Source organism: Streptomyces sp. NPDC055013, from assembly GCF_053608645.1.
Genome location: NZ_JBSGVW010000025.1, coordinates 36,087 through 144,594 on the forward strand (window position 1 = coordinate 36,087; position 108,508 = coordinate 144,594).

Sequence of the window (108,508 nt, forward strand, 5' to 3'; positions counted from 1 at the left end):
GCTTCGCGCCGGGTCCGGGCTGGGGGGCCCGGGGGGGACACCCGCCCCCCCCATATCCGGCCCGGGGCTTGCCCGTGTGGGGGCCGCCCGCCCAACGGGGGGCGGCCCAGAACTGCTCAAGAAGTGGATGCGTCAGCGCGCTTTGATAGTTGGCTGGCGTCGGCGAATCGGACTTCGAGGTCCGCGATGCGTTTGTCGGCGAAGCGGATGTTCTCGCGTGCGGCGGCGAGCTTGCTGGTCAGAGACTTGCTCGGGGCAGACAGCTCACGGACCTGCTTGTTCAGGGCGCCGTTGTCGGTGATGATCCGGGTGATGTCCTCCTGACTCCACTCGGTCTGGAGGTCCCGCATCTGACGGAGAAGTTCGGCGATCTGCTCGCGTTGGGCCAGGGTCTCGGCGTGGGCGGTCTTGAGGGCGGCCTCTGTGTTCAGGGCCCGCTCGCGCCAGGACGCCTCGATTTCCGCCTGCGCGGCGACACGGTCCTGGACGCGTCGCCCCGCGGCCTGGCTCATCGCCTCGGAGACCAGGAGGACTATTGAGGCAAGACCTCGTTTAGATACCGCTGGACCGGCTCATAGAGCCCGTAGGGGACGTACTCCGAGATCTCGGAGTGCGAGCACCACTCCAGCTCCGCCAGCTCATCGGGATCGGCGACGTGTGCCGTCCCTGAGAGGACCTCACAAGCCGTGTAGGACATACGCCTCTGCGTCTTCGGGTGCACCCGGCTCCCAAGTGACCGGAGTGCTTTCACCTCCAGCCCCGTCTCCTCGCGTGTCTCGCGGACGGCGGCATCCTCCTCTGCTTCCCCAGACTCGACTTCACCCGCAGGGAACTGCCAGGAGAGTTGCCCTTCCTTCACTCGTCGCCGCACCAGAAGGACGCGTCCTTCACTCACGATGACCGCTGCTGCGATTGCCGGCCGGTCATCGGTGGTCTGCTGCGTCATGTGGCTCCTCCAGAGCTGCCAGGATGGGCGGGAAGATGTTAGTGGCGGGGATGAAGCGCGTGACCGATGTTTTCGGCGCCCACATCACGTCTACGTTCTCGACGACGTCGCTGTTCGTAGCCTCGCCGGCGAGGAACTCACACAGGAAGTACTCGCACTCGACGGCCGTCACGGGGTGCAGTCGGGCGCCGAGGTTGCGGATGACAGCACAGCGCACGCCGGTCTCGTTCAGCGTCTCTCGGACCGCAGCACTGTCAGGGTGCACACCCGGTTTGATCACTCCGGCAGGAAACTGCCACGTGATCCCGGAGACTCCGTCGTCGCGGCGGCAGACCAGCAGGACCTGGTCTTCCCGCACGACCACAGCGATAGCAACCCTCAGTGGCTGAACCGAAGAGGGACCCCGGCCAGCGGCAGGCTGGTCAGGGGTGAGCATCATCGCGAACCGCTTTCGCACGGCTGGGGATGCGGTTTCGTAGACCTCATCGAGCAGCTGCTGCGTTTCACTGCGCAGTACCACGTCGGGGTTCGTGTGCCACGCCGCAACCGTCCGTGGAGCGAGGCCAAGACGTTCCGCGAAGGCCTCGTTGGTCTTCCTCAGGGCCGCCTGAAGAGCGCACGCCTGATGGCCGTTCCAGACCTCCACCACGTCCATGCCGGCCTCCTGGCACACCGCAGTCGGCGGCGTGCGTGATCACTGCACTGCGACTGCACTCTCATTGCGTCGCTGATACCTGGTGAGCTTGCCCGGGAGTCGATTCACTCAGTGCATGGACTCCCGCGCAGCATCCACAAGCCTCGACACGACGGCAAAGCCTCATGCGATAACCCGTGTTGGGCGAAGAGGCGCTCTCATCGAAGGCTAGTTGACGAGGCCCGGCGGTTCACCCGGTCACCCATCTCCTTGGCCCAGTGGCGGCCTCTGGGCCAGGAGACAGGAGTCTCCTGGCCACAGCCCGTTCCTGGCGGAGCAAGCAGGCATGTAACAGAAACTGGATCCTGGCTTCGTTGCCGCCAACCCTTCGCAGCAGACCCGGAGTTCGCGAACCACTACCACAACTACTCTGCCCGGCACTGCAATTTGAAGCACGAAGTTACGGACAGGCTGTCTGCTCAAGGGCGGCGCAGGCTGAGAGGCTCTTCGAGCGGCGGGCCTCTGGCCGTCCTGCCGGCCGCCCAGACGTCACTGATGGCGCGGACACAAAGACGCTCCTGTGTCAGGGACAAACGGAGGCGATGCCTGAACGGCGAAGGCGAGACTCACGAAAGGAGGAAGCGAGGGATGTCGTTGACGAACAAGCAACTGCTGACCTTCGAGGCAAAGCGATCAAGGTACTCGTAGGGATTGTCGATCTCAGGTGATCCCGAGGGGAGCCCTCGAAGCGCAGGTAACCTCAGGCTCATGGCGCACTGAGTGTGCGTCATATATCGCCTGCCTGAACGCTGAAAGGGAACCGATGGCCCAGGATCAGGAGCAGCCGGTGGAGCGCACTCTCGTACTGCTGAAGCCCGACGCCGTTGTGCGTGGCTTCGCAGGGAAGATCATTTCCCGATTCGAGGATGCGGCGCTCAAGATCGTCGGCATCAAGATGAAGCAGATGGACGCAGAGTTCACGCGACGCCACTACTTCGACCTCGAAGAACGCTTCGGCCCCGAGGTCTACAACATCACCGCCACGTTCATGCAGCAGGGCCCCGTCATCGCACTCGTTCTGGAAGGAGCTGACGCCGTCGCCACCGTCCGGAAGATCGTCGGCAGTACCTTCCCGAACGAGGCGCCCGCCGGCACGATCCGCGGGGACTTCTCGCACTACAGCAAGGCCGCCAGCGTCGCCTCCGGCAAGGCCGCCGCGAACCTCGTGCACGCCTCCGGCAACAAGGAGGAAGCGGATCAGGAAGTGGATCTCTGGTTCGAGAAGGACGAACTCCACGACTACCGCACCCTCGCTGAAATCTTCACTTACTAGGCGACCGCCACGTCACCAGCAGGTCGTCGCCGCGTTGAACACCATCGGGGACTCACCGGATGAGAGAGGACAACATGACCAGCGAAACCCGCGTCGCCTCCGTCGAGGAACTGGAGACCGGCTTCCAGCGGGAACTGGGCACCAACCGATGGGCAGCGGCGGAGACCGCCTTCGCGCTGGCCGTGCGGCACCGCGACGACGCCAACTGGGACCAGTCCCGAGAATGGGTACAGCAGTGCCTGCGCCTGCTGGAAGGGTTCCCGAGCGACACCGAGGAGCAGGTGGTCACCAAGCGCCTCTCAGTGGGAGGCGTCCAGCTCCCGACCTACCTCCATGACGGCGTCGTAAGAGACCGCTTCGGCGACATCGCCTGACGATCTCCGCCTGACAGGCGGCGCGGACGCCCACCAGTGCCCGCGCCGCCCGGCCCAGTGCAACAGCCGAATATCGCGACCGATCCGGACCAGCCGGGCTGTACCCCACTTGGTTCGGCTGGATTACCCGTGCCCGAACAAGGAGGACACCGTGCCTGTCGAGATCGAAATGCGCGCCCGCTTCAGCCAACAAGCCCACGATCAGCTCATCTCGCGCCTCGAACAGGACGGCGAAGATCTCGGCCGCGACGACAAGCACATCTACTTCTATGTGCTGCCCGACCAGCTGCTGAAGGTAACCGACAACATCGCCACCAACACAGCGAAGATCACTCTCAAGACCAGCAAGATCGGGCAGGGCACGGCATTCCCGGAGACCGAGATCCCCATCGCTCGCGAAGATGTGGAAGGCGCGGTCCGGGTCTTCAACGCACTCGGCTTCGAGGAAACGATGCACGAGGCGTACAACCAGCGCCGCAACTTCCGCTTCGGCGGTGTCGAGGTCGCGGTCAAGTGGAGCGAAGCGTGGGGCCACCACGCCGAGTTCGAAGTGCTCCTGGGCGACGACCCGAGCTCGGCGGCAGTCCAAGTGGCCCAGGACCGCATCAACTCCGTAGCCCGCGAGCTTGGTGTCCGGCTCATGAGTGAGGAGGAGCTTGCCGAGTTCACCGCAGCCTTCGAAGCAGCGCAGCAGACCCCCAAGCCCTGCTCCCAGGCGGCGCCCGCCACCTGAGCCAACTCGTCGCGATAGACCACCGAGAGGGGGTGGACTAGATGAGCACGACCCCGCCGGCCACCAGCCTGGTGGACCTCGCCGCACGCAAGCAGCTCCCGCACCACCAGTTCGTCGACCACGCGACGGTGCGCTGGATCGAGGAAAACCGGCCGCACCTGGTCGACGGCGCGCCGACGAAGCTCCGGGAGGCCTCGTGCGACCTCCTCAGGCGCACGGCGATACCGACGGCCTGGCTCGCAGAACCCCGCCTGCGCGATTCCCTGCACGGAGTTCGGCACGCAATGCGCACGGCCGCACTCGCGGCCCTCCTCGCCGAGGCCACCGGTCTTGATGAACGGGATACCTCCACACTGATCGTTGCTGCCGCCGTCCACGACTGCCGGCGACTCCACGACAAGGACGATCGCGGCCATGGGGCCCGCGCCGCGCAATGGCTCACCAGCCACCCGGACCTCATCTGGGAGCACTTCCACGTGCCGGTGACAGCACCAGCCGTCTCTCAAGCCGCCACTTCCGTTCGTCTCCACGACGTGCCATACGCGGATTTCACCGCGGAAGACGAAGCCGACTACTCGCGTACCCGGGAAGTCAGCGATCTCGTGAAGGCTGCCGACGCACTAGACCGCTACCGGCTGCCGAAGCTCAGCTGGTGGCCAGATCCACAACACGTACGCGTCGAAGCATTCGACCGGCTCCGCGCAGCCGCCTTCGATCTCGTCCTCTGGTCCGAAGCTGGCCACCTGGCGGGACTCGACAGCGCGGACGCTGTCTTCAAAGCCCTTGAACGTCGGGAGCTGATCGGCTGATGGACTTCCTCGACGCGTACCACCTGTGGGCCGACGCCCACGAGTTCTACGAGGCGTCGATCGTCCCCAACCCCGCCGAAGCTACCGACCCGCTGGCTGAGCAGACCGCTGCCTGGGAAGCCCGCCTGGCCGAGGAGACCCCGCACGGCGCTCTCCTGCGCAGCAACGCCCTCTTCGACGCCCTCAACAGCAGCACCAAGCTGCACCTGCTGCACGTGACCCATGCTCTGGAGGAGATCAACGAGCACGGCGTGCTGTACCCCTCGGGGGGCTGCCTCGTCGGCAGCATCTACTGCGCCCCGCTCACCGCGGCCGACCAGGGCTTCCGAATGCACAACCTCGCCTCGTACGTCCTCAACCGGGAGGCCCCGGCCTTCCTGAAGAGGGTCGGCAAGCCCGAGGCGACGCCCACTCCGCTGCTCTTCGAGATTGACGTGCCACGCCAGGCATACCGCGGCCTCGCCGGCGTCGACTACCTGCGTCTCGGCGCCATCCATCTGAGCATCTACAGCCACCTCGAATACCTGCTGTCCAAGGCCGAACGGCACCAGTTGCGCGAGACGATCACCAGCCGGACGAAGAACTCCGCCAGTTTCCTCGCCCTTGCCTCGACGATCGCCCACACAGGCGCCACCGTCGCAGCCGAGTCGTTCCTCCAGTTACTCGACGAGACCATCCCTCGCCTGCCAATTCTCGGCTACGTCTATTTCGAAGCGCTCGCCGAGTACCTGATGCTCCACTCCACCAGCGACGAGACCCGGCGCCTGGCTGAACTCGGCGAGTTCAACAACTGGCTCTACAAAGAGATGATCTTCTCCTCCGAACTGGCCATGGCCGGCAAGTTCGACCTCGCCAAGTTCCGCCCTTCCCCCCACAAGCTCGGCAGCCTCCTCGCGCAGGTAGACCGGACGATCGATCCGCAGCACGCCCGGCACTACCTGATGGAACGCATCAGCTACCTCGTCGCCGCCCGCCTCTTCACCCCCGGCCAGGTCCCGGAGGAGTGGCGACACACCCGGTGGGAGTTCGACAGCCTGGCCACTCACCTCGGCCCGCTGCTAGGCCACCTCATCCACCGCGAGCTGCGGACCTTCGGCCGATACCCCGACTTCTACTTCTACTTCGACCAGCACAAGGCGCTCCAGGCCTGGAACTACTGGAACCACATGGACATCATCACGCCCTTCAACGGCACGATCCCGAAGGGCGAGATCGGCATCAACCCCGCCTACCCCGATCTCGAGTACCGGGTCTGGCACGCCGAACAAGACGACGCCGGGCGACTACACCCGAGGGAGCAGCTGAACGTGACCATCGCTCCGCGGCTCGTCGACATCAAGTACACCCTGATGCGCAACAACCGGTCAGCGAGTCCGTCACCGACGGCCGCCTGAAGGAAACGCGCCCGAACGCGACGACCCCGAGGAGATCACCGTGACGCCCCAGCAGAACATCGAGACAGCCAGCCCGGACCAGGTCATGGAGCAGATAACGCAGCTGCTGCGACAGCCGACCACGACACACGGCCTTGCCCGGGCTCTGCGCGCCACCGTCAAGGAGCTCGAACTCCACCGCACGCACCGCGCCAGTCAGAAGGCATGGCCTGACGGCCGTATCGACGACACGCCCCGCAAGGTGCAGATCGGCGGAGGAGCCCACCGAATCGCCGGCTTCTTCAACATCGACGCCGTACCACCCGCAGACCTGCTGTGGGACGTACGAGAAGGCATACCGCTCCGCGACGCGTCCGTCGACGAACTGTTCTCCGAACACTTCCTGGAGCACATCGACTACCCCCGCTCAGCCAAGCACTACGCCCGTGAAGCCCACCGTGTACTCGCCGTCGGCGGCCGACTCATCACCGGCGTACCCGACGCCGCGTTCGTGCTGGCCCAGTACCCGGAGGGCACCGCTGACAGCGCCGAAATGATCAAGAAGTGGTACGGGAAACGGGACTGCCTCGACGACATCAACACACACCTCGACCTGATCAACTACGTCTTCCGCGACCAGGACGACGACCCCACCTACAACCCGCACTACTGGGCCTATGACCACGACAAGCTCGTCCAGCTCTTCACCGAGGCGGGGTTCACCACGGTTGAGCCCTGGAACTTCGACCCGCAGATCGCCAACCCGAAGCGCCAGTGGGGCAGCGTCTACGTTATCGCGACCAAGTAGCTGCTGGGCTGTCGGGCAGCAGGAGCTGACAGCGCCGCACCGTCGGCGGCAGGGCGTACGTCGGACAAATCACGGAGCGTCGGGCACCGTCAGAGCGGTCACCGGTTCCCAGACAGCCAGGCGCCCAGCGCGGCGACCACCGAGTCCGCCCGCCACTCGGCGAATACCTGCTCCTGTTCAGAGGGCGGCAGGGCCGCGAGCGTCGACGTGGCGCCCTCGGGGACGAAGATCGACCACAGATCCGACCAGGACCGCGGCCCGTCACCGCGATCGGGGGCAGAGGCGATGGAGCCGGGCTTCCGGGAGTCGTCCGCGAAGGTGTGGAGTTCGCCTCGCTCGTCGGCGTACACAGCGGCACTCGCGAAACGGCACGTTCGCTTCTCCGTGAGGTCTGCCAGGTGCGTGAACCCGCCGGGCCCGAACGCTTCGAGTGCCTGCTTGACCATGGGCCCGGGCCAGCCGCCGAACTCCTCGATGTAGAACCCTGAGTCCTCGACAAACAGCGGTCGTCCGAGGACCGCGAAGGCCTGTCGGGCCTTGTGCTGCGCGATTTCCGCGACGGACGTCGTCTGGATCTCGTCCAGCTCCAATGCCACCTGCTCCACCTCAATACCCCAAGGCGCGAGATGTTCCTGAGCCGTACGGAACTTCCCTGAGTTCCCCGTGCACATCGCCACCTTGATATCCGACATGAGCCGTAGACCCTTTCTCAGAGAGGAGCATCCACGCCCCCTGCCGGGATGGTCGACGCTGCGAACGCCATCGCTGTGCTGGGGGACATGACGTGGAAGTGATCATTGTGGACCTGGCTGATGATCAGCCGCAGCGACTTCTTGGAGCGGAGCACGCCCCCACCATCGTGTGATCAACATTGGACAGTGATGATGGAGGCGGCCCATCCGCTACGGCGTGAGCCTGTTCGGCCCCCTGAACAAGAATGTGGCCTCCCGGATCGAGTCGAGGCCGAGCATCACCATCAGTACCCGGCCCAGGCCCATGCCCAGGCCGCCGTGGGGCGGGCACCCGTAACGGAAGACGTTCAGGTAGTCCTGCATCGGCTCGGTCCCCATACCCTTCTGCGCGGCTTGCTCGAGCAGCACGTCGTAGCGGTGCTCCCGCTGCGCGCCTGTCGTAACCTCCAGCCCCTTCCACAGCAGGTCGAAGCTGAGTGTCACGTCCGGGTCGTCCGCCGCCCGCATGTGGTAGAAGGGCCGGACACTCTTCGGGTAGCGGGTGACGAACACCCACTCGTGCCCGGTCTGCTCCTGGACGTACGAGGCGATCCCGCGCTCGCCCTCCGGGTCGAGATCCTCCTTCACGCCCGCCGGGTCCCAGCCCTTCGCTCGCAGGATCTCCTGCGCCTCAGCCATCGTGATCCGCGGGAACGGCGCTGTCGGCACCGTGACCTCGACTCCGAACGTCTCCAGGACCGCCTCCCCATGCGCGTCGGCGACCCTCGCGACCGCGTGCATGAGCATCCGCTCCTCGAACGCCATCACGTCCTCGACCCCGTTGATCCACGCCAGTTCCACGTCTACGCCGGTGAACTCCGTCGCGTGCCGGGAGGTGAACGACGGCTCGGCACGGAAGACTGGCCCGACCTCGAAGACCTTGTCGATTCCCGCCGCGATCGCCATCTGCTTGAAGAACTGCGGCGACTGGGCCAGGTAGGCGGAGCGATCGAAGTAGCCGAGCTGGAACACCTCAGCTCCGGACTCCGATGCGGTGCCCATCAGCTTCGGGGTGTGCATCTCGGTGCAGCCCTGCCCGTAGGCGTACTCGCGCATCCCCTGCTCGAGCGTGGTCTGCACGGCAAACAGCAGTTGCGCCTGGCGACGGCGGCGTACGTCCAGGAACCGCCAGTCCAAGCGGTGTTCCAGGCCGGTGTGCTCATCGATCGGCAGCGGCGTCTCGGCTCGGTTCAGGACCTCGACCGTCTCCGGGGTGATCTCCAGGCCTCCGAGTTTCACAATCGGGTTATCAGCGACCCGACCGGTGATCCGGACGGCGGACTCTGGGGTGAGCCCCTGCAGGGTGGCCTCAATCTCGTCGCCTTCGCCGCCACGCTGGTGGGTGATCTGCACCATGCCGGTGTGGTCACGAACGACGACGAACTGCATCTTGCTCAGCAGACGGAGCGTGTTTACCCAACCAGACACGGACACGACCTGCCCTACGTATCGTGGCAGGTCGGATACCAGTACACGGTTAGTCGTATGGATCATCGCAGCCCTCCCAGGGGCGTCGTCATGATCCCTTGGGGGCGCGGACGAGAAGGGTACTCGCGGTGCCACCGCGCCTTCACCGCCACTCCACAGCGGCGGCCTCATTCGTGCCCGGTGACGGGGGCCAACCGGCGGGGCATTGGGCAATCAAGCCGTTCCTCCCCGCGCTCAGGAGGGTCTTCGCCTCGGGGCACGAGGCTGCTTTTCCAGCTACCAGCAGCTCTCTCGACTCGCGCCATCCCGCGGCTACTCGTCTCCGTCAACGCGTTACAACGGAGGATAACGGGACTGCGCCAGAGGCGACAGCGAGATCATTGCGAGCCGCCGACCAATGTCACCATGGCGCCCCATCGCAGCGACCGTGGATACCGCACGCCCCGCGGCACATGCAGCCGCCGACAAGCCGTATCCGACCGCAACATCCAGGTCCTCTGACGGGACTGGGTTGATCTCGGACCAATGAGGGGTTCCTCTACGATCAGGCCACACCTCATCCGGTCCGCAGTTCGGCCACAAGCCGTTCCGTCTCCATCTGGGCGAGTCCCAGCCGGGAGTCATCCGGGTCAGCATGCGGACCCACAATCGAGGTACAGAAGAACAGCGCCATCAGCCTTCCGTCCCGGCTTTCCAAGTCGTGGCGCCTCTCACGGCGCAAACGCGCGGCCAACTCCGGGATGGCAAGCGAGTTCCCCCACAGCCAGGCAGCGTCCAGTCCGCGCGGAGCCATCCCCCAGTCTTCCCAATCGAACAGACAGAACTGCGGTGCTGTCACGTTCGCCCAAGTGAGATCCGCGTGCGCCGGCGCCCACTTCCTGATCGTCGTGTCGAGGACGCTCGGGAACACAGCCTGGATGGACTCCGTGACCCGGGCTTGGGTGACGGTCACGGTGTCCGGCGTAGCAACGCGCGTCGTGTGGTGCGCCGCAAGCGCATCGAGCGAGGCGTTCAGCGCCGCCCACCACTCATCCGGAAGTGCCAAAGCCACACCCGGATTCACCGGGGCTCCGGGGAGAAGCGCGGTCTCATCGGCGCGCCACATGACCGCATCAGCAGCGTCACCCCAGACGACGCCTCCGAGCCAGGCAGGCTTCTCGATCCCATCCAGCAATGCGGCGCACTCGGCACCGTTCCACCCCTGGCCTTCGATCTTGTCGAACGGCCGGCGCTCGATCCGGACCCAGGTGTCACGGTCCGTACGCGCCCCGACCGTCCGGCGTTTACGCACCATCGTGTCCCGGTCGAGACGCACCTGAAAGGAACGCTCCACTCGCTCGAGTACCGGGTCGACGGGCTGGTGCCGTAAGTCGACGGGAGTGGCGGTGGGCAACGGGGCTGTCATATGACTCCTCGGCTGTTGTAGCGAGACGTTAGCAACGAAGGCCCGACGTACTGGATGAGCGACGTGACCAGCAAACTGGGCACATGGACGCAGGACTCGCTGCCTTGCTCGGTGCCGCCGTCGGTTCCCTTGCGACCCTTGGAGCCGCGATCGTGAACGGCCGGGCACAGGCACGATCTCAACACGATCAGTGGCGCCGCCAGCACCGCCGCGATGCATACGCCAGCTACCTCAGCTCCCTCCATGACCGCGACATCGCTATGGACGCCATCTTCGACGCGCTGCGTTCAGACGAACCCGATCTACCCGACGTCGACGAGAAGATACGCCGCTTCGTCATGCTGGCGCGGGAGGTCCATCGCGCCGTCGAGGTCGTCATCCTCGAAGGGCCGACTTCCGTCGTGGAAGCCGCCGAACGAGTGACCCACGCCTCCAGCGATCTATCACAGGTCATGCGCCGGATGGCCGAGGACGCCCGTGCGCGAGACACCATCCGCAAAGCTGAAGACTCAGCCCTGGCTGCCGAAAGAGAACGAATCCTCTACCAAGCAGTCAAGGACTTCCGTCTCGCAGCCAGCAGGACCCTTGGCAACACGGGCTGACACGCGCGCTCATAACTGGCCCACCCGGGACCGCCGGCAGAACGCTGAGGCGACGTTCAACCTGAGTCGTTAAGCGTCAACCTCAGGCAGCTTGATGTTGCTCCCCAGCCGTTGCTGGGTTGAACGACGGCCCCGAGTTGACCGGCGATGCCACGCGTGTCTGGTGATCGGTTCGTCCCACGGCAGCTGCACGCGTACGAGGTGAGGACAGCGCATCCACGGACCTGTTGCCCAGGCCCTCGGTAGAGGGTTCGGGCGTGATCTCAAACCATGTCGTCTTGCCGCAGGGTTCCGGTTGCGTCCCCCAGGCATCTGCCAAGGCGTCCACAAGCAGAAGGCCCCGGCCGCTCTCGTCGTTCGGTCCAGCCTCAACGGCGCTCGGCAACGACGGGTCGGTATCCGTGACTTCAATACGCAGCCGTTCGTCGATTCGCGTCACAGCGACATCGCACGGTGCGCCTGAGTGCAGGACGGCGTTGGCGATCACCTCGCTCGCCAGCAACTCGACGGTTTCCAACGTATCCCCTGAAACGAGGAGACCCAAGTCCTGGGCCAACACTGCGACTTGGCGGCGCGCGGACGGGACAGCGTCGACAGCAGCCGCAACCGTGAATCCGTACGTCGGACGTTCGGCATTGCTACGTGCCATGACGACAACCTCACCTTGGTAGTGACCTCAGTGAGCGGAAGCCTTCCATCCGACAAGAGACATGAGAGGACAGTCTGTGCGTAGGCACCCCAGGCAAGACGCCTTGACGCTCCGGCTAGTTGTGGTAGCGCCGGGCTATCTCACATGGTCGACGCCGGGAGTCACGTCGCGGACACCGTACCCGGCCAAGCCTCTCTTCAGACCTCCTCCCTGGCCTCTCTCAACTTCGGTATTCAAGACCGCTCATGAGCTGGATCACGCCACAGGGGCCTCTCCCCGCGTTGCGCCTGCAACACGTGATGCGAGAGCATGTTCGACGTTCTGTAAGTCACGCGTGACACACGATTGCGCCGTGGCGATCGAGCAAACCGCAGTGCACGGCACACGTACGGGGGTGGATAGATGAAGTTCGACATGGGGTCAACGACCCTGTCGGAACTCGGGAAGAGCACCGTCGGCTCGGGCGAGGATCTGGGCTCGATGATCCAGTTGCTGATCCAGGCGGCGGAGCCACTGGAGGGGAAGTTCAACGGGGCGGGCAAGGCCTCGTTCGACACCTTCAAGATCCATGCGGACGAGATCACGGACGCGCTGAACAGTTCACTCAGCGCGATCCTGGGCGGTCAGTCCGGCATGGACACCGCGTTTGGCACCGGTGACGTGGAGTTGGAAGACAACGCCAACCAGAACATGGGCGCCGCCAACTTCGACGCGGCCCGATTCGGCGCACGCTAGCTGCACAAGCGCACACGCGCTCTTCCGTCGAAATCACCTTCACCGTCCTCAAGGGGGAACTTGACGATGCCTCAGAACCAGGACCGCCGTTCGTACGACACCGGCGCCTCCAGCGAAGTCCAGATCAGCCTGCAGGGCATCATCGGCCAGTTGGAGCGCGTGCTGACCGACCGTGAGCGCGCGGTGAAGGCCGCGATGGCCGACTTCGCCGCGGATGGCGTGGCCGACGAGTACCACGGTAAGGAGATGCGCTGGCACCGTGCCGCCGGCGAGGTCCGCGAGATCATCCGCCTGGTGCGCACGACGATGGAGCAGAACGACGGGACCGCGCAGTCGACCCTGACCAGGGCGAAGGCGGCCGTCGACAACATCGGCTGACATCGGACGCGCAGCGGTAGCAGGAGCGGGGAGAGGAAAGCGGGGGCTGGCGCATGCCGAGGTGGAACGTATCTCCGTCCGGGGTCGGAAGTGTGGTCTCGAATGTCGGAGAGGTCATGAAGGTCCTGGACGACATCGTCCAGGCGTACGCGAAGGACCTGGAGGGCGCGGCCACCGCAGCCGGGACTCTCGCTCCGGGCGGAGCGAGCGGGGAGCACAAGGGGCAGACCGGGCTGGTGGCCGCCGCAATTGCAGAGTTCATCGAGGGCACAGCCGACGAGCTGAAGTTCATCGGCACACGCGTCGGCAAGACAGTCAACGGCGCAGTGGAGGCCACCGTCGCGTACCAGGAGGGCGACCTGGATATGGCGGCCGAGGTGCAGCGGCGGGCGTCCGGGGTGGTCATGCCTGACATGCCGGTCGGCTGGAAGGCGGGCCGTCTGTGATCCAGCCGGAATCCATTCCGCTGTTCACCGGCGATCTCGGCCAGTTGGAGCAGCACACCGACGCTCTGCGGGTCGAGGCGGACGGCATCCGCCAGGCCGGCGCGGAGGCCCACCGCCAGTTCCAGGGGCTGTCGGCCTTCTACGAGGCACCGGAGGCGGAGAGGCTGTTCGCGTCCACCGCGCCGGCACGTGATGGCGCGGACTCCTTCGCGGACAAGGTCGCCACCGTCGCCGATGCCTTGTCGACGTACGCCGCCGAAGTCGCGCCGATCATCAAGCGGTTGGAGCGCCTGCAGACCAAGGCGACCGCGTTCGTGGCAGGACTCAAGACGCCCACCGGGGAGTTCGACGAGAACTGGACTGATGACGCGGACAAGGTCGAGCAGCACCAGGCGCTGATGCACGACGTGAACGTCGCGCAGGCCGCGTTCACGGCCGCCGAGATCGACTGTAATAACAAGATCACGGCACTGGTGGGCGGCACCCAGTACGTCATGAACACCGGCGCCAAGCAGTTCATGCCACTTGGCGCGGAACTCTATGGCTACAGCGCCGAGGTGCTGGACCAGGCCAAGGAACTTCCCTGGGGCACCCCGGTTACCCAGTCCCACGACTGGTGGGACCCGGACGACCTCGGCTACTACGCCAAGAGCTTCTTCTGGGACGGGTTCATCGTCGACAACGTCTGGGGCACCATCGACGGCCTCGCGACCCTCGTCGGCGTCCATGGCTCGGACGAGGCGGGACAGGCCTGGGAAGGCGTGGTGCGGGCGATAGTCGGGGCCGAGACCTATCTCATGGAGTCCGGTGGCAAAGAGCCGACGGGTGTCTTCGCGACCGACTTCGCCCAGGACAGCAAGGCCTACGCCAAGGAGTTCGGCAAGTCCTTCGTCGCCTGGGACATGTGGAAGGAAAACCCGGCCCGAGCTGCGGCCACCGTCGTCTTCAACGGGCTCACCCTGGGCGCCGGCCCTCTCAAGGTCGCCTCCGCGGGCAAGGCGGGCACCGCCGCCAAGGTGGCCACCACGGTCGCGAAGGTCGGCGACGTGATCGACCCGGTCGGCGCCGCGGTCAAGGTGACGGGGCACGCCGTACCTACCATCGCCAAGGTCGCAGAGAACTTGAGCGGAGTGAACAGCGTCCCCGACCTGCGTGCTCCGCACAGCGTCTTGGAACTCGACGACGGCTCCAAGGTCGTCATCGAGAACGGCGAGTTCATCCCCTACAACAAACAAGGCAACGTCGTCAGCGACGCACCGAAGGCGGAACATTCCACCGCTACCGGGGATACGCCGGAGGAGTTGGCAGGGCGCGAGCGAGAACTTGCAGGAGTAGGTGGCAGGTCACAGTCACCGCAGGCATCCACGCACACAGGCGGCGGATCCGCCGGAACAACAACCGATACTGGTGGCAGCGTTCAAGGACACACCTCGCATGCATCGTCGCCCCGCCAAGGAACAGGCGATGCCAACGGGTCCGGTAGCGGCCACGAGCCGTCAAGATCTGCCGCGAGGTCAAGCGGTTCAGATCCCAATTCCGGAGGAACGAATTCCGCCGGAGACCGGGACCTCACCGCCGAGGAACGAAAGCGCATCCGGGACGAGCACGTTTGGAAGGCCAACAACGACCCGGCCTGGCGCGAAGAACACTATGACGCCCTCGACCGACGCAAGGAAGCCGCAAGGATCGTTGACGGAGTCGAGTTGCCCATCCTCGCCCGGGACGGGAACGGCAAGCTGGTAGCCAAGAACGACCTGCCGAGCGGGCCGTCTGACGTCAAGTACGGCCGGACGCCGCTGGGGCCGGACTCGGCCGACCCCGTGCATCGTCCCGAGCTCGACAGGCTCGCGAAAGACCGCAAGGTGGCCGGGAAGCTCACCGACGCGACAAAGGCAGTCGAGGAAGCCCCCACACACGAAGCGCACGAGGCCCTCAAAAGAGCACAGGAGGCATACGCCGAGCAGCTCGGCGACGTGCCCAACAACAGCAAGATATCCGAGAAGCTGGGCGAGAAGGCCGCTGAGCTGCACGTGGTTCCGCATGAGTTCCCAGGCGCCGAGTGGGTGCCACTTCCCAAGACGCCCAATGGCGCCGACATGTTCGACCAGGTGTACAAGCTTGGCGATGACGGCGGTTTTGTGATCGTCGAAGCGAAGGCACCCTCGGCGGACCTCGGCTGGCGCAGAGGTGCAGGCCCCTACGAGGGCATGATGGTCAAACAGGGCACCAAGGAATATTTCTACACAATTCTTGAAAAGATGTGGGCGCGAGGCGGGAAAGACACCGAGATCGCCAACGCCCTCGAAGACGCCCTGGAAGACGGAAAGCTGCAGTACGTCCTGGTGAAGGCGAATGAGAACCCGGGGTCCTACGCTGGTGCTGTGATGGAATACTTCAAGATCCGTTAGAGGAGGGGTTCAGTGGTCACGAGCGTTCCGCGCCATGGCTTCCGCACGGACAACGCGGCCGAGGCCATGGCGCCGCTCATCGATGGGACGCGTCGGGTTCTCGACCGGATGGAACGGTCGGAGATGTCCCGCCACCGGGCGCTGAGCAGCACCCTGACCATGGCGAAGTGGCACTGCCTGACGGATCCCGAAGCAGCGAAGCTTGAGACGTGGGAGGCCTGGGTCACAGCGATGCAGGTCGGCTGTGCTCTGTTCGACTCGGCCACGGCCGCCGAGGGACCCGTACCGTGCCGGATCGGGAGCGCGGGCGAGGTGAAGAACCTGCCTGCGACAGGGCCGACGCCTTATACGCATGCGGGGGCGTGGCTCACGTCGGTCTATCTGGCGACGATCTGCCGTGAGAACGACCGTCTCGATCGACTGATGCGGGTACCTGTGTCGTTTCTGCGTGAGTCCGTTCCCGAGGGGGCGGTTTTCGATGACTACGTCTACGACTGGGTAGAGGCTCTCCAGAGCTACTGGGCCGGTCGAGCCACGGAGATGTGGGACAAGCTGGTAGCGGCGGTCAAAGGCACCGATCCCGAGCGGGATGGCGTCGTTGACAAGGAAATGATGCTGAAGATCCTTTATCCGCCGCTCGAACTCTTCCATCGCTTCCAGCTGCGGGAAACCGAGCAGTTCAACAACGCACTGGTTGATGCCGTCACCGGGCACAAGCAGTACTGGGCCGGCGACGAGGCGCGTGTCCTGAGCGGTGACGGCCTAGTGGCCCTCGCTCCCCTCGCTTTGGCCTGTATGGCTTACGACAACGAATTCCCGATCGAGGTCGAGTCCGAGTACTTGCCCAAGCATCTGCTGAGGCGTTCATGGGTCGGCGAGTTCGAGACGTGATCCACGTTCTCCGCGAGACAGGCGGCCGAAGACCGTGACGGCTCAGGACTACGACAACCAGTTGCTGGAGTCGGTGTCCGTCCGCCGACGGCGCATTCGGGACGCCCTGCTCTTCGGCGCCCAGCGCCAGCGGCGTTCCACCGACGAGAGGTTGGGGAAGCTGTTCGTCGGCGTAGTGATCGCGGCGGTGGTGTGCGCGGGGTGTGTGGGGTGGTCGTTCGTGTCGCATCGGGTCATCGGGAAGAGCCCGTACGGGGCTTCAGTGCCGTCATCCCAACCGTCCGGATCGCTGTCGCCCTCGCCCTCCGGGGCCTCTACCGCCCGGTGATAGGTTCGAACGCGTGATACCCACGGGGACTTTGAGCCGTTCAGCGACCGGCCGGCGTACGGCGCTCAGCCGGGTCACCCTGGTCGGCGAGCGACGCCGGGTCGACCTCGTACTGCCATCGCTGGAGCCGGTCGGGGTTCTCCTGCCGGAGATCATGCGGTTGCTGGACGACCGTGTGGGCGCGAGCCCCGAGTTGCGGCATCTGGTCACTGCGGACGGCTCCGCGCTGGCGCCCGACGCTTCACTGGAGTCGGCGGCCGTGCCCGACGGGGCTGTGTTGCGGCTGGTGCGCGTGGAGGACGCGCCGTCGGCTCCTGTCGTGCACGACGTGAGCAACGAAGTCGCCGACGATCTGGACGTGCGGGCGTGGCGGTGGCGTCCTGCGGTGCGCAGGGTTGTCGCCGGGCTCGCCACCCTGTGCTGGGCGGTCACCACCGGGATCGTGGCACGCAGGGAGTTTGATCTGTCGGCGATCGGTGCCGGGCTCCTTGTTGTAGCGAGCGTGGGTGCGCTCGCCGGTGTGCTGTACGGGCGCGCCCGGCGGCACGGGCTTGCCACCACGTTGATCGTCACTGCCGGTGCTCTGGGTGTTCTCGGTGCCTGGACCTGCGCTGACGCCTACGACTGGTCCGGCGCGCTGCGGCTCGCGTCTCTCGCCGTGCCCCTGGCGGTCGCGCTGTTGCTCGCCGGATGGGTGACGCCGCTGGGTCGCGGGGCGCTGATCGGGGCCGGGGCAGTTGCTGGGTGCCTGGTGCTGTGGGAAGCGGCCATCGCTCTCCAGGGCGGCGCCGGGAGCATGGCCGGGCAGGCCCGGGCCGGCGCTCTGCTCGCCGTCACCTGCGTCGTCGCCCTGGGCGTGCTGCCGCGCCTGGCGTTGATGGCGTCGGGGCTGACCGGACTGGATGACCGTCGTACGGGTGGGGCGTCGGTGAGCCGGTACCAGGTGACCACCGCGCTCGCGGCCACCCATCGCGGGCTGGCGATCGCGACCGTCGTGCTGGCCGCCTCGGCGGCCGCGGCCGGAATCATGGTGCTGCGTTCGGTTTCGGTGTGGACGGTGCTGCTCGGTGTCGTGGTCATGGTGGCGCTCGGGCTGCGGGCGCGTGCATTTCCGCTCACCGCCGAGGTCGTAGTGCTGCTGGTGGCCGCGAGCGTCGTCGCGGTGCGGCTCGTCGTGCTGTGGCTGGAGCACACCGGGGCGGTCGGCCCCGTCGCCGTACTGGCCCTGCTCGCGGTCGTCCCTCTCGTGGTGCTGAGCGTGGAGCCCGCCGAGCATGTGCAGGTGCGGCTGCGGCGCGTCGGCGACGCCCTGGAGTCGGTCGCCGTGATCGCCATGCTTCCTCTGGTCATCGGCGTGTTCGGGGTGTACGGGCGGCTGCTCGGCACCTTCGCGTGAGGACACGGAGATGGGCATGACCGGGGGAGGAGACTGGCAGCACGACCTGCTGCGGGAACTGGCCGGCGATGGCTCTGGCAACGCCCCGATCCCGTCCTCTCCCGCCGAGCCCGACGGGGTCCCCCGTTCCCCCGCGCAGCCGGAAACGGGACCGGCAGCGAATCCCGACCCGTCCCCCGCCGCTCCTCCCGTCCCGCGCCAGGTGCACGCCCCGCAGGCCCCTGTCGCGACCCCCGAGTCCCTCCCCACCGTCGATCCCCGTCTCGCCATTGCCCTCGGCCGCCCTCAGCACGGTGACTCGGTGGCCCGTCGCACCGGACGCACGCTGCGGCAACTCACCGCTTCCGCCGGGCAGGAGGTCGCCGAACAGACCCGCTTTGCCCAGGAGTTGCAGCAGCCGGTGACGACCGGCCGGGTGATCGCGGTGACCTCGATCCGTGGCGGCGTCGGCAAGTCGACAGTGTCCGCACTGCTGGCCCGTACCTTCAACCACTACCGGCACGACCCGGTGCTCGCCTTGGAGGCCGACGCGGCGCTCGGCACGCTCCCGGTGCGGCTGGGCGCGGACACGGTGCGCTGGTGCTGCGCGGACCTGGCCCGGATCCTGACTCCTTCCATGCGGCTGACCGATGTCACCGGCTACCTGGTGCCGGTGGCCGACGGCGGCTGGCTGCTGCCCGCGGGCCAGGGCCGGGTCGGCGCCCCGCTGGACCTGCGCACCTACATGACGGTGACGATGGCCCTGCGCCGCTATTTCGCGGTGACGGTGGTGGACTGCGAGACCCTGCCCGGTGAGGTGGCGCGCGCTGCGATGGACACCGCCCACGCCCGGGTGGTCGTCGCGCCGATGACCGCCGAGGGCGTGCACGGCACCCGGCAGGTCCTGGACTGGCTCGGGCAGTTGCCGCACTCCGCCCTGGACACCACCGTCGTCGCTCTCAGCGCGGCCTCACCCGACACCACGCTCGACGTGAAGTCGGCGGTCGCGCACCTGCGCGAGCCTGGCGTCCCCGTGATCCCGCTGCCCTACGACCGTCATCTCGCCCAAGGAGGCCCCATCCACACCGCCATGCTGGGCCAAGCCACCCGCGACGCGGCCGTCCGCCTGGCGGCCGAGGCGATGCAGCGGGCGGTGCGCGTCCGGTGACCCAGCAGATCGTCCACCGGCCCGCGCGCTCCACCCGCCCGCTCCCCTCCGCCGAGCCGCGCACCATCGAGGCGCCTCCGAACCTGCCCGAGGGCAAGATTGGCAACGCGGCCACTGCGCTGCTGCCCATGGCCGGCGTCCTCAGCTCCGTGGTGCTGATGACCGTCGTGCGCAACAGCCAGTTCGCTGCGATCGGCGCGATCGTGCTCGTCGTGGCCCTGCTTGGCGCGGTGGCGCTGTTCCTGTCCCAGCGGGGAAAGGCACAGCGCACCCGACGCGTCCAGCGGGAGCGATACCTGGAGTACCTGGAGGAGCAGCGCGAGGAACTGGGCACGGCCGAACGGGAGCGCAGGCAGCGTTCAAGGCTGCTCAACCCCCCACCAGAGGCTCTGTACGACCTCGTACGCGATCCCGCCCGACTGTGGGAGCGGCGACGGCAGGATGTCGACTTCCTGCAGGTGCGAGCGGGCACCGGCGACGTGCCGGCGCGGGAGCTGACCGTCGGCCTGAACAGTACGGGCGGGGTGCTGACCCCGCCGGACCCGTTCATGCTCAACGAGGCCCGCGCCCTGCAACACCGCTTCAGTACTGCCACCGACCTCCCGCTCACCGTGCCGCTGGACCGAGCCGGGAACGTCAGTGTCATCGGCGACCGCGACGGCGTCCTCCGCGTCGCCCGCGCGCTTCTGCTGCAGACGGCCGTGACACACGCGCCGGACGACGTCGCAGTCGCTCTCGCCACGGCCGACGAGTCCGAGTGGACGTGGGTGAAGTGGCTGCCCCACGTCCTTGACACCCAGGTGTACGACGGCCCTGTCGCCACCCGCCGGATCGCGCCCGACATAGCCGAGCTTTCCCGGCTGTGCGCGCCCGACCTGCGACAGCGCGCCGGGTACGCGGCAGAGGTGCGCCGCGGCCTGTCCGGCCGGGGCGCGGATGCCCTGCGCCTGACGTCTCGCATGCTCGTGATCAGCGACGCCTACGGCGACACCGCTGCCGAACTGCCCCGTCCGGACTCGGCGATCGGCTTGCCCGACATGGGCGTCACCGTGCTGCACCTGCTTCAGCAGCAAGTGCACGAGCCCGACCAGGTCAGCGTGCGCATCACCGTCCACGGCGACCGGATAGTCGTCGACGACCTGCGCGCCCCGAACGCGCCCACGGCGCACGGGACCCCCGACCCGGTAACCGTCCCCGGTGCCGAGGGCATCGCACGCATGCTGGCCCCGCTGCGTCTCTCCGCCGAGTCCGTGGCTGAGGGCACGCCGGTATCCGGCCCGGTCGACTTCCCCGCCCTGCTCGGCGTCGACGACCCGGCCGCCCTCGACCTGACACAGCTGTGGGCCCCGCGCAATGAGCGCGACTTCCTGCGCGTCCCCATCGGCCTCACCGACCGTCACGAGCCGGTGCTGCTGGACCTCAAGGAGTCCTCGCAGCTCGGCATGGGCCCGCACGGACTGTGCGTGGGCGCCACCGGCTCCGGCAAGAGCGAGCTACTGCGCACCCTCGTCCTGGCCCTGGCCGCCACCCACTCCCCCGAGGACCTGGCCCTGGTCCTGGTCGACTACAAAGGTGGCGCCACCTTCGCCCCGTTCGCTGAACTCCCGCATGTCGCAGGGGTGATCACGAACCTGGAGAACCAAGCCGGCCTCGTCGAACGCGTCCACACCAGCCTCGTCGGCGAGGTCAAACGCCGTCAGCAGGTACTGAAGGACGCCGGGAACGTCGCCGACATCGGACACTACGCCGCACTGCGCGCCTCGACCCGACCGGACCTGGAGCCGCTGCCCCACCTGTTCGTCGTCATCGACGAGTTCGGCGAACTCATCACCGCCAAGCCGGACTTCATCGACCTGTTCCTGTCCATCGGCCGTATCGGCCGCTCCATCGGCGTGCACCTGCTGCTGTCCAGCCAGCGCATCGAGGGCGGGAAGCTCAAGGGCCTGGACACCTACCTCTCCTACCGCCTCGGCCTGCGCACCTTCTCCGCCGACGAGTCCCGCACCGTCCTGGATACCACGGACGCCTTCCACTTGCCGCCGCTGCCCGGCTTCGGCTACCTCAAGGTCGACACCTCCACCTACGAGCGCTTCAAGGCTGGCTACGTCTCCGGCACATATCGCGGCCCGGCCCTGCGCGAAGAGCGAAACGACGAGCCGCTCGTGCGGCCCTACCCTGCCTACAACACCCCGCAAAAGCCCGGGACCGACACCATCGAGGAGCCGGCCGCCACCAAGCGCGAGACCGGCCCGACCGTACTGTCCGTCATGGTCGGCCAACTCGCCACCGCCGCACCCCCAGTACGCCGGATCTGGCTGCCCCCGCTGCCCGACGCCACCACCCTGGAAACGGCCGCCGGCCCCCTCCAGGCCGGTACGGACGGTCTCCGCCTCGCCCACGGCGACAGGCCGATGCGCGTCCCGCTCGGCACCCTCGACGACCCGGCCCGACAATGGCAGCAGCCATGGCTGCTGGACCTGACCATCGCCGGCGGACACGCGGCCCTCATCGGCGGCCCGCAATCCGGCAAGACCACCTTGCTGCGCACCCTCGCTCTCTCCCTAGCCCTCACTCACACCCCCTACGACGTCGCCGTGTACGGCCTCGACCTAGTCGGCGGCGGACTGTCCGCATTGGCTGGCCTGCCGCACGTCGGCGGCATCGCCGGACGCGCCGACCACGAACGAGCCGCCCGCACCGTCGCCGAGTTGCGCGCCATGCTCGCCCAGCGCGAGGAGACGTACCGCGAACTGGGCATCGACTCCGTCGACCAACTTCGCCACCTGCGCGCCCAGGGCAAGCTCCCGCATCTCGGCGCCACCGACATCGTGCTACTCATTGACGGATTCGGTGCCCTGCGCGAGGAGTTCGCCGACCTCGACGACGCGGTGGCCGACCTGCTCAAGCGCGGCGGCGGCTACGGCATCCACGTCGTGGCGGGCATGCTCCGTTGGAACGACGTCCGCATCGCCACCCAGTCGATGTTCGGTACCCGCATCGAGCTGCGCCTGAACGACCCGGCCGACTCCTCCATCGACCGCAAGCTCTCCGAGACCCTCACCCCCGACACCCCCGGCCGAGCGCTGACCGACGGCAAGCTGTTCGCGCAGGTGGCCCTGCCTCGCATCGACAACCGTCCCGCCTCGGACGACCTGGGCCCGGCCCTGGAACGCACCGCCCGCACCATCCGCGCCTCTTGGCACGGCGAACTCGCCCCACCCGTACGGGTCCTGCCCACCCGGCTTTCCGCCGCCAAGCTGCCCACCCAGGCAGCGGAGCCGACGCGGATACCCGTCGGCGTCGACCAGGACACCCTCTCGCCCGTCCTACTCGACCTCTTCGGCACCGACCAACACCTGCTGATCCTCGGCGACAACGAATGCGGCAAGACCAACCTGCTCAAGCTGATCGCCGCCCAGCTCGTCGAGCGCCACACGGACACGGAACTCGTCTTCGGCATCTACGATCCCCGCCGCGTCCTGCGCGGCGTGCTCCCCGAGCCCTACCGCGGCGGCTACGCCCACAACGCCCAGCTCGCCGCCGCCCTGTCCACCGGCATCGCCACCGAACTGGAAAAGCGCCTCCCGGAGACCGCCGACCCCGACGCACTGTCAACCACCGAGCCCACCTTCACCGGGCCGCGGATCGTGATCCTGATCGACGACTACGACATCCTCACTACCGCAGGGCAGCAGCCGCTGACGGCCTTCCTGCCGTACCTCTCCTCCGCCCAGGACATCGGCCTGCACTTCGTCCTCGCCCGCCGCACCGCCGGCGCCTCCCGCGCCCTGTACGAGCCGCTGCTGACCGCCCTGCGCGAGACCGGCGCCACCGCCCTCCTCATGACCGGAGAGCGCACCGAGGGCCAGCTCTTCCCCGGCCTCTACGCCTCCCAGCAGCCGCCCGGCCGCGGCACCCTCGTCCGCCGAGGCCGCCCCCACCAGCTCATCCAGACCGCCCTCACCGACGAACCCACCGAAGAGGCCCCTCAAGCGTGACCAAGGACGTCATCGCCCTCACCCCCAAGATGCCGGACCTGCCCACCCTCCTCGCGGGCCTCTACGCCGGCGGCCCCGACCTCGGCGTGAACACCACCGCCGACGGTGCCGTCGTCCAGCTCTGCGCCCCCAACGGCCGCCCCCTGGTCTCGGTGGAGGCGCCCATCCTCATCCAGGTCCCGGGCGAGACCGCCCGTCTGCTGGGTCACGCGGTCGAGGAAGGGCCGGTGTGGTGGACTGAGGCCCGCGCCTCCACCGCCGTCGCCGAGGCCGGACGGCTGGCCGGCTCCTTCGCCGGGCGGCTGGCGACTGTGCTGGGCGGCACGGTCTGGCCGCCCGAGGCCGCCACCACCGACGCAGTCCCCCTAACCACCGACGTCTCGGCAATCCCTGTCCCGGCCACCGGCGCCCCCGCAGTGGACGTCCTCACCGCCACGACGGCCGTGGTCATCCAGGACCGCCCCCTGGTCGCCATGACCAGCTGGCTCTCCGACGCCCTGCGCACCGCAACCGCCGCCGACCAAGCCCTGCAGATCGTCACTCCGCCCACAGCCCGCCTCACCCTGCCGACCCGCACAGCCCTGCGCGGCCTGCCCAACCGCTGGGTCGTCCAAGACCCCGAACACGGCTACTACGACGGCCTGTCCGGCGCCGTACTCCACTGGAAGAACGGCACCTTCACCCCCGTACTTGACGAGGACGGCGCCGCCTCCGTGGCCGAGGCGTTCAAGACGGCCACCGAGACCGGTGAACGCCAGTTTCTCCTCACCCTGCGCACCCGGCACCCCGCAGATGCAGACCTCGTCCTCGGCCGCGCCCTGGAGGCCACCTTCCGGCACCTCACCGGCGCCGCACCAGCAGGCTGGAGCACCGCCGAACCGATCAATCTCCCCTGGTCCACCCGCCAGTTGACCGACCTGGCCCGCGCCCGTGCGCCCCGCCCCAGCTGGCTGATCGCCGTCGGACACCCCGACCAGCCCGCTCTCGCCACCATGCGCGTGCTCCGGACGACGGGGGGCATCGAAGAAGACATCACCCTCGCGCTCGGCTATGGCGGAAACGAGACACCGCCCCTGCGAGCCGTCGAGTCTCTCGCAGCCGAGCTCGACGCGGAGCACGGTCTCGTCACCTTGCTCACGGCCCTCCGAGCCGCCCGCCGCGACCTCACCGTCCCCGCACAGCTCGAACCCCCTCCGATCCCCGTCACCTTCACACTCGGCCACAACGAGGCTCGGCGCATCGGTCCGCCCCGCGCCGAGCAACCGCCCCTCGGCCTCACCCCCACGCGACTCGGTCCCCCGGCCGAACCGGCCCTCCATTACTCCCTGGGGGATGGAACCGAACCGCACGCCTGGTCTACCTTTCAGCGCCTCACCCAGCACCTCAAGCAGCAGGCATAACCGCCAGAGCACGCCGCGCCCCAGTACTGCAGTACGGTTTCGTGATCTATCCGGTGGGTTCGTTGGCGGACCGTCGCTGGTTGTTGCAACGTCGAGCTATTGCCTGGTGACGTCTACGCCAGGCGCACCAGCGCAGCAGTCTGGCCGGGGTCACGGCTAGTGGGGTGAGACTGGCGGCGGGTCTCCGGGACTGTCAACGCGATCGGATCGCGGCTGCGGGCGATCCGGTGAGGTTCGGCGGGCCGGTCCGGTGTCGTGCTGGCGGCGATGGCGGCCAGGAAGGCCTGGGCGAGCATGGCCAGCGTGATGTGCTGGTTCCATGAGGTCCAATTGCGGACCCGGTGTTCCACAGCGTGGGGGCGTAGGTCATCGCGGACGGTGTCGGCGTCCCAGCGGGTGCAGCGCAGCAGGCGCTGCATCGGCCCGGGTCGGGTGCGACTGGCCTGTTCGGCCAGCTGCCAGCAGTTCTTCGCTCGACACCCGACAGCAGACCGAGCAGATAGGCACGGACGGTCGCCCGTGGTTCAACTCACCTGAGTCGTCCCGCGATCCGGGTCGTGACGTGGTCGAACATCGCCCGCCAGGTAGACGGAGGGCGCGTGGACTTTAGGCGACTCCCGGCGCACGTGAGCTCTCAGCGACTTCAGAACCGGCGTGAGAGCTTGTGGGCACCGAGCCGGCGCCATGGACGGGAGAGGGCTCGGAAGCCGTTGGTCAGCGGGCCGACTTACCGCCGTCCAGGAGCTGAGGGAGAGGGGGTTGGAGATTTCAGGTGTGGTTCAGCGACTTGCCGTTGCACACATCGCCAGATGCCGTACGGGTGGACACACTTAACTCATGAAGGCGTCGGAATGGGCTCTTGTCCTATCGAGCGTAAGCATGGGGGCCACCGCTACCACTGCAACGTTTGCGGTGAAGACTTACCTGCGAGTCAAGCCGAAGGTCGAAATCCTTATTGAACAACATGGCATGAGCCCCTTAGCCCCTAAGCCACGACAACAACGGGATTACCGCTTCCGTATCCGATTCGCCAACCGAGGCACTATGGCTATCGGTGTCGAGCGCGTTGAACTGACATCCGTCCACGGTCAGTGGTGGCGCAGAGAGTTGAGGTTCGGCGGTGGGGAGAGATTCGAGGATCCTCAGAAGCTAGAGCCATTCGGTGGCCTCAAGTACTTCAGGAACGTCACCCCCAGTGTGCTTATGCACGAGGGGCACCCACCTACCTTCGTGTACTTCACTGCGTGGCTGACGGACGGCCGAACCATCCACAGTGAGTGGCTCAAGGGGTTGCCTGACCTCGTGGTGGAGATTGGGCCGGACGCTGAGGAACCTGAGCCCCCAATACGGCAGCGTCGGAGGTGGCTCGGATGGCTCGGGGGCCGCTAGCCGGCCTGCTGTCCAGCCGCGCGGCTCAACTGCTGGTGTTCCTCAAGTCGGCATACTGAGAGGTCGTGAACGGGCATCCTGCGGGCATGTCTCTTCCAGTGATCGCGATCACTGTCTCAGGGCTCAGTGCTCTCTTCGCGGGTCTGGTGTGCCAGTCTGGGCGCCCTTGAGGCGCATCAGAAGAAAGCTGCGATGACTGTCACCCCCGACGAACCCTGGGCGCAGTGCGGGCTGGGGGCGGACCCCGCGACGGCCCCAGAAGGTTGCCCCGGGGTTCGAATCCCCAGTCACGATGCCTGCCTTGCCCATGTCACGGACGCCGAGCGATCCGCCTACTTCACGACTCTCGGGCCCGGCTCGGACATCGATCACCGGGGAACTCCCTTCAGCGACGCCCTTCTCGGAGAACTCCTCGACGCCCTGCGCGATCCCGACACCGACAGGGTCAGCATCGGCGACGCGCACTTCGAGACGGCGCAGTTCGACGGGACAGCAGACTTCGACGGCACGGAGTTCAGCGGTGACGCCCGCTTCGAGGGCACCCAGTTCCGTGGTGCGGCCCGCTTCAACGGGGTGCGATTCGGCGGCTACACCGCGTTCATCGCGGCGAGTTTCAACGACGGTGGCTGGTTCTTCCAAACACAGTTCGAGGATGCCGCGCACTTTGAGTTGGCGCAGTTCAGGGACTCCTCGTTCCTCGCGACCCGATTCGCCGAGGATGCGGGATTCAACGGCACGCGCTTCGGCGGAGACGCCATCTTTCGTGCTGTGCGCTGCGGCCGTGAGGCTCAGTTCGTCGGCACGCAGTTCGGCGGAGAGGCTCAGTTCGACGAAGTCGAAGTCGTCGGCGAGGCCGCCTTCGTGGAAGCGAAGTTCGCAGGCCGTGCCCGGTTCATGGCGGCTCGGTTCGACGGTGGCGCGAGGTTCGACAGAACACGATTCGCCGAGGACGCGCTGTTCCAGGGAGCGCAGTTCAACGGCCGCGCGTGGTTTCATGGGGCCCACATCGGCACGGGAGTCTCGTTCGCGAACGCCCAATTCCCCGGCATCCCAGATCTGGGGCCTCTGGTCTGCGGGGGCTGGGTGGACCTGTCCACGGCCCTGTTCACCGTCCCGTTCACACTCCGCGTCGTCGCACGCAGCCTGACCTGTGCCCGAACGCAGTGGGAGCAGACGGCAACCCTGCGAGTGCGCTATGCGACCGTCGATCTCACCAGCGCGGTACTGAACGCCCCGCTGGCGGTCATCGCCGACCCCAGCTCCGTCGAGCCGGACGACAGCCCACTCGCCGACCTTCCGCCCACGGTTGCGGTGACGTCGGTGCAGGGACTGGACGCCGCCCACCTGGTCCTCACCGACGTAGACCTGAGCGACTGCGTGTTCTCCGGGGCCTTCCACTTGGACCAACTACGGTTGGAGGGCCGCTGCACTTTCGCCCCCACTCCGACGGGTCTCCACCGTCGCTTCCTATGGCCTCACTGGTGGACACGACGTCGCACCCTGGCGGAGGAACACCACTGGCGTGCGCAATCCTCCGGCCAGTCGGCCCCGCCGACCTCGCCCCGGCACTGGCGTACCGGCCCTCACCACCACGACCCGGGCCTCACCCCCACCCCGGAGACCGTCGCCGCCCTCTACCGCCAACTTCGCAAGGCCTTCGAGGACGGCAAGAACGAACCCGGCGCCGCCGACTTCTACTACGGTGAGATGGAGATGCGCCGCCACGACCGCACCGACACCCCGCACGGCGAGCGCGGGCTGCTGTGGGCGTACTGGCTGCTATCCGGATACGGCATGCGCGCTTCACGAGCCCTCGGCTGGCTGGCCCTCGCCATGATGACGACCATCGTCCTGATGATGGGCTTCGGCCTGCCCCAAAACTCGCCCAAACAGCGGGCGACCGGTGTGGTCCCGGCCGGCGGAGGAACCGTCACCTTCGAGATCGACAAAGAGGATCCGAAGAACCCCACCGGCGACCGGTACACGAGCGAACGGTTCGAGAAGGCCCTCAAACTGACCCTCAACTCCGTCGTATTTCGCTCCAGCGGCCAGGACCTCACCACGGCCGGCGACTACATCGAGATGACGTCCCGGTTCACCGAACCCGTCCTGCTCGGTCTCGCCGCCCTCGCAATCCGAGGACGCGTCAAACGCGGCAACTAGTGTGCGTCCGCTGCACTGTGCAGACTCTTCCCAGTCAGAGCCAGCTCCGTTCCGTTGCGCGAAGTTCCTCATGAAGCGGTACGCCGTGTCCCCTGCTAGTGATCAGCCGTACTTCGTAACGAGACATTGTCGTCCTAACGGGCAGCAAAAGGCTCGCAGTTTACCGCCGAACGGCAGCCCTGAGGACAGATGTTGCTAGGACGGAGAACGTGTGCGCGGGCTGAGCGAGGCTGAGCAACGAGGAGCCAGGCAACAGAAGGCAGGAAGCCAGCGGTCACACCCGCGCCCTGCCCCAGGCATCCGAATCCGGCCCGTCTACGACAAGGGACGAGAACGTGAGCATCGCCGTATCAACGACGGACAGCAGCAGCACCAAGGACTTCATCGCCCTCAAGAATGACCGGCAGCTCTGCGCCGTCCACCCGGACTGGTGCACTGAGACCGGTGTCCACGACGACCACTTCGGGGCCAGGCATGTCGTCATGGGCAATGACAACCGCGAGCTTCTGGACGCGCGTTTGCTGGACTTCTCGGGTTCCGACCCGGTCATAGGTCTGGGTGAGACGGACACGGACGCGATCGAGGCCCGCTCAAAGGCGAAGGAGCTCCACAGGTTCGCCGATGCCCTTGAGGCCCTCGCGGACACGATGGATGCCTCCACCAATGGCGAGCCGCCAAATGGTTCGGACACGATCTCCTGCCCCGACGGCGTCTCTTTCTGTACGGGAGACCCGGCGGACCACGAGGACCCGAACGAGTACTTTCACCACGGCCCGTTCACCGCCATGGGCGCCCACCGCCCGTACGCTGGACGGCGGGGGGACGGCATCATGGCGTTCCACCTGTCCCAGGTCAACGGCGAAGCGCCCGGACTGGACTTCGTGGCCGGCGGCGACTGGCCGACGCTCAGCCTCGGGGAGGTAGACGAACTGATCAGCGACATGAGCGTGCACCTGGCGAAGCTCCGGGCAGCACGTACGCAGATCGCTGGCCTGACGTCCGGGCAGACCATCGAGACCGCGGCAACGGCCGGCCTCACTTGGACGTACGACGACAGGTACGGCACCCGGCACACCGTCACGTGTCCGTCCTGGTGCACGGTGGACCACACCGATGACATGGAGGGAACGCGCCACCCGGCCGACGTCCACCACCAGATGTACGGCACTGTGGCCCACGCCGAATACACCGAGGGCTACGAGGACTACAAGCCCTGGCAACTGCTCTGCGCGCACCTCGCCGTGAGTCCGGACTCAACAGCCAGCCCGGCCTACCGAGTCCCGCACGTTCTGGTCGAAGTGGCCGCCGACATGTACACCCGCCCGATGGATCCCGACCAGCTGGCCGAGTTCATCGAGACGGTGGCCGGGCAGTTGGAAGAGCTTCGCGCGATGCACCCCCGGCTCGCCGCAGCCCGCGCCGAATGGGCCGCACGGCCCCATACGACCACCAACGCCAAGGCCGCGTAATCCCGCCGGTCCAAGGCCACCCTGAGGACTGCGATCCGATCCCTACGTCATGGTCCGACGGCTGACGCGAATGCCCAGCCCAGAGGCCTCGCCCGCCCCTCCGCTCCAGGGACTTTTCAGGGACTTTCAGCTCTGTCCGAGGGACTTCCGAGGGACTTTCCGCCGCGTAACGCGGCAAGCCCCTGAAAGACCCGAAAGGGCCTCCGTCCCAGATCAGAGGCCCTTTCCAAGGCAAAGCCGCAGGTAGCGGCAGACGAGTCGGGCTGTACGCCGGGTTCTGTTCCCAGGGTTCCTCGCGGAGCCCTGGGCGACGGCCATCCATCTACGACCGGCGTTGCCGCCGGCCTCCTGCGGTCTACCCGCGGACTCGGGCGGGCAGCCCTCGAACGTCCGCGCAGGGTCACCGGTTAAGGCGGCCCCTTCTTGACCTTGCTCCGGGTGGGGTTTACCTAGCTGCTCAGGTCACCCTGAGCACTGGTGGTCTCTTACACCACCGTTTCACCCTTACCCGGCGCCGAAGCGCCGGGCGGTTTGCTTTCTGTGGCACTGTCCCGCGGGTCACCCCGGGTGGCCGTTAGCCACCACCCTGCCCTGTGGAGCCCGGACGTTCCTCGGGAAGCCCCCTGAGGGACTTCACGCGGCCGCCCGCCCGGCTCGTCTGCCGTGTGGACCATGTTACCGGCCTGCGGGGGGCCGTCGTCGCCAGTACCGAGCCCGTCAGGATCAGGGCGAAGGCCGCAGCGATCCCTGCCGTGAGGCGCTCGTCCAGAAAAACCGCCCCCGCCGCCACCGCGACCGCCGGATTGACGTACGTGAAGACCGTCGCCCGCGTCGGGCCGACCTCCTTGATCAGCTCCAGGAAGGCCACGAAGGCGACCGCCGTGCAGATCGCGCCCAGGGCGGCCAGGGCGGCCAGACTCTCGGCCGACGGCATCGCGGCAGGCCACGTCAGCCCCGCCGCGGGGGCGTAGACGAGGGCCGCGAAGGTCAGGCAGGCCGCGGTGAGGTGGAGGGAGGGGACGTCCCTCAGCCAGCGTGCCGCGATCAGGGGCGCCGTCGCGTAGCCCAGTACCGTCAGCAGGACCTCCGCCAGGGAGCGGGCGTCGCCGCCGGTCAGATGGGGGACGGTGAGCGTCGCCACGCCTGCCAGGCCCAGGGTCAGGCCGGTCAGGCGGCGGACGCCCAGGTGCTCCGTCCGGCCGAAGAAGCGGGCCAGGGCGACGCCGACTATCGGTACGCCCGCTATCAGCAGGCCCGCCGTCGAGCTGGACAGGTGGCGTTCCGCGTCCGTCAGGGTCCACCACGGGCCGATGATCTCTATGCACGCGAAGGCCAGCATCGGGCGCCAGTGCCGTCGTACCGTCCCGGGCAGGCCGCCCTGGCGGATCGCGAAGGGCAACAGCAACGCCGCGCCCAGGGCGCATCGTGTGAACACCACCATCGACGGGGAGACCTCGTCCACCGCCACCTTGATCATCAGGTACGGGATGCCCCAGACCACGCTCATCAGGGCGAAGAGAAACCAACCGCGTGCAGTCATGCGGCGAGTCTCGGTCGGCTCATGCTCCCTTGTCTTGAACGCTGTTGCGGTACGCCGCCGGGGTGACGCCCAGTACCCGGCGGAACCAGCGCGTCAGGTGCGCCTGGTCCGCGAAGCCCACCAGGCCGGCGACCTCGGCGGGGCGCAGGCCCGTCTCCAGCAGGGATCGGGCCCTGCTCACCCGGTACTGGGCCAGCCAGGCGTACGGCGGCACTCCCATGGTCGTACGGAAGGCCCGCAGGAGCTGGTAGCGGGAGAGGCCCAGGTCGGTGGCCAGGGACGCCAGGGAGGGTGGGGCCGTGAGCTCGTCGGCGAGGCGGTCGCGGACGGTCCTCGCCAGGTGATCGGCGCCCGCGACCGTGTCGGTCGTCGCCCGGGCCGTGGAGTGGCGGCGGGTCAGGGCGGTCATGAGCCACGGGATGCGGGACTCGGCTTCCAGGGGGTCCGGGCAGACGGCCAGTTCGGCGTGCGTGCGGCTCAGGGCCGTGGCCAGGTCGGGGTCGTCGAGGAGGGGGTCGCGGAAGTGTGGGGCTGCGGTGCCGAGGGTGCCGTCGGTGAGCAGGGACGTATCGGCGTACAGGGCTCGGTAGGCGTATCCGCCGGTCTCGGCCGGGCCGCCCGTGTGCATCTCGCCCGGTGCCAGGACGACGATGGAGCCGGGGGTGGGGCGGAGGCGGCCGCCCCGGTAGTCGATGATCTCGCTGCCGCCGACGCAGACGCCGATCGTGAACTCGTCATGGGCGTGCGGGGCGTACACGTGCCGGTCGAAGCGGGCGGTGAGCAGATCGAGCGGCGGACCGCCCCGGCCGAGCCTCGCCCGGGTCCAGCTGGCCTGCTCACGTGTGGTCATCACATACCCCCTGGGTTTCCAGGGGGTACAACGCCGAGGGCCTCAGAGAAAGTCCGTCGTCTCCAGCTCGAAGCCGAAGGGCTCCGGAAGGGCGAGCGCTTTGCCGAAGGGACGAGTGCAGTGCTCGCGATAGTCGTCCTCCTCAGGGGCGCTGAAGAGTGTGACTTGCGAGGTGTCACGGTCGATCAAGAGGTACAGGGGGACACCCCCGCGCGCGCAGCAGCGGCGCTTGGCCTCACGGTCGGCGCGGGGCCTGGTGGAAGTGACCTCCAGCACCATGGCAACGCCATCACAGGCCATCCAGGACCCGGCGCCTCCAAAGAGGTCGGACTCGATGGGCGCGAATGTGACGTCCGGGACCACGTGGTTCTTGGGACAGGACTCCCCGCTCCTCAGTCTCAGCCCTTTGTTTCCGGAGAAGTCCATGTCGGTCCCGGACCGCTTGATCACTTGCCTCACGATGCGGCTGATGTACTTCTCGTGATCCCCGTCCGGCGGCGGCGTCACAACGATCTCCCCCTCGATCAGCTCGGCCCGGAAACCCTCCGGCGTGTCCAGGGCGAGAAAGCCCTCCAGCAGGACCTCCTCCTGCGTGAGCGGCTCGTGGGCCATGGCAGTCATGTCACGCCCCTCCTTCGGTCGCTCGCCAGCCTGGGACATCGGAAGATCACCTGTCCGAGAGATCGGGAACCGTTCCCTCGATCGTGGCACACGACCAGCGCCACCGTCAGGCGCCGAGCCGGTCACTTGACCCTGCCGCAACGTCAACGTCTCTACTGATCCCATGCGGATCGGAGAACTCGCCGCCGCCGTCGGCGTCACCACGCGCACGGTGCGGCATTACCACCATCAGGGGCTCCTGCCCGAGCCTGACCGGCGGCCCAACGGCTACCGGGAGTACACGTTGCGGCATGCCGTCGTGCTGGCGCGGATCCGGCGGCTGACGGAGTTGGGGCTGGGGCTCGCGGAGGTGCGGGACGTGCTCGCGGAGGATGCCGGAAAGGATCTCGTCGAGGTGCTCACCGAGCTCGATGAGGATCTGGCCCGGCAGGAGGCGGCGATCCGGGAGCGGCGGGTGCGGCTGCGGGCGTTGCTGGAGGCGGAGGGCGGGCTGCCCGTCGAGGGGCCCGTGTCGCCGCAGTTGGCCGCGCTGTTCCGGGACATGGCGCATGTCACCGACTCCCCCATGGCGGCCAAGGACCGCGAGATGCTCGCGCTGATCGAGACCACGGCCGGTCCCGAGGCACGGGAGCAGCTCATGGGCGCGCTGGGGAGTGCGCTCGACCGGCCGGGCGGCAAGGAGCGGGCCCTCGCCGCCTACGCCCTGCTCGACGAACTCGCCGACGCCGACCTCACCGACCCGCGCGTGGAGGAGGCGGCCCGGGCCCTCGCGGACTGCCTGCCCCGCGATCTGCTGCCGGAGCCGTTGGACGTCGACCCCGACAACAGCTTCCTGCGCGCCTTCTACGCCGACTTCGCCCCGGCACAGGCCGAGGCGATCCGCCGTACGTTGCGGATCCTCATGGAAGGGGACGGACCATGACGCGGACCGCGCTCACGCTCCTGCGGCACGAGCTGCGGCTCGTCACCAGTCTCTGGCTGTGGGCGGCCCGGCGGCGGCACGGGCTCGGTGACGGCACCGGGTTCGGGTACGCGCGCGGGCAGGGCACGATGATGCTGGGATTCGGGTTCGTGATCGTCATCGAGTCGATCATGATGTCCGTGCTGCTGCGGAACTACCCGGCGGTGCAGCGGGGGTGGTTCATGCTCGACATGTACACCCTCGTGATCATCATCGGGATGCACGCCGCCTCAGTCGTACGGCCGCACGTCCTGGACGCCGGCTTCCTGCGTGTCCGCCGTGCCGCGCACGTCGATCTGCGCATACCGCTGGAGAAGATCGCGCATGTGCGCCGTGAGCTGCGCACCACCCATGAGCGGGCCGACGGTGAGCTCAACCTCCCCATCGGGGCGCAGACGACCGTGACGCTCGAACTCACCGAGCCCGTCGCCCACTTCACCTTCCTCGGCCGGCGGCGGGACGTCCGTCTCGTGCGCTTCCACGCCGACGAGTCCGACAGCCTCGTACAGGCGCTCGTACGGGCGGTCAATCAGGAGCGAAGCGGACCTTCGGCGCTTCCGGATCTGCCTGTGTGAGGCGGACCCTGAGCCGCTCCCCCAGCGGCAGCGGGTCCGTGCCCTCGATCCGGCCGATGATCGCCGGTGCCTCCAACTGCACGGTTCCCACGGTGGGTTGACGCTCCTCCACCTCCACCACCCAGCCGTCGAACACCTCCCCCACCCGGTCCTCGAGCAGAGCCGCCTCCACCAGGTCGACGCACGCACGCTCGACCGTGCCCGCCCGCCGGGTGCCCTCGGCCATCCGGGCGGGCAGCGTGTCGAGAACCATGAGAACCCACTCGGGGATCGGCCGATCGGCGGCGGCCGCGAGGCAGATCTCGGAGGTGTGGCGGTCGGCCAGGCGGCGCAGGGGGGCCGTGCAGTGGGCGTAGGGGGCGGCCACGGCGGAGTGCGTGGTGATGTCCGGCAGGGTTCCGTCCCGGAAGACCGTGTAGCCGGCGCCGCGCAGCAGCGTCGTGCACTCCTGGAGGAAGGCCGCGTGGTCCGGGCGGTGGGGGTCGAGGGAGCGGACGAGTTCGGCGTACGAGACGTGGTGCGGCCAGTCGACATGCAGGGCGTGCGCGGTACGGCGCAGTCGGCCGACGGCGCCGTCGGGGGCGGCGGGGAGGGTGCGCAGGATGCCGGTGCCGGCCGCGAGCATCAGGTCGGCGGCGGCCATGCCGGTCAGCAGGGAGATCTGGGAGTTCCAGCCGTCGGCGGGGAGCGGAGCGCGATAGGCGAGCTCATAGGCGTGATCGCGCTCGACGATCTCCTGTTCGGGCACGCTCAGCGAGATCCCGCCCCGCTCCACCTCCAGCGCCTCCCTCAGCTGCCCGATCTCCTTCAACAGGGCCAGCGGTTCCTCGGCGGTTCCCTCGTCGATCTGCTTCTGCACGCCCGCATAGTCCAGCTTGGCCCGGCTGCGGACGAGGGCGCGGCGGACGTCGACGGCGCGCGTACGGCCGTCCCCGTCGAGGTCGATGGTCCACAGGACGGCGGGGCGGTCCTGGTCCGGGAGCAGGCTGGCCGCGCCCTCGCTCAGCAGCTCGGGGTGCAGCGGGACCTTCTCGTCGGGGAAGTAGAGGGTGGTCACCCGCCGGCGTGCCTCCCGGTCGAGTGCGCCCGACGGTACGACGGAGGCGGCGACGTCGGCGATGGCGTACCGGACGCGGTAGCCGGTGCCGTGGCGGGACAGGTGCATCGCCTGGTCGAGGTCGGTGGAGGTGGGCGGGTCGATGGTGAGGAAGGGGATGTCGGTGGCGTCGTACAGGTCCGGCGACGGGAGGGCCGGGGCCTTCGCGGCCCGCTCGGCCTCCGCCAGCACCTCGGGCGGGAAGCGCCCAGGGACGCCGAGTCCGGTACGCAGCGCGGTGAGGGCGGCCCGGAGAGGGGCTTCGGGGGCGCCGGTCACTCTGATGTGGCGGCGGGGCATGAGTCGAGCGTAGGGCGAGGGTGGCCGGGTGGCACGCCGTACCCTGTGGCGGGGTTCGATCGAAGGAGTATGTGTGCTTGTCCTGCTGCCGCCTTCCGAGGGGAAGGCCCCGTCCGGTCGGGGTGCCTCGCTGAAGCTGGAGTCGCTGTCCTTGCCGGGGCTCACCGGGGCCCGGGAGGCCGTACTGAGTGAGCTGGTCGAGCTGTGCCGCGGCGACGAGGACAAAGCGCGGGACGTTCTCGGGCTGAGCGAGGGGCTCCGGGGGGAAGTCGCGAAGAACGTCGACCTGCCTACGGCGGGGGCGCGGCCGGCCGGGGAGATCTACACCGGCGTGCTGTACGACGCCCTCGACCTGGCGTCGCTGGACACGGCGGCGAAGAAGCGGGCGGCTCGGTCGCTGCTCGTCTTCTCGGGGCTGTGGGGCGCGGTGCGGGTCACCGACCGCATCCCCTCCTACCGCTGCTCGATGGGCGTGAAGCTGCCCGGTCTCGGCGCGCTCGGGGCGCACTGGCGGGCGCCGATGGCGGACGTGCTGCCCGAGGCGGCCGGGGACGGGCTGGTGCTGGATCTGCGATCGTCGGCGTACACGGCGGCGTGGAAGCCGAAGGGCGAGGTGGCCGGGCGGACGGCGTCGGTACGGGTGCTGCATGCGCCGACCCGGAAGGTCGTCAGCCACTTCAACAAGGCGACGAAGGGGCGGATCGTCCGGAGCCTGCTGACGGCGGGTGCCGTGCCCGCGGGTCCGGCCGAGCTGGTGGAGGCGCTGCGGGACCTCGGGTACGAGGTGGAGGTCGAGGCGCCGGCCAAGGGCGGCAAGGCGTGGACGCTGGATGTGCTGGTGGCGGAGATCCACTGACGCTCCGCGAGCGAGCGGGGCACATTGCAGCATGCGCAACGACCTTTGCGCATGCTGTTCACTGCACGGCAGGATGACGTCATGACCTCTCCCCTGCCCGCCTCCGTGCTGGATCTCGCGCCCGTCGTGCCCGTCGTCGTCATCGAGGACGCCTCCGACGCCGTACCGATGGCGCGGGCGCTCGTCTCCGGCGGGCTCCCCGCGATCGAGGTGACGCTGCGGACGCCGGCGGCGCTGGACGCGATCCGGGCGATCGCCGCCGAGGTGCCGGGGGCCGTGGTGGGCGCGGGCACGGTCATCACGCCCGAGCAGGTGACGGCTTCGGTGACGGCCGGGGCGCGGTTCCTGGTCAGCCCGGGCTGGACGGACGTACTGCTGGCGGCGATGCGGGTGTCCGGGGTGCCGTTCCTGCCGGGGGTGTCGACCACGTCGGAGGTCGTGGGGCTGCTGGAGCGGGGCGTGACGGAGATGAAGTTCTTCCCCGCGCAGGCCGCGGGCGGCACGGCGTATCTGAAGTCACTCGCCGGGCCGTTGCCGCGGGCGCGGTTCTGCCCCACGGGGGGAATCGGGCCGGGCAACGCGCCGGAGTATCTGTCCCTGCCCAACGTCGGCTGCGTCGGCGGCACTTGGATGCTTCCGGCGGATGCGATCGCCGCGCGGGACTGGGCCCGGGTCGAGAAGCTGGCCCGGGAGGCCGCGGGGCTGCGGAAGGGGTCAGGCGCGCAGGTGTGACGTGTCGTTGAAGAGCCGCACGCTCGCGTTGCCGTCGGCGTAGTAGGCCACCGCCGAGAGGGAGGCCGCCGAGAGTTCCATGCGGAACAGGGACTCGGGCGGGGCGCCCAGGGCGAGGCGTACGAACGTCTTGATCGGGGTGACGTGCGTGACCAGGAGGACCGTGCGGCCGGCGTACGCCGCGATCAGCTTGTCGCGGGTGGCGGCGATGCGGGTGGCGGTCGCCGCGAAGCTCTCGCCGTCGCCGGTGGGCCGGGCCTCGGGGTCGGCCAGCCAGGCGTTGAGGTCGTCGGGGTGACGCTCGCGGACCTCGCCGAAGGTGAGCCCCTCCCAGGCGCCGAAGTCGGTCTCGCGCAGGCCGTCGTCGACGCTCACGTCGAGGCCGAGGCGGGCGGCGACGATGCCGGCGGTCTCGCGGGTACGGGCCAGCGGCGACGCCACGACGGCCTGGATCGTCCCGCGCCGGGCGAGCGCGGCCCCGGCCCGCTCGGCCTGCTCCCGGCCGACGTCGGAGAGGGCCGGATCGGTACCGCCGCTCCCCGAGAACCGCTTCTGCGGCGTCAGGGGCGTCTCCCCGTGCCGCAGCAGAACGAAGGTCGCGGGCGCCCCCATGTCGGCAGGAGCCCAGCCGGACGACGGTGCGGCCACGGTACGCGCGGCCCTGACATCGGCCTCGGCCTTCCCGGGCGCGGTGGAGGCCGGCCCCTCGGCCGGCTCGGCCTCCGCCGCGGCCCGCGCAGCCTTCGCGTCAGCCGCCGCCAGTTCCGCCGTGGAGGCCTCGGGCGACCACTGCTCGCCCCGCTTCCCGGCGTCCATCGCCTCGTTGGCGAGCCGGTCGGCGTGCTTGTTCTGCTCCCGGGGCATCCACTCGTACGTCACCTGGGACGCCGGCAGGACGGCCGCCGCCTCGAAGGCCAGCGGCTTCATGTCGGGGTGCTTGATCTTCCAGCGGCCCGACATCTGCTCGATGACCAGCTTGGAGTCCATGCGGACGTGGACCGTGGCCGTCGGGTCCAGTTCATGTGCGGCACGCAGGCCCGCCAACAGGCCGCGGTACTCGGCGACGTTGTTCGTGGCGACGCCGATGTACTCGGCCGCCTCGGCCAGCGTCTGCCCCGTCGCCGCGTCGATGACCACGGCACCGTAGCCCGCGGGTCCGGGGTTGCCCCGTGACCCGCCGTCGGCCTCGACGATGAACTCCCGCACGGCACAGGCTCCTAGAGGCCGGACTCGGCCGTACGCACCAGAATCCGGCGGCAGTTCTCGCACCGCACCACGGTGTCCGGCGCCGCCTGGCGGATCTCGTTCAGCTCGGTGATGGCGAGCTCCTGGCGGCAGCCCTGGCAGCTGCGCTGGTAGAGCTTGGCCGCGCCGATGCCGCCCTGCTGCAGGCGCAGCTTGTCGTAGAGCTTGAGGAGGTCCGCGGGGACCGAGCCAGCCAGGACCTCGCGCTCCTTCGTGACCGTGGCCACCTCGCCGTCGATCTCCTCGAACGCGGCTTCCCGGCGGGCGGTCGCGTCGTCGACCTTCCCCTGCACGGCGCCGACCCGCTCGGTCAGCTCGGCGACCCGCTCCTGCGCGGACTCGCGGCGCTCCATGACCTCCAGGACGACGTCCTCCAGGTCGCCCTGCCGCTTGGCGAGGGAGGTGATCTCGTGCTGGAGGTTCTCCAGGTCCTTCGGGGAGGTGACGGCACCGGAGTCCAGGCGCTGCTGGTCGCGGGCGGCGCGCTGGCGCACCTGGTCCACGTCCTGCTCGGCCTTGGTCTGCTCGCGGGCGCAGTCGCTCTCCTCGGTCTGCGCGGCGACGAGCAGGTCGCGCAGCTGCGTGTGGTCCTTGGTGAGCGACTCGATCTCGGCGTGCTCGGGCAGCGACCTGCGCCTGTGGGCGAGCTGCTGGAGGCGGACGTCGAGGGCCTGGACGTCGAGGAGGCGGATCTGGTCGGCGGGCGCGGCGTTCAGTTGGGGGCTCCAGATGTGTCCGTGATGGCGGCCGCGTGGGCGGTCCAGGGGTCGGTGACCGTCTTCGAGACGTGGACGCGCAGGTCCCATCCGTTGCGGTCGGAGATCTCGTCGAGCTGGGTGGCGGCCAGCTCGCACCAGGGCCACTCGGTGGCCCAGTGCGCCGCGTCGAGCAGCGCGAGAGGACTGTGGGTACGGCTGTGGGCGCGGTCCGCGATGAACTCGGACGCCGGGTGGTGGCGCAGGTCCGCGGTGAGGAAGGCGTCGACGCCGGCGGCACGCACGTCGTCGAAGAGGCTGTCGCCGGAGCCGCCGCTCACGGCCACCGTGCGGACCGTCGCGTCCGGGTCGCCGGCCACGCGGATGCCCTGCGCGGTGGCGGGCAACCGCTCGGCGGCGCGGGCGGCGAGTTCGCGGACGGTGAGCGGGTGGTCCAGTTCGCAGACACGGCCCAGGCCCCTGCGGCCCTCCGGGTCGCTCGGGTCCGGCACCAGCGGGCGTACGACGCGCAGGTCCAGCGCGCCGGCCAGCGCGTCGCTGACGCCCGGGTCCGCCGTGTCGGCGTTGGTGTGCGCCACGTGCAGCGCGATGTCGTTCTTGATGAGGGTGTGGACGACCCGGCCCTTGAAGTGCGTCGCCGCGACCGTCGTCGTACCGCGCAGGTAGAGCGGGTGGTGCGTGACCAGCAGGTCGGCGCCCAGTTTCACCGCCTCGTCCACGATCTCCTGGACCGGGTCGACGGCGAACAGGACCCGGGAGACCTCCTGGTCGGGGTCGCCCACGACGGTGCCGACCGCGTCCCAGGACTCGGCCCGCTCGGCGGGCCACAGGTTCTCCAGCGCGGCGATGACTTCAGACAGACGGGGCACGCAGGCAAGGCTACCTGCCTGGTCCGTACGGCTGTACCGGCACGGGAGGAGGCGGAAGCCTCCCGCGGCCCACGCCCCGGCCGACTCGAGGCCGTCCGGGGGTCACCCTCCGGTCACCCCTGACCCCGCTCAGCACAAGCACCCCCGTTTCCTCAGGCGAATCGTTCCTGGGCCATCCCTTTGTGTGAAGCGGAACCCGGCTGTCCCACGCCTGTGCGTGCGAAAACTAGCTTCGTCACCGGAGGTGACCGGACCATGACGGCCTGTGCGATCGAGCCCGCGGCGGAGCACGAGGACGGCGACGCGCCTCGTGCGGAATGCACCATCACGGCGGACGGTTCCTACGCGGCCCGCCTCGCGCCGGCCGGCGACTGCTGGTTCCCGGAGCGCTGGACCCTGGACGGCCCCGAGCCCTACGCCGTGCCGCTGCCCGCCCACCAGCCGGAGGAGCCCGGCACCGAGGTGCAGCCGATGGGCGACGGGCGGGTCCTGATCTGCCGACCGACCGACGGACGGCACATCTTCTCGCTGCTGTACCCGACCGGTCCCGGCACCGGCGAGCTGCTGCTCGGCGCGGTCCAGTGCCCGCCGGAGCAGACCCGGCTGCGGCTGCTGCCCCCGGCACCGGGCGGCGGCAGGGCGTACGCCCTCGCGGTGGGCCGGCACTCCAGCGCGGTGTGGCTGGTGGCGGGCGGCACGTTCGGGCCGGAGCAGCTCGCGGAGGTCCCGGGGCGCTGCTCGGGCGGGGTGTGGCTGGACCGGGGCGGGCGGATGCTGGCCCTCGACCGTCTCGACCCGGAGCCGGGGGGCCGTACGAAGGCCGTCGTGGTCGACCTGGAGCGGGGCGGCGAGGTGTCACCGCTGTTGCAGATCGCGGACGACAGCGACGACCGGTTGCTGCTCGCCGACCCGGACAGCGGGCTGCTGATGATCGGCTCGGACGCGGCCTCGCCGGGGCAGGAACGATTGGGCTGGGGCGTATTGGGCAGCACGCTGCCGGTGCGCTTCCCGGAGTGCCTGCGGATGCCCGCCTGCGGGGTGACGCCGTTCGCGATCCAGCCGGGGCAGGTGCTGACGCCGGAGAGCTGCGGGGTGGCGTTGCGGGTCGACGGGCCGGTCGGAAGTTGGGTCGGGGTGTGGCGGCCCACCGAACGGCGGGTACGTCATCTTCCGGCACCCGAGGGGTGGTTGGCGGGTGCCGGGTTGTGGACGCGGGACGGGGTGCTGCAACTGCCGTATGCCACCGAGGAGGTGCGGTGCGGGGTGGCTCGGGTGGAGGTGCCTTCGTCGGGGGCGCCGTCCTCGAACTCGGCCTCCGGGACGCCGGATTCGGCAGCGCGCGAGCCTTCGGAAACGGACCCTCCGGCTCCCGTCGCGGCCCGTCCCGTGCCGTTGCAGCAAGCCCCGTTGGGCGGTCTTGTAACGAAGTAGTGGCGGTTGGCGTGGCCGCCTGGATTCGGCCCCTGGGGGGTTGGTTAAACTCGCCCGGCTGTGAGCAAAAGATCATGTTGACGGGGTGAGTTTTCCGATGAGCAACGCCAGCACGACCCAGCCGGGGCCGGCCGACGTTCACGACGTTCAGAAGGACACCGGTCACGGCAGGCACCGGGGTCCGGTGTCCGCCCAGGACGGCGAGACGGCCCCCCGCGGCCGTCACCGCAAGCCGGCTGAGGAAACCGAGACGGCAGCCTGACGCCGACTCCGCACGGCCCCGCCCTTCACCGCGAAGGTCGGGGCCGTTCCCGTTCCTGCGCCCCGCCCGGCTATGCCCGTTTCAGCCCCAGCACCTCCACCGCCCCGAACGTCTCACCCTCCGGCAGCTCCGCGTAGTGCGGGGTGAGCAGCGCGGCCAGCTCGTCGTAGGTGAACGTCTCCTGCTTGCTGTCGAACTTCGCGGCCACCCGTGGCCGTTCGACGACCGCCACCATGCCGCCGTGCACGACGAGCAACTGGCCGTTGATCCGGGCGGCGGCCGGGGAGGCCAGGTAGCCGACGAGCGGGGCGACATGCTCGGGGGCGAGCGGGTCCAGGCCGTCCTCGGGCCGGTCGAGGCCCGCGAAGACGTCCTCGGTCATGCGGGTCCGGGCGCGCGGGCAGATGGCGTTGGCGGTCACGCCGTACTTGGCGAGCGCGAGGGCCGTGGAGGTGGTCAGTCCGACGATTCCGCCCTTCGCGGCCGCATAGTTGGGCTGTCCGGCGGATCCGGCGAGGAAGGCCTCCGAGGACGTGTTCACGACCCGGCCGTACACCGGCCCTCCGTCCGCCTTGGACCGCTCGCGCCAGTGTGCGGCGGCGAAGCGGATGGTGTTGAAGTGGCCCTTGAGGTGGACCCGGATCACCGAGTCCCACTCCGCCTCCGCCATGGAGAAGACCATGCGGTCGCGCAGGATGCCGGCGTTGTTGACCAGGATGTCCAGCTTGCCGAACTCCCTGACGGCCAACTCGACCAGCGCGCCCGCCTGCTGGAAGTCGGCGACGTCCCCGGTGTGGGCGAATGCCGTGCCGCCCGCGGCACGGATCTCGGCGGCGACCTCCTCGGCGGGCGTGGCGGACGCCTCGCCGGAGCCGTCCCGGCCGGGCTGCCCGTAGTCGTTGACGACGACGGCCGCGCCGAGCCGGGCGAGTTCGAGCGCCTCGGCCCGGCCCAGGCCGCGTCCGGCGCCGGTGACGATCGCGGACAGTCCTTCGAGTGGCAGTGACATCGGGCTCCTAGAGAGGCGTGGCCGTCAGGAAGCGGGGTCGGTCAGGAAGCGCGGTCGTCAGATCTCTATGCACGTACGCAGTGCCGTGCCCGTCCGCATCTGATCCAGGGCCTCGTTGATGTCGGCCAGCGGCACCCGGTGGGTGATCAGGCCCGCGAGGTCGATCCGGCCCGCCCGCCACAGGGCGATCGTCCGCTCGTAGGAGCGCAGGACGTCCCCACCGCCGTACATGGACGGCAGGATCCGCTTCTCATCGAAGAACAGCTCGAACATGTTGAGCTGGAGGAAGTCGTCCATGGCGCCCGCGCCGACGACGACGAGCGTGCCGCCGCGCCGGGTGTACTCGTACGCCGTGCGGGCGGTGGCGGACTTGCCGACGACCTCGAAGACGTAGTCGAAACCCTCGCCGGCGGTGACCTGCTGCTTGGCGTCGGCCAGCTCGTCCGGCGAGACGGCCCTGGTGGCGCCGAACCTGAGCGCGGACTCGCGGCGCGAGGCGACCGGGTCGACGGCCACGATCTCGGCGGCGCCCTTGAGCCGCGCCCCCTGGATCGCGGAGATGCCGACGCCCCCGCAGCCGATGACGGCGACCGACGAACCGGCCTCCACGTCGGCCGTGTTGAGGGCGGCGCCGAGTCCCGTGGTCACCCCGCAGCCGATGAGGGCGGCGATGTCGAAGGGCACGTCGTCGGGGATCGGCACCGCGCAGCCGGCGTCGACGACGACCTCCTCGGCGAAGGTGCCGGTGCCGGCGAAGCCGAAGACGTCACCGCCGGGGCGCTTGAAGTTGGGGGTGCCGGCGTTCATGAACCCGGCCAGGCACAGCTCGGTCTGACCGCGCTTGCAGGCGGGGCAGGCGCCGCAGGCGGGCAGCCAGCAGACGACGACCCGGTCGCCGGGCTTGAGGTGGGTGACGGCCTCCCCGACCTCGAGGATCTCGCCCGCTCCCTCGTGACCGGGCACGAAGGGCGCCGGCTGGGGCAGCACCCCCGCCATCGCGGACAGGTCGGAGTGACACAGCCCGGTGGCCCGCACCCGGACCCTCACCCTCCCGGGTCCGAAGCCCACCGCCTCGACGTCGTCGAGGACCTCCAGCTTGTCCTGGCCGATCTCGTGCAGTACGGCTGCGCGCATGGTGCGGCTCCCCTCGTACGGCGTTCTTGACTCAGGTGTGTTCGACGACTGTGTCGGCGAGGACGGGCGCGTCGTCCCGCTCGACGGCGCTCACGGCCACGCGGACGGTGCCCGCACCGGGCCACATGCGGATGCGCAGGGTCTCCCCCGGATACACGACCCCGGCGAACCGGGTGTCGTAGGACCGCACCCGGGTCACGTCCCCGCCGAGCAGCGTGTCGACGACCGCCTTGAGGGTCATGCCGTAGGTGCACAGGCCGTGCAGGATGGGCCGCTCGAAGCCGGCGACCTTGGCGAACTCCGGGTCGGCGTGCAGCGGGTTCCAGTCGCCGGAGAGGCGGTACAGCAGGGCCTGGTCCTCGCGGATCGGCCGCTCGACGGTGCGCTCGGGATCGCCGATGGGGGGTCCGAGACGGGCGGAGGGACCGCGGTCGCCGCCCCAGCCGCCCTCGCCGCGGATGAAGATCTGGGCGTCGTTGGTCCACAACGGGCCCTCGGCGTCCGCGACTTCGGTACGCAGCACCAGCACGGCCGCCTTGACCTTGTCGTACAGGGCGGCGATCCGGTTGGTCGCGGTGGCGGTGCCCGCCGCCGGGATGGGCCGGTGGATCACGAGACTCTGGCCGCCGTGCAGGACGCGGGCGAGGTCGACCTCGATGCCCGGCATGGACAGTCCGCTGATCACTCCGGGCGAGCCGGAGCCCGCGACGGTGGCGAAGCTGGGCAGCACGTGCAGCCGGGACTCCAGGGTGTAGCGCAGTTCGTCGGGGTCGGTGGCGGGGCTGCGCCGGTCGGGATTGGCAGCGGCGCCGATGCCGAGGTGGTAGAGCTGGACGTCCTTGGAGTTCCAGGAGATCTCGCCGGTCCGTGGCTCGGCGGCGAGGGCCTTGGCTGCGTCGATGGGCATACGGCTCCTGAAGGTGGCGGAGTCAAGACCCCGGTACGGCCGTCCGCACCGTCGGCCGCACCGAGGTCGTCACGGGCCGTTCTAGAACGCGTTCCAGTCCGGCGCCCTCTGTATAGCCGAGCGTTCCGCAGTTGTGAAGGCTCCTGACGCGGCATCAGATCCGGTGTCGTGTCCTTCCGCTCAGTGGGGCCGTGACTTTTGTCCTGGCGGAGTGCTGACAACCGGCCCTGCCGTGCGCGGGCCTCGATCCGTAGCGTCTGAGCCATGACACTGGGGACGGAACCGACGAACGGGGGACGGGACATGTCCTGGACGCGCAAGGTGTCGTGCACACCTACTCCGCTGAGGGCCGGACGGCTCCCCGACACCCCGGGCCCGCACCCGACCGGCTTCGCCCTGCTGCCCTGGCTGCTGCTGGGGATGGGCTCCTTCTCGAACCTCTTCCAGGGGGAGACACCCAACCCGTGGATCGGCGGCCTGGGGCTGCTCACCTTCAACTCGCTCTACATCTACGTGTCGTTCCGCGCCTTCGTGAAGGAGAAGCGCGAGGCCCGCTCCACGCAGCTGGCGCTGGGCCTGCTGGCGGCGGTGACCTGCGGACTCGGCCTCGGCTACGGCGGCAGCTGGCTGCTGTTCTTCCCACTGCTCGGCCTCGCGACGGGCGCGGTCGTACGGATGCCGCGGCTGCGCCTGACCGGGGCGGCGGTGACCGTGCTCTCCGGCGTGGTCGCCTTCGTACAGGACGGCTGGGGCGGCCTCGACATCGCGTACGCCACCTGGATCTCGACGATCGTGACGGCGGCGATCCTGTCCCTGTCCGAGGCGGTACGGGAGCTGCGCGCCGCCCGCGAGGAGCTGGCCCGGCGCGCGGTCGAGGAGGAACGCGTGCGCTTCTCCCGCGATCTGCACGACCTGCTCGGTCACACCCTCTCCGTGATCGTGGTGAAGTCGGAGGCGGCGCGGCGGCTGGCCGTACGGGACGTGGACGCGGCCGTGGCCCAGGTCGCCGACATCGAGTCCGTGGGCCGGCAGGCGCTCACGGAGATCCGCGAGGCGGTGACCGGCTACCGCAGGGGCAGCCTGGCCACGGAACTGGACCGCGCCCACTCGGCCCTGGCGGCGGCGGGGATCACCCCGGCGTTCCACCAGTCCGGCCCTCCCCTCCCCCAGCAGACGGAGGTCCTCCTGGGGTGGGTGGTGCGAGAAGCGGTCACCAACGTCCTGCGGCACAGTGGCGCGGCCCGCTGCGAGATCACGGTCTCGGGCGATGTGGAGCGCGTCCACGTGACGGTGACCGACGACGGCTCCGGCACGCCCTTGCCGACGCCCCGGGAGGGCATCGGCGGTACGGGACTGCGGGGGCTGACCGAACGCCTCTCCGCAGCCGGGGGCACGCTGACTGCGGGGCCGGGGCCGCGTCAAGGGTTCCTGGTGCGGGCGGAACTGCCGGTGGCGGAACGGGAGTTGGTTGCTGCGGGTTGAGCGGGCGGAGCGGCGCCCTCGCCCGGGGGCGGGGCGGTGCGGGTTGCGGCTGTGCCGCCGGGGGGCGGGGGGTACCGGGCTGCGGCTGTGCCGCCGGGGGGAGGCGCGGCGGTACCGGGCTGCGGCTATGCCGCCGGGGGGAGCGGGTGGTGCCGGGCAGGGGCTGCGCCGTCGGGGAAGGGCAGGAACCGCGCCGGGCGCGGCTGCGCCGCTGGGAAGAGCAGGGTTGTGCCGGGCGGGGCCGCGCCGCCGAGGCGCGACCGGTTGCCGCGTCTGTCGGTGGCGGAACGGGAGTTGGTTCCAGCGGGCTGAACAGGCGGCCCGGTGACCGCCCCACGGAGGCGCGGGACCGTGCCGGGCAGCGGCTGCGCCGCCAGGGAGGGGCAGGAACCGCGCCAGGTGCGGCTGCGCCGACGGGGCGCGACCGGTTGCCGACCCTGTCGATGGCGGAACGGAGTTGGTTCCTGGCGGCTGAACACGCGGCACGGTGCCCCCCGGGAAGCGCGGCAGCACCGCGCTGCGAACTGTGCCCCCTGGGGGAAGCGGGGCAGTGCCGGGCAGCGGCTGCGTGGCCGGTTGCCGGCGTTGGCGGCGGCGAGCGCACCCGTGGCCCAGGTCGGCGGGCCGGAACGGGACAGGCGTGGCGGAGGACCGGCACCACGCACAGGATCCATACCGGGGCAGCCGGGCACTTTTCGTGCTGACCGGGGACGGTCCGCCGAGCCCCGTGCGCCCTACTCTTGCCCCGTGAACGAGATGCCGCGGGATCACCGGCCCGCCAAGTCCATCCGGGTGCTGCTCGCGGAGGACCAGGGCATGATGCGCGGGGCGCTCGCTTTACTGCTCGGGATGGAGCCGGACATCGAGGTCGTCGCGCAGGTGGGGACCGGGGACGTGATCGTGGACGCCGCCCTCACCCACCGCCCGGACGTGGCCCTCCTCGACATCGAACTCCCGGGCCTCAGCGGGCTGGACGCCGCGGCCGAGCTGCGCGACCAGGTCCCCGACTGCCGGGTGCTGATCCTGACGACCTTCGGCCGCCCCGGCTACCTGCGCCGGGCCATGGAGGCGGGCGCCGCAGGCTTCCTGGTCAAGGACGGCCCCGTGGAGGAACTGGCGGCCGCCGTCCGCCGCGTACTGACCGGCGAGACGGTGATCGACCCGGCCCTCGCCGCGGCCGCCCTGAGCGCCGGCCCCAACCCCCTCACCGCCCGCGAACGCGACGTCCTCAACGCCTCGACGGACGGCGCCACGGTCGCCGACATCGCGACCCGGCTCCACCTCTCCGAGTCGACGGTCCGCAACTACCTGTCCTCCGCGATCGGCAAGACGGGTGCGCGCAACCGGATGGAGGCGTTGCGGGAGGCTCGGCAGCAGGGGTGGTTGTAGGGCTGTTCAGTGCCGCCCGCCGCCCCGACGAGGCAGCCAGACCACCATCAGCACCACGCCCCCGGCCAGCACCGCCGCCCCCGTCCGGAACGCCAGCGCATACCCCTCCGTCAGCGCCGCCGGCGTATCGCTGCCGCCCGAGCGGGCCGCCGCCAGCGTCGACAGGATCGCGAGGCCCAGTGAGCCGCCCATCGTGCGGGAGGTGTTGACGAGACCCGAGACCAGGCCGGCCTCCCCCGGCTCCGCCCCGGACGTGGCCAGGGTCGCGAGGGGTGTCGCCGCCAGACCCGCGCCGAGCATCATCAGGATGCCCGGCACCATGATCGAGGTCAGGTACGCGCCGTCCACGCTCAGCGTCGACTGCCAGCCGAAGCCGACGACCGCCACGAGCGTCCCGCCGACCGCGACGGTGCGCGGGGCGAACCACCGCATGAGCACCGGCGCCAGCTTGGAGCCGAGGATCACGGCCAGCGAGCTCGGCACCAGCGCCAGGCCGGCTTCCAGCGGCATGTAGCCGAGCACGTTCTGCGCGTACAGCGTCATGAAGTACCACATGCAGAACATCGCCGACCCGCACAGGAACATCGCCGCGTTCGCCGACGACACCGCCCGCACCCGCAGCAGCCCGAGCGGCATCAGCGGCGCCGCCGTACGCGACTCCACGACGAGGAAGACGCCGATCAGGGCGAGCCCGGCGAGCAGGGGCACGACCGTGGCCGCCGCCGTCCAGCCGGAGGCCTCCGTCTGCGAGATGCCGTACGCCAGCGTCGCCAGCCCCGCCGTCACCAGCACCGCCCCCGGCAGATCCAGCCGCCGCCGGTCCCCGGCCCGGCTCTCCGCGAGCCACAGCACGGAACCGGCCAGCACGACCGCGCCCACCGGCACGTTGATCAGCAGGACCCAGCGCCACGACAGTGCTTCCACCAGCAGCCCGCCGACGAGTCCGCCCGCCGCACCACCGCCCGCTCCGACGGCGGTCCACGTGCCTATGGCCCGCGCCCGGGCCGCCCCCTCCGGCACCGCCGCCGTGAGGATCGTCAGCGTCGAGGGCGCCAGCACCGCAGCGCCCAGCCCCTGCACGGCCCGCGCGGCCAGCAGCTGCCACTCCTGCTGGGCCAGCCCGCCGGCCAGCGAGGCCAGGGTGAACACGCCGAGGCCGACGAGGAACATCCGCTTACGGCCGTACAGGTCCCCGGCCCGTCCGCCGAGCAGCATGAACCCCGCGAAGGCGATGGCGTACGCGTTCACCACCCACTGCAGTCCCTGGGCGCTCATCCCCAGGTCGGCCCGCATCGAGGGCAGTGCCACGTTCACGACGGACACGTCGAGCACGACCAGGAACTGCCCCGCACAGGCGAGCGCCACCACCAGCCAGGTGGGCGGCGCGGTACGGCGGGGGGCACGGGTGACGTCGGCGGCTTCGAGCATGCCTGTCATGCTCTCAACGACCAACGCTCCTGGCATCGGGAATTCGCCCTAGGCCGACGACCTGGGCGGCCTACGCCCTCCGCCGCGCCCACCGGCCACCGCCCCCGTTCCCCAAGAGAAGGTCAAGATTTCGTTAGTGACCCAAAGCATCGGAATAGTTGCCCAGGCACACGGAGTTCGGGATACACATGACACAAACGACGACCGAAAAGCCCACCGGCGGAGCGACCGGCCCCCTCGTCCCGGTCCTCGCCTTCGCGGGCATCGTTGTCGCGGTAATGCAGACCCTGCTCGTCCCCGTCATCAAGGACCTGCCGCAGCTGCTGAGCACCGCGCCCAGCAACGCCACCTGGGTCCTGACCTCGACGCTCCTCTCGGGCGCCGTCGCCACGCCGATCATGGGCCGCCTCGGTGACCTCTACGGCAAGCGGCGCATGCTCATAGCCAGCCTGTCCGTGATGGTGGTCGGCGCACTGATCAGCGCGTTCACCAGCACCCTCCTCCCCATGATCGTCGGACGCACCCTGCAGGGCTTCGCGATGGGCGCGATCCCGCTCGGCATCGGCCTGATGCGCGACATGCTGCCCCGCGAGAAGCTCGGCTCGGCCATGGCCCTGATGAGCTCCTCGATCGGCGTCGGCGGCGGTCTGGCGCTGCCCGCCGCGGCCCTGGTCGCCCAGCACGCGAACTGGCACGCCCTCTTCTACGGCGCCGCCGGTCTCGGCGTCCTCGCCATCGTCCTCACCCTCGTCGTCGTACCGGAGTCCAAGCTCCGCGCGGAGGGCTCCTTCGACTACGTCGGCGCCCTCGGTCTCTCCGTGGGTCTCGTCCTCTTCCTCCTCCCCATCACCAAGGGCAGCGACTGGGGCTGGACGTCCGCCACCACGCTCGGCATGTTCGGCGCCTCGGCCGCCGTCCTCCTCCTCTGGGGTGTCTACGAGCTGCGCACGAAGGCCCCGCTGGTCGACCTGCGCACCACGGCCCGCCCGGCCGTCCTCTTCACCAACCTCGCCTCGATCATGGTCGGCGTCAGCTTCTACGTCGTCTCCCTGGTCCTCCCCCAGCTGCTCCAGCTACCGAAGGAGACCGGCTACGGCCTCGGCCAGTCCATGGTCGTCGCGGGTCTGCTGGTGGCCCCGCTGGGCCTGACGATGATGTTCACGGCGCCGGTCTACGCCCGCCTCTCGGCGAAGTACGGCCCCAAGACCACCCTGATCCTCGGCATGCTGATCATCGCCATCGGCTACGGCGCCGGCCTCGGCCTGATGAGCGCCGCCTGGCAGAGCCTCGTCATCGCGGTGATCCTCGGCGCGGGCATCGGCCTCGCCTACTCCTCCCTCCCCGCCCTGATCATCGGCGCGGTCCCGGCCTCGGAGACGGGCGCGGCGAACGGCCTCAACACACTGATGCGTTCCATCGGCACGTCGGTCTCCAGCGCCGTCATCGGCATGGTGCTGGCCAACACCGCGAACGACGTCGGCGGCATCGAGATCCCGACCATGCACGGCTTCCGCGTCTCCTTCCTGATCGCGACCGCCGCCGTCGCCGTCGGCCTCCTGCTGGCCCTCTTCCTCCCGAAGCAGCGCCCGGCCGCCGCCCACCCGCAGCTGCGCGCCAGCAGCGAGGAGGACGCCAACCTGGAACGCGCCGAGGAGGCCCTGCGCGGCTTCCGCGGCCGCGTCCTGGACGCCGAGGGCGCCCCGGTGGCCCGCGCCAAGGTGACCCTGATCGACCGCCGGGGCCGCCAGGCAGGCGTGACCCTCTCCGCGGACGACGGCACCTACGCGCTGACCGTCCCCGCCCAGGGCCCCTACGTCCTGGCCGCCCGAGCCGACGGCCACGCCCCGCTCGCCTCGTCGGCGACGCACGCGGGCGACGACAGCCCGGTGGACCTGGACCTGTCGCTGCCGGAGGAGACGGTCTCGGCGTAACCCGCCGCGCTTCTCGCTCCTCACCTCTCCGACGCCGTGCCCCGTGCCGCCAACCGGCAGGGGGTACGGCGTCTTTGCGCGCCGGGAGCCGTCGAACACCCGACGGAAATTTGCCGCCAGGCTGTGCACCCTTGGCCGACCGTTCCCCGCCATGTCAACCCGTCCGCATCGGCTTGTCACTCGGTGCCCTCATGCACACAACAAAACTCAAGATCCGTCGCATGTGCGGAGATCCGTCCTGCACAGCCATGCGGCAACGGAAACGGAGAGATGACTCGATGTCATGTCTATGAAGGATCAAGGTGAACAGGCTCGACATCTCCGACGCGCCCTGATCCACCCCGCCGTATCGCCGTACCCCCTGTCGCCCGCCGACCAGGGGGTACGGCAGCATGGGGCGCCTCGCCGCACCCACGACCGGAAGGCCCCGCGATGCCCCCAGCCCCCAAGCCCGAGATCCTGGCCGCGTTCGAGGCGGCGAAGGGCTTCATGCCCACGGGCGAGGGGCGCGCGCTGTACGCGGCGGCAGTCGAGGCCGGCCGCCTCGGCCTCCCCCTCCTGGAGGTCGGCACCTACTGCGGCCGCTCCACGATCCTGCTCGCCGACGCCGCCCGTGAGGCCGGCGTGACCGCCCTCACAGTCGACCACCACCGCGGCAGCGAGGAGCAGCAGCCGGGCTGGGAGTACCACGACCCGGAGACGGTCGACCCCGAGATCGGCCTGATGGACACGCTGCCGACGTTCCGCAGGACCCTGCGCCGGGCCGGCCTGGAGGAACACGTGGTCGCCCTCGTCGGCCGCTCCCCGCAGGTCGCGAAGATCTGGACCTCCCCCCTCGGCCTCGCCTTCATCGACGGCGGCCACACCGACGAGCACGCCACCGCCGACTACGAGGGCTGGGCCCCGCACGTGGCCGAGGGCGGCCTGCTGGTCATTCACGACGTGTTCCCGGACCCGGAGGACGAGTTCACCGGGCAGGCGCCGTACCGGGTGTATCTGAGGGCGCTGGAGTCCGGGGCGTTCACGGAGGTGTCCGTGACGGAGTCGCTGCGGGTGCTGAAGCGGACGGGCACGGGCGTTTGATCCCCGACGCCGCCCGACCGTGCCTCCCGGCGAAGGCCATCCTCGGCCCGTAAGGTGTCAGGCGTGTCGTACGTAGGTCCGGACTTCGATCCTCCCCAGCCCCGCCGTAACCGCCGCCGAACCCTGACCGTCGCGGTCGCCGCGCTGGTGCCGGGGGCACTGCTCGGATGGGTGATGTACGAGGCCGTGGGCGGCCCCGGCGACGGAGACGGCTCCGGCACCGCTGCCGTACGGCCGTCCTCACCCGCGTCGGACTCGGCCCCGACGGCCTCCTCCACGAACGATGACAAGCCGCCGGGCCCGACCCCCACCGCGGACTCCACGTCCGCTTCCGGCCCCCTCCAGGGCAAGGTCGTCGTCATCGACCCCGGCCACAACCCGAACAACTTCCAGCACACCGCCGAAATCAACCGCAAGGTGAATATCGGCACGAACTGGAAGGAGTGCGACACCACGGGTACATCCACCAACGACGGCTACACCGAAGCCAAGTTCACCCTGGACGTCGCCCACCGCATGCGCACGCTGCTCCAGAAGCAGGGCGCCACGGTCAAGTTCACGCAGGACGGCGACCGGTCGTGGGGTCCCTGCGTCGACGAGCGCGCCCAGATCGGCAACAAGGCGGACGCCGACGCGGTCGTCTCCATCCACGCGGACGGCGCCGGCGCAGGCCGGCGCGGCTTCCACGTCATCCTCCCCGGCAAGGTCGACGCGGGCGCCGCCGACACGGGCCCCATCGTCGCCCCCTCCCGCGCCCTCGGCGAACGCATCGCCGGCTCCTTCGTCCGCGTCACGGGCAACGCCCCCTCCAACTACATCGGTGACGGCACCGGCCTCGTCACGCGTAAGGACCTCGGCGGTCTCAATCTGTCAACGGTTCCCAAGGTGTTCATCGAGTGCGGCAACATGCGCGATACCAAGGACGCGGCGTTGCTCACCAGTGGCGCGTGGCGACAGAAGGCGGCGCAAGGGATCTCTGAGGGAATCGTGAGTTTCCTGCGCGGGTAATGGTCCACGGGTTGATCCCGGCGGACACCCTCGTCGGTCGGACGATAAGGTCATTCCTACGATGAGGGGCCACCCCCGCGCTTCACTCAGGGGCCTGACGGCGACATGGTGACAGCGACGCCTCCAGCGATACCGATGTTGAGACGACTGACGAAGGACCTGAAGTGAATATCCGCTCCCTCACTCGAGGCGACGGCGTGGTGATCGGAGCAGCGGTATTGCTGTTCATCGCGTCTTTCCTCGGCGTTGCCAGCTGCGACGGCCCTGAGGCCTATTGCGAGAACGTCAATGTTCCGAACGCCTGGGACGTGAGCATCGGCCTCGGGCTCGGTACGTACATGACCGGCGTGATCGGCGCCGCACTCATCGTGGTCGCCCACCTGCTCCCGCAGCCGCGCAAGGTCGCCGGCCTTGAGTTGGGCCCCCTCGGTGTCGGCCTGACCGTGGCGGCCGCCTGGTCGCTGTTGTGGTGGACGATCGACGCGGAGAGCACGGGCGTCGGTCTCATCCTCGGTCTGATCGCCACCCTGGCCCTCGCCGGCGGCGCCATCGCCACCCCCCTCGTCCCCGCCCTCCAGGCAGCCCTACTTCCGGCCCCCCGTCCCGCCGCCCCCCAGCCCTACGGCGGTCAGCCGCAGGGTGGTTACGGCTACCCGGGGGCCCCGCAGGGGCAGCAGCCGTACGGTGGGCAGCCTCAGGCCGGGCAGCCCTTCGGGGGTGGGCAGCCGCAGGCTCCCGCGCCGGCGCCCGCCGGGGACTTCTCCCCGTTCTGGTTCGCCGTGCCCGTGCCGCGCCCCCTGTTCGGGGAGGACGGCTCGCCGACCCCGATCGCCGAACTCGCGCCGGGCACCTGGTACCTGGCCGTCGAGCAGCGTGGCGCCGCCCTGGTCGCGCAGACGCAGGACGGCCGCCGTGGCGTGCTGCAGGACACCTCGGGTATTCAGCGCGGCTGAGCCCCTGACCGTCCCGTACGGCCCCTCACCCTTCCCGGTGAGGGGCCGTCGTCGTACAGTCGCAAGCCTGCAGGCAGATCTGACGTACCGTCAGGAGGCGGACATGCGGCTCGGGCTCGCACTCGGTTACTGGGGCCGCGGCCCCTCCGCGGACCACGTACCCCTCGCCCAGGAGGCCGAGCGGCTCGGCTACGACTCCGTGTGGACCGCGGAGTCCTGGGGCTCCGACGCCTTCACACCGCTGACCTGGATCGCCGCGCAGACCTCAAGGATCAGGCTCGGTACGGCCGTTGCCCAGATGGCCGCTCGCTCCCCCACGACCACCGCGATGCACGCGCTCACCCTCGACCATCTCTCCGGCGGCCGCATGATGCTGGGGCTCGGTCTGTCAGGACCGCAGGTGGTGGAGGGGTGGTACGGGCGGCCGTTCCCGAAGTCGCCGTTGACCGCGACGCGGGAGTATGTGGACGTCGTACGGCAAGTTCTGCGGCGTGAGGCGCCCGTGGAGCTCGACGGACGTTTTCACTCCCATCCGTACCGCGGTCCGGACGCCACCGGCATCGGCAAGGCGCTGAAGCCGATCACCCATCCCCTGCGCCCGGATCTGCCCGTGCTCCTCGGCGCCGAGGGGCCGAAGAACGTCGCCCAGACCGTTCGCATCGCCGACGGCTGGCTGCCGTTGTACTGGTCGCCGAGCAGGCCGGACGTGTACGGCGAGGCGGTCTCCGAGCTTCCCGACGGCTTCCTCGTCGCTCCCCTGGCCCGCGTGCAGGTCTGCGACGACGTCTCCGAAGGACTGCTCCCCGTCAAGGCCATGCTCGGCTTCTACATCGGCGGTATGGGCCACGCGGTCCGGAACTTCCACGCCGACCTCATGGCGCGGATGGGGTACGAGGAGGAGGCCCGGCGGATCCAGGAGCTGTTCCTCGGCGGGCGCAGGCAGGAGGCCGTACTCGCCGTGCCCGACGCCTTCGCCGACGAGATCTCCCTCGTCGGGCCCCGTGAACGCATCGCCGAGCGGTTGGAGTTGTGGCGCAAGGGGCCGGTGACCGATCTGCTCGTCCTCTCCCCCGATCCACACACGCTGCGGGTGCTCGCCGAGCTCAACTCCTGACCCGGACGCGGGGCGGGTCACCAGAAGATCGCCAGCGCCTCCAGCGTCGCCTCCCGGGTGTCCTCGCGCCAGCCCGTCATCTTGCCGAGGCAGCGGGCCGTGAACGTGCCGGCGGGGATGGAGCGGCGGGCGTTGCCGGAGGCCACGACGCGCATGTGGACGGGCGGTTGCTCGTCGCCGTACTCGGCGCGCAGGACGAAGCCCTCCGGCACGTCCGGTACGCGCGTGAACTCCGCTCGCACCGAGACGAACTCCCCGATGCGGCTCAGGGAGACTTCGCGATCGTCGCCGAGGCGGTCGGCGAGTACGCGGTTGGGGACCACGGTCATCGTGGGCAGGTCGGCGTGGACGATGACGTCGGCGCGTTCGAAGGCGTCGATGAGCATGCCGATCACGTTGATGGGCTTGTCCTTGCGGACGAACTTGCGGAACGTCTCCTGGCTGACGTCCCGCTTGGCGCGGAACAGCCAGGCCAGGAAGCGCGTCCAGAGGCCGACGCTCGTGTCGACCTTGGTCCGCAGCTCCACGGCCTCCTCCAGCGCGGACCGGTAGTTGCCGATCTCGTAGAGGTCCATGACGGACTGCTCGTCCAGGTACAGGCAGATGCTGTACGCGGACTGCCACCGGCGCATCCGGCGGCGCCGCTCGCGGGACTGGCGTACCAGGACCGCCACCAGCGCCACCGCACCGGCGGCCGTCGCCAGCCAGAGAGCCATCCACGGCCACCATATGCTCCACCACAGTGCGTCAGTGACAGCCACGGATCTCCTTGAACGCCTCGGAAAGGGAGGAAGGGGAGGAATCGGCGGCGTCCACCATCCGCCCGCCCGTCCGCGCCGCCGCGCGCCGCAGTTCTGCCGCGTCGGCGTCGCCGAAGTGGACGGGGTAGGTGTGGACACCGCTGCGGACGGGGGCCGGGAGGGCTCTGTGGCGGCGTACGAACTCCGTGTAGGCGATGCCGGCGTTGTTCTCGCCGTCCGTCATGAGGACGAGTGAGACGGCACGGTCGGGGTCGTCCGCCAGCTCGCGGGCCGCGGTGCGGTAGCCGTGGTCGAGGGCGGACCATACGGCCGTGGAGTCGCCGTAGCCGCCGCGGGCGACGGTGTCGGCCAGTGTCCGCAGGTCCTTCGGGCCGGTGACGGTGACCGTCCTCTCCTCCAGGACGCGGCCGCCGAAGCGGACCACCGTCAGCCGCTCGCCCCGGTGGAAGCGGGTGAACTTGCCGGAGGCCGTGCCGTCGGCGCCGCTCAGGTCGGCGAAGGCCTTGCGGAGCGCGGCCATCCGGTCGCCGCGCATGGAGCCGGAGAAGTCGAGCAGGAAGACGACCTGACTGGCGGTGCGCCGGCTCGGGTCGCCGTAGTCGGCCAACAGGGTTTGGATGACCGTGAGTTGGTCGGGGAAGTAGAGCGCGTTGCCGACCGGCTCGCGCAGCTGCGGGTCGCGGGTGACGGTGGTGCTGACGGGGCGGCGCAGGGTGCGCCGCATGATCTCCTGCTGCACCGAGTCGCGCTGGAGCCACTCGGTGACCTTCGTGTAGGCGGCGCGGTGGGAGGCGTCGAGGAGGAGCAGGGGGAAGTCCGCGAGGACCATGCCGTCCACGGGGCGGACGACCTCCAGGCGGTCGTCGAGGCGGTCGGTGGCGTTGAGGGCGAGCAGGTCGGACTCGTACGTGATGAGGGCGTTGGCCTCGTCCTGGTGGTCGGCGTAGGTGTCGACGAGGGCCGGCGAGGTGTCCGCGGTGAGGGTCTGGCCGGAGCGGAAGCCCCGCAGCCGGTCGCAGGAGACGTCGCCGGGGCGCAGTGCCCCGCCGGTGCCGGCCGCGGCCGTGGCGACGCCGACCAGGGCGGCGAGCCCGCTGGCGGACTGCCGGGGGTCCGCCATCCCGAAGCGGACGGTGCCCGTGGCGGCGGCGTCCGCGATGTCCGCCCAGGTGAGCCGGCCGCCGGGCACCTCCGCGCGGAGTGTGCGCGCCACGTCGGGCCGCAGTCCGACGACCACCGGGGAGGTCATGGTCGCCGTGCGCTGCAGTCCCTGGACCGCGCTCCTGGCGGTGAGCCGCAGATAGCGGTCGGAGGACAGCCAGGCGAGGTCGTAGCGGTCGCGGTCCGGTGCCTTCGTCTCGGCGTCGGGCCGCAGGTCCAGGCGGAGGTCGACGCCGGTCTCCTCCTGCAACCCGCCGAGGAGCGGGGTGAGTACGGCCAGGTCGGGACTGGCGAGTACGCGCAGCCGGACGGGTTCGTCGCCGTCGTCGCCCGAGCAGGCGGTGAGTACGGCGGCCATGAGGGTCAGGCAGAGCGCCAGACAGGGCACCAACGGGCCTGCCCCGCGCCTCACTGGACGTCGCCCTTCCGGTCCGGGCAGTCGCCGACGGTCTTGATCATCTGTTCCAGGAGGGGCAGCGGGGGCAGCACGGCCCGGGTGTCGTCGGACGAGGTGGTGGGCACGGGTATCTGCCGCCGCGTGAGGAACTCGGTGAGTTCGTCGCCGGTGGTGCCGCCGCTGCTGCCGTTGCGGGCGCGGAAGCCCAGTTCCATGGCACGGTGCTGGAGTTCGGGGTCCTCGCCGACGAGTTCGCCGAGCCGGGCGCCGTCGCCGGTCAGGGCGACGAGCTGGGGTTCGGTGACGAAGCGGGTGGAGGGGTAGAGCAGGACGCGTTCGTCGTCCGGGGCGCCCTTCTCGGCCCGGTGGCGGATCTGGTGGGCGAGGAACTGGTGCTCGTAGATCACGGAGATCGGGGCGATGCTCTGCCCGTCGGGCGACAGATACGTTTCCGCCCGCTCGGAGGACGGCAGGCCCTGTTCGACGAGGAGCGGCTTGATCTCCTGGGCGACCCGGGCGGCCTCCTTCTCGTCGTCCGGGGCGTCGTTGTCGTTGTCGACGAAGGCGACGAGGCCGAGGTAGGTACCGGCGGAGTTGGACTCGCAGATGTCGGAGGTCTGGGCGAGGATCTTGTTGGAGTTCTGGACTCCCTCCCGGTCGATGTCGATGTCGCTCCAGCGCTTGCCCTCCTCGGTGAGTTTCACGAAGGGGGTCATTGCGAGCGTGTAGTACATCGGCCGGCCGTCCGGGTTCGGCTGCGCCTCGGCGACGTCCGCGTCGACGAGTGCCTCGGCGTAACTCCGGTACGTGGCCAGCACGATGGGGCTGACGAACGGGCGGTACAGCAGCACCGGGCGGTTCGCCTCGGCGCGCTCGCGGCTGATCAGGTCGGCCGCGGGCTGGCCGGAGGGGAAGACGACGTCGTATCCGTCGAAGTCCTGGTTGGCGATCTCACGGGAGCCCATGCTCGTGATGTGCACGCGGAATCCGTGCTTCATCAACAGCCGCTCGACCTCGGGGTCCTGGAAGAAGTCCCGCTTGGAGGCCATCTTCGCCTCGATGGTGACGACCTGCCGCAGCGGTAACAGCAGGTTCCCGGTGACCATGAGGAGGATCAGGCCGACGATGGGGACGGGCAGCGCGAGCGCCGGCACGCTGCGGCGCGGGCGGACGCGCGGGGGTCTGGTGACGGCTAAGCGGGGCTCTTCGGAAGCGGGTCTGTTCGCGGGCACCTGCGTCTCCCCCCGTGGCTGGGGCAGGATCGTCGGTGATCGCGATGACGGCTGAACGACCTTGCGGGAAACGGCGGTTGAACGTGAGGACCCGTTCGGGTTCCGGCCGGGGTCTTCAACCGCGAGTTCTGGTCAAGGGTTTCAGTCACGCGTCCCGGGCTACCCGCAGGGCATGTCCCCCAGATATCGCAACGGTTCCAACCAGGCCGGCACGGCCATAGCGATCGTCGCTGACGTCATGGCCCTCATCCTGGGCATGTGGATTCTGATGTACCTGCTGGACGCCAACCGGGCGAACGACTTCGTCCAGTTCGTCCATGACGCCGCCCGCTGGCTGGCGGGTTGGTCCCACGACCTGTTCACCTTCGACGAGGAGTGGGCGAGGGTCGTGGCGGGGTACGGCCTGGCGGCGGTCGTGTACCTGTTCGTGGGTCACGCCATCGCCAACCGGGTCCACCGCCACTGACCCGGACGTCAGCCGCAGCAGTCCGGGTCCAGCCCGGTCGGCAGGCGATCCCCACCGAACACCGCGCACGTCGCGTCATGCCCACCCAGCGCGGCGACGGCCAGCAACAGCGACCCGGCGGTCCACGTGGTGAGTTCGAGCGGCCAGATGGCGGCATCCTCGAAGACGTAGCCCGTCCAGTACAGGCCGCTCTCCGGGTCCCGCAGGTGCTGGATCGACTGGAGGATGTCCAGCGCCCGGTCGGACTCGCCCATCGCCCACAGGGCCAGGGCGAGTTCGGCCGACTCGCCGCCCGTCACCCACGGGTTGGGCACGACGCACCGCACGCCGAGTCCGGGCACGACGAAGCGGTCCCAGCCTTCCTCCATGCGGGACTTGGCCTCGGCGCCCGTCAACGCCCCGCCCAGCACCGGGTAGTACCAGTCCATCGAGTACCGGTTCTTGTCCAGGAACCGCTCCGGGTGCCGACGGATCGCGTGCCGTAGCGCACCCGCCGCCAACTCCCAGTCCGGCTGCGGCTCTTCACGCTGCTCGGCGATCGCGAGCGCGCACCGCAGCGCGTGGTGGATCGACGACGAACCGGTCAGCAGCGCGTCCGCCGTCGCCGTGCCGTCGTCGTCGCGCCGCCAGCCGATCTGTCCGCCCGGCTGCTGGAGCTTCAGGACGAACTCGATGGCCGCGTAGACGCAGGGCCACATCCGGTCCAGGAACGTGTCGTCGCCGGTGGAGAGGTAGTGGTGCCAGACGCCTACGGCTATGTAGGCGACGAAGTTGGTCTCGCGCCCGGGGTCGGTGACCTCGTCGTGGGCCCCGTCGTGGTAGGCGGCGTACCACGAGCCGTCCTCGTTCTGGTGCGTGGCCAGCCAGGTGTACGCCCGCTCGGCGGCGGCGTGCTCGCCGGCCGTGTCCAGCGCCATCGCCGCCTCGACGTGGTCCCACGGGTCGAGGTGATGCCCGCGGAACCACGGGATCGCCCCGTCCTCCCGCTGCACGGCGAGGATCCCTGCGACGGTCGCGGCGGCCTGCTCGGCGGTGAGGACCCCGGGCAGGACGAGGTGTTCTGTCCGGGGAGTCGTCACTTGGCGTCCACCCGGGGGAGGTGCGGCTTGGTCGCGTACGCCACGAAGCTCTTGCCGATGAGCGGGTTCAGTGCCTGTTCGGCGACCCGGGTGGCCAGCGGTTTCTTCATGATGTCCCAGACCAGCAGCTTGTGGTACGCCCGCACCGGCAGCGCCTTGTCGTTGTCGACGCCGAACGCGCACTTCAGCCACCAGTACGGCGAGTGCAGCGCGTGCGCGTGATGCGTGCCGTACGGCTTCAGGCCGGCCTCGCGGATCTTTGCGAGCAGTTCGTCCGCCTTGTAGATGCGGATGTGGCCGCCCTCGACCTCGTGGTACGCGTCGGAGAGCGTCCAGCAGACCTTCTCGGGCCCGTAGCGGGGCACGGTGACGGCTATCCGCCCGCCGGGCTTCAACACCCGCACCATCTCGGCGAGTACGCCCTTGTCGTCCGGGATGTGCTCCATGACCTCGGAGATGATCACGACGTCGAAGGACTCGTCGGGGAACGGCAGCGCGAGCGCGTCACCCTCCATCGCCGTGGCGGTGGCACCTTCGGGGGCCTCCCCCGCCTCCTCCATCGCCGCGAACCACTTCGCGACCTCGCGGATTTCCTCAGCGTTCTGGTCCAGCGCCACGACCTGGGCGCCGCGCCGATAACACTCGAACGCGTGCCGGCCGGCACCACAGCCGAGATCCAGAACACGGTCCCCCGGGGCGAGCGGGAACCGGGAGAAGTCGACGGTCAGCACGTGGCCCTGCTTTCGCGGTCGGAAGGGTGGGGGTGGAGGGAGCAGCTGGAGGAGGGGAAGCAGCTGAGGTGGCGGGAGTGGGTGGGCGGATGCACGACGGTCACTGGGCGGCCTCGGACACGCGCGCGGCGTGGCCGACCGAAGCGGCTTCGCTCACGCGGGTGGCCGTGCCGGGGGAAGCACCTTCGGACGCCCGGGCGGGGCCGCCGCCCGAGGAGGCGGGTTCGGTCGCGGGGGTGGGGCTGCCCGCGGTCACGGCCTCGGGCACGCGCGCGGTTCCGCCGGCCCTGACGGGCTCGGAGGCGCGCGCGGCGTCATCGCCGGCGCCTTCGGTCCCCGGCAGGGTGTCGCCCGCCGCGGCAACCCCCGTCGCACGTCCGGCATTGTCGGTCTGCGCGGCGTCGGGAGGGTTCCCTGCCCCGGCACTGCTTGCGGGCTCGGCATCCCGTGCCGCCGCGGAGCGGCTGTTGCTGACGGCTGCGGAGCGGCCGTCGCGGCCCGCCGAGCGGGCTATGGCCTCGCGATAGCGGGACACCGTCCCCTCCGCGGCCTTGGCCCAGGTGAAGTTGCGCAGGACTCGGTCGCGTCCGGCCGCGCCCAGGCGGTCACGGAGTTCGGGGTCGCCGAGCAGGCGGCTCAGGCCGGCGGCCAGGGCGCCCGGGTCACCCGGCGGCACCGCCAGACACGTCTCGCCGTCGCGGCCGGCGACCTCGGGAATCGCCCCGCCGGTCGTGGCGACGAGCGGCGTCCCCGTGGCCATGGCCTCGGCGGCCGGCAGGGAGAAGCCCTCGTAGAGCGACGGCACACACGCCACCTGCGCCGAGCGGACCAGGTCGACGAGCTCCGCGTCGGAGATGCCCTTGACGAACTCGACGGCGCCTTCGAGGCCGTAGCGCTCCACGGCCTGCGCGACCGGGCCCTCCTCGGGCCGCTTGCCGACCACGACCAGGTGGGCGTCGGGGTGCTCGGTGCGGACCTTGGCGAGGGCCTCGACGAGGAAGACCAGGCCCTTCAGCGGGACATCGGCGCTGGACGTCGTCACGATGCGGCCCGGGACCTGCCGTACCGAGGGATCCGGCGAGAACAGGTCCGTGTCCGCGCCGATGTGCACGACGTGGATACGGTCCTGCCGGACGCCGAGATGGTCGACGATCTCCGCACGGGACGTACCCGACACGGTCAGCACCGACGGCAGCCGGCGCGCGACCCGCTTCTGCATGCGCGTGAAGGCGTACCAGCGGCGTACGGACATCCGCCGCTTCCAGCCCTCCGCCGCGTCCAGCTCCAGCTGCCGGTCCACGGTGATGGGGTGGTGGATGGTGGTGACGAGGGGCGCGCCGACGTCGCCCAACAGGCCGTACCCCAGTGTCTGGTTGTCGTGCACCACGTCGAACTCGCCGCGCCGGGCGCGCAGATGGCGGCGGGCGCGGAGCGAGAACGTCAGCGGCTCGGGGAACCCGCCGGTCCACATGGTCGCCACTTCGAGCGCGTCGACCCCGTCGCGGTACTCGTCACGCTTCGGCGTGCGGAAGGGGTCGGGCTGGCGGTAGAGGTCGAGGCTGGGGAGCTCGGTGAGGCTCAGCCGGCCGGCGTACTCCGCGCCCTCGTCGAGCACCGGGTAGGGCTGGGAGCCGATGACCTCGACGCGGTGCCCGAGGCGGGCCAGCTCGCGGGAGAGGTGCCGGACATAGACGCCCTGGCCGCCGCAGAACGGGTTCCCTTTATAGGTGAGAAGCGCGATGTCGAGCGGTCGCTCGCCGTCGGCGGCAAGGTCCGTCGGGGACCCGGCCTCCCTGGCCTCAGCGGTCACTCTGGGCCCCCTTCTCCCTGCACTGTCCCGCGAGATTACGCCGGGACGCTAATCTAGAACAAGTTTCAGACTTGATCGTTCAAGAGGCTCTGAATCTACCGGCAGGTAGCGCCGCTGTGAGCGATGGATCAGGTGATTCACGCCACGGCCCAGGCGCTGGCATGCTCTGTCCGGTCACTCACCCTCACCGACTGTCACGGAACGGGATCCATGCCTGCGGAAGTCAGTAGCGCGAGCCCCGCCTCACCGCCCCTCACCGAGCGGCAGGAGGCCCGCCGTCGGCGCATCCTGCACGCCAGTGCGCAGCTCGCCAGCCGGGGCGGTTTCGACGCGGTGCAGATGCGCGAGGTCGCGGAGTCCTCGCAGGTGGCGCTCGGCACGCTGTACCGCTACTTCCCGTCCAAGGTGCATCTGCTGGTCGCCACGATGCAGGACCAGTTGGAGCACATGCACGGCACGCTGCGGAAGAAGCCGCCACAGGGGGAGACGGCTGCCGAGCGGGTCGCGGAGACCCTGATGCGGGCCTTCCGCGCCCTGCAGCGCGAGCCGCACCTGGCCGACGCCATGGTGCGGGCCCTGACCTTCGCCGACCGCAGCGTCTCCCCCGAGGTCGACCAGGTCTCCAGGCAGACCACGGTGATCATCCTGGACGCGATGGGTCTGGAGAACCCGACGCCCGAGCAGCTCTCCGCGGTCCGCGTCATCGAGCACACCTGGCACTCGGCACTGATCACCTGGCTGTCGGGCCGTGCCTCGATCGCCCAGGTGAAGATCGACATCGAGACGGTGTGCCGGCTGATCGACCTGACGGCACCCCCGGACGCATGAAGGACCTACGAGACGGGTTCCCTTCGCCGGTATGGTCCGGATCAGGTGCTGGGGGTCGCCTTCCGGCCCGACTGCTGCCTTCCGGCCTCTCAGCCCGGACCGTCGATGTCGGCCCCAGCGGAAACCGTCTGCTTCTCGCCAGAGTCGGCTACTCCGGTTCGGACTCCCTCACTCGTCCCGTAGGCCGGTTTCCAGAATAGAACATTCGCCCGGAAATGAACCCACTGAAAAGGGATTTTCTGGTGCTATTCCTCCGGCGGAAACACCGGCTCCCCGCTCCCCAGCAGCGTGATCACGATCGCCTCCACCGGGCAGCTCTCCGCCGCCGCCAGAATCGTCTCGTTCGCGTCGGTCTCCGGGTCGGCCGGATGGGACTGGCGGGCGGTGTCGAGGTTGAAGCCGTCGGGGGCGTGGTGGACGCACTGGGCAGAGCCGATGCACACCGACCGGTCGACCTCGACGTGCCAGCGGTCGCCCATCCCTACGCCTCCCAGCCGGCCGGCAGGTGGATCATCTTGTGCTCCAGATACTCCCCGTACCCCTCGGGCCCGAACTCCCGCCCCAGGCCGGAGCTCTTGTAGCCGCCGAACGGGCCCAGCATGTCCAGGCTGAAGGTGTTCACCGAGTAGGTGCCGGTACGGACCTGACGGGCGATGTCGATGCCGTGCGCGGTGTCGGCCGTCCAGACGCTGCCGCTCAGGCCGTAGTCGGAGTCGTTCGCGATCTTGACGGCCTCGGCTTCGTCGCCGTAGGGCAGGAGGCAGATCACCGGACCGAAGATCTCCTCGCGGGCGATGCGCATCGAGTTGTCGACGTCCCCGAAGAGGGTCGGCTCGACGTACCAGCCCTTCTCCAGCCCCGCCGGGCGCCCGCCGCCGGTCAGGATCTTCGCGCCCTCTTCCTGTCCGATGCGGATGAAGTCGAGGTTCCTGCGCTGCTGGCGCTGCGCCACCAGCGGGCCCACCTGGGTCGCCGGGTCCAGCGGGTCGCCGACCACCAGCGCGCCGGCCGCCGCGGCGAAGGCCTCGGCGAACTCGTCGTAGCGGGAGCGCGGGAGCAGGATCCGGGTCTGGGCCACGCATGCCTGGCCGTTGTTCATCCAGGCCGCCGGGACGACACCGGCGACGGTCGCCTCGACGTCCGCGTCGGGCAGCACCACGGCCGCCGACTTGCCGCCCAGCTCCAGCGTCACACGGGTGAGGTTGCGGGCGGCGACCTCCATGACGCGCTTGCCCGCCGCCACCGACCCGGTGAAGGAGACCTTGTCGATCCCCGGGTGCCCGACCAGGTACTCACTCACCTCGCGGTCCGCCGGGAGGATGGACAGCACGCCCTCCGGCAGCCCGGCGTCCTTCGCGATCTCGGCGAGGAGATAGGCGTCGAGCGGCGACTCCGGGGACGGCTTGAGAATCACCGTGCAGCCGGTCAGCAGCGCGGGCGCGAGCTTGGCGGCGGCGACGAACTGCGGGACGTTCCAGGGCACGACGGCGGCCACGACCCCGACCGGCTCGCGCCGCACGAGGATCTTCCCCAGCACGCCGTCGCGCGTCTCCTCGTACGTGAAGTTGCGCGCGACCGTGATCGCCGAGTCCCACACCATCATCGCGCCGAGCGCCTGCGCGAGGACGCTCCAGGAGTACGGGGAGCCGTTCTCGGAGGAGATCACGCGGGCGATCTCCTCGTGCCGCACGGCTATGGCGTCCTTGATCCGCGTGACGACCTCGATCCGCTCCTCGAGGGTCGTCCGCGGCCAGGGCCCCTCGTCGAACGCCTTGCGCGCCACCGCGACCGCCCGGTCGACGTCGGCCGGCGAGGCGTGCGGCACGCGTCCGATGACCTCTTCCGTGTGCGGCGAGATCACCTCGATGACGTCCTTGCCCAGGGGGTCGGTCAACTCCCCGCCGATGAACAGCTGTCCGTGTTCCACGAGCTCGGTCATGGCGACTGCCTCCCCTGAGCGGGACTCTGACGATCCATCAGATACACGGCACTGATACCAGTTCCACCCGGAGGAGTCCACGGAGCGCACACACCTCGCCCCTACGCTCAGCGGGACAGCGAGGGGGCATGCCATGGCAACGCACGTGCGCGACCTGACGGTGTTCGCCACGGCCATGGTGGTGGCCGTCGGCGGCGCCGCGTGGATGGCATCGACCTGGGCCGATGTCGAGCGCGGCAACGAGGTGTCCGTGCACCGGGAGAAGGAGAGCCCTGACGAGATCAGGAAGTTCTGGACTCCCGAGCGCATCAGACGGGCCGAACCCGTCGAGATGCCGGCGTGGGACCCCTGCGAGCACTTCCCCACCCTGCTCTCATCGGACTGCTGGTGACGGCAGGGGTAGATGACTCGGGCTCCCATCGGAACCTGTTCTAGTTATAGTGGGCCGGTCGGCCGGAAACGTGTCGCGGCGATTGGGGAGCCCATGGCGCAGGTGTACGACCACGGCGGTGGCGTGCGGTCCATCCAGGTCCCCATCCCCGACAACCCACTCGGACACACCCTCGTCTACGTCGTCGACACCGACCGCGGCCCGGTGCTGATCGACACCGGCTGGGACGATCCGGCCTCCTGGGACACCCTCGCCGAGGGCCTGGCGGCCTGCGGCACCGCGCCCGCCGACATCCACGGCGTGGTGATCACCCACCACCACCCCGACCACCACGGCCTGTCCGGCAAGGTGCGCGAGGCCTCCGGCGCCTGGATCGCGATGCACGCGGCGGACGCGGCGATCGTACGGCGCACCCGCACCACCCGACCCGAGCGCTGGTTCTCCTACATGGCGGCCAAGCTCACGGCGGCCGGCGCCCCCGACGCGCACGTGGCACCCCTGCGCACGGCCCGCCGCCCGAGCACCCTGCCCGGCTTCTCCCCAGCGACCCCCGACCGCGAGATCGTCCCCGGCGAGCTCCTCGACCTCCCCGGCCGCCGCCTGCGCGCGATCTGGACCCCGGGCCACACACCGGGCCACGTCTGCCTGCACCTGGAGGAGGACCACCCGGCCCAACTCCCCGGCCACGGCCGCCTGTTCTCCGGCGACCACCTGCTCCCCGGGATCACCCCGCACATCGGCCTGTACGAGGACCCCGACGACACCACCGTCACCGACCCCCTCGGCGACTACCTCGCCTCCCTCGAACGCGTCGGCCGCCTCACCCCCGCCGAGATCCTCCCGGCCCACCAGCACACGTTCACCGACGCCCCCGCCCGCGTGAGCGAGTTGCTGACCCACCACGAAGACCGCCTCACCGACCTCCTCACCCTCCTCGCCGCTCCCCTCACCCCCTGGCAACTCGCCGAACGCATGGAGTGGAACCGGCCGTGGGACCAAATCCCCTACGGCTCACGGAACATCGCGATCGCGGAGGCCGAGGCCCATCTGCGGCGACTGGTGAAGCTGGGGCGGGCGGAGGCGGTGGCGGGGAGTGAGCCGGTGGCGTATGTGGCGGTGTGAGGACACCGGGTGAGTTCAGGTGGTTCGTCGCGGCGAAGGGCTCCTCACAAGGCCGTTTCGCTCGAACGGTTGGCCGGAGGTCGTCTTGTCATGGGCCTTGCGCGAATGCAGCATGAAGGTGTCGAGTTGCCGACGCCGCTGCCGGAATACCCAGTACGGGACGCGACACAAATGCGGGTTTTAGGGATGGTCCGGGGCGCATCACCCGAGGGGAACTGTCATGCAAAGCGACGTAGAGAACCGCGCCGCCGCACGACCAGTGGGTGAAGCCCGTCGTACCGCGAGCAGCACCGCCTGCCCCGACCGTGTGCCCCTGTGGAGCCTGAGTCATCGAGGTGAGCGACAGGTCATGCGGGTCTCGTCGACCGGCAGCCCCACGTCCGCAGGATTTCAGTCCAACGTCTGAGACGGAACGCGGACGACGTGCCAGCGCTCGTGACGATACGGCCATTCCGCCAGTTCGTGATGAAGGTCCACAGCAGGTGCGACCTCGCCTGTGACCACTGCTATGTCTATCGGCACGCCGATCAGAGCTGGCGCCGTCGCCCCCGGGTGATGGCGCCACGCATCGTCCGGGCCACCGCCGAGCGCATCGCCGAGCACGCGCGAGCCCACCGGCTGCAGCGGGTGACGGTGGTGCTGCACGGCGGTGAGCCACTGCTCGCCGGACCCGAACGGCTCGCTGCCCTGGCCCGCGAACTTCGCCGCTCGCTGGACGGCATCGCAGTACTCGACCTCCGTATGCAGACCAACGGACTGCTCCTCGACGACGAGTTCTGCGCACTGCTGGTACGTGAGCGCATCCGCGTGGGCGTCTCCCTGGACGGAGACCGGGCGTCCCACGACCGTCACCGGGTGAGGGCCGACGGATCGGGGAGCTACGACGACACGGTGCGAGCGCTGCGACTGCTCGGGCAGACAGCCCACCGTCCCGCGTTCGCAGGCCTGTTGTGCACCGTCGATGTCCGCAACGATCCCGAGGCGGTCTATGGCGCTTTGGCCGACGTACGCCCTCCGCGCGTGGACTTCCTTCTCCCGCACGCCAATTGGGACCATCCGCCGGCCCGTCCGCAGGGCACCACGGACTACGCGGATTGGCTGATCACCGCGTACGAGCGGTGGAACCGGGACGACAGGCCGTTCAGCATCCGCGTCTTCGAGTCCGTGGAGGCAGCGGTGATGGGCGAGCCCGGCTTCACCGAGGCACTCGGGCTGGGCAGTCCCGATCTCCTGGTGATAGAGACCGACGGGGCGATCGAGCAGGCCGACTGGCTCAAGACGGTGGCCGAGGGCGCCCCGGAGACCGGCTATCACGTCCTGGTCAACAGCTTCGACGAGGCGGCCCGGCACCCCGGCTTCCAGGCTCGAAGCCTCGGCCTCGACGGACTGGCCGACCAGTGCAGGGCGTGCCCGGTGGTGAGCATCTGCGGCGGAGGGCTCTACGGTCACCGGCACAGATCCGGCACCGGCTTCGTCAACCCCTCGGTGTACTGCGCCGACTTGCTCAAGCTCATCCAGCACATACAGTCGACCACCCCTACGACACAGCTGCTGGCCGTGCCGCCGGCCGACATCGGCGCGCTCACGGTCGGCGGCGCACCGGAGCACGCGGCCGTACTGCGCCTGTCGAAAGCACAGTTGGACCTGCGCCGCTCGATGCTGGCGTATCTGAACCAGGCCGGCGTCGGCTCGGAGGAGACCTGGCAGGCTCTGCTGGACCTCGACGGTCCCGACCTCGACCTCGTGCTCGCGGATCCCGCGGTCCACTCGTGGGCGGTGGCGGCTTGCTCCGCCGACACAAGCGGGAGGGCCGTGCCGGACACCGCATTCCTCGCGGGAATCGCCCTGGCCGCGGCACTTCGCTCAGGGCAGCGTCTGAAGCTCGCGGTCCCCATGAGCACCCCGGGCATCCTGACCCTGCCCTCGGTCGGCCGGCTACGGATGCTGCCGAACGGGGTATCCATCTCGTCCGAGAAGGGGATCCGGGTGGGTACCGACGACGGACGCGTGTGGCGGGCGGACGGCGGTGGGGCGATCTGGGAACCCGTACAGAATCTTTCGGCCGGGGGGTTCGACGTGTCACTGGAGTCGAACACCCTTCGCCCGACGGCTGCCAGGTCGCCGGCCGACCTCGCGGCCAAATGGCGGCGGCCCCTCGAAGCGGCCTGGGAAGCCCTCTTCCATCAGCACCCGTACCAGGCTGCCGCCCTGGCAGCCGGTGTGAAGACACTGGTGCTCCTCGACAGGGAGCCGCCGCAGAACGCTTCCCGACCGCCATTCGGCGCGCTGGCGCTGGCACCGCCCGGCACCACCCCGGACCTCGTGCTGGCCCTGCTCCGGGAATGGCAGTACGCGAAGTTCGCGGCCCTGCGCGACCTGCATGACCTCGGCGGCACGGGGCAGGAAACGGCGCTGCGAGAGGCCTACGCTCACCTCGCCGTGGCTCGCGTATGGCACACCCGTCCGGGGCCGACCGCCCGGGACCTGGCAGCCACGTGGGGGAAACGCTCGCTCGCCGCCCTGGATGCCTTCGCCTCCGAGACCGACGCCGCCCCGGCTGCCACCGGCCTGCGCCTCGCAACGGAGATCAGAGCAGCCGCCGACTCGCTGATCGCCGCTCCATGACGGCGGCGTACACGAGAGGCAGGCTCACCGATGATCTTCGGTCCCTCGGGCTGCGTCCGGGCGACATCGTCCTGGTGCACTCTTCACTGCGCCGGATCGGCCCGACCGAACGAGGGGCGGCAACAGTCGTAGAAGCCCTGCGCGCCGCTGTCGGCCCCGAGGGGACCATCGTCGTACCGACGTTCACAGTGGCCAACTCCCTGTCGTCCCCCATCTACCACGAACGCACCAGAGGCATGACCGCTCAGGAGATCGACGCGTTCCAGGAGGCCATGCCAGGGTTCGACCCCGCCATCACGCCCAGCACCGGAATGGGCGCCGTCTCCGAACTGGTGCGCACCACGCCGGGGGCACGGCGCAGCGCGCACCCGCAGACGTCGCTGGCCGCGTGGGGGCCGCGGGCCGAGGCCATCACCCGGCGCCACCCCCTCAACTGCCCTCTCGGGAAAGACTCTCCGCTGCAACTCCTCTACGAGCTCGAGGCGCGCGTCCTGCTGCTGGGGGTCGGCTTCGAGTCATGCACGGCCTTTCACCTCGGCGAGTACAGCTCGCCCGCCCCGCCCATGGGCGTCTACGAGTGTGTGGTCGCCGATGGCCGGCACGCGGACGGTCAACCCGGGCGACAGTGGCGGTCGTTCGAGGCCGTGGCCTTGGACGACCGGGACTTCGGGCGCCTCGGGGGGTGGCTGGAGCACCAGCGCACGGACACGGGGCAGCGCGTGGTGCGGCGCGGTCGGGTGGGCGGCGGAATTGCCCGGCTCCTCCCTCTGGCTGATTCGGTGGACTTGGCTGTGGAATGGTTCAAGGAACACCGCACGGGCTGAGGGGGCAGCGCTGGTGACCGAATCCCACTTATCGGGCCGCCCGGCTGACAGCCAGGATCTGTACTTTTTCCACAGTTATGCACAGTTGCCCAGCGCCGCAGGCCTGCGTGCGCCGGACGAACGACAGGAGGCATTCCATGCGCTGCTGTGCCAGTTCGTCCTGCAACTGACCACGCACGACGGGGAAACTCCGATCGGTTTCCTCGACAAGCGCATGCCCCTGGGCGGCGAGTGGGAGAAGCATCTGAAGGAGGCACTGGCGACCTGCCGGGTCTTCATGCCGGTGTATTCGCCTCGCTATTTCGCCAGTCACTGGTGCGGGATCGAGTTCGACGGCTTCCTCCGACGGCAGGCCGAGCACCACCGCAGTGAGCGCTACACCGTCAGCGCGATCGTGCCGGTGCTGTGGACGTCTCCCGGCAGGATCGTGCTGCCCGAGGTCGTCGAGCCGTTCCAGTGGTACAGCCTCGACCTCGGAGAGGACTACCGGCGCATGGGGCTGCTTGGTCTGATGGAGGCGGGCAAGTGGCGCGTCTACCGGCGAACCGTGTGGCGGCTCGCCGAGCGGATCGTCGACGTCGCCACGGCAGCCCGGCTCAAATCCTGCGACGTCAGCCTGTTCGACGGTCTGGGCAACGTCTTCACGCCACGTACTCAGGGGGACTCATGACGGACTCGACTCCGGTCTTCTTCCTCAGCTACGCCCGCACGCCGGGGCCCCAGGGGGCCGACGCCGACCGGCCGGTCTTCTCCTTCTTCGAGGAGCTCAGCGAGCAAGTGGCCCGGTTGACCGGCGTTCCCGTGGAGCATGCCGGCCACGTGGACCGTCCGGACGCCGCATCCGATGGATGGCTCTCGAAGCTGACAGCCAGCAGTGTCTTCGTCCCGCTGTACTCACCGCGGTACTTCACCGATCCGCTCTGCGGACGCCAGTGGACCGCCTTCAAGCGACGCGTGGGCCTCGACTACGGCCGGGCCGTGGTCCCTGTTTTGTGGATCCCGCCCACCCAGGGCACCACACTGCCGATGGCCGCCCTCGATATCCCCACGCACCTGCCGCGCGAGGGCGGGAAAGAGGAACAGCACGCACAGGACCGCTACGCCGAATCCGGCCTCTACCGGCTCATGGAGATGGAGGAGGAGGACCAGCGCGCCTATCGCGCGGTCCTGGGACGACTGGCCCAGCGCATCGCACGGGCGTGGGAGGACACACCTACGCGGCCGGTCAGCATCGAGCGGCTGACCGATCGCCGCGGTCTGGTGGACGCGTTCGCGGCCCAACCGTCGAGGCCGACCCTGCGAATCACGGTTGTCGCGCCGACCGCCGGCCGACTCCCGCCGGGGCGTGAGGCAGTCTCCTACGGACCGGACACCGAGTCATGGCGGCCCTACCGCACGGCGCGTGGCACGCTGACCCAGCAGGCTTTCGCTCTCGCCCGCAATCTCGGCTTCGAGCCGGAACTGATCCCCCTCGAAAAGGCCTACGAGAGCATTGCCTACGACAGTTCCGCGCGCGAACCCGTCAGGCCCATCGCTCCCTCCATGCTCGTGGTCGACGCGTGGGTACTGGGCGATCTCAGGATCGCGGAACGGGTGCAGCACATCGTCCGGGCCGACCGGCCGTGGCTGGCGGTGATGGCAGTGCTGGCCGAGGACGACCCACAGACCCGGAGCAATGAGGCACGACTGCGGGCGCTGCTGGAGACGACGCTGTCCCGGCACCGGCATCTGGGCGAGATGCCCCGCGCCGCTCGCGGTACGGCCGCACGGGGCATTCCGAAGGCCGATGCCTTCGCCTGGCTCTTCGCGGAGTTGGCGAAGAGTTGCTATTTGCGGTATCTCGATTCCATCCAGGATGTTGCCCCGCGCCCGTCGGCCGACCCGGCGGCGAGTCCCGGGGTTCGGAGGCTGACCAGTGACTGACGTGAAGGGCGCGGATGAGATGGCGGGGATGCTGACTCCGGGTCCGGAGGAAACGGCCCGGGGGAAGGTCGTCACCTTCTACTCGTACAAGGGCGGCACCGGCCGCACCATGTCCCTCGCCAACACCGCCTGGATCCTGGCATCGGGTGGAAAGCGGGTGCTCGTCGTCGACTGGGACCTCGACGCGCCCGGCCTCGACCGCTTTCTGCATCCCTTCCTGGACCGCGACCGGTTACGGACCGCGCAAGGCATCATCGACCTCTTCCTGCACTTCAACCAGACCGTGCTGGAGCAGCGGAAGCAACCGGAACCTCACGCACAGGACGAGTGGGAGACCGCCGAAGCGGCCTGGGTGGCCACCCAGGCCCATTTCAACCACTGCGTGATCCCGATCGACTGGGAGTTTCCCGGCGGCGGCCGGCTGGACTATGTCTCGCCCGGCACGCAGAACAAGGAGTACCTCTCGGCGTACTCGCAGTTCGACTGGATGCATTTCCTGGACCACACCTGGCACGGACCGGTCTTCGTCCAGGCCCTCAAGCGCGAACTCACTCAGAATTACGACTACGTCCTGATCGACAGCCGCACCGGTCTGAGCGACGTCTCGGAGGTGTGCACGGTGCTGCTGCCGGACGCCCTGGTCGTCGCCTTCACACCCAGCAGCCAGGGAATGGACGGCGCCGTGGCCGTGGCGCAGAAGATCGAGGGTCTCTACGGCTATCGGGGGATCCGCATCATTCCGGTCCCTATGCGCGTGGAGGACGCGAACGGCGAGGCCGACCGCCTGGAGGCGGCACGGGAGCAGATGCGGGCGAAGTTCGCCGACATCGTGCGCCGCCACTGCGCCCTGGAAGCCCAGGAGTACTGGGGCAAGGTCGAGATCCCTTACCGGCCCTTCTACGCCTACGAAGAACTGCTGGCCCCCTTCCGTGATGCCCCGGGCAGCCCCACCTCGCTGCTCGCCGCTTGCGAACGGCTGACCGATGTCATCTCCCAGGGCGAAGTCACCGCGCTTCCCCGCTTGGACGATGCCGAGCGCAAGCGGGTTCTCGCTCTCTACAAGCGGCCCAGACCGCTGGAGAACACCACAATCCATGTCAGCTTCGCCCCGGAGGACCGCACCTGGGCCGACTGGATCGAGTTCACCCTCAAGTCCGTTGGTTTCCAAGTACGTCTGCTCTCCAACGGCACCACCACACCGCCGCCGCGAACCACCGGCAAGAACACGGTGGAATCACCCACCCGGACCATCGCGGTCCTCTCCCAGGCCTACCGACGGTCCGCGGAGACACGTGCGGTGTGGGAGGCGGCCGACACCGTCGACGACCTGGGAAATCGGCGCAGCCTGGTTACCGTCCGGGTGGACGACGTACGGCTGAGTCCGCCGTTCTCCGAGCGCACATCCGCGGATCTGTCCCGATGCGGTGCCGATGAGGACGCTGCCAGGCAGACGCTGCTGAATGCCGTGGAGGCTCCGGCCCAGACGTTGTTCAGCCCGGCCGTCACGAGCGACGGTGGTCCTCGCTTCCCCGGAGCCGAGCCCGCGGTGCTGTCTCCGGACATGCCCATCCGCAACCCGTCCTTCACCGGTCGCGAGCAACTGCTGGAGTTTCTGCGCGAGCGGCTGCTGGCCGGCGACGGCACGGTGCTTCTGCGCGGAATGGGTGGCGTGGGCAAGACGATGCTGGCAATGGAGTTCGCCCACCGCTTCAAGAGCGGTTACGACGTCGTGTGGCACGTCCAGGCCGATCAGCGAAACCTTGCAGTGGAACAGTTCGCGGGGTTGGCAAGCTATCTGAATGTTGCCCAGCGCAAGAACCCGACGGCGACGGCCGCCGGAGTCAAGGATGCGCTGCGTCTGGGGCGGCCCTACAGCCGATGGCTGCTGATCCTCGACAACGTCGAGCACGTGAACGATCTGTCCGACCTCCTGGTGAGCAGCAAGTCCGGCCACATCCTGGCCACCAGTCAACGCTCCGAGGGCTGGGAGCGGTATGCGGAGATCGTCGACGTCGGCGTCTTCAAGCGCGCGGAGAGCGTGTTGCACCTCAAGCGCAGGCTCACCGAGTGCAGCACCAAGGAGGCCGACGAAGTGGCCTCCGCCCTCGGCGATCTGCCGCTCGCCGTCGAGCACGCGGCTGCCGTGCTCAAGGAGAGTGGCCTTCAGACCCGTGAATACGTGAAGCTCCTCGAGCGCCAGCCCTCCACCGACACACCCGATCTGGGCCCCGAGAATCGGGTACTCGACCTCTCCCAGACCTGGAAAGTGGCCATCGATCAACTCAACAAGAACTTTCCTCCGGCAGCTCAACTGCTCAAACTGGCTGCCTGGTTCAGCCCTGAACCGATCTCCATGAATCTGCTACAGGGCACGCAGATCGCACAGTCCCTGATCGGCCCGAGCACCTCGGGCGATCAGGAGTTCCGGCCGCGCGCCTTCGACAGCACGGAGATGATCGCTCGGGCGTTCCGGGAGCTGAGCCGTCTCTCACTCGCCGCAGTGGACCGCAAGTCGAGCAGTCTCCGCGTGCACCGACTGGTGCAGCTGTCGGTGCGCCAGAACATGACGGACGAGGAGCAGGAGGCCACCCGGGACGTCGTGTTCCGCACCCTGGTGGCTGCCCGTCCCGAACAGGACGACCCAGAGGACCACCACACCTGGGAGCGCTACCGCATCATCTGGCCGCACTTGGGAACTCCGTGGGCCCTCACTACACCCGACTACGGCATCCGAAAGCTGATCGTGGACCGGGTACGCCAGTTGCGTCGCCGCGGTGAGCTGAGGCAAGCGCACGACCTCAGCACTCGCGTGCATCAGGGCTGGCTCGAACACAGCGGGCCCGACGAGCGCTGGGTGCTCCACATGGGCTTTCAGATCGCCAACATTCTGCGTGCTCAAGGCAGGTACAAGGAGGCCTTGGACATCGGCACAGATGTACTGAGGCGCCAGGAAGCGGCCCTGGAGAGCCCCTACGATCTCCATATCCTCATGACCTCCGGCGGTGTGGCAGCCGACCTGCGTGGTCTGGGCCGCTATGGGGAAGCACTGGAACGCGACCGCCTCAACCACGAGAGGTTTCTCGAGTTGTTCGGCGAGGACCATCCGCGCAGCCTGGTGGCGGCCAACAATCTCGCGGTGTGCCGACGGGTGTTGGGGCAGTACTCCGACGCGCTGTCGCTGGACCGCAGAACGATGGAAACCCGGAACAAGATCCTGGGTGCGGAACACCCCTACACGCGGGAATCGACCGTCAACTACGCCCGCAACCTGCTCGACTGCGGCGATTACGCCGGATCCGAGCTTCTGTTGCGACGTACCTACGACCACTGTCTGGACAACAAGGAGTTCGGCCCGTCCTCTCCCACCACCATCAACGCGGGGAGGTCGCTTTCTGGAGCCCTGCTCCACCTGGGCCGCGCCCAGGAGGCGGAGCAGCTGACGCGCACGGTGCTGGCCAATCTGCCCTCCGAGGAGGGCTCCGCCTCTCCCAACCGGCTGCTGCTCCAACTGGGACTGGCCGGGATGCTGGGCGCGCAGGGCCGTACCGAGGAAGGCTGCGATCTGGCACGCCAGGTCCTGGACGACTGCCGTCGGCTCTTCCATGACAAGCACCCCTACACGGTGGCTTGTTACGCGAACCTGGCCGTGCTCCTTTACTCGGCCAACGAGGTGGCCTCCTCCCTGGCCTACGCAGAGCAGGCGGCACGGGCCTTCGCTGAGATCTTCGACGACGACCACCCGTTCACCCTGATGTGCCGGATGAACCTGGCCAATGCCCAGGCCGCACTGGGGCAGCGGGAACGGGCCCGCGCGACGTACGAGGAGGTTCTGGACCGGCTTGGCGATGTCCTCAACGACAACCAGCACCCCGCCCCGCTGGTCTGCGCCGCCAACCTCGCTGTGGTTCTGAACGAACTGGGAGAGGCGGAGGCCGCCGAGCGCCTTCGCGAGGAGGTGCTCGGTGCGCTCACCGCGCGGCTCGGAGCCGACCACCCTCGGGCTCTCGCCCTGCGCAAGTGGAGTCGCTCGGGCTGGGAGTTCGACCCTCACCCGATCTGATCTGCGGGGAGGGGGCGCTCCCTGGGCTTCAGCGAGCGCCCCCGCTACACGGCGGCCCCGAAGCGTTCGCGGGCCCGGTCACGAAGCCACGCGAGTATTTCCGGTACGGCCGGCAGTGCGGCGAAGTGCGCCGCCTCACGCTTCAGCACGGGTGTCGCTGAAGGGATGCGGGCGGCCAACCATCGAAAGTGGCCAACTGGCGAGAAGGTGTCGTGTTCGCCATGCCAGAGCATGGTCGGGACTTCGACGATCTTGCCTGGCTCGAAGCCCCAGTCCTGTCGGAACGACAGCACGTCGTCCAGCCAGCCGAATGAGGAATGCACGGCGCTGGCCTGGTAGTTGGCCAGGAGTAAGTGCCGGATGCCGCCATGTCCCACCACTAGCCTGTCGGCCGCCGGCATCTCCGGGGTTAGCCAGGTCAGCAGTGATTCAGGGTTGTCCCTGATGGCATCCGCGTTGCTGGCCAGGTTGGCCCTGAGGCGATCCAGACATGCCGCGGAGCCGTCGCTGAGTGCCTCGGAGGCGGTCCTGTAGGCGTCGATATTGGATTGGGCCATCCCGTCATACCAGTCGAGCCCGTCGGCATCCGGCGGCGCGATGCTGACCAGCGCGGCAGCACTGGCCACCCGGTCCTGAAGCAGCGCCGCGCAGGCCAATGCATGCGGCCCGCCACCAGAACGGCCGAGCACGGAGAACGGTCCGAGATTCAGGTGGTCGGCGATGGCCTGCACATCCGCCGCAGAATGACGCACGGTGCGGCCTTTTAACCGATGCGACTCCCCGTACCCCGGCCGGTCATAGGAGATGAGCCGAATACCCAGTTTGTAGAGAACGCTGGTACGTGGACGCGGCCCGACCCTGCTGCCCGGAGTGCCATGCAGCAAGAACACCGGGTGTCCCTTCGGGTCCCCCGACGTCTCGAAGAAGAGCAGCCTCTCACCGTCGCCGCTCTTGACACTTCCCAACACCAGGTGTGCCTCCCGTCGCCAGCGCCGCGGCCGCCCGGAGCGGGACCCAGAGAACCAGCTTCCCGCCCACCAGGGCGCCAGTCGACACACAAACCAGCCGTCATGTAGCGACGGACCAAGGGTTTTATGCAAGACGCACTGTCATGGGGTGACGGTTGCGTGTCCCTGGGGCCACTCGCACCGACCAAACGGTAGAGGATTCCCACCCTCCGGCGGACCATTCCAGCCATGCCGGGGGCCATTCGGCGCAAAATGCACGTTTACTTTGACAGCGCAGTGATCACAAGGACGCAGGTCGGCAATCATGCCGCCCATATGTCGTACCCACATGATGGGGTCGCCCGATACACAGTGCATCCTGACGTCGCCCGATAGCGGTCCAACCGCGAGGACGGCCCGACGCCCCGACGGGACCCACGCACACCCTCCCAGTGGAGCTCGGCAACACCGGTCGGCCGTCATGGGCGAAATCCAGCCGAACCGGCAATCCCCGGCCCCGATTGACGCGAGGGCGCTTCGGCGACCCACAGCCAGCTCTCAGCGCCTGTTTACCGCCGGGTAGAGTGGCCGCGTCGTCATCACACCCGTACGGGGGAAAGCCGGTGCAAATCCGGCGCTGACCCGCAACCGTGAACCGGTCGCCGAAGGCCGGTGAGCCGGACCGCCGTGTATGGGACAGTGACCGGCTCACGTGCACCGGCAGCCTGCCGGAGCGCGGCACCGTCGAGGTATACGGAGCCGAGCCGCCGGGGGTTTTCCCTGTGCTGCCCGGTTCCCCTTAGGGAAGGGCACCCGCCGATCATGTACGTCCGCCGCAGCGCCGCGGTCCTGGCCGCCGCCGTCGTGATCGGCGCGGCCGCGCCGGCCGTAGCCGCCGACTCGTCCCCCTCCGCCTCGCCGTCGAAGGCGTACCCCGCCGAGCTGTACGGCGACTCCGATCCCACGTACGACGGCGTCTGGCGCCAGTCCCTCGCGCTGCTCGCGCAGGACACGGTCGAGGTGCAGCCGGCTAAGGGTGCCGTCGACTGGCTGCTCGGACAGCAGTGCGCGAACGGGGCCTTCGCGCCCTACCGCGCCGACACGAGCGCGGACTGCGACGCCAAGACCCTGATCGACACCAACAACACGGCCGCCGCCGTCCAGGCACTGGCCGCGCTCGGCGGGCACGACGCCGTGGCCGACAAGGCGGTGTCCTGGCTGAAGTCGGTCCAGAACAAGGACGGCGGCTGGGGCTACACCGCGGGCGGGGCCACCGACGCCAACTCGACGTCGGTCGTGGTCGGCGCGCTGGCCGCCGCGGGCGAGAAGCCGGCGGAGGTCGTGAAGGGCGGGAAGTCCCCGTACGACGCCCTGCTCGAGCTCGCCCTGCCCTGCAAGGGCGCCGACGCGGGTGCCTTCGCGTTCCAGCCGGACAAGAAGGGCGACCTGGCCGCCAACGCGGACGCGACCGCGGCGGGCGTCACCGGCGCGCTCGGCAAGGGCTTCGTGGTGAGCCCCGGCAAGCAGTCGGACGCGTCCTGCAGCGACGCCGGCTCCGCGACCCCCGAGCGGGCCGCGGCCAACGGCGCCGCATACCTGACGAAGGCCCTCGCCAAGGACGGCCACCTGACGTCCGCCCTCCCCGGCGCCGAGGACCAGCCCGACTACGGCAACACGGCCGACGCGGTCGTCGCCCTCGCCGCACGGAGCGGGGCGAGCGCCGCGCAGAAGCCGTTGACCTGGCTGGAGCAGAACTCCGAGCAGTGGGCGGCGCAGAGCGGCCCGGCCGCCTACGCCCAGCTGATCTTCGCCGCCCACGCGACCGGCGCCGACCCGCGTGACTTCGGCGGCACGGACCTGGTCAAGCAGCTCAACGCGACCGGCCCGGCACCGCAGTCGGCGCCGAACGCGTCGGTGACGACGTCGGCGAAAGCCTCCGACAAGCAGGAGGACGACGACAAGGGCTTCGGTGTGTGGTGGTTCGTCGGTGTCTGCCTGGTCGCGGGCATCGGCATCGGCTTCCTGCTGAGCGGCCGCAACAAGGCCAAGCGATCGTGATCCGCCGCGCTCTCGCCCTCGTCCTGGCCGCGCTGGTCCTCGTGACCGGCGCGGCCCAGGCCGCCCAGGCGACCGGCTACCGCTACTGGTCCTTCTGGGACCGCGACGGCGACACGTGGACGTACGCCACCCAGGGCCCCTCCACCGCCCGCCCCTCCGACGGCGACGTCCAGGGCTTCCGCTTCGCGGTGAGCGAGGACTCGAAGGACGCCGCGAAGCCGAGAGGCGCGGCCGAGTTCGCGGTGATCTGCGCGCGCACGCCCGCACAGGACGGCAAGAAGCGGGTGGCTCTGGTCATCGACTTCGGTACGCCGGCCGACGCCCCGTCGGGCGAGACGCCCCCGGCCCGCCGCACCGCCTGCGCCCGCGTCGCCCCGGACGCGACCACGGCCGAGGCCCTGGCCACGGTGGCCAAGCCACTGCGCTACGGCACGGACGCGCTGTTGTGCGCGATCGGGGGCTACCCGGAGAAGGGGTGCGGGGAGCAGGTGGCGTCGAGCGACACGACGGCGTCCGAGAAGTCGCCTTCCGAAAAGGCGGCCTCCGAGAAGAAGGACGCCTCGGACGACGGTCCGTCGCTGGGCCTGGTGGCGGGGATCGTCGTGGTGGTGGTGCTGGGCGCGGCAGCGGCCTGGCAGGCACGGCGGCGGCGAGCCTGATGGCGAGCCGCCCCAGCCGGCCCGCGGGCACTCGTGCCGCCGGGGAGGTGCCCGTCCCGAAGAGGGGCGGCACCCCACCGGCGCCGGCAGGCGGCCCCGTCCCCCGGCCGCGTCCCCGGGCGCAGCTCCACCCCGGCGCCTGGTGGCTCTGGGCCCTCTCCCTGGGCACCGCGGCCACCCGCACCACCAACCCCCTCCTGCTCACCCTCCTCATCGCCACGTCCGCGTACGTGGTGGCGACCTGCCGCCCGAACACCCCCTGGGCCCGCTCCTACTCGGCCTTCGTCAAGCTCGCCCTGGCCGTCCTCGTCATCCGCCTCTTCTTCGCCGTGGCCCTCGGCTCCCCCATCCCCGGCACCCACGTGATCGTCACCCTCCCCGAAGTCCCCCTCCCCGACTGGGCCCAGGGCATCCGCCTGGGCGGCACGGTCACCGCCGAGGCGCTCGTCTTCGCCCTGTACGACGGCCTCAAACTGGCCACGCTCCTGATCTGCGTGGGCGCTGCGAACGCCCTCGCCAACCCCACCCGCCTGCTGAAGTCCCTCCCGGGCGCCCTGTACGAGATGGGCGTGGCGGTGGTCGTCGCCCTCACCTTCGCCCCCAACCTGATCGCCGACGTCCAGCGCCTGCGCGCCGCCCGGCGCCTGCGCGGCCGGCCCGACCACGGCATCCGCGGCCTCCTGCACGTCGGACTCCCGGTCCTGGAGGGCGCGTTGGAGCGTTCGGTCGCCCTCGCCGCAGCGATGGACGCCCGCGGATACGGCCGTACCGCGCAGGTCCCCGACCCGGTCCGCCGCACCACCACCGCGCTCACCCTCGGCGGCCTGCTGGGCGTCTGCGCGGGAACGTACGGCCTGCTGACCGCCCAGGGCGCCGGCTACGGTCTGCCCGTCCTCCTCACCGGTCTGGCCGCCGCGCTGGCCGGCCTGTGGCTCGGGGGCCGCCGCACCCCTCGTACCCGCTACCGCCCCGACCGCTGGGACGCCCGCGCCTGGCTGGTCACCGGCTCCGGCGTCGCGGTGGCCGCACTGCTCACCCTCGCCGCGTCCCGCGACCCCGAGGCGCTGCACCCCGGTGTGGTCCCCCTGGTCGCGCCGGCCCTCCCCCTGTGGCCTGCGGCGGCCGTACTGCTGGGCCTGCTGCCCGCCTTCGTGATCCCCAAGGAGCCGTCGTGATCCGCTTCGAGGATGTATCGGTGACCTACGACGGCACCGCTGGGCCCACCGTGCGGGGCGTCGACTTCGAGGTGCCGGAGGGCGAGCTCGTCCTCCTGGTCGGGCCGTCGGGTGTGGGCAAGTCCACCGTCCTCGGCGCGGTCAGCGGCCTGGTCCCGCACTTCACCGGCGGCACCCTGCGCGGCCGCGTCACGGTGGCCGGCCGCGACACCCGTACCCACAAGCCGCGCGAACTCGCCGACGTGGTGGGCACGGTGGGGCAGGACCCCCTGTCCCACTTCGTGAGCGACACGGTCGAGGACGAACTCGCCTACGGCATGGAGTCGTTGGGCCTCGCCCCGGACGTGATGCGCCGCCGCGTGGAGGAGACCCTCGACCTGCTCGGCCTCACCGACCTCCGGGCCCGCCCCATCGCCACCCTCTCCGGCGGCCAGCAGCAGCGCGTCGCGATCGGCTCCGTCCTCACCCCGCACCCCAAGGTCCTCGTCCTCGACGAGCCGACCTCGGCCCTCGACCCGGCCGCCGCGGAGGAGGTCCTCGCGGTCCTCCAACGCCTGGTCCACGACCTCGGCACCACGATCCTCATGGCCGAACACCGCCTGGAACGCGTCATCCAGTACGCCGACCAGGTCGCCCTGCTCCCCTCACCCGGAGCGCCCCCCGTCCTGGGCACCCCGGCGGAGGTCATGGCCGTATCCCCGGTGTACCCCCCGGTCGTGGCCCTGGGCCGCCTGGCGGACTGGTCCCCGCTGCCACTGACGGTCCGAGATGCTCGTAGGCAGGCAGCGGACCTACGGGAACGGCTTGAGGGACGGGACTACAACCCCCTCAAGGGGCGCGGGGAACTGCGCGACCAGCCACAACCGACCAGCACCCGCAACGAATCCGCAACCTCCACCCCCGTAGGCGCCCGTTGGTTCCGCCGCAAACGCACCGAACCCACCCCACCCTCCCCCCACACGGCCGAAGTACAAGCCCTCTCCGTAACCCGCGACCGCATCCAGGCCCTACGCCACGTGGACCTCACCGTCACCCCAGGCGAAACCATCGCCCTAATGGGCCGCAACGGCGCCGGAAAGTCCACGCTCCTCAACACCCTGGTCGGCCTGGTCGAACCCTCGTCCGGCACAGTCCAAGCAGGCGGAGCCACCCCGCACCGCACCCCGCCCCGCGACCTCGTACGCAAAGTTGGCCTCGTCCCCCAGGAACCCCGCGACCTGCTCTACGCCGACACCGTCGCGGCGGAGTGCGCGTCGGCCGACGCCGACGCCGGCGCGGCCCCCGGCACCTGCCGCGCCCTCGTCTCCGAGCTCCTCCCGGACATCCCGGACGACATCCACCCCCGCGACCTGTCCGAGGGCCAGCGCCTCACCCTCGCCCTGGCCGTGGTCCTGACCGCCAAGCCGCCCCTTCTCCTCCTCGACGAACCGACCCGCGGCCTGGACTACGCGGCGAAGGCCCGGCTGCTCGGCATCCTGCGCGGGCTGGCCGCCGAGGGGCACGCCATCATCCTGGCCACCCACGACGTGGAGCTGGCCGCCGAACTGGCACACCGGGTGATCCTTCTCGCCGACGGTGAGGTGATCGCGGACGGCCCGGCGGCGGACGTGGTGGTCGCCTCCCCCTCGTTCGCCCCGCAGGTGGCCAAGATCCTGGCCCCGCAGAAGTGGCTCACCGTCGCCGAGGTACGGGAGGCCCTGGCATGACGGGCCGCTCCGATCACCCCACGCCCCAGGCCCGAGCCGTCCGCCTGGGCCCGCGCTCCATCGCCGCCCTGGCCCTCGTCAGCGCGGTCGGTGTCGCGGCGTTCGGCTGGCCGTTCCTCACACCGCCCACCTCCCAGCTCAGCGCCCACGCCCAGGACGCGCCCTGGCTCTTCGCGGCTCTCCTGGTCCTCCTCGTCGCGGTGGTCGCCGCCACGATCTCCGAGTCCGGGCTCGGCCCGAAGGCGGTCGCGATGCTCGGCGTACTGGCGGCGACGGGGGCGGCGCTGCGGCCGATCGGGGCGGGTACGGCCGGCCTCGAGCCGATGTTCTTCCTGATGGTGCTCAGCGGGCGGGTCCTGGGCCCGGGCTTCGGATTCGTGCTGGGCGGGGTGACGATGTTCGCGTCGGCGCTGCTGACGGGCGGGGTGGGCCCCTGGATGCCGTTCCAGATGCTGGCGATGGGCTGGTTCACGATGGGCGCGGGCCTGCTGCCGGGCCAGGACCGCCTGCGCGGGCGGGCGGAGCTGCTGATGCTGGCCGTCTACGGCTTCCTCGGGGCCTTCGTCTACGGCACGATCATGAACCTCGCCGGTTGGCCCTTCATGGGCGCGCTGGCCTCGAACGTGGCCTTCGACCCCGAGGCGGCCGTCCCCGCGAACCTGGCCCGCTTCGTGGCGTACTGCCTGGCGACCTCCCTCGGCTGGGACCTCGGCCGGGCCCTCGTCACCGTCGTCCTGACCGTCACTCTCGGCCCGGTGATCCTGCGGGCGCTTCGCCGGGCCACGCGCCGGGCGGCTTTCGAGGCCCCGGTCACATTCGACGCTCCCACAGGGTGAAGGGCCACACGCGGTCCGTGATCCGCACGGTGAACCAGCCCACATGACTCACCTCACCTACGATCCACCCTAGTCGGACAAATCGGACGCCATGCGCACGCCAAAGCAGTCTTTGACCTGCGCATTGAGAGCCACGCCACACGAGCACCCCTCCCCCCGCATACGACCACAACTAGCAAACCGGCTCATTGCGGACATCTTCCCGGCCTGTTTCTCTGGACCACGTCGCACGGCGCCGACGTGCCCTCAGGGCCTCGGCGCCGACGTACGCCCCCGCCTCGCATCGCGTGGTTCCGGCTTGCCTGCGGCCCCCTGTCCCCGAAGAAAGGCTCTCCGTGTCCGCGATTTCCACCTTCCGCCGCATCTCCGCCCCGAAGAAGGCTCTCGCCGGTGCCGCCCTGGCCGCCACGGCCGCCGGCACCCTGTTCGCCGCCGCGCCCGCCCAGGCCGCGTCGACCGAGGCCGGCTCGGCGCAGAAGGTCGCGAAGAAGATGATCTCGGACTCGGCCCAGTACCAGTGCTTCTCCAAGATCGTCGATCACGAGAGCGACTGGAACGTGAACGCCACCAACTCCTCCAGCGGCGCCTACGGCCTCGTCCAGGCCCTCCCGGGCAACAAGATGGCCTCGGCCGGCTCGGACTGGAAGACCAACGCGGCCACCCAGATCGAGTGGGGCCTGGACTACATGAAGGACCGCTACGGCAGCGCCTGTGGCGCCTGGAACTTCTGGCAGTCGAACGGCTGGTACTGAGCCGACCCCGCCAGACCCTGAACCGAAGGCGGCGGCCCCCGATCCCCGGGGCCGTCGCCTTCGCCATGCGTACCAACGACCTCGTGCGCCGACGGAGCCGTCTCGGGGGAGGCAGGAACGGGCGTAGGGACAAGGGGTGCTCCTGCCTCCCTCGGGACGGGCCGACGGCGCCGGGATGCCGTCGGCCCGAGTGTGGCGCCGTGCGTCGTCAGCCGGCGGTCACCTGGAGTTCCTTGACGCCGTTGATCCAGGCGGAGCGCAGGCGGCGCGGGTCGCCGACCAGTCGCAGGCCGGGCATGGCGTCGGCCACGGCGTTGAAGATGAGGTCGATCTCCAGGACCGCGAGGGACTTGCCGAGGCAGTAGTGGGGACCGCCCCCGCCGAAGCCCAGGTGAGGATTGGGGTCACGGGTGATGTCGAAGGTGTCCGGGTGGTCGAAGACCTCGGGGTCGTGGTTCGCCGAGGCATAGAAGATTCCTACCCGGTCCCCCTTGTTTATGCGCTTCCCGCCCAACTCCGTGTCCTGAGTGGCGGTCCGCTGGAAGGAGACGACGGGCGTCGCCCAGCGGACGATCTCCTCGGCCGCCGTCGCCGGACGCTCCCTCTTGTACAGCTCCCACTGCTCGGGGTGGGTGAGGAAGGCGTGCATCCCGTGCGTGATGGCGTTACGGGTGGTCTCGTTGCCGGCCACCGACAGCATCAGCACGAAGAACCCGAACTCGTCGGAGCGCAGGTTGCCCTCGTCCTCCGCCGCCACCAGCGTGGTGACGAGGTCCTTCGCCGGGCACTCCTTGCGGTCGGCGGCCATGTTCATCGCGTACGAGATGAGTTCGGTGGCCGACTCCTGCCCGACCTCCTCGGTGATGGCGTACTCGGGGTCGTCGTACGCGATCATCTTGTTGGACCAGTCGAAGATCTTGGCCCGGTCGTCCTGCGGGACGCCGATGAGCTCGGCGATGGCCTGCAGGGGCAGTTCGCAGGCGACCTCGGTGACGAAGTCGAAGGGGCCGGAGTGCTGCCGGGCGTTGGCGGCGATCGACAGCGCCCGCGCGTGCAGGCGCTCCTCCAGGGCCCGGATGGCCCGTGGGGTGAAGACGCGCTGCACGATCTGGCGGACCCGGGTGTGCTCGGGCGGGTCCATGTTCAGCAGGATCAGTCGCTGCGCGTCGATGGCGTCGCGCTCGATGTGCTCGTTGAAGCGGATGATCGCGGTGTTGAGGGAGGACGAGAACAACTCCGGGTGCGTGGACACGTACTTGACGTCGGCGTGCCGGGTCACCGCCCAGTAGCCCTCGTCCTGGAACCCGGCCACGTTGCCCGACTGCGGGATCCAGCGGACCGGTTCGGCCCGGCGCAGCTCGGCGAACTCCGGGAGGGGTACGCGGTGGTGCAGCACATCGGGGTCGGTGAAGTCGAACCCGTCGGGAAGCGCTGGACAAGGCATCGGCAACTCCAGCCATCTAGCCATCTGACGGACCATCAGACCAAGGATTGCCGAGAAGGTAGTAACGGGTTCTACAAGTGGCAAGAGGCGCGGCACCCCGAATTGCGTGCGGGATTCGTGCAGATCTCCGCAGATCAAGACTTCAGACGCTGCACGACTCTTGCGGCAGTCGACGCGCTGTCAGCAGACTGCGAGTGGAACTAGTACGTGTTCTAGTTCCGCGTGGCGGGGCCGGCCGGGACGCCCCCGCGCCGCGCGGGTAACCGAGGAGAGGACACTCCCCATGGCCGCGGAACCCGTGATCGTCGAAGCAGTACGCACCCCCGTCGGCAAGCGCGGCGGCGCGCTCGCCAACCTCCACCCCGCCTATCTCCTGGGCGAGACGTACCGCGAACTCCTGGGCCGCACCGGCATCCCCGCCGACGCGGTCGAGCAGATCGTCGGCGGCACGGTGACCCACGCCGGCGAACAGTCCATGAACCCCGCGCGTACGGCCTGGCTGACCATGGGCCTGCCGTACGAGACGGCCGCGACGACGGTCGACTGCCAGTGCGGGTCCTCGCAGCAGGCGTCGCACATGACGGCCAACATGATCGCGGCCGGCGTCATCGACGTCGGCATCAGCTGCGGCGTCGAGGCGATGTCCCGGGTGCCGCTGGGGTCCGGCTCCAAGCACGGGCCCGGCAAGCCCTTCCCCGACGAGTGGAACGTGGACCTCCCCAACCAGTTCGAGGCGGCGGAGCGGATCGCCCGCCATCGGGGGCTGACCCGCGAGAACGTCGACGCCCTGGGGCTGGTCTCGCAGGAACGGGCCGCCGCCGCCTGGGCCGAGGAGCGGTTCAAGCGGGAGACGTTCGCCGTCCAGGTCCCGACGACCGAGGACGAGCAGCGTGCCGGGCAGGGCATGTGGCGGCTCGTCGACAGGGACGAGGGGCTGCGCGACACGTCCATGGAGGCCCTGGCGAGGCTCAAGCCCGTCATGCCGACGGCCGTACATACGGCGGGCAACTCGTCCCAGATCAGCGACGGCGCGGCGGCGATCATGTGGGCGTCGAAGCGGATGGCGCGTGCGCTGAAGCTCAAGCCGAGGGCGCGGATCGTCGCCCAGGCGCTGGTGGGCGCCGACCCGCACTTCCACCTCGACGGACCGATCGACGCGACGAACGCCGTGCTGGGCAAGGCCGGGATGTCCCTGAAGGACATCGACCTCGTCGAGATCAACGAGGCGTTCGCGTCGGTGGTGTTGAGCTGGGCCCAGGTCTTCGAGCAGGACCTGGAGAAAGTGAACGTGAACGGCGGCGCGATCGCCCTCGGACACCCGGTGGGGGCGACGGGGGCCCGCCTCATCACGACCGCCCTGCATGAACTGGAGCGGGCGGACAAGGAGTTCGCGCTCGTGACGATGTGCGCGGGCGGGGGGCTCGCCACCGGCACGATCATTCAGCGCCTGTAGCCCAACCCAGGAACGCGTTGAATGCGGCGGGGTCGAGGGTGACGATCGGCCCCGCCGGGTTCTTGGAGTCGCGGATGGCGATGGTGGTGTGCGGGGTTGCGGCTATCTCGACGCACTGGCCGCCTTGATCGCTGCTGTACGACGACCTACGCCACGGGGTCCCCGCCGGAATCACGTTGCTCGCCATAGCGCTCCTCCATTACACGCCGGATCAACTCCGCCGAGTCCTTGAGGGAGAGGGCGGCAGCCTGGAGATGATCGTATCGGAGCGAGCAGTCCCTGACGGTGTCCGGATTTGCGGTCGGATGCCCGCTGCCGTAGCTCTCCGTGTAGACGATGGTCGGATCGCTCGCAAACCGGTAGAGGTCAAACGAGCCTGTCAGCCCCGCATGCGCGCCCGCCGCGAACGGCAACACCTGGATGTTGATGCGGGGATTGTTCTCGAAGGACAACAGATGGGCGAGTTGCTCGCGCATGACCTCCCGGCCGCCGATCTCCTGGAACAACGCTGCCTCACTGAGAATCGCCCAGAAGACCGGTGGGTCGCCCTTCTCAAGGATGCGCTGCCGCGCCAACCGCACCTCGGTCCGGTCGTCGAGATCCGTCTCGTCCAGCACACCGAACACAGCCCGCGCGTATGCCCTGGTCTGGAGGAGACCCAGCACCATGTGGTCCTGGAAGGAGCAGATCTCGATCGCCCGCGCCTCCAACTCCGCCACCTGCTGAAACCAGGCCGGAAGTTGACTACGCATCACCAGCTCGTGCAACCGCGACAGCGCCCCGCCCGTCCCCAACGCCACATCCACCCGCTCGCTGAACGGCAACGTCGGCAGCTTCCGGGCCGTCTCGATCTGGCCGACCAGCGACCCCGTGCAGTACACGATGTCCCCGAGCTGCTTCTGGGTCAGCCCGGCGGTCTCGCGGTAGCGGCGCAGTTCGAAGCCGTAGTAGTCGAGTGGCGAGGCGCCCGGGTCGAGGGTGTTGATGTGGGTCACGCAGCGGCCCCTCTCACGCAACTCGGCCCACTTCGGGACCTGTTGTATCTGTTCGGTAGCCCAGAGTAGTTGCGCCAGGTCACGCTCGTACCGTGAACGGATACATTCCCCCCACCTCCCTGGTCCCCTTCCGTGCGCAATACCGGCTGCGCCTCACCGTCGGCGCACACTCCGCCCGGCACATCCGCACCATCGCCCGCTCGCTGCTCGCCGAATGGGCGATGCCCGCACTGACCGACGCCGTGGAGCTGGGCGTGACCGAGCTGGTCGCCAATGTCGTACGGCATGTTCCGGACCGCCGGTGCGAGGTGCTGATCCTGCGGCAGCCGGGCGGGGTGCGGGTCGAGGTGACGGACGGCTTCGCTCAACTGCCCGCCCATGCCGTGCGGTCGGGGCCGGACGACGAGGGCGGCCGGGGGCTCGTGCTGCTGGACGCGGTGGCCGGCAAGTGGGGTGTGGATCCTGTGGCGGGCGGCGGCAAGGCGGTGTGGTTCGAGTGCCGGGCTGAAGCGGAGGGAGCATAGCCACTTCACCGGCCAGTGAACGTTCCCACCCCATTCCACGTCTTCGATCACGTGGCCCAAGCCGACCTCACCAGCACCCGCACCCGCCCGAGCGCCCCGCAGCAGGCACCCCCTGCCCGGAAGCGGCTGCTGGACACGATCTGGGCCCGCCACCGAATACCCCTCCTGGCCACGCTCCCCACCGTCCCCCTCTACGCGATCTGGGCCCTGTTCCTCGCCACCGGCGGCGGTGACCTGGCCGCGCAGAACGCGTGGACCGGCTTCGCCACCCAGCACGGCGGCTCGGCCTACAACCTGTTCTGGTACGGCGGCACGCACACCGCCAACTACAGCCTGATCTCGCCGTATCTGATGGCCGCGCTCGGCGTCCGCACGGTCACGGTCGTGTCCGGGCTGGCGGCCACCTGGCTCGCGGCGGTCCTCATCACGCGTGCCAAGGGCGTCCCGCGCCCCCTCGGCCCGGCCCTGCTCGCGGCCTTCGCCCTGTGGTGCAACGTGGCCTCCGGCCGCACCACGTTCGCCCTGGGTGTGGCCTTCGGACTCGCCGCGTGTCTGCTGCTGACCCGTGAGAAGCGGCTCGTCCTCGCCGCCGCGTACGCCGCCCTCGCGACGATGGCGAGCCCGGTGGCGGGGCTGTTCCTCGTCGTCGTGGGCGCCGCGTTCCTCCTCACCCGCGACTGGGCCCGCGCCCTCGCTCTCCTCCTCCCGCCCGCCGTCACCGTCGGCGTGACGACCGTCCTCTTCCCCTTCAAGGGCGAGCAGTTGATGTTCGCCGACCGCATATGGCCGCCCTTCTTCCTGGGCCTGGCCGTCACGTTCCTCGCCCCGCGCTCCTGGCGCGTCGCCCGCTGGAGCGGTGCCGTCTACGCCGCCGGGGCGGTCCTGACGTATCTCATCCCCTCCCCCATCGGCACGAACGTCGAGCGCTTCGCCGAGCTGTTCGCGCCCGCGGCCCTCCTCGCCGTGCTGGTGGCCCAGCCCCGGCTCGCGAAGGTCCGCCGGAACCTGCTGATCACCGCGCTCGTCTTCTCGGTCTGCTGGGTGACCAAGAAGACCGGCGACGACCTCTACGTCTCCACCACCGTGCCCGCCTGGGCCGCCGAGACCCACGGAGTGGTCCGCGCCCTGGACCACCTCGGCGCCGACCGCACCCGCGTCGAGGTCGTCCCGGCCCGCAACCACCGCGAGGCCAGCGGGCTCGCCCCGCATGTGAACATGGCCCGCGGTTGGAACCGCCAGCTGGACATGGAGCGGGCCCGGCTCTTCTACGACGGGTCGTTCTCCGCGGCGACCTACCGGGAGTGGCTGGACCGCTGGGCCGTCGGATACGTCGTCCTGCCGCTGGGCAAACCCGACGGGTACGCCAAGGTCGAGGCCCGGCTCATACGCGAGGACCGGCCCGAGTGGCTGGAGCCCGTGTGGCAGGACGAGCACTGGCGGATCTTCCGGGTGCGGGACGCCGTGCCCCTCGTCTCCGATCCCGCGAGCGTCGTGTCGACGTCCAGCGCCGACCTCGTCGTCCGGATGTCCCGTGCCGGGTCGGCGACCGTACGGGTCGTCTACTCCCCCTGGCTGCACGCCGACGGCAGCGGCTGCCTCACCCGGCAGGGCGAGTTCACCCGCCTCACCGTCACCGCCCCCGGCACGTACCGGATCAGCTCGGAGTACGGGCCTTCGCCGGAGCCGGGGAGTCACTGCTGACCTTCTCGGCCTGTGCCGTGACCGTCCGCGCGCGTGGCCCCTGGAACAGGTACGTCATCCCGAAGCCCGCGCCCACGACGGCGGCGCCGCCGACCGCGTCCAGCACCCAGTGGTTGCCGGTGACGACGATCGCGGTGAGCGTGAACAGGGGGTGGAGGAGACCCAGGGCCTTCATCCACCACCTGGGGGCGAGGATGAGGATCACCAGACCGCACCACAGGGACCAGCCGAAGTGCAGGGACGGCATCGCCGCGTACTGGTTGGTGAGTTCGGTGAGGGTGCCGTAGTCGGGCCTGGAGAAGTCCTGCGGGCCGTGGACCGTGTCGATGAAGCCCAGGCCCGGCATCAGGCGCGGGGGCGCCAGCGGGTAGAGCCAGAAGCCGATCAGGGCGAAGACGGTGGCGAAGCCGATGGCCGTGCGGGCCCAGCGGTAGTCGACGGGGCGGCGCCAGTACAGGACGGCGAGGATGGCGAGCGGGACGCCGAAGTGGAACGACTCGTAGTAGAAGTCGAAGAAGTCGCGGACCCAGTCGACCTGCACGACGGCGTGGTTGGCCCAGCGCTCGATGTCGATGTGCAGGGCGCGTTCGATCGAGTAGATCTCCTCGCCGTGTTCCTCGGCGGTGACCCGGCCGGCCGAGTTGGAGCCGCCCGCGGCCGCCAGCCGGATCTGGGCGTAGGCGTAGTACGTGACGCGGATGAGGAGCAGCTCGAAGAGCAGGTTCGGGCGGGTGAGCACGCGGCGCAGGAACCGCACCAGCGGGATGTGCCGGAAGCGGGACGGCACCGGTGTCGCGTACCGGGTGGGGATCGGCGTCTGCCAGTACTGCGACGTGCGGGACAGGAAGGGCACGACGGCGGCCGTGGCGAGCGCCGCCAGGAGGACGAGGTCGGCACGCAGGGGGTGGAGGATCACCTTGTCCGGCACCATCATCCGCGCCGGCAGCGTCATGATCAGGATGACGGCGACCGGCCACACGTACCGGTCGGAGGCCCGTCTGCCGACCTGGCCGACCACCGCGAGCAGCACCCACAGCAGCTGGTGCTGCCAGGCGGTGGGGGACACGACGATCGCCGCGCATCCGGTGATGGCCACCGCCAGCAGCAGCTGCCCGTCGTGGGCGTAGCGAACGGCCCGGCGCAGCGCGAGGACGGCGACGGCGGCGCCGAGGACCAGGAAGAGGGCGATCTCCAGCGGGCCGGTCAGCCCCAGCCGGAGCAGGGCGCCGTGCAGGGACTGGTTGCCGAGGTCGTCGGCCCGGCCGCCGAGCCCGACGCCGACCATGTGGTGCACCCAGTAGGTGTACGAGTCGCGCGGCATCGCCGCCCACGCGAGCGCCGTGCACGCGGCGAACGTGGCCCCCGTGGAGAGCGCGGCCCGGCGCCGGCCGGTGAACCACAGCAGCGGGGTGAACAGCAGCAGGGTCGGCTGCAGCGCGGCCGCGACGCCGATGAGCACGCCGCTGGTGCGTTCGCCGCGGACGGCGAAGCAGCCGAGCAGCACGAGCAGGACCGGCATGATGCTGATCTGGCCGAGGTAGAGGGTGTTGCGCACCGGCAGCGACAGCATCAGCAGGCTGATGGCGACGGGCGCGGCGAGCAGCGAGGTCCGGCGGCTCACCGGCTGCGGCAGCGCACGGGCGGCGACCAGACCGAGGGCGACGACGAGCAGGAGGGTGCCGAACGTCCAGCCCCAGCCGAGGGCCTGCTCGGCGGCCCGGGTCAGCGGCTTGAGGACGAGCCCGCCGAACGGCGTACCGGTGAACTGCGTCGAGTCGTACAGCGAACCCTTCACATGCAGGACGCCGTTGGGTCCGACCCAGGTCTCCAGATCCGTCAGCCGGTCCCCGCGCGGCGTACCGAGGACGACGGCCACCTGGCGCAGGGCGAGCACCGCGACGACCAGCCACAGGCCGAGCCGCGCCACGCGCACACGTGCCTGGACCGTGCCGACGGCCGTGGCTCCGAGTGCCTCCGCCGGTCGCCCACCGTGATCCGCCTTCGCCACGCCTCGTCGGCCTCCCGCCCCGGTCGTCACACACGTCCCACGCGTCAGGATCCTTACGAACCCTATGCGGCTCGCACCCCCGCAGGGAGAGACGCAGGCAACCCCGACTTCACCTGACGTCGGCTCTCCTTTTGTCCGGAGACGATAGTCGGGGGGCGGTTCGCCCGCCTCCGGTGGGTCACCCCCCGCGGGGCGGAATCGATCACATCACCGGGCACCGGCCACGGAACCGTGCCGTCCGCCGTACCGTCTGAACCGCCGGCGTCACGGTGGTGGAGGGGCTTGCGGGGATGGAGGGGCTGCGCGATGGCGGACTTACTGCGGGCGGGTACCCGAAGGCGGGCTCTGACCGTCGTCCTGGCGTTGCTCGCCCTCCAGCTCGGGCAGCTCGCGGCACCCGCCTGGGCGTGCGGCTGCGGGGCGATGGTGCCCGGCGACGCGGCGCGCGTGACGGTGGGGCGTGAGGAGTCCGTCGTGCGGTGGGACGGGGCGCGCCAGCAGGTCGTGATGCGGCTGACCGTCGGCGGGGACGCCGAGCGGGTCGCGTGGATCATGCCGGTGCCGCGCCGGGCCACGGTCCGCCTCGGCGACCCCGCCCTCTTCGACGAGCTGCACGACATCACGGCCCCCGTGCACCGCACCCGGTACCACTTCTGGCCCCAGGACGGCGACTGGCCGCTGGTGAGCGGCGACGGCACCGCCGGCGCCCCGCCGCCCCCGCCCGCCGCCGGCGCTCCGGTGGGCGTCGTCGGCCGGCAGCGGCTCGGCCCCTTCGAGGTGGCCCGGCTGACGGCCACCGACCCCGGCGCGCTGGACGCCTGGCTGGACAGCAACGGCTTCGCGCTGCCGCCCCGCCTGACGGGAGCCCTGCGCCCGTACGTCGACCAACGCTGGGAGTACGTGGCCGTCAAGCTCACCCCGCAGACCACCGGCACCCCCCTCACCGGTGCCCTCGACCCCCTGCACCTCACCTTCCGCACCGCCGAACCGGTCTACCCGATGCGCCTGTCACGCCTCGCGGACACACCCCAGTCCCTGGGCCTGTACGTCCTTGCCGCGCACCGCATGGAACCGGCGTCCCCGATCGGCGGGGAACGCCCCCGCGTCACCTACGCAGGCCGGGTCACGGCGCGGACGGGACCGCTCGCCGAACTGGCGGCCGGCACACCGTTCCTCACCGCGATCGGCCAGGAGTTCCCGTATCCCGAACGCATCGTGGGCGACCACGAGCTGCGCCGCGCGCCGGCCGACGACACCTTCCAGCAGGTGATCCACGAGGACCGGCTGCGCAAGGTGGCCGGCATCCCGGCGTGGCTGCTGACGGTGACGGGCGGGCTCGCCCTGACGGTGGCGACGGCGGCCGCGTTCGCCGTACGGCGCAGCCGGCGGCCGGAGCTGCCGACACCCCCGGCCCAGCCTCCCGCGCCCGCCGCCTGAATCGACCATCCTGGTATCACCGACGGCGAAGACGGGTAGTTAGCGCATCTAACTAGCCATAGGAAAGGCAAGGCGATGAGCGAGTCGCAGCTCTGGGACGACGTCGACGAGTACTTCTCCGCCCACCTCTCACCGGATGACGAAACGCTCCAGGCCGCCCTGCGGGAGAGCGAGGCGGCCGAGCTCCCGCCGATCGCCGTCAGCCGGTCCCAGGGCAAGTTCCTCCAGCTCCTGGCCCAGATCCAGGGCGCCCGCAACATCCTGGAGATCGGCACGCTCGCCGGCTACAGCACCATCTGGCTGGCCCGCGCCCTGCCCGCCGACGGCCGCCTGATCTCGCTGGAGTACAACCCCAGGCACGCCGAGGTCGCCACCCGCAACATCGCGCGGGCCGGCCTGGACAAGCTCGTCGAGGTCCGGGTCGGCCCGGCCCTGGAGTCGCTGCCCAAGCTGGCCGACGAGAACCCGGCCCCCTTCGACCTGGTCTTCATCGACGCCGACAAGGCCAACAATCCGCACTACGTCGAGTGGGCGCTCAGGCTCACCAGCACGGGCAGCCTGATCGTCGTCGACAACGTGGTGCGCGGCGGCGGGGTCGTCGACGCCGACAGCACGGCCCCGGACATCCAGGGCACCCGGACCGCCATCGAACTGATCGGCAGCCACCCGAGGTTGAGCGGCACGGCGATCCAGACCGTGGGCAGCAAGGGCTACGACGGCTTCGCGCTGGCGCGTGTCCTCGCCTGAGGCATTGCTCAAGCCTCGTGATAGAAGCCCACGTTGACGCTGCGCGGCTCGGTGCGGTCGTGGATGATGATCTCGCCGCTGCCGCCCCTGGGCAGCGGCACGGTCCCGCCGTAGCCGATCGGCTGCGCGTACTGCCCGACGGTCAGCCGCACCTCGGAGGACGGGTCGGGCTGCGAGCCGCGCAGCCAGGTCACCTGCCAGCTGCCGTCGGGCCCGCACAGGAACTCCAGATGCACCCGCGAAACGAACAACCACTCGTCCGGCGTCACCAGCCGGCACACCGACTTGTCGCGGCCCACCCGCAGCACGGCGCCCGGCTCGCTGGGCGCGTCGGCCATGAGCATGCCGGCCGTGGCACCCTCGTCCGCCGCGGACACGGCGGCCATGGTGAGTTCGAGCACGAGCGCCCCTCCTGAAACATCCTTGAACAGCGGCCGTTTGGCCACCGCGCCCGCATGATAAATCGCCCGGCACTGCCGCGTCCGGCACAATGAACTCATGACCGAGCGAAAGCCCCCCGGCGTCCCGTTCGAGTCCTGGGTCGACAAGCAGATCCACGACGCGCAGTCCCGCGGTGACTTCGACCGGCTGCCCGGCACCGGAAAGCCGCTGCCGAACGACCTGGAAGCGCCGTACGACGAACTGTGGTGGATCAAACGCAAGATGGCCCGCGAGGGCCTGTCGGTCCTGCCCCCGGCCCTGGCCCTGCGCAAAGAGGCGGAGGACGCCCTGATCGCGGCGTACGCGGCTCCCTCGGAGCGGACCGTCCGGAAGATCATCACGGACGTCAACGTCAAGATCCGCGACATGCTGCTGAAGCCGCCGCCCGGCCCTCCCCTGGGCCGTAAGCCGTACGACGTCGACGAGGTCGTACGGCAGTGGCGGGAGAGACGCCGGGCGGCGGGCGAGTCGGGTGTTGCGTCAGATGCGTAGGAGCCGTTCCGCCAGCTCGCGATAGTCACGCAGCGCCAGCCGCAGCTGCTCGGTGTCGGTGCTGGACGCCCCGGCCTTGCCCTCGGCCGGATCGTTCGCCTGCCAGGCCCCGCGCAGAGTACGGCGGCGCTGCGTCACCGCCTCGGTGAAGCGGGCGGCGAGCTCCTCCAGGACACGGTCGGCCTCCTCCACGGCGCCCCGGGGGGCGTCGACGAATCCGGAGACCGCGTGCTGCAGCTTGAGCTCGAACTTGTCGGACTCCTCGTGCGGGAAGAGCCGCCCGCCCGCACGCCCTCCCTTCACGGGAGCCGCCGCACGCGCCTCACTGCCACGTCGCTCGCTCCCACCGGTGGGCGCGACCGGGGGCGCGCTCTTCGCGAGGTCGTGGTCCGTCACCTTGCCGGCACCCATGCCGGTCGTGGCGTCCGTCATGTCGCTCAACTCCCCTTCGCGTGACGGGTGAACGTCCACGGCAGATGCCCGCGGTGGCCGTTGCTGCGGGCGGGTGCCTGCCCGTCGGCGTCCCTGCGGGACTCGTGGGAAGCCCGGCGCCCGACCGGCCCGGCCAGGTCCTCGAACAGTGCCCGGGCCTCGATCATGGCCTCGCGCATCTCCTCCGTACCCGCACCCCCGCCTTCCCGTTCGCCACCCGCGCGCGCGTGGGCGACGTGGTGTACGTGCCGGTAGCCCTGCACATGGTCCGCGTGGTGCACGGCCAGGGCGGAGATCTGCTCCTCGTACTGCGCGCCGTCCGGGAACCCGCGTGCCTGCGCCAGCTCCGCGAGCAGCCGGTCCGCCTCGTGGACGGCCTCCCTGGGCGACTCGACGAAGTGCTCCTGGGCAGCCGCCCAGCGCGCCTCGAACCGCTCGACCTCGGTCGGCTCCAACGGCCGCTCCCGCAGCCCGCCGTGCCGCTCCACCAACTGAGCCAGCTCACGCTCGGCAGCCTTGACGTCTCCGTCGTGCCGGGTCACGGCCCGCTCGTATTCAGGCCCGAAGCGCCGCTTCAGACCCCGACCGCCCTGCGCATCCCGATTACGCAGGGCCAGGACGGCCACGCCGAGCACGACGAGGACCGCCACCATCACGATCAGAATGATCACACCTGTGGACATGTGTGCCGGGTTGCCCTCAGAGCGCTCCTCAAACGACCGCCGATCCGCCCACCCACAAACTCGCTTGCGAACCCACCGTCCCCCTCCCCCACAATGCGCCCATGACCTGGACCGTAGCGCCGGAACCCCCGAACTCCCCCACAGCCAAGGCCCTCTGGCGGGCGTACTACACCGAGGTCAGTGACCGCTACTACCTACTCCACAAGGGCCACCGCACCGACCCGTCCGAACTGGCCCGCGAACTCTCCCGCCCTCCGACCACCGAACTCAGCCTCCCCAAAGGCCAGTTGCTGGTGGCCCGCTACGAGGGCGAGCCGGCCGGATCGGCCGGCATCAGACTCCTGGCCGACAACACGGCCGAACTGACCCGGGTCTACGTACACCCGAAGATGCGAGGCAAGGGCGGCGGCAAACTCCTGGTCCTCTCAGCCGAGGCCATGGCCCGCACCCTCGACGCCACCCGCATCATCCTCGACACCCGCCACGACCTGGCAGAGGCCCGAGCCCTGTACGCAGCCCTGGGCTACGAGGAAACACCCCCGCACAACGACGACATCTACGCCGAGCACTGGTTCACGAAGCCTCTCGCCTAGCCCCTGCCGCACTCCCGCACCCCCCCGCAGCGCGGCACCCGCGTACGGCGGCAAGGGGCCGTGCCGGGAGGTGTCCGCCCGCAGCGGCGGGCGTCAAGGAACGGCCCCTCTTGAGGTAGGGCAACCGCCCGACCGAGGACGGACACCCCCCGGCACGGCCCCGACCCACAACGAACCCGCAGGCGCTACGCACACCCCCACTCACCCGAAGCGGGCCGCCGCAGGCACCCCCGCCCAACCGCCGGAGGCCCCGGCGCTCAAGAATCCCGCGGCTGCTCCCGATCAGACCCACACAACTCCGCATTCAGCTCCTTCACCAACTGCACCAGATCAGTAGGCCGATCCGGCCCCCACCAGTCCCCCAACAACTCGGCCAACGACCGCTCCCGAACGAGCGCCAACCGCTCGGCAACCTCCCGCCCCCGACGAGTCAGCACCAGATCGAGCCCCTCCCGAACGGCCAGCCCCCGCCCCTCCACCTCCCGAGCCGCGTCGAGGATCACGGGCAGCGGCACAGAACTCCGCTCGGCGAGCACCCCCGGCTCCACCCACCCGTACCTCTTGATCCGCAGCAACAGCCAACTGGCCGCGGGCAACAGGTCGTACCCCGCCCGCTCGGTGATGTCCCGGTACACCTCACGCCGCCCCTCCCGGGTACCGAGCACCGACAACGCGCGGCACACCTCGTCGTAGGACGACCGCTGGACGGGATTGCTGGCCAGCGTCTCGGTGACATCGGGCGCGGTCACGGACCCCCGCAGCTTGTCCTCCCGCAGGAACCAGGCGAGCACGAACCCCACCAGAGCGACCGGCGCCGCGTACAGGAACACGTCGGTGATCGAGGACGCGTAGGCGTCCAACGCGGCCGGCCGCAACGCCGCAGGCAGTTCCCCGATGTCCCGCGGATCCGCCTCCAGCCCCTCCAGTGAGACCCCGGCAGGAAGCGAAACCCCCCGAAACGCCTCGACCAGCTTGTCGTCGAGCCGGCCGGCGAAGATCGTCCCGAAGATGGCCACACCGAACGACGCCCCGATGGACCGGAAGAACGTCGCCCCGGAGGTGGCCACGCCGAGATCCTCGTACGACACGGCGTTCTGCACGATCAGCACCAGCACCTGCATGACCAGGCCGAGCCCCAGCCCGAAGACGAAGAAGTAGACGCTCATCTCCCAGGTGGAGCTGTCCATGTCCAACTGGTGGAGCAGCAGCAGCCCCAGCGTGGTGACCCCCGTCCCCGCGATCGGGAACACCTTCCAGCGTCCGGTACGGCTGACGATCTGCCCGGACCCGGTCGACGCCAGCAGCATGCCGGCCACCATCGGCAGCATGTGCACCCCGGACGTGGTCGGGCTGACCCCCTGCACGACCTGGAGGAACGTCGGCAGGTAGGTCATCGCGCCGAACATGGCGAACCCGACGATGAAGCTGATGACCGCGGAGAGCGAGAACGTCCGCACGCGGAACAGCTTCAGCGGCAGCACAGGCTCGGCCGCCTGCCGCTCGACGGCGACGAACGCCACGGCGAGCACCACCCCGAGCACCGCCAGCCCGACGATCTGAACCGACCCCCACGCCCATGTGGTCCCCCCGAGGGAGGCCACCAGCACGAGACAGGTGGCGACGGAGGCGATGAGGAAGGTTCCCAGATAGTCGATGACATGCCGCGTCGACTTACGCGGGATGCGCAGCACGACAGCGATGACGGCGAGGGCGACGACCCCGATGGGGAGGTTGATGTAGAACACCCACCGCCAGCTCAGATGCTCCGTGAACACCCCGCCGAGCAACGGCCCGAGCACACTCGTCGCCCCGAACACGCCCCCGAACAGCCCCTGATACCGCCCACGCTCGCGCGGCGGGACGATGTCGCCGACGATCGCCATGGACAGCACCATGAGCCCGCCGCCCCCGACGCCCTGAAGCGCGCGGAAGGCGATGAGCTGAACCATGTCCTGCGCCATGCCGCACAGCGCGGAGCCGACGAGGAAGATCACGATCGCGATCTGGAAGAGCCGCTTGCGCCCGTACTGGTCGCCGAGCTTGCCCCACAGCGGAGTCGCGGCCGTGGACGCCAGCAGATAGGCGGTCACGACCCAGGACAGGTGCTCCAGGCCGCCGAGGTCGCTGACGATGGTGGGCAGGGCGGTCGACACGATGGTCTGATCGAGTGCGGCGAGCAGCATGCCGAGGAGCAGCGCGCCGATGGAGACGAGGACGTTGCCGGGCACGTTCTCGTGCGCGTCGGCTCGCCGTTGCGGGTCCTGCGCGTCACGCACATGTCCCGTCATACCGTGCGCGTCCTCGGCCATGAAGACCTCCCGAGCGTCTCGTTACACCTCCCATGCACCTCCCATCGTGATCGGTTTGATCAGTTATGGCCTGTTGAGTCCCTTTGGAAGCGGTCCTTCCGGGGGCTTGAGGAGACGACGTGAGGAACGTCTGCATAATCTGGGGAGTTCGCGAGGAGAGGGACGAACACGTGACTGAGCCGACGGGCGCGAAGGGTCCGGACAGCCAGGATGGCCCGATAGGCCGGAACGGTCACAGTTGCCCGGAGTGCGGTGCGCCGAGAGGGACCGACAACACCCCCTCCTGCGGCTGCGGCCCGCGCGTGTCCGAGGCCCTGCGAGACGCCCGTACGGCGGAGGCGGCCGCGGCGGAGGACTTCGATCCGCTGCGGATACGGCCATACGTGGAGCTGGAGGGTACCGGCGAGGCGGGCGGCGAGACGATGCCGCTGCGGGCGGTGCCGACAGCGCCGCCCACTCCCTTGGCACCCCCGGTCACGACACCGAGCGCGCAGGACCTGAGCCTGTTCGAGCCGGACGGGGTGTCCGACAGCTCCGATCCGGCCGGCACTCCCGAGGTAGCGGCCGCCCGTCACCGTCGCACCCGTACGGTCCTGCTCGGGGCGGGCGGAGCGCTCGTGGCCGTGTTCGCGGCGGCGGGCCTGGCGAGCGGTCTGTTCACGTACGAGGCACCGGTACGGGAGACGGCACTGCCGGACGACGTACGGGCGAGCGTGCCGGTGCCTTCGACCAGCGAGGCCCGGGAGACGCCGTCGCCCACGGAGCCGTCGACGCAGTCGGCAGCACCGCCGACGTCGTCGTCGCCCTCGGAGAGCGCGTCCGCTTCGGCGTCGCCGTCGACGTCGAGCACGACGTCCCCGTCTCCGTCAGCGACCTCGCAGCCGACGAACACCCCGTCCACCACCGAGGCCGCCGGCCCCGAGGAGGACTCCCCCGCCGCGCGGGAACCCGCGCCCGTGACCCTCCAGCGCGGCGACCGGGGCCCCGAGGTCACGGAACTCGAGCTCCGCCTGACCCAACTCGGCCTCTACACACGGGAGGCCAGGGGCAACTTCAACGAGGGCGTCGAGGACGCGGTCATCCGCTACCAGTGGGCCCGGGGCGTCCAGCCGGACGAGTACGGGGTGTACGACTTGGCCACGCGGGAGCGGCTGGAGTCGGAGACGTCCGAACCGTGACGCGGTGCCGGCGGGGCCGGGGCTGCGAGGTGGACGGCGTCGCCGCCAGGGTGGTGCGCCGAAGAGCTCGGAACTGCGGGTCCGACGGCGACTGCGGGCCGTGCGTGGCTGGTCGCGCAGTTCCCCGCGCCCCTTGGCCGACTGCAGCGCCGTCGGCCGCTCCGGCCCTAGCCGACGCACACCCGCATCGTCCCGTCCCCCAAAGCCTCGACCCTCACCTCGCGCAAGTCCGCGACCAGCGCATCCGGCCCATGGAACCCGGCGCGGGGTCCGACCCCCACGACCCGCATCCCGGCCGCCCGGCCGGCTTCGATCCCGGCGCCGGAGTCCTCGAAGACGATGCAGTCCTCCGGCGCGATCCCGAGCTCGGCGGCGCCCTTCAGGAAGCCCTCCGGATCGGGCTTGCTGGCACCCACCGACTCCGCGGTGACCCGCACATCCGGCTGCTCCAGGCCGGCGGCAGCCATCCGCGCCGTGGAGAGCGGCACGTCGGCAGACGTCACCAGCGCATGCGGAAGGCCCCGCAGGGAGGCCAGGAACTCAGGCGCCCCGGGAATCGGCACCACGCCCTCCACGTCCGCCGTCTCCTCGGCGAGCATGCGCGCGTTGTCGGTGTGATTCTGCTCCATCGGCCGGTCGGGCAGCAGCAGGGCCATCGAGGCGTACCCCTGCCGCCCGTGGACGACCTTCATCACCTCGTCGCCGTCGAGCCCGTGGCGCTCGGCCCAGCGACGCCAGATCCGCTCCACGACGGCGTCGGAATTGACGAGGGTGCCGTCCATGTCGAGCAGGAGGGCACGGGCGGTGAGCACGGTGGGCGTGGTGGGCGCGGCGGTGGCCGACATCGGCAGCTCCAGGGCGAGGGGCGCGGGGGTGCCAGGGGTGGCCCCCGGAGGGACAAGGTGGTCCCGCCCGCCGGTCAGGGAAAACAGGCGGGAACCACTTTGTTCCCCCACGGTACAAAACGCGGGCCCCTTCGCGCCACCGCCTCCGTGAACCATTCACCGACAGTTCAGCCGGCGATCGCCTCCCACAGGCTCCACAGGCCCAGCCCGAGCATCAGCAGCGCCGCCACCTTGGTGATCAGCTTCAGCGGCACCCGCCGCATCAGCGCCTTACCGCCGACGATCCCGATCGCCGCCACGCTCCACAGCGCCAGCACCGCACCGACACCGACCGACAGCGGGTCGTCGTAGCGGGCGGCGAGGTTCGCCGTCATGATCTGCGTCAGATCGCCGAACTCGGCGACCAGGATGAGCATGAACCCGGCGCCGGACACCTTCCAGAAGGACTGGTTCTCCGGCTTGCGGACCTCCGCCTCGTCCTCGTCCCTCTTCATGAGCAGCACCGCGGCGCCACCGAGGAAGAGCACACCGGTGAGCGCCTGCACGAGCTGCTGCGGCAGCAGCGTCAGCACACTGCCGGCCGCCACGGCCAGCGCGACATGCACCGCGAAAGCGGCGGCGACGCCGGCGAAGACGTACGAGGCGCGATAGCGGGTGCCGAGGACGAGCCCGGCGAGCGCGGTCTTGTCGGGCAGTTCGGCGAGGAAGACGACGCCGAAGACGACCGCCGTCACGGTAAAGCTGATCAAGGTTCCTCAATCGGTCGGGCTGCCCCACCGAGAGCACTGTCACTGCGCTGCGACACCTCGGCACGGCAGCACACTCGGCACCCGTGCCGTACGGCACGGGCGTGTGCTGCTTGCCGAAGGTCTCGCTGGCCGACCTCGGATACGAGGTCCGCCTCCGGGCGCCGGCTCAGACGAGCTGAGCAGTATGTCGACGGTCCGGCGAAGAGCTACTCCCCTTCTGCGCCACCCATCGTACGCGAGGCCGCTCACCGGTCCACAGAAAGAAAGTCCGACCCTCAACCTTGTCGTGTCATGAACGCGACACTAACTTCTCACCCGACGCACACCTCCCCGCAACACGGCGCGGCGAGCATTCCATCGCTCGCACGCCAACACCCCCACCTCCCAAGGGAGTTAGCATGTTGAAGTTCTACGCGCGTCGACGGGTCAGCATACTCGCGGCCCTCAGCGGCCTCATGGCCTCCGTCGCGCTTTTCAACGCTCCGACCGCCTCCGCGGCGCTCCCCACCCCCGTCAGCGCCGCGACCGCCCGCAGCTACCTCGCCCAGCTCACCGTGGCCACCGAGGACCGCACCGGCTACGACCGCGACCTCTTCCCGCACTGGATCACCCAGTCCGGCGCCTGCAACACCCGTGAGACCGTCCTCAAGCGCGACGGCTCGGGTGTCGTCACCGACTCCTCCTGCGCCGCCACCAGCGGCAGCTGGTACTCCCCGTACGACGGCGCCACCTGGACCGCCGCCTCCGACCTCGACATCGACCACCTGGTCCCGCTGGCCGAGGCCTGGGACTCCGGCGCCGACAGCTGGACCACCTCGCGCCGCCAGTCCTTCGCCAACGACCTGACCCGCCCGCAGCTGATCGCGGTCACCGACAACGTCAACCAGGCCAAGGGCGACCAGGACCCGTCCACCTGGATGCCATCGCGCACGGCCTACCGCTGCACCTACGTGCGCGCCTGGGTGCAGGTGAAGTACTACTACGACCTCTCGGTCGACTCGGCCGAGAAGTCCGCCCTGACGAACCACCTCTCCAGCTGCTGACGAAGCCATTGGGCAGCGCTGACGCGGTCCCGCCCGAGTTCGGCAAACCGTGACCTGCGGAACCTCCCCGCTCCCCTCCGTCGTTCCGTACCGTACGGGGCGACGGAGGAGGGCGATCACGTGGCCGAACTGCGGCTTGGTCCACTGCTGAGGTACGCCGACGGCTCGTCCGCGACCGTCTGGGTCGAGGCGAGCCGTCCGTGCACGGCCGAGGTGCGCGGCGCGGACGGCGCGCGCGGCGAGTCCCGCACCTTCCAGGTCGCGGGCCATCACTACGCCCTGATCCCGGTGACCGGCCTCGCCCCGGGCACCGCACAGTCGTACGAGGTCCTCCTCGACGGCGCCCGAGTGTGGCCGCTGCCCGACTCTCCCTTCCCGCCCTCCCTGATCCGCACCCCCGCCGACGGCGACCCCGTCCGCCTCTCCTTCGGCTCCTGCCGCTGGGCCGCGCCGCCCGCCGGTGAGCCGGACCCGGTCGGACCGGACGCCCTGGACACACTGGCCGCGCGGATCGCCGCCGAGCCGGACGGTGAGCGGCCGGATGTGCTGGTGCTGCTGGGCGACCAGGTGTACGCCGACGAGACCTCCAAGGCGACCAGGCGCTGGCTGGCCGCGCGCCGCGACCTGAGCGAGCCGCCGGGCGACGAGGTCGCGGACTACGAGGAGTACACCCGGCTGTACTACGAGTCCTGGCTCGACCCCGAGGTGCGCTGGCTGCTGTCCACCGTGCCGAGCTGCATGATCTTCGACGACCACGACGTCATCGACGACTGGAACACCTCGGCCGCCTGGCTCGCCGACATGCGCGAAACGAGCTGGTGGCGCGAGCGGCTGCTCAGCGGGCTGATGTCGTACTGGGTCCATCAGCACCTCGGCAATCTCTCGCCGGACGAGCTGGCCGCCGACCCGCTCTACGCCGCCGTACGCGAAACCCCCGACGGCACCGACCTGTTGCGCTCCTTCGCCTGCAGGGCGGACGCCGATCCTGCCTCCGTCCGCTGGAGCTACCGGCGCGACTTCGGCCGCGTACGGCTGCTGATGGTGGACACACGGGCGGCTCGCGTCCTCGAAGAGGGTGCGCGCTCCATGCTCAACCCGGGCGAGGCGCGGTGGCTGCGCGAGCAGGCGCTCGACGCGCGTGGTTCGTACGACCACCTCCTGATCGGTACGTCCCTGCCGTGGCTGCTGCCGCACCTGGTGCACGACGCCGAGGCGTGGAACGCCGCGCTGTGCCGGGGTGACCGCGGCGAGCGCTGGGCGCGCTTCGGGGAGGATCTGCGGCGGCGGGCCGATCTGGAGCACTGGGCGGCCTTCCCGTCGTCCTTCGACGCGCTGGCGGAACTGATCGCCGAGGCCGGGTCGGGGACGGAGGCGCCGGCGACGGTGTGCGTGCTGTCGGGGGACGTGCACCACGCCTACATCGCCGAGCCGACCTGGCCGGACGGTGGCGGGCCCGACGCCCGGGTCCTGCAGCTGACCTGCTCGCCCGTCCACAACGCCATCCCCAGCGCGATCCGGGTCGGCTTCCGCTTCGGCTGGAGCGGGGTGGCCCGCTGGCTCGGACGGCGGTTCGCGGGGCACGGCGGCTGTCCCCGGCCGCCGGTCGACTGGCGCCGCACGGGCGGCCCCTGGTTCGGCAACCAGCTCATGACGCTGACCCTGCGGGGGCGTTCGGCCCGGCTGCGGCTGGAGCAGGCGCGGGCGGTGCGGGGAGCGGGAGCCGAGGGTGCCGGGGCACGGGGTGCGGGGGCGCGGCTGCGGACGGTCTCGGAGTCCGAACTCGCCCCTTGAACAGCCGGTTTCACCCCATAGGGGCTCCCGTGTGACGTGACACACCTGATGTTCGTGAGGCATCTCACACTCGCTCATCTCAAGGCTCGGTTCACCCCGCTCCCGACGGCATGATGAGCCGGACCGTCCGCTTCCACCCGGCGGTTCGCTCCAATGCGCCCCACACGCCCGGGAGTCACCCTTTTGTCTGCACCGCCCCCCGCGCCGACCCCTGACTCCCCCACGGTCTCCGTCGCCCTGGTCGGCGCCGGCCCCCGCGGCACCAGCGTCCTGGAACGCCTGTGCGCCTCCGCTCCCGAACTCCTCCCGCCCGGGGCGCGTCTCACGGTCCATGTGATCGACCCGGCACCGCCCGGCCCGGGGCGCGTCTGGCGGACCGCGCAGTCGCCCGAGCTGCTGATGAACACGGTGTCCTCACAGGTCACGCTGTTCACCGACGAGAGCGTGGACTGCTCGGGCCCGATCCGGCCCGGCCCCAGCCTGTACGACTGGGCGGCCGGCGCACTGGGTCCGGACGAGTACCCGACCCGCGCCCACTACGGCCGGTACCTGGAGTGGGTGTTCGCGAAGGTCGTCCGCGAGGCGCCGCCCACCGTGCGCGTCGAGACGTACGCGGCCCGCGCGGTCCGGCTCGACGACATGCTCGACGGCAGCCAGGTCCTCACCCTCCACGACGGCCGTGTGCTGCCCGGCCTGTCCGCCGTGGTCCTCGCGCAGGGGCATCTGCCGACGGCCGCCGACGCAATCCAGCGCCACCTCGCCGGGTACGCCGAGGGCCACGGCCTGCGCTACGTGCCGCCCGCGAACCCGGCCGACGTCGATCTGTCCTCCGTATCGCCCGGCGAACCGGTGCTGTTGCGCGGCCTGGGCCTCAACTTCTTCGATCACGTGGCCCTGTTGACGACGGGCCGCGGCGGCAGCTTCGTCCGCGCCGAGGGCGGCCGCGGACTGCGATACGTCCCTTCCGGCAACGAGCCGCGCCTGTACGCCGGTTCGCGGCGCGGCATCCCGTACCAGGCGCGCGGCGACAACGCGAAGGGGGCGTACGGCCGTCACCTCCCGCTCGTGCTGACGCCGGAAGTGATCGCCGGTTTCCGCAAGCGGGCGGACTCGGGCGAGGCGCCGGACTTCCTCGCGGAGATATGGCCGCTGGTGGCGAAGGAGGTGGAGACGGTGTACTACACGGCGCTGATACCGGAGGTGCGGCAGCGGGCGGCTTTCGCGGAACGCTTTCTCACCGTCCCCCACCGCGACCTCCAGGAGGCCTTGCTGCTGGACGAGTTCGGCGTCCCGGAGCGTGAGCGCTGGAGCTGGGACCGGGTGTCCCGGCCGTACGCGGGATGCGACTTCCCGGATCCGGGGCAGTGGCGCGACTGGCTGCTGGCGTATCTGCACGAGGACGCGGCCGAGGCCGCCCGGGGCAATGTGCACGGCCCGCTGAAGTCGGCCCTCGACGTACTGCGCGACCTGCGCAACGAACTGCGGCTCGTCGTCGACCACGGCGGCCTCGCCGGCACCTCCCGCCGCGACCATCTGGACCGCTGGTACACCCCGCTCAACGCCTTCCTGTCCATCGGCCCGCCCCGCCGGCGCGTGGAGGAGCTGGTGGCATTGACGGAGGCGGGTGTGGTGGAGGTGCTCGGGCCGCGACTGGAGGTGCGGGAGGAGCAGGGGGCGTGGGTGGCGCACTCCCCCGAAGTGCCGGGCTCGGCAGTGCGGGTGACGACCCTCGTCGAGGCGCGGCTGCCGGAACCGGATCTGCGCCGCAGCGCCGACGAACTGCTGGCCCGGCTGCTGAAGACCGGGCAGTGCCGGCCGCACACCGTCGATGGTTACGAAACGGGAGGACTGGACGTGACGCAGCGGCCGTACCGCCTGATCGACCGTCAGGGTCTGGTGCACGAACGGCGATTCGCGTTCGGGGTGCCCACGGAGGGCGTGCACTGGGTGACGGCGGCCGGGGCGCGGCCGGGTGTGGATTCGGTCACTCTTTCGGATGCGGATGCGGTGGCGAGAGCGGTGCTACATGCGGTTGTTCCTGGGCCGGAAGGGGACGCCGAGGCGACGCGATGGCCGAATGTTGAACTTGCAAGTGTTGATTAGGGTTACCTAACGTGGGACCTACCGATCAGTATCCGTCCCCACGCCGTTCCCTACTGGGACCGGTAAAACCTCAGACCGAGGGAGTCCCCCACATGACCGGACGCCTCAACAGCGCCCAGCCGTATGCCATCGGCCTGTTCCGCATCGTCGTCGGCCTGCTCTTCGCCTGCCACGGCGCCATGTCCATCCTCGGCGCCTTCGGCGGCGTGGACGGCAAGGGCGGCACCGCAGCGACCGGCGCCTGGCCCAACTGGTACGCGGCCGTCATCGAGCTCGTCGGCGGCAGCCTGGTCCTGCTCGGCCTCGGGACCCGCATAGCCGCGTTCGTCGCCTCCGGCGCCATGGCCTACGCGTACTTCAAGGTCCACCAGCCCGAGGGGCTGTGGCCCATCGAGAACAGCGGCGAAGGTGCCGCGATGTACTGCTGGGCCATGTTCCTGCTGATCTTCACCGGCTCCGGCGCGTTCGGCCTGGACCGGCTGTTCGCCAAGCGCTCCGGCGCGGAGAGCAGGACGGCGCCGGACCAGACGCCGGTTACGGCCTGACGGCCACCGCACGCGCACGACGGCGCCGGCACCCGCGAGGCTCACGCG

The 108,508-nt window shown here is 69.9% G+C and carries 96 protein-coding genes, 1 other RNA gene and 3 pseudogenes; 60 read left to right on the forward strand and 40 right to left on the reverse strand.

What is annotated here, in order from left to right; genetic code table 11:
* Positions 1-116: 116 nt before the first annotated feature.
* The 3 genes from ACWGDB_RS27185 to ACWGDB_RS27195 are packed head-to-tail and all read right to left on the reverse strand — an operon-like array spanning position 117 to position 1,601.
* The gene (locus tag ACWGDB_RS27185; protein ID WP_453824817.1) at positions 117-512 is read right to left on the reverse strand and encodes a hypothetical protein; all 396 of its coding nucleotides are present in this window, start codon (positions 510-512) and stop codon (positions 117-119) included.
* Between the two features lie 20 nt (positions 513-532).
* Complete coding sequence (locus tag ACWGDB_RS27190; protein ID WP_453824818.1) at positions 533-946, reverse strand: NUDIX hydrolase; 414 nt, start codon at positions 944-946, stop codon at positions 533-535.
* Positions 924-1,601 carry an NUDIX hydrolase gene (locus ACWGDB_RS27195; protein ID WP_453824819.1) on the reverse strand — a complete coding sequence of 226 codons (678 nt, stop codon included), beginning with the start codon at positions 1,599-1,601 and terminating at the stop codon, positions 924-926. The genes ACWGDB_RS27190 and ACWGDB_RS27195 overlap by 23 nt, the downstream gene beginning before the upstream one ends.
* Before the next feature lie 802 nt (positions 1,602-2,403).
* Here ACWGDB_RS27195 and ACWGDB_RS27200 point away from each other — a divergent pair.
* From ACWGDB_RS27200 to ACWGDB_RS27225, 6 genes are all read left to right on the forward strand, one after another.
* Complete coding sequence (locus ACWGDB_RS27200) at positions 2,404-2,913, forward strand: nucleoside-diphosphate kinase (RefSeq protein WP_453824820.1); 510 nt, start codon at positions 2,404-2,406, stop codon at positions 2,911-2,913.
* A 74-nt stretch (positions 2,914-2,987) separates the two neighbouring features.
* On the forward strand, positions 2,988-3,287 hold the full coding sequence (locus ACWGDB_RS27205) for a hypothetical protein (protein ID WP_453824821.1): 300 nt from the start codon (positions 2,988-2,990) through the stop codon (positions 3,285-3,287).
* Positions 3,288-3,438: 151 nt separating this feature from the next.
* The gene (locus ACWGDB_RS27210) at positions 3,439-4,020 is read left to right on the forward strand and encodes a hypothetical protein (RefSeq protein ID WP_453824822.1); all 582 of its coding nucleotides are present in this window, start codon (positions 3,439-3,441) and stop codon (positions 4,018-4,020) included.
* 41 nt (positions 4,021-4,061) lie between these two features.
* Positions 4,062-4,829 (forward strand): hypothetical protein, encoded by a 768-nt coding sequence (locus ACWGDB_RS27215; RefSeq protein ID WP_453824823.1) that lies wholly within the window; start codon positions 4,062-4,064, stop codon positions 4,827-4,829.
* Complete coding sequence (locus tag ACWGDB_RS27220; protein ID WP_453824824.1) at positions 4,829-6,223, forward strand: hypothetical protein; 1,395 nt, start codon at positions 4,829-4,831, stop codon at positions 6,221-6,223. Before ACWGDB_RS27215 ends, ACWGDB_RS27220 begins: the two co-directional genes overlap by 1 nt.
* A gap of 85 nt (positions 6,224-6,308) precedes the next feature.
* Complete coding sequence (locus ACWGDB_RS27225; protein ID WP_453824897.1) at positions 6,309-7,010, forward strand: class I SAM-dependent methyltransferase; 702 nt, start codon at positions 6,309-6,311, stop codon at positions 7,008-7,010.
* 98 nt (positions 7,011-7,108) lie between these two features.
* Here the strand turns inward: ACWGDB_RS27225 and ACWGDB_RS27230 are convergent, their stop codons facing one another.
* The 4 genes from ACWGDB_RS27230 to ACWGDB_RS27245 form a co-directional block, all read right to left on the reverse strand.
* Positions 7,109-7,702, reverse strand: coding sequence for a non-canonical purine NTP pyrophosphatase (locus ACWGDB_RS27230; protein WP_453824825.1), 594 nt, complete (start codon positions 7,700-7,702; stop codon positions 7,109-7,111).
* Positions 7,703-7,719: 17 nt separating this feature from the next.
* Complete coding sequence (locus ACWGDB_RS27235; RefSeq protein WP_453824826.1) at positions 7,720-7,857, reverse strand: hypothetical protein; 138 nt, start codon at positions 7,855-7,857, stop codon at positions 7,720-7,722.
* 55 nt (positions 7,858-7,912) lie between these two features.
* Complete coding sequence (gene aspS, locus ACWGDB_RS27240; RefSeq protein WP_453824898.1) at positions 7,913-9,235, reverse strand: aspartate--tRNA(Asn) ligase; 1,323 nt, start codon at positions 9,233-9,235, stop codon at positions 7,913-7,915.
* 490 nt (positions 9,236-9,725) lie between these two features.
* The gene (locus ACWGDB_RS27245) at positions 9,726-10,574 is read right to left on the reverse strand and encodes a hypothetical protein (protein ID WP_453824827.1); all 849 of its coding nucleotides are present in this window, start codon (positions 10,572-10,574) and stop codon (positions 9,726-9,728) included.
* Positions 10,575-10,657: 83 nt separating this feature from the next.
* Here ACWGDB_RS27245 and ACWGDB_RS27250 point away from each other — a divergent pair, with 83 nt between their 5' ends.
* On the forward strand, positions 10,658-11,176 hold the full coding sequence (locus tag ACWGDB_RS27250) for a proline dehydrogenase (protein ID WP_453824828.1): 519 nt from the start codon (positions 10,658-10,660) through the stop codon (positions 11,174-11,176).
* An 82-nt stretch (positions 11,177-11,258) separates the two neighbouring features.
* Here ACWGDB_RS27250 and ACWGDB_RS27255 read toward each other — a convergent pair whose 3' ends face one another.
* A complete protein-coding gene (locus ACWGDB_RS27255) occupies positions 11,259-11,825 on the reverse strand; it encodes an ATP-binding protein (RefSeq protein ID WP_453824829.1) in 567 nt (188 codons plus the stop codon).
* A gap of 402 nt (positions 11,826-12,227) precedes the next feature.
* Between ACWGDB_RS27255 and ACWGDB_RS27260 the strand changes: the two genes are divergently transcribed.
* The 10 genes from ACWGDB_RS27260 (at position 12,228) to ACWGDB_RS27305 (ending at position 24,952) form a co-directional block, all read left to right on the forward strand.
* Positions 12,228-12,560, forward strand: coding sequence for a hypothetical protein (locus ACWGDB_RS27260; RefSeq protein WP_453824830.1), 333 nt, complete (start codon positions 12,228-12,230; stop codon positions 12,558-12,560).
* Positions 12,561-12,626: 66 nt separating this feature from the next.
* On the forward strand, positions 12,627-12,938 hold the full coding sequence (locus ACWGDB_RS27265; RefSeq protein WP_453824831.1) for a pore-forming ESAT-6 family protein: 312 nt from the start codon (positions 12,627-12,629) through the stop codon (positions 12,936-12,938).
* 53 nt (positions 12,939-12,991) lie between these two features.
* Positions 12,992-13,384, forward strand: coding sequence for a DUF6507 family protein (locus tag ACWGDB_RS27270; RefSeq protein ID WP_453824832.1), 393 nt, complete (start codon positions 12,992-12,994; stop codon positions 13,382-13,384).
* Positions 13,381-15,792, forward strand: coding sequence for a hypothetical protein (locus tag ACWGDB_RS27275; protein ID WP_453824833.1), 2,412 nt, complete (start codon positions 13,381-13,383; stop codon positions 15,790-15,792). Before ACWGDB_RS27270 ends, ACWGDB_RS27275 begins: the two co-directional genes overlap by 4 nt.
* 12 nt (positions 15,793-15,804) lie before the next feature.
* A complete protein-coding gene (locus ACWGDB_RS27280) occupies positions 15,805-16,683 on the forward strand; it encodes an immunity 49 family protein (protein WP_225994359.1) in 879 nt (292 codons plus the stop codon).
* Between the two features lie 34 nt (positions 16,684-16,717).
* The gene (locus tag ACWGDB_RS27285) at positions 16,718-17,011 is read left to right on the forward strand and encodes a hypothetical protein (protein WP_453824834.1); all 294 of its coding nucleotides are present in this window, start codon (positions 16,718-16,720) and stop codon (positions 17,009-17,011) included.
* 31 nt (positions 17,012-17,042) lie between these two features.
* Positions 17,043-18,407 (forward strand): type VII secretion integral membrane protein EccD, encoded by a 1,365-nt coding sequence (gene eccD / locus ACWGDB_RS27290; protein WP_453824835.1) that lies wholly within the window; start codon positions 17,043-17,045, stop codon positions 18,405-18,407.
* Positions 18,408-18,417: 10 nt separating this feature from the next.
* On the forward strand, positions 18,418-19,554 hold the full coding sequence (locus ACWGDB_RS27295; RefSeq protein WP_453824836.1) for a hypothetical protein: 1,137 nt from the start codon (positions 18,418-18,420) through the stop codon (positions 19,552-19,554).
* Positions 19,551-23,552: a type VII secretion protein EccCa gene (gene eccCa / locus ACWGDB_RS27300; RefSeq protein ID WP_453824837.1), complete on the forward strand. Its 4,002-nt coding sequence runs from the start codon at positions 19,551-19,553 to the stop codon at positions 23,550-23,552. Before ACWGDB_RS27295 ends, eccCa begins: the two co-directional genes overlap by 4 nt.
* Positions 23,549-24,952, forward strand: coding sequence for a DUF6177 family protein (locus ACWGDB_RS27305; protein ID WP_453824838.1), 1,404 nt, complete (start codon positions 23,549-23,551; stop codon positions 24,950-24,952). The genes eccCa and ACWGDB_RS27305 overlap by 4 nt, the downstream gene beginning before the upstream one ends.
* 341 nt (positions 24,953-25,293) lie before the next feature.
* Here the strand turns inward: ACWGDB_RS27305 and ACWGDB_RS27310 are convergent.
* Positions 25,294-25,451: pseudogene (locus tag ACWGDB_RS27310) on the reverse strand (IS701 family transposase); the annotation flags it as partial.
* A gap of 338 nt (positions 25,452-25,789) precedes the next feature.
* Here ACWGDB_RS27310 and ACWGDB_RS27315 point away from each other — a divergent pair.
* From ACWGDB_RS27315 to ACWGDB_RS27330, 4 genes and pseudogenes are all read left to right on the forward strand, one after another.
* On the forward strand, positions 25,790-26,341 hold the full coding sequence (locus tag ACWGDB_RS27315; RefSeq protein ID WP_453824839.1) for a hypothetical protein: 552 nt from the start codon (positions 25,790-25,792) through the stop codon (positions 26,339-26,341).
* Between the two features lie 192 nt (positions 26,342-26,533).
* A pseudogene (locus ACWGDB_RS27320) lies at positions 26,534-27,328 on the forward strand (pentapeptide repeat-containing protein); the annotation flags it as partial.
* 96 nt (positions 27,329-27,424) lie between these two features.
* Positions 27,425-28,504, forward strand: a complete 1,080-nt coding sequence (locus ACWGDB_RS27325; RefSeq protein ID WP_453824902.1) for a pentapeptide repeat-containing protein — start codon at positions 27,425-27,427, stop codon at positions 28,502-28,504.
* A gap of 335 nt (positions 28,505-28,839) precedes the next feature.
* The gene (locus ACWGDB_RS27330) at positions 28,840-29,973 is read left to right on the forward strand and encodes a DUF6907 domain-containing protein (protein WP_453824840.1); all 1,134 of its coding nucleotides are present in this window, start codon (positions 28,840-28,842) and stop codon (positions 29,971-29,973) included.
* Positions 29,974-30,223: 250 nt separating this feature from the next.
* On the opposite strand, the gene rnpB is transcribed toward ACWGDB_RS27330, so the two are convergent.
* From rnpB to ACWGDB_RS27350, 4 genes and pseudogenes are all read right to left on the reverse strand, one after another.
* Positions 30,224-30,630, reverse strand: an RNA gene (gene rnpB / locus ACWGDB_RS27335) — RNase P RNA component class A.
* Between the two features lie 100 nt (positions 30,631-30,730).
* Positions 30,731-31,513: pseudogene (locus ACWGDB_RS27340) on the reverse strand (DMT family transporter); the annotation flags it as partial.
* A gap of 19 nt (positions 31,514-31,532) precedes the next feature.
* Positions 31,533-32,363 (reverse strand): helix-turn-helix domain-containing protein, encoded by an 831-nt coding sequence (locus ACWGDB_RS27345; RefSeq protein ID WP_453824841.1) that lies wholly within the window; start codon positions 32,361-32,363, stop codon positions 31,533-31,535.
* Positions 32,364-32,405: 42 nt separating this feature from the next.
* Positions 32,406-32,984 carry a Uma2 family endonuclease gene (locus ACWGDB_RS27350; RefSeq protein WP_453824842.1) on the reverse strand — a complete coding sequence of 193 codons (579 nt, stop codon included), beginning with the start codon at positions 32,982-32,984 and terminating at the stop codon, positions 32,406-32,408.
* Between the two features lie 163 nt (positions 32,985-33,147).
* On the opposite strand from ACWGDB_RS27350, the gene ACWGDB_RS27355 reads away from it, so the two are divergent.
* Both ACWGDB_RS27355 and ACWGDB_RS27360 read left to right on the forward strand, forming a co-directional pair.
* On the forward strand, positions 33,148-33,906 hold the full coding sequence (locus tag ACWGDB_RS27355) for a MerR family transcriptional regulator (RefSeq protein WP_453824843.1): 759 nt from the start codon (positions 33,148-33,150) through the stop codon (positions 33,904-33,906).
* A complete protein-coding gene (locus ACWGDB_RS27360) occupies positions 33,903-34,520 on the forward strand; it encodes a hypothetical protein (protein WP_453824844.1) in 618 nt (205 codons plus the stop codon). Before ACWGDB_RS27355 ends, ACWGDB_RS27360 begins: the two co-directional genes overlap by 4 nt.
* Here the strand turns inward: ACWGDB_RS27360 and ACWGDB_RS27365 are convergent.
* Positions 34,471-35,916: an RNB domain-containing ribonuclease gene (locus tag ACWGDB_RS27365; RefSeq protein ID WP_453824845.1), complete on the reverse strand. Its 1,446-nt coding sequence runs from the start codon at positions 35,914-35,916 to the stop codon at positions 34,471-34,473. The two genes, ACWGDB_RS27360 and ACWGDB_RS27365, sit on opposite strands and share 50 nt — an antisense overlap.
* A 73-nt stretch (positions 35,917-35,989) precedes the next feature.
* Between ACWGDB_RS27365 and yaaA the strand changes: the two genes are divergently transcribed.
* Both yaaA and ACWGDB_RS27375 read left to right on the forward strand, forming a co-directional pair.
* Entirely contained in the window at positions 35,990-36,772 is a 783-nt protein-coding gene (yaaA, locus tag ACWGDB_RS27370; protein ID WP_453824846.1) for a peroxide stress protein YaaA, read from the forward strand.
* A gap of 81 nt (positions 36,773-36,853) precedes the next feature.
* A complete protein-coding gene (locus tag ACWGDB_RS27375) occupies positions 36,854-37,504 on the forward strand; it encodes a bifunctional 4-hydroxy-2-oxoglutarate aldolase/2-dehydro-3-deoxy-phosphogluconate aldolase (RefSeq protein WP_453824847.1) in 651 nt (216 codons plus the stop codon).
* Here ACWGDB_RS27375 and ACWGDB_RS27380 read toward each other — a convergent pair.
* From ACWGDB_RS27380 to ACWGDB_RS27390, 3 genes are read right to left on the reverse strand one after another with little or no spacing between them, the layout of a single operon-like run.
* Complete coding sequence (locus ACWGDB_RS27380; protein WP_453824848.1) at positions 37,487-38,710, reverse strand: bifunctional RNase H/acid phosphatase; 1,224 nt, start codon at positions 38,708-38,710, stop codon at positions 37,487-37,489. The genes ACWGDB_RS27375 and ACWGDB_RS27380 overlap by 18 nt on opposite strands.
* Positions 38,711-38,721: 11 nt before the next feature.
* Positions 38,722-39,465 carry a zinc ribbon domain-containing protein gene (locus ACWGDB_RS27385; protein WP_453824899.1) on the reverse strand — a complete coding sequence of 248 codons (744 nt, stop codon included), beginning with the start codon at positions 39,463-39,465 and terminating at the stop codon, positions 38,722-38,724.
* On the reverse strand, positions 39,462-40,334 hold the full coding sequence (locus tag ACWGDB_RS27390) for a Nif3-like dinuclear metal center hexameric protein (protein ID WP_427841324.1): 873 nt from the start codon (positions 40,332-40,334) through the stop codon (positions 39,462-39,464). The genes ACWGDB_RS27385 and ACWGDB_RS27390 overlap by 4 nt, the downstream gene beginning before the upstream one ends.
* Positions 40,335-40,589: 255 nt before the next feature.
* On the opposite strand from ACWGDB_RS27390, the gene ACWGDB_RS27395 reads away from it, so the two are divergent.
* Complete coding sequence (locus ACWGDB_RS27395; protein WP_453824849.1) at positions 40,590-41,765, forward strand: hypothetical protein; 1,176 nt, start codon at positions 40,590-40,592, stop codon at positions 41,763-41,765.
* A gap of 332 nt (positions 41,766-42,097) precedes the next feature.
* Here ACWGDB_RS27395 and ACWGDB_RS27400 read toward each other — a convergent pair whose 3' ends face one another.
* The 3 genes from ACWGDB_RS27400 to ACWGDB_RS27410 are packed head-to-tail and all read right to left on the reverse strand — an operon-like array spanning position 42,098 to position 45,077.
* Positions 42,098-43,036, reverse strand: coding sequence for a 3-oxoacyl-ACP reductase (locus ACWGDB_RS27400; RefSeq protein ID WP_453824850.1), 939 nt, complete (start codon positions 43,034-43,036; stop codon positions 42,098-42,100).
* A 57-nt stretch (positions 43,037-43,093) separates the two neighbouring features.
* Positions 43,094-44,170, reverse strand: a complete 1,077-nt coding sequence (locus ACWGDB_RS27405) for a Zn-dependent alcohol dehydrogenase (RefSeq protein ID WP_369270702.1) — start codon at positions 44,168-44,170, stop codon at positions 43,094-43,096.
* Between the two features lie 31 nt (positions 44,171-44,201).
* Positions 44,202-45,077 carry a MaoC/PaaZ C-terminal domain-containing protein gene (locus ACWGDB_RS27410; RefSeq protein ID WP_453824851.1) on the reverse strand — a complete coding sequence of 292 codons (876 nt, stop codon included), beginning with the start codon at positions 45,075-45,077 and terminating at the stop codon, positions 44,202-44,204.
* A 303-nt stretch (positions 45,078-45,380) separates the two neighbouring features.
* On the opposite strand from ACWGDB_RS27410, the gene ACWGDB_RS27415 reads away from it, so the two are divergent.
* Positions 45,381-46,559, forward strand: a complete 1,179-nt coding sequence (locus ACWGDB_RS27415) for a sensor histidine kinase (protein ID WP_453824900.1) — start codon at positions 45,381-45,383, stop codon at positions 46,557-46,559.
* Between the two features lie 756 nt (positions 46,560-47,315).
* Positions 47,316-47,948: a response regulator gene (locus ACWGDB_RS27420; protein ID WP_453824901.1), complete on the forward strand. Its 633-nt coding sequence runs from the start codon at positions 47,316-47,318 to the stop codon at positions 47,946-47,948.
* A gap of 6 nt (positions 47,949-47,954) precedes the next feature.
* Here the strand turns inward: ACWGDB_RS27420 and ACWGDB_RS27425 are convergent, their stop codons facing one another.
* Positions 47,955-49,376 carry an MFS transporter gene (locus tag ACWGDB_RS27425; protein ID WP_453824852.1) on the reverse strand — a complete coding sequence of 474 codons (1,422 nt, stop codon included), beginning with the start codon at positions 49,374-49,376 and terminating at the stop codon, positions 47,955-47,957.
* Between the two features lie 188 nt (positions 49,377-49,564).
* On the opposite strand from ACWGDB_RS27425, the gene ACWGDB_RS27430 reads away from it, so the two are divergent.
* From ACWGDB_RS27430 to ACWGDB_RS27450, 5 genes are all read left to right on the forward strand, one after another.
* On the forward strand, positions 49,565-51,307 hold the full coding sequence (locus tag ACWGDB_RS27430) for an MFS transporter (protein WP_453824853.1): 1,743 nt from the start codon (positions 49,565-49,567) through the stop codon (positions 51,305-51,307).
* A gap of 432 nt (positions 51,308-51,739) precedes the next feature.
* Positions 51,740-52,390, forward strand: coding sequence for a class I SAM-dependent methyltransferase (locus ACWGDB_RS27435; RefSeq protein WP_453824854.1), 651 nt, complete (start codon positions 51,740-51,742; stop codon positions 52,388-52,390).
* A gap of 63 nt (positions 52,391-52,453) precedes the next feature.
* Positions 52,454-53,398: an N-acetylmuramoyl-L-alanine amidase gene (locus tag ACWGDB_RS27440; protein ID WP_453824855.1), complete on the forward strand. Its 945-nt coding sequence runs from the start codon at positions 52,454-52,456 to the stop codon at positions 53,396-53,398.
* A gap of 164 nt (positions 53,399-53,562) precedes the next feature.
* Positions 53,563-54,351 carry a DUF5336 domain-containing protein gene (locus tag ACWGDB_RS27445; RefSeq protein WP_453824856.1) on the forward strand — a complete coding sequence of 263 codons (789 nt, stop codon included), beginning with the start codon at positions 53,563-53,565 and terminating at the stop codon, positions 54,349-54,351.
* Positions 54,352-54,454: 103 nt separating this feature from the next.
* Positions 54,455-55,465 carry an LLM class F420-dependent oxidoreductase gene (locus ACWGDB_RS27450; RefSeq protein ID WP_453824857.1) on the forward strand — a complete coding sequence of 337 codons (1,011 nt, stop codon included), beginning with the start codon at positions 54,455-54,457 and terminating at the stop codon, positions 55,463-55,465.
* A gap of 17 nt (positions 55,466-55,482) precedes the next feature.
* Here the strand turns inward: ACWGDB_RS27450 and ACWGDB_RS27455 are convergent, their stop codons facing one another.
* Genes ACWGDB_RS27455 through ACWGDB_RS27465 form a run of 3 tightly spaced genes read right to left on the reverse strand, consistent with a single transcriptional unit; the run spans position 55,483 to position 58,938 of the window.
* A complete protein-coding gene (locus ACWGDB_RS27455) occupies positions 55,483-56,181 on the reverse strand; it encodes a hypothetical protein (protein WP_453824858.1) in 699 nt (232 codons plus the stop codon).
* Between the two features lie 31 nt (positions 56,182-56,212).
* Positions 56,213-57,745: a VWA domain-containing protein gene (locus ACWGDB_RS27460; RefSeq protein ID WP_453824859.1), complete on the reverse strand. Its 1,533-nt coding sequence runs from the start codon at positions 57,743-57,745 to the stop codon at positions 56,213-56,215.
* A gap of 50 nt (positions 57,746-57,795) precedes the next feature.
* Positions 57,796-58,938, reverse strand: coding sequence for a hypothetical protein (locus tag ACWGDB_RS27465; protein ID WP_453824860.1), 1,143 nt, complete (start codon positions 58,936-58,938; stop codon positions 57,796-57,798).
* A 250-nt stretch (positions 58,939-59,188) separates the two neighbouring features.
* On the opposite strand from ACWGDB_RS27465, the gene ACWGDB_RS27470 reads away from it, so the two are divergent.
* A complete protein-coding gene (locus ACWGDB_RS27470) occupies positions 59,189-59,482 on the forward strand; it encodes a hypothetical protein (protein ID WP_328428111.1) in 294 nt (97 codons plus the stop codon).
* Between the two features lie 8 nt (positions 59,483-59,490).
* Here the strand turns inward: ACWGDB_RS27470 and ACWGDB_RS27475 are convergent, their stop codons facing one another.
* The 3 genes from ACWGDB_RS27475 to ACWGDB_RS27485 all read right to left on the reverse strand — a co-directional run bounded on the left by ACWGDB_RS27475 (position 59,491) and on the right by ACWGDB_RS27485 (position 63,102).
* The gene (locus ACWGDB_RS27475; protein WP_453824861.1) at positions 59,491-60,561 is read right to left on the reverse strand and encodes a prenyltransferase/squalene oxidase repeat-containing protein; all 1,071 of its coding nucleotides are present in this window, start codon (positions 60,559-60,561) and stop codon (positions 59,491-59,493) included.
* On the reverse strand, positions 60,558-61,292 hold the full coding sequence (locus ACWGDB_RS27480; protein ID WP_389453236.1) for a class I SAM-dependent methyltransferase: 735 nt from the start codon (positions 61,290-61,292) through the stop codon (positions 60,558-60,560). Before ACWGDB_RS27480 ends, ACWGDB_RS27475 begins: the two co-directional genes overlap by 4 nt.
* A gap of 100 nt (positions 61,293-61,392) precedes the next feature.
* Positions 61,393-63,102 carry a glycosyltransferase gene (locus ACWGDB_RS27485; protein WP_453824862.1) on the reverse strand — a complete coding sequence of 570 codons (1,710 nt, stop codon included), beginning with the start codon at positions 63,100-63,102 and terminating at the stop codon, positions 61,393-61,395.
* A gap of 210 nt (positions 63,103-63,312) precedes the next feature.
* On the opposite strand from ACWGDB_RS27485, the gene ACWGDB_RS27490 reads away from it, so the two are divergent.
* Entirely contained in the window at positions 63,313-63,930 is a 618-nt protein-coding gene (locus tag ACWGDB_RS27490) for a TetR family transcriptional regulator (protein WP_383236122.1), read from the forward strand.
* Positions 63,931-64,175: 245 nt separating this feature from the next.
* Here the strand turns inward: ACWGDB_RS27490 and ACWGDB_RS27495 are convergent, their stop codons facing one another.
* Positions 64,176-64,409, reverse strand: coding sequence for a ferredoxin (locus ACWGDB_RS27495; RefSeq protein ID WP_453824863.1), 234 nt, complete (start codon positions 64,407-64,409; stop codon positions 64,176-64,178).
* A 2-nt stretch (positions 64,410-64,411) separates the two neighbouring features.
* Complete coding sequence (locus ACWGDB_RS27500) at positions 64,412-65,869, reverse strand: aldehyde dehydrogenase (protein WP_453824864.1); 1,458 nt, start codon at positions 65,867-65,869, stop codon at positions 64,412-64,414.
* Between the two features lie 133 nt (positions 65,870-66,002).
* On the opposite strand from ACWGDB_RS27500, the gene ACWGDB_RS27505 reads away from it, so the two are divergent.
* The 7 genes from ACWGDB_RS27505 (at position 66,003) to fxsT (ending at position 76,814) form a co-directional block, all read left to right on the forward strand.
* On the forward strand, positions 66,003-66,260 hold the full coding sequence (locus ACWGDB_RS27505) for a hypothetical protein (protein ID WP_453824865.1): 258 nt from the start codon (positions 66,003-66,005) through the stop codon (positions 66,258-66,260).
* A 93-nt stretch (positions 66,261-66,353) separates the two neighbouring features.
* Complete coding sequence (locus tag ACWGDB_RS27510) at positions 66,354-67,382, forward strand: MBL fold metallo-hydrolase (RefSeq protein ID WP_453824866.1); 1,029 nt, start codon at positions 66,354-66,356, stop codon at positions 67,380-67,382.
* Between the two features lie 435 nt (positions 67,383-67,817).
* The gene (locus ACWGDB_RS27515) at positions 67,818-70,007 is read left to right on the forward strand and encodes an FxsB family cyclophane-forming radical SAM/SPASM peptide maturase (protein WP_453824867.1); all 2,190 of its coding nucleotides are present in this window, start codon (positions 67,818-67,820) and stop codon (positions 70,005-70,007) included.
* Positions 70,004-70,831, forward strand: coding sequence for an aminoglycoside N(3)-acetyltransferase (locus ACWGDB_RS27520; protein WP_453824868.1), 828 nt, complete (start codon positions 70,004-70,006; stop codon positions 70,829-70,831). The genes ACWGDB_RS27515 and ACWGDB_RS27520 overlap by 4 nt, the downstream gene beginning before the upstream one ends.
* Positions 70,832-70,844: 13 nt before the next feature.
* Entirely contained in the window at positions 70,845-71,501 is a 657-nt protein-coding gene (locus ACWGDB_RS27525; RefSeq protein ID WP_453824869.1) for a TIR-like protein FxsC, read from the forward strand.
* Positions 71,498-72,754, forward strand: a complete 1,257-nt coding sequence (locus ACWGDB_RS27530) for a TIR-like protein FxsC (RefSeq protein ID WP_453824870.1) — start codon at positions 71,498-71,500, stop codon at positions 72,752-72,754. Before ACWGDB_RS27525 ends, ACWGDB_RS27530 begins: the two co-directional genes overlap by 4 nt.
* Entirely contained in the window at positions 72,747-76,814 is a 4,068-nt protein-coding gene (gene fxsT / locus ACWGDB_RS27535) for an FxSxx-COOH system tetratricopeptide repeat protein (protein ID WP_453824871.1), read from the forward strand. The genes ACWGDB_RS27530 and fxsT overlap by 8 nt, the downstream gene beginning before the upstream one ends.
* Before the next feature lie 44 nt (positions 76,815-76,858).
* Here fxsT and ACWGDB_RS27540 read toward each other — a convergent pair whose 3' ends face one another.
* Positions 76,859-77,704: an alpha/beta fold hydrolase gene (locus tag ACWGDB_RS27540; protein WP_453824872.1), complete on the reverse strand. Its 846-nt coding sequence runs from the start codon at positions 77,702-77,704 to the stop codon at positions 76,859-76,861.
* A gap of 879 nt (positions 77,705-78,583) precedes the next feature.
* Here ACWGDB_RS27540 and ACWGDB_RS27545 point away from each other — a divergent pair.
* The 6 genes from ACWGDB_RS27545 (at position 78,584) to ACWGDB_RS27570 (ending at position 84,947) form a co-directional block, all read left to right on the forward strand.
* Positions 78,584-79,819, forward strand: coding sequence for a prenyltransferase/squalene oxidase repeat-containing protein (locus tag ACWGDB_RS27545; protein WP_453824873.1), 1,236 nt, complete (start codon positions 78,584-78,586; stop codon positions 79,817-79,819).
* A complete protein-coding gene (locus ACWGDB_RS27550; RefSeq protein WP_453824874.1) occupies positions 79,816-80,478 on the forward strand; it encodes an SCO2322 family protein in 663 nt (220 codons plus the stop codon). The genes ACWGDB_RS27545 and ACWGDB_RS27550 overlap by 4 nt, the downstream gene beginning before the upstream one ends.
* Positions 80,478-81,653: an energy-coupling factor transporter transmembrane component T gene (locus ACWGDB_RS27555; protein ID WP_453824875.1), complete on the forward strand. Its 1,176-nt coding sequence runs from the start codon at positions 80,478-80,480 to the stop codon at positions 81,651-81,653. The genes ACWGDB_RS27550 and ACWGDB_RS27555 overlap by 1 nt, the downstream gene beginning before the upstream one ends.
* Positions 81,650-83,359 (forward strand): ABC transporter ATP-binding protein, encoded by a 1,710-nt coding sequence (locus ACWGDB_RS27560; protein WP_453824876.1) that lies wholly within the window; start codon positions 81,650-81,652, stop codon positions 83,357-83,359. The genes ACWGDB_RS27555 and ACWGDB_RS27560 overlap by 4 nt, the downstream gene beginning before the upstream one ends.
* Positions 83,356-84,195, forward strand: coding sequence for an ECF transporter S component (locus ACWGDB_RS27565; protein ID WP_453824877.1), 840 nt, complete (start codon positions 83,356-83,358; stop codon positions 84,193-84,195). Before ACWGDB_RS27560 ends, ACWGDB_RS27565 begins: the two co-directional genes overlap by 4 nt.
* Before the next feature lie 335 nt (positions 84,196-84,530).
* Positions 84,531-84,947 (forward strand): aggregation-promoting factor C-terminal-like domain-containing protein, encoded by a 417-nt coding sequence (locus ACWGDB_RS27570; RefSeq protein WP_383595891.1) that lies wholly within the window; start codon positions 84,531-84,533, stop codon positions 84,945-84,947.
* 208 nt (positions 84,948-85,155) lie between these two features.
* Here the strand turns inward: ACWGDB_RS27570 and ACWGDB_RS27575 are convergent, their stop codons facing one another.
* The gene (locus tag ACWGDB_RS27575) at positions 85,156-86,391 is read right to left on the reverse strand and encodes a cytochrome P450 (protein ID WP_383595888.1); all 1,236 of its coding nucleotides are present in this window, start codon (positions 86,389-86,391) and stop codon (positions 85,156-85,158) included.
* A gap of 283 nt (positions 86,392-86,674) precedes the next feature.
* Here ACWGDB_RS27575 and ACWGDB_RS27580 point away from each other — a divergent pair, with 283 nt between their 5' ends.
* Positions 86,675-87,844, forward strand: coding sequence for a steroid 3-ketoacyl-CoA thiolase (locus ACWGDB_RS27580; RefSeq protein ID WP_453824878.1), 1,170 nt, complete (start codon positions 86,675-86,677; stop codon positions 87,842-87,844).
* Here ACWGDB_RS27580 and ACWGDB_RS27585 read toward each other — a convergent pair.
* Both ACWGDB_RS27585 and ACWGDB_RS27590 read right to left on the reverse strand, forming a co-directional pair.
* Positions 87,828-88,031: a DUF397 domain-containing protein gene (locus ACWGDB_RS27585; RefSeq protein ID WP_453824879.1), complete on the reverse strand. Its 204-nt coding sequence runs from the start codon at positions 88,029-88,031 to the stop codon at positions 87,828-87,830. The two genes, ACWGDB_RS27580 and ACWGDB_RS27585, sit on opposite strands and share 17 nt — an antisense overlap.
* Positions 87,991-88,839 (reverse strand): helix-turn-helix domain-containing protein, encoded by an 849-nt coding sequence (locus ACWGDB_RS27590; protein ID WP_453824880.1) that lies wholly within the window; start codon positions 88,837-88,839, stop codon positions 87,991-87,993. Before ACWGDB_RS27590 ends, ACWGDB_RS27585 begins: the two co-directional genes overlap by 41 nt.
* Before the next feature lie 92 nt (positions 88,840-88,931).
* On the opposite strand from ACWGDB_RS27590, the gene ACWGDB_RS27595 reads away from it, so the two are divergent.
* Both ACWGDB_RS27595 and ACWGDB_RS27600 read left to right on the forward strand, forming a co-directional pair.
* Positions 88,932-89,363: an ATP-binding protein gene (locus tag ACWGDB_RS27595; protein ID WP_453824881.1), complete on the forward strand. Its 432-nt coding sequence runs from the start codon at positions 88,932-88,934 to the stop codon at positions 89,361-89,363.
* Between the two features lie 51 nt (positions 89,364-89,414).
* Positions 89,415-91,064, forward strand: a complete 1,650-nt coding sequence (locus ACWGDB_RS27600) for a hypothetical protein (protein WP_453824882.1) — start codon at positions 89,415-89,417, stop codon at positions 91,062-91,064.
* Here ACWGDB_RS27600 and ACWGDB_RS27605 read toward each other — a convergent pair.
* Complete coding sequence (locus tag ACWGDB_RS27605; protein ID WP_453824883.1) at positions 91,018-93,072, reverse strand: bifunctional glycosyltransferase 87/phosphatase PAP2 family protein; 2,055 nt, start codon at positions 93,070-93,072, stop codon at positions 91,018-91,020. The genes ACWGDB_RS27600 and ACWGDB_RS27605 overlap by 47 nt on opposite strands.
* Before the next feature lie 306 nt (positions 93,073-93,378).
* Here ACWGDB_RS27605 and ACWGDB_RS27610 point away from each other — a divergent pair, with 306 nt between their 5' ends.
* Positions 93,379-94,509, forward strand: a complete 1,131-nt coding sequence (locus ACWGDB_RS27610) for a DUF2330 domain-containing protein (protein WP_453824884.1) — start codon at positions 93,379-93,381, stop codon at positions 94,507-94,509.
* 75 nt (positions 94,510-94,584) lie between these two features.
* Positions 94,585-95,256, forward strand: a complete 672-nt coding sequence (locus tag ACWGDB_RS27615) for an O-methyltransferase (protein WP_369270745.1) — start codon at positions 94,585-94,587, stop codon at positions 95,254-95,256.
* 8 nt (positions 95,257-95,264) lie between these two features.
* Here the strand turns inward: ACWGDB_RS27615 and ACWGDB_RS27620 are convergent, their stop codons facing one another.
* Positions 95,265-95,657, reverse strand: a complete 393-nt coding sequence (locus ACWGDB_RS27620; protein ID WP_369270746.1) for an FHA domain-containing protein — start codon at positions 95,655-95,657, stop codon at positions 95,265-95,267.
* Positions 95,658-95,754: 97 nt separating this feature from the next.
* Between ACWGDB_RS27620 and ACWGDB_RS27625 the strand changes: the two genes are divergently transcribed.
* Positions 95,755-96,189 (forward strand): DnaJ family domain-containing protein, encoded by a 435-nt coding sequence (locus ACWGDB_RS27625; RefSeq protein WP_453824885.1) that lies wholly within the window; start codon positions 95,755-95,757, stop codon positions 96,187-96,189.
* On the opposite strand, the gene ACWGDB_RS27630 is transcribed toward ACWGDB_RS27625, so the two are convergent.
* The gene (locus ACWGDB_RS27630) at positions 96,178-96,621 is read right to left on the reverse strand and encodes a hypothetical protein (protein WP_453824886.1); all 444 of its coding nucleotides are present in this window, start codon (positions 96,619-96,621) and stop codon (positions 96,178-96,180) included. The genes ACWGDB_RS27625 and ACWGDB_RS27630 overlap by 12 nt on opposite strands.
* Positions 96,622-96,626: 5 nt before the next feature.
* Positions 96,627-97,304, reverse strand: a complete 678-nt coding sequence (locus ACWGDB_RS27635; protein ID WP_453824887.1) for a hypothetical protein — start codon at positions 97,302-97,304, stop codon at positions 96,627-96,629.
* A 101-nt stretch (positions 97,305-97,405) separates the two neighbouring features.
* Between ACWGDB_RS27635 and ACWGDB_RS27640 the strand changes: the two genes are divergently transcribed.
* Positions 97,406-97,897: a GNAT family N-acetyltransferase gene (locus tag ACWGDB_RS27640; RefSeq protein WP_453824888.1), complete on the forward strand. Its 492-nt coding sequence runs from the start codon at positions 97,406-97,408 to the stop codon at positions 97,895-97,897.
* Positions 97,898-98,154: 257 nt separating this feature from the next.
* Here ACWGDB_RS27640 and ACWGDB_RS27645 read toward each other — a convergent pair whose 3' ends face one another.
* Positions 98,155-100,206, reverse strand: coding sequence for a DHA2 family efflux MFS transporter permease subunit (locus tag ACWGDB_RS27645; RefSeq protein WP_453824889.1), 2,052 nt, complete (start codon positions 100,204-100,206; stop codon positions 98,155-98,157).
* Between the two features lie 302 nt (positions 100,207-100,508).
* On the opposite strand from ACWGDB_RS27645, the gene ACWGDB_RS27650 reads away from it, so the two are divergent.
* Positions 100,509-101,384 (forward strand): peptidoglycan-binding domain-containing protein, encoded by an 876-nt coding sequence (locus tag ACWGDB_RS27650; protein ID WP_453824890.1) that lies wholly within the window; start codon positions 100,509-100,511, stop codon positions 101,382-101,384.
* 167 nt (positions 101,385-101,551) lie between these two features.
* Here the strand turns inward: ACWGDB_RS27650 and ACWGDB_RS27655 are convergent, their stop codons facing one another.
* Together ACWGDB_RS27655 and ACWGDB_RS27660 are read right to left on the reverse strand one after the other, a co-directional pair.
* Entirely contained in the window at positions 101,552-102,229 is a 678-nt protein-coding gene (locus ACWGDB_RS27655; RefSeq protein ID WP_453824891.1) for an HAD family hydrolase, read from the reverse strand.
* A gap of 167 nt (positions 102,230-102,396) precedes the next feature.
* A complete protein-coding gene (locus tag ACWGDB_RS27660; protein ID WP_427841290.1) occupies positions 102,397-102,978 on the reverse strand; it encodes a TMEM165/GDT1 family protein in 582 nt (193 codons plus the stop codon).
* A gap of 398 nt (positions 102,979-103,376) precedes the next feature.
* On the opposite strand from ACWGDB_RS27660, the gene ACWGDB_RS27665 reads away from it, so the two are divergent.
* The 4 genes from ACWGDB_RS27665 to ACWGDB_RS27680 all read left to right on the forward strand — a co-directional run bounded on the left by ACWGDB_RS27665 (position 103,377) and on the right by ACWGDB_RS27680 (position 108,460).
* Positions 103,377-104,021 carry an HNH endonuclease family protein gene (locus ACWGDB_RS27665; protein ID WP_453824892.1) on the forward strand — a complete coding sequence of 215 codons (645 nt, stop codon included), beginning with the start codon at positions 103,377-103,379 and terminating at the stop codon, positions 104,019-104,021.
* Positions 104,022-104,141: 120 nt separating this feature from the next.
* Positions 104,142-105,812, forward strand: coding sequence for an alkaline phosphatase D family protein (locus ACWGDB_RS27670; RefSeq protein WP_453824893.1), 1,671 nt, complete (start codon positions 104,142-104,144; stop codon positions 105,810-105,812).
* A gap of 153 nt (positions 105,813-105,965) precedes the next feature.
* Positions 105,966-107,915: an FAD/NAD(P)-binding protein gene (locus tag ACWGDB_RS27675; protein ID WP_453824894.1), complete on the forward strand. Its 1,950-nt coding sequence runs from the start codon at positions 105,966-105,968 to the stop codon at positions 107,913-107,915.
* A gap of 92 nt (positions 107,916-108,007) precedes the next feature.
* Entirely contained in the window at positions 108,008-108,460 is a 453-nt protein-coding gene (locus ACWGDB_RS27680) for a DoxX family protein (protein ID WP_383624259.1), read from the forward strand.
* Positions 108,461-108,508 lie beyond the last annotated feature (48 nt).

What these genes read in the sequence shown, in the direction of transcription:
- ACWGDB_RS27185 (WP_453824817.1), bottom strand. Translation starts at nt 512, where the DNA reads ATGAGCCAGGCCGCGGGGCGACGCGTCCAGGACCGTGTCGCCGCGCAG.
- ACWGDB_RS27190 (WP_453824818.1), bottom strand. Translation starts at nt 946, where the DNA reads ATGACGCAGCAGACCACCGATGACCGGCCGGCAATCGCAGCAGCGGTC.
- ACWGDB_RS27195 (WP_453824819.1), bottom strand. Translation starts at nt 1,601, where the DNA reads ATGGACGTGGTGGAGGTCTGGAACGGCCATCAGGCGTGCGCTCTTCAG.
- ACWGDB_RS27200 (WP_453824820.1), top strand. Translation starts at nt 2,404, where the DNA reads ATGGCCCAGGATCAGGAGCAGCCGGTGGAGCGCACTCTCGTACTGCTG.
- ACWGDB_RS27205 (WP_453824821.1), top strand. Translation starts at nt 2,988, where the DNA reads ATGACCAGCGAAACCCGCGTCGCCTCCGTCGAGGAACTGGAGACCGGC.
- ACWGDB_RS27215 (WP_453824823.1), top strand. Translation starts at nt 4,062, where the DNA reads ATGAGCACGACCCCGCCGGCCACCAGCCTGGTGGACCTCGCCGCACGC.
- ACWGDB_RS27220 (WP_453824824.1), top strand. Translation starts at nt 4,829, where the DNA reads ATGGACTTCCTCGACGCGTACCACCTGTGGGCCGACGCCCACGAGTTC.
- ACWGDB_RS27225 (WP_453824897.1), top strand. Translation starts at nt 6,309, where the DNA reads ATGGAGCAGATAACGCAGCTGCTGCGACAGCCGACCACGACACACGGC.
- ACWGDB_RS27230 (WP_453824825.1), bottom strand. Translation starts at nt 7,702, where the DNA reads ATGTCGGATATCAAGGTGGCGATGTGCACGGGGAACTCAGGGAAGTTC.
- aspS (WP_453824898.1), bottom strand. Translation starts at nt 9,235, where the DNA reads ATGATCCATACGACTAACCGTGTACTGGTATCCGACCTGCCACGATAC.
- ACWGDB_RS27245 (WP_453824827.1), bottom strand. Translation starts at nt 10,574, where the DNA reads ATGACAGCCCCGTTGCCCACCGCCACTCCCGTCGACTTACGGCACCAG.
- ACWGDB_RS27250 (WP_453824828.1), top strand. Translation starts at nt 10,658, where the DNA reads ATGGACGCAGGACTCGCTGCCTTGCTCGGTGCCGCCGTCGGTTCCCTT.
- ACWGDB_RS27255 (WP_453824829.1), bottom strand. Translation starts at nt 11,825, where the DNA reads ATGGCACGTAGCAATGCCGAACGTCCGACGTACGGATTCACGGTTGCG.
- ACWGDB_RS27260 (WP_453824830.1), top strand. Translation starts at nt 12,228, where the DNA reads ATGAAGTTCGACATGGGGTCAACGACCCTGTCGGAACTCGGGAAGAGC.
- ACWGDB_RS27265 (WP_453824831.1), top strand. Translation starts at nt 12,627, where the DNA reads ATGCCTCAGAACCAGGACCGCCGTTCGTACGACACCGGCGCCTCCAGC.
- ACWGDB_RS27270 (WP_453824832.1), top strand. Translation starts at nt 12,992, where the DNA reads ATGCCGAGGTGGAACGTATCTCCGTCCGGGGTCGGAAGTGTGGTCTCG.
- ACWGDB_RS27295 (WP_453824836.1), top strand. Translation starts at nt 18,418, where the DNA reads ATGGGCATGACCGGGGGAGGAGACTGGCAGCACGACCTGCTGCGGGAA.
- ACWGDB_RS27315 (WP_453824839.1), top strand. Translation starts at nt 25,790, where the DNA reads ATGAAGGCGTCGGAATGGGCTCTTGTCCTATCGAGCGTAAGCATGGGG.
- ACWGDB_RS27345 (WP_453824841.1), bottom strand. Translation starts at nt 32,363, where the DNA reads ATGACCACACGTGAGCAGGCCAGCTGGACCCGGGCGAGGCTCGGCCGG.
- ACWGDB_RS27350 (WP_453824842.1), bottom strand. Translation starts at nt 32,984, where the DNA reads ATGACTGCCATGGCCCACGAGCCGCTCACGCAGGAGGAGGTCCTGCTG.
- ACWGDB_RS27355 (WP_453824843.1), top strand. Translation starts at nt 33,148, where the DNA reads ATGCGGATCGGAGAACTCGCCGCCGCCGTCGGCGTCACCACGCGCACG.
- ACWGDB_RS27360 (WP_453824844.1), top strand. Translation starts at nt 33,903, where the DNA reads ATGACGCGGACCGCGCTCACGCTCCTGCGGCACGAGCTGCGGCTCGTC.
- ACWGDB_RS27365 (WP_453824845.1), bottom strand. Translation starts at nt 35,916, where the DNA reads ATGCCCCGCCGCCACATCAGAGTGACCGGCGCCCCCGAAGCCCCTCTC.
- ACWGDB_RS27375 (WP_453824847.1), top strand. Translation starts at nt 36,854, where the DNA reads ATGACCTCTCCCCTGCCCGCCTCCGTGCTGGATCTCGCGCCCGTCGTG.
- ACWGDB_RS27395 (WP_453824849.1), top strand. Translation starts at nt 40,590, where the DNA reads ATGACGGCCTGTGCGATCGAGCCCGCGGCGGAGCACGAGGACGGCGAC.
- ACWGDB_RS27400 (WP_453824850.1), bottom strand. Translation starts at nt 43,036, where the DNA reads ATGTCACTGCCACTCGAAGGACTGTCCGCGATCGTCACCGGCGCCGGA.
- ACWGDB_RS27405 (WP_369270702.1), bottom strand. Translation starts at nt 44,170, where the DNA reads ATGCGCGCAGCCGTACTGCACGAGATCGGCCAGGACAAGCTGGAGGTC.
- ACWGDB_RS27410 (WP_453824851.1), bottom strand. Translation starts at nt 45,077, where the DNA reads ATGCCCATCGACGCAGCCAAGGCCCTCGCCGCCGAGCCACGGACCGGC.
- ACWGDB_RS27415 (WP_453824900.1), top strand. Translation starts at nt 45,381, where the DNA reads ATGTCCTGGACGCGCAAGGTGTCGTGCACACCTACTCCGCTGAGGGCC.
- ACWGDB_RS27420 (WP_453824901.1), top strand. Translation starts at nt 47,316, where the DNA reads ATGCCGCGGGATCACCGGCCCGCCAAGTCCATCCGGGTGCTGCTCGCG.
- ACWGDB_RS27425 (WP_453824852.1), bottom strand. Translation starts at nt 49,376, where the DNA reads ATGCTCGAAGCCGCCGACGTCACCCGTGCCCCCCGCCGTACCGCGCCG.
- ACWGDB_RS27430 (WP_453824853.1), top strand. Translation starts at nt 49,565, where the DNA reads ATGACACAAACGACGACCGAAAAGCCCACCGGCGGAGCGACCGGCCCC.
- ACWGDB_RS27435 (WP_453824854.1), top strand. Translation starts at nt 51,740, where the DNA reads ATGCCCCCAGCCCCCAAGCCCGAGATCCTGGCCGCGTTCGAGGCGGCG.
- ACWGDB_RS27450 (WP_453824857.1), top strand. Translation starts at nt 54,455, where the DNA reads ATGCGGCTCGGGCTCGCACTCGGTTACTGGGGCCGCGGCCCCTCCGCG.
- ACWGDB_RS27455 (WP_453824858.1), bottom strand. Translation starts at nt 56,181, where the DNA reads ATGGCTCTCTGGCTGGCGACGGCCGCCGGTGCGGTGGCGCTGGTGGCG.
- ACWGDB_RS27460 (WP_453824859.1), bottom strand. Translation starts at nt 57,745, where the DNA reads ATGGCCGCCGTACTCACCGCCTGCTCGGGCGACGACGGCGACGAACCC.
- ACWGDB_RS27470 (WP_328428111.1), top strand. Translation starts at nt 59,189, where the DNA reads ATGTCCCCCAGATATCGCAACGGTTCCAACCAGGCCGGCACGGCCATA.
- ACWGDB_RS27490 (WP_383236122.1), top strand. Translation starts at nt 63,313, where the DNA reads ATGCCTGCGGAAGTCAGTAGCGCGAGCCCCGCCTCACCGCCCCTCACC.
- ACWGDB_RS27495 (WP_453824863.1), bottom strand. Translation starts at nt 64,409, where the DNA reads ATGGGCGACCGCTGGCACGTCGAGGTCGACCGGTCGGTGTGCATCGGC.
- ACWGDB_RS27500 (WP_453824864.1), bottom strand. Translation starts at nt 65,869, where the DNA reads ATGACCGAGCTCGTGGAACACGGACAGCTGTTCATCGGCGGGGAGTTG.
- ACWGDB_RS27505 (WP_453824865.1), top strand. Translation starts at nt 66,003, where the DNA reads ATGGCAACGCACGTGCGCGACCTGACGGTGTTCGCCACGGCCATGGTG.
- ACWGDB_RS27510 (WP_453824866.1), top strand. Translation starts at nt 66,354, where the DNA reads ATGGCGCAGGTGTACGACCACGGCGGTGGCGTGCGGTCCATCCAGGTC.
- ACWGDB_RS27520 (WP_453824868.1), top strand. Translation starts at nt 70,004, where the DNA reads ATGACGGCGGCGTACACGAGAGGCAGGCTCACCGATGATCTTCGGTCC.
- ACWGDB_RS27530 (WP_453824870.1), top strand. Translation starts at nt 71,498, where the DNA reads ATGACGGACTCGACTCCGGTCTTCTTCCTCAGCTACGCCCGCACGCCG.
- ACWGDB_RS27545 (WP_453824873.1), top strand. Translation starts at nt 78,584, where the DNA reads ATGTACGTCCGCCGCAGCGCCGCGGTCCTGGCCGCCGCCGTCGTGATC.
- ACWGDB_RS27555 (WP_453824875.1), top strand. Translation starts at nt 80,478, where the DNA reads ATGGCGAGCCGCCCCAGCCGGCCCGCGGGCACTCGTGCCGCCGGGGAG.
- ACWGDB_RS27565 (WP_453824877.1), top strand. Translation starts at nt 83,356, where the DNA reads ATGACGGGCCGCTCCGATCACCCCACGCCCCAGGCCCGAGCCGTCCGC.
- ACWGDB_RS27575 (WP_383595888.1), bottom strand. Translation starts at nt 86,391, where the DNA reads ATGCCTTGTCCAGCGCTTCCCGACGGGTTCGACTTCACCGACCCCGAT.
- ACWGDB_RS27580 (WP_453824878.1), top strand. Translation starts at nt 86,675, where the DNA reads ATGGCCGCGGAACCCGTGATCGTCGAAGCAGTACGCACCCCCGTCGGC.
- ACWGDB_RS27585 (WP_453824879.1), bottom strand. Translation starts at nt 88,031, where the DNA reads ATGGCGAGCAACGTGATTCCGGCGGGGACCCCGTGGCGTAGGTCGTCG.
- ACWGDB_RS27610 (WP_453824884.1), top strand. Translation starts at nt 93,379, where the DNA reads ATGGCGGACTTACTGCGGGCGGGTACCCGAAGGCGGGCTCTGACCGTC.
- ACWGDB_RS27615 (WP_369270745.1), top strand. Translation starts at nt 94,585, where the DNA reads ATGAGCGAGTCGCAGCTCTGGGACGACGTCGACGAGTACTTCTCCGCC.
- ACWGDB_RS27625 (WP_453824885.1), top strand. Translation starts at nt 95,755, where the DNA reads ATGACCGAGCGAAAGCCCCCCGGCGTCCCGTTCGAGTCCTGGGTCGAC.
- ACWGDB_RS27630 (WP_453824886.1), bottom strand. Translation starts at nt 96,621, where the DNA reads ATGACGGACGCCACGACCGGCATGGGTGCCGGCAAGGTGACGGACCAC.
- ACWGDB_RS27635 (WP_453824887.1), bottom strand. Translation starts at nt 97,304, where the DNA reads ATGTCCACAGGTGTGATCATTCTGATCGTGATGGTGGCGGTCCTCGTC.
- ACWGDB_RS27640 (WP_453824888.1), top strand. Translation starts at nt 97,406, where the DNA reads ATGACCTGGACCGTAGCGCCGGAACCCCCGAACTCCCCCACAGCCAAG.
- ACWGDB_RS27645 (WP_453824889.1), bottom strand. Translation starts at nt 100,206, where the DNA reads ATGGCCGAGGACGCGCACGGTATGACGGGACATGTGCGTGACGCGCAG.
- ACWGDB_RS27655 (WP_453824891.1), bottom strand. Translation starts at nt 102,229, where the DNA reads ATGTCGGCCACCGCCGCGCCCACCACGCCCACCGTGCTCACCGCCCGT.
- ACWGDB_RS27665 (WP_453824892.1), top strand. Translation starts at nt 103,377, where the DNA reads ATGTTGAAGTTCTACGCGCGTCGACGGGTCAGCATACTCGCGGCCCTC.
- ACWGDB_RS27675 (WP_453824894.1), top strand. Translation starts at nt 105,966, where the DNA reads ATGCGCCCCACACGCCCGGGAGTCACCCTTTTGTCTGCACCGCCCCCC.
- ACWGDB_RS27680 (WP_383624259.1), top strand. Translation starts at nt 108,008, where the DNA reads ATGACCGGACGCCTCAACAGCGCCCAGCCGTATGCCATCGGCCTGTTC.